This window comes from Methylobacterium sp. 285MFTsu5.1 (genome assembly GCF_000383455.1).
In the GTDB taxonomy this organism is placed as follows: Bacteria; Pseudomonadota; Alphaproteobacteria; order Rhizobiales; family Beijerinckiaceae; genus Methylobacterium.
This window is the reverse complement of sequence record NZ_KB911272.1, coordinates 55,038-168,177: the sequence shown is the minus strand read 5'-3', so window position 1 is coordinate 168,177 and position 113,140 is coordinate 55,038. Positions and strand designations below refer to the sequence as shown.

The 113,140-nt window shown below is 71.4% G+C and carries 102 protein-coding genes and 1 tRNA gene (2 of these 103 only partly in view); 48 read left to right on the top strand and 55 right to left on the bottom strand.

The window, feature by feature from the left end; translation table 11 throughout:
• The 14 genes from ppdK to H288_RS0107555 form a co-directional block, all read right to left on the bottom strand.
• Positions 1–588, bottom strand: partial view of a pyruvate, phosphate dikinase gene (gene ppdK, locus H288_RS0107620; protein WP_020091997.1) — the 5' end (the start) only. 2,103 nt of this gene lie to the left of the window's left edge; only the first 588 of its 2,691 coding nucleotides appear in the window; it begins with the start codon at positions 586–588; the stop codon falls past the left edge of the window.
• Between the two features lie 165 nt (positions 589–753).
• A complete protein-coding gene (locus H288_RS33840) occupies positions 754–897 on the bottom strand; it encodes a DUF3096 domain-containing protein (RefSeq protein WP_012319762.1) in 144 nt (47 codons plus the stop codon).
• Positions 898–1,006: 109 nt separating this feature from the next.
• Positions 1,007–2,110 carry a photosynthetic reaction center cytochrome PufC gene (gene pufC / locus H288_RS0107610; protein ID WP_020091996.1) on the bottom strand — a complete coding sequence of 368 codons (1,104 nt, stop codon included), beginning with the start codon at positions 2,108–2,110 and terminating at the stop codon, positions 1,007–1,009.
• 10 nt (positions 2,111–2,120) lie between these two features.
• Entirely contained in the window at positions 2,121–3,101 is a 981-nt protein-coding gene (gene pufM / locus H288_RS0107605) for a photosynthetic reaction center subunit M (RefSeq protein WP_020091995.1), read from the bottom strand.
• Positions 3,102–3,181: 80 nt separating this feature from the next.
• Entirely contained in the window at positions 3,182–4,006 is an 825-nt protein-coding gene (gene pufL, locus H288_RS0107600; protein WP_020091994.1) for a photosynthetic reaction center subunit L, read from the bottom strand.
• Between the two features lie 80 nt (positions 4,007–4,086).
• Positions 4,087–4,278, bottom strand: coding sequence for a light-harvesting antenna LH1, alpha subunit (pufA, locus tag H288_RS0107595; RefSeq protein ID WP_020091993.1), 192 nt, complete (start codon positions 4,276–4,278; stop codon positions 4,087–4,089).
• Positions 4,279–4,288: 10 nt separating this feature from the next.
• On the bottom strand, positions 4,289–4,525 hold the full coding sequence (gene pufB / locus H288_RS0107590) for a light-harvesting antenna LH1, beta subunit (protein WP_012319767.1): 237 nt from the start codon (positions 4,523–4,525) through the stop codon (positions 4,289–4,291).
• Between the two features lie 127 nt (positions 4,526–4,652).
• Entirely contained in the window at positions 4,653–4,874 is a 222-nt protein-coding gene (locus H288_RS0107585; protein WP_026604760.1) for a hypothetical protein, read from the bottom strand.
• A gap of 35 nt (positions 4,875–4,909) precedes the next feature.
• Positions 4,910–6,376, bottom strand: a complete 1,467-nt coding sequence (bchZ, locus tag H288_RS0107580) for a chlorophyllide a reductase subunit Z (RefSeq protein WP_020091991.1) — start codon at positions 6,374–6,376, stop codon at positions 4,910–4,912.
• Positions 6,376–7,905, bottom strand: coding sequence for a chlorophyllide a reductase subunit Y (gene bchY, locus H288_RS0107575; RefSeq protein ID WP_020091990.1), 1,530 nt, complete (start codon positions 7,903–7,905; stop codon positions 6,376–6,378). Before bchY ends, bchZ begins: the two co-directional genes overlap by 1 nt.
• 5 nt (positions 7,906–7,910) lie before the next feature.
• On the bottom strand, positions 7,911–8,915 hold the full coding sequence (locus H288_RS0107570; RefSeq protein ID WP_020091989.1) for a chlorophyllide a reductase iron protein subunit X: 1,005 nt from the start codon (positions 8,913–8,915) through the stop codon (positions 7,911–7,913).
• Positions 8,912–9,850, bottom strand: coding sequence for a chlorophyll synthesis pathway protein BchC (gene bchC, locus H288_RS0107565; protein ID WP_020091988.1), 939 nt, complete (start codon positions 9,848–9,850; stop codon positions 8,912–8,914). Before bchC ends, H288_RS0107570 begins: the two co-directional genes overlap by 4 nt.
• Positions 9,851–9,944: 94 nt before the next feature.
• Complete coding sequence (locus tag H288_RS0107560) at positions 9,945–11,072, bottom strand: methyltransferase (RefSeq protein ID WP_020091987.1); 1,128 nt, start codon at positions 11,070–11,072, stop codon at positions 9,945–9,947.
• Positions 11,073–11,101: 29 nt separating this feature from the next.
• Positions 11,102–11,971 carry a polyprenyl synthetase family protein gene (locus H288_RS0107555; protein WP_020091986.1) on the bottom strand — a complete coding sequence of 290 codons (870 nt, stop codon included), beginning with the start codon at positions 11,969–11,971 and terminating at the stop codon, positions 11,102–11,104.
• A gap of 106 nt (positions 11,972–12,077) precedes the next feature.
• On the opposite strand from H288_RS0107555, the gene crtD reads away from it, so the two are divergent.
• Complete coding sequence (crtD, locus tag H288_RS0107550) at positions 12,078–13,613, top strand: 1-hydroxycarotenoid 3,4-desaturase CrtD (protein ID WP_043712296.1); 1,536 nt, start codon at positions 12,078–12,080, stop codon at positions 13,611–13,613.
• Entirely contained in the window at positions 13,610–14,470 is an 861-nt protein-coding gene (locus H288_RS0107545; RefSeq protein WP_020091984.1) for a carotenoid 1,2-hydratase, read from the top strand. The genes crtD and H288_RS0107545 overlap by 4 nt, the downstream gene beginning before the upstream one ends.
• On the opposite strand, the gene H288_RS0107540 is transcribed toward H288_RS0107545, so the two are convergent.
• Positions 14,430–15,758 carry a glycosyltransferase family 87 protein gene (locus tag H288_RS0107540; RefSeq protein WP_020091983.1) on the bottom strand — a complete coding sequence of 443 codons (1,329 nt, stop codon included), beginning with the start codon at positions 15,756–15,758 and terminating at the stop codon, positions 14,430–14,432. The two genes, H288_RS0107545 and H288_RS0107540, sit on opposite strands and share 41 nt — an antisense overlap.
• A 148-nt stretch (positions 15,759–15,906) precedes the next feature.
• Here H288_RS0107540 and H288_RS0107535 point away from each other — a divergent pair, with 148 nt between their 5' ends.
• The 8 genes from H288_RS0107535 to H288_RS0107500 are packed head-to-tail and all read left to right on the top strand — an operon-like array spanning position 15,907 to position 27,215.
• Positions 15,907–17,157 carry a glycosyltransferase gene (locus H288_RS0107535; RefSeq protein ID WP_020091982.1) on the top strand — a complete coding sequence of 417 codons (1,251 nt, stop codon included), beginning with the start codon at positions 15,907–15,909 and terminating at the stop codon, positions 17,155–17,157.
• Positions 17,154–18,434, top strand: coding sequence for a glycosyltransferase family 4 protein (locus H288_RS0107530; RefSeq protein ID WP_020091981.1), 1,281 nt, complete (start codon positions 17,154–17,156; stop codon positions 18,432–18,434). The genes H288_RS0107535 and H288_RS0107530 overlap by 4 nt, the downstream gene beginning before the upstream one ends.
• The gene (locus tag H288_RS0107525) at positions 18,422–20,374 is read left to right on the top strand and encodes a glycosyltransferase (protein ID WP_020091980.1); all 1,953 of its coding nucleotides are present in this window, start codon (positions 18,422–18,424) and stop codon (positions 20,372–20,374) included. Before H288_RS0107530 ends, H288_RS0107525 begins: the two co-directional genes overlap by 13 nt.
• On the top strand, positions 20,371–22,212 hold the full coding sequence (locus H288_RS0107520; RefSeq protein WP_026604759.1) for an ABC transporter ATP-binding protein: 1,842 nt from the start codon (positions 20,371–20,373) through the stop codon (positions 22,210–22,212). The genes H288_RS0107525 and H288_RS0107520 overlap by 4 nt, the downstream gene beginning before the upstream one ends.
• Positions 22,212–23,078: a hypothetical protein gene (locus H288_RS0107515; protein ID WP_020091978.1), complete on the top strand. Its 867-nt coding sequence runs from the start codon at positions 22,212–22,214 to the stop codon at positions 23,076–23,078. The genes H288_RS0107520 and H288_RS0107515 overlap by 1 nt, the downstream gene beginning before the upstream one ends.
• The gene (locus H288_RS0107510) at positions 23,075–25,042 is read left to right on the top strand and encodes an ABC transporter substrate-binding protein (protein ID WP_020091977.1); all 1,968 of its coding nucleotides are present in this window, start codon (positions 23,075–23,077) and stop codon (positions 25,040–25,042) included. Before H288_RS0107515 ends, H288_RS0107510 begins: the two co-directional genes overlap by 4 nt.
• Positions 25,039–26,055 (top strand): ABC transporter permease, encoded by a 1,017-nt coding sequence (locus H288_RS0107505; RefSeq protein ID WP_020091976.1) that lies wholly within the window; start codon positions 25,039–25,041, stop codon positions 26,053–26,055. Before H288_RS0107510 ends, H288_RS0107505 begins: the two co-directional genes overlap by 4 nt.
• A gap of 11 nt (positions 26,056–26,066) precedes the next feature.
• Positions 26,067–27,215, top strand: a complete 1,149-nt coding sequence (locus tag H288_RS0107500; RefSeq protein WP_020091975.1) for an ABC transporter permease — start codon at positions 26,067–26,069, stop codon at positions 27,213–27,215.
• A gap of 24 nt (positions 27,216–27,239) precedes the next feature.
• Here H288_RS0107500 and H288_RS0107495 read toward each other — a convergent pair whose 3' ends face one another.
• Both H288_RS0107495 and H288_RS0107490 read right to left on the bottom strand, forming a co-directional pair.
• A complete protein-coding gene (locus tag H288_RS0107495; RefSeq protein WP_020091974.1) occupies positions 27,240–29,456 on the bottom strand; it encodes an HWE histidine kinase domain-containing protein in 2,217 nt (738 codons plus the stop codon).
• Between the two features lie 55 nt (positions 29,457–29,511).
• On the bottom strand, positions 29,512–29,853 hold the full coding sequence (locus tag H288_RS0107490; protein WP_234082982.1) for a SelT/SelW/SelH family protein: 342 nt from the start codon (positions 29,851–29,853) through the stop codon (positions 29,512–29,514).
• A 258-nt stretch (positions 29,854–30,111) separates the two neighbouring features.
• Between H288_RS0107490 and H288_RS0107485 the strand changes: the two genes are divergently transcribed.
• Positions 30,112–30,186, top strand: a tRNA-Val gene (locus H288_RS0107485).
• Between the two features lie 156 nt (positions 30,187–30,342).
• Positions 30,343–31,875 carry an acyl-CoA carboxylase subunit beta gene (locus tag H288_RS0107480; RefSeq protein WP_020091972.1) on the top strand — a complete coding sequence of 511 codons (1,533 nt, stop codon included), beginning with the start codon at positions 30,343–30,345 and terminating at the stop codon, positions 31,873–31,875.
• A gap of 38 nt (positions 31,876–31,913) precedes the next feature.
• Here H288_RS0107480 and H288_RS0107475 read toward each other — a convergent pair whose 3' ends face one another.
• The 3 genes from H288_RS0107475 to H288_RS0107465 all read right to left on the bottom strand — a co-directional run bounded on the left by H288_RS0107475 (position 31,914) and on the right by H288_RS0107465 (position 34,119).
• A complete protein-coding gene (locus H288_RS0107475; protein WP_020091971.1) occupies positions 31,914–32,375 on the bottom strand; it encodes a hypothetical protein in 462 nt (153 codons plus the stop codon).
• A 77-nt stretch (positions 32,376–32,452) separates the two neighbouring features.
• A complete protein-coding gene (locus tag H288_RS0107470) occupies positions 32,453–33,007 on the bottom strand; it encodes a TerB family tellurite resistance protein (protein WP_020091970.1) in 555 nt (184 codons plus the stop codon).
• A 191-nt stretch (positions 33,008–33,198) separates the two neighbouring features.
• Positions 33,199–34,119: a metallophosphoesterase gene (locus H288_RS0107465; RefSeq protein WP_020091969.1), complete on the bottom strand. Its 921-nt coding sequence runs from the start codon at positions 34,117–34,119 to the stop codon at positions 33,199–33,201.
• A 183-nt stretch (positions 34,120–34,302) separates the two neighbouring features.
• On the opposite strand from H288_RS0107465, the gene hemC reads away from it, so the two are divergent.
• Together hemC and H288_RS0107455 are read left to right on the top strand one after the other, a co-directional pair.
• On the top strand, positions 34,303–35,226 hold the full coding sequence (hemC, locus tag H288_RS0107460) for a hydroxymethylbilane synthase (RefSeq protein WP_020091968.1): 924 nt from the start codon (positions 34,303–34,305) through the stop codon (positions 35,224–35,226).
• A 10-nt stretch (positions 35,227–35,236) separates the two neighbouring features.
• The gene (locus H288_RS0107455) at positions 35,237–36,148 is read left to right on the top strand and encodes a PhzF family phenazine biosynthesis isomerase (RefSeq protein ID WP_051123722.1); all 912 of its coding nucleotides are present in this window, start codon (positions 35,237–35,239) and stop codon (positions 36,146–36,148) included.
• Positions 36,149–36,198: 50 nt separating this feature from the next.
• On the opposite strand, the gene H288_RS36240 is transcribed toward H288_RS0107455, so the two are convergent.
• From H288_RS36240 to H288_RS0107435, 4 genes are all read right to left on the bottom strand, one after another.
• The gene (locus tag H288_RS36240; RefSeq protein ID WP_020091966.1) at positions 36,199–36,327 is read right to left on the bottom strand and encodes a hypothetical protein; all 129 of its coding nucleotides are present in this window, start codon (positions 36,325–36,327) and stop codon (positions 36,199–36,201) included.
• Positions 36,328–36,349: 22 nt separating this feature from the next.
• Entirely contained in the window at positions 36,350–37,420 is a 1,071-nt protein-coding gene (locus tag H288_RS0107445) for a phytoene/squalene synthase family protein (protein ID WP_026604757.1), read from the bottom strand.
• Positions 37,401–38,924, bottom strand: a complete 1,524-nt coding sequence (locus H288_RS0107440; RefSeq protein ID WP_020091964.1) for a phytoene desaturase — start codon at positions 38,922–38,924, stop codon at positions 37,401–37,403. The genes H288_RS0107445 and H288_RS0107440 overlap by 20 nt, the downstream gene beginning before the upstream one ends.
• 74 nt (positions 38,925–38,998) lie before the next feature.
• Positions 38,999–40,600: a hypothetical protein gene (locus H288_RS0107435; RefSeq protein ID WP_106735906.1), complete on the bottom strand. Its 1,602-nt coding sequence runs from the start codon at positions 40,598–40,600 to the stop codon at positions 38,999–39,001.
• 279 nt (positions 40,601–40,879) lie between these two features.
• Between H288_RS0107435 and H288_RS0107430 the strand changes: the two genes are divergently transcribed.
• The 3 genes from H288_RS0107430 to H288_RS0107420 all read left to right on the top strand — a co-directional run bounded on the left by H288_RS0107430 (position 40,880) and on the right by H288_RS0107420 (position 43,653).
• On the top strand, positions 40,880–41,851 hold the full coding sequence (locus H288_RS0107430; RefSeq protein WP_020091962.1) for a GDP-L-fucose synthase: 972 nt from the start codon (positions 40,880–40,882) through the stop codon (positions 41,849–41,851).
• Between the two features lie 77 nt (positions 41,852–41,928).
• The gene (locus H288_RS0107425) at positions 41,929–42,951 is read left to right on the top strand and encodes a lipase (RefSeq protein ID WP_020091961.1); all 1,023 of its coding nucleotides are present in this window, start codon (positions 41,929–41,931) and stop codon (positions 42,949–42,951) included.
• A gap of 3 nt (positions 42,952–42,954) precedes the next feature.
• Positions 42,955–43,653 (top strand): GDSL-type esterase/lipase family protein, encoded by a 699-nt coding sequence (locus H288_RS0107420; protein ID WP_020091960.1) that lies wholly within the window; start codon positions 42,955–42,957, stop codon positions 43,651–43,653.
• Here H288_RS0107420 and ilvD read toward each other — a convergent pair whose 3' ends face one another.
• Positions 43,654–45,483, bottom strand: coding sequence for a dihydroxy-acid dehydratase (ilvD, locus tag H288_RS0107415; protein WP_026604756.1), 1,830 nt, complete (start codon positions 45,481–45,483; stop codon positions 43,654–43,656). It lies immediately after the preceding gene.
• Positions 45,484–45,610: 127 nt separating this feature from the next.
• Here ilvD and ade point away from each other — a divergent pair, with 127 nt between their 5' ends.
• Together ade and H288_RS0107405 are read left to right on the top strand one after the other, a co-directional pair.
• Positions 45,611–47,332, top strand: a complete 1,722-nt coding sequence (gene ade / locus H288_RS0107410) for an adenine deaminase (RefSeq protein WP_020091958.1) — start codon at positions 45,611–45,613, stop codon at positions 47,330–47,332.
• Between the two features lie 85 nt (positions 47,333–47,417).
• Entirely contained in the window at positions 47,418–47,843 is a 426-nt protein-coding gene (locus tag H288_RS0107405; protein WP_020091957.1) for an organic hydroperoxide resistance protein, read from the top strand.
• A gap of 114 nt (positions 47,844–47,957) precedes the next feature.
• Here H288_RS0107405 and H288_RS0107400 read toward each other — a convergent pair whose 3' ends face one another.
• From H288_RS0107400 to H288_RS0107375, 6 genes are all read right to left on the bottom strand, one after another.
• On the bottom strand, positions 47,958–48,791 hold the full coding sequence (locus H288_RS0107400) for a MaoC family dehydratase N-terminal domain-containing protein (protein ID WP_020091956.1): 834 nt from the start codon (positions 48,789–48,791) through the stop codon (positions 47,958–47,960).
• A gap of 1 nt (position 48,792) precedes the next feature.
• Entirely contained in the window at positions 48,793–49,941 is a 1,149-nt protein-coding gene (locus H288_RS0107395) for an acyl-CoA dehydrogenase family protein (RefSeq protein WP_020091955.1), read from the bottom strand.
• A 10-nt stretch (positions 49,942–49,951) separates the two neighbouring features.
• Entirely contained in the window at positions 49,952–50,701 is a 750-nt protein-coding gene (locus H288_RS0107390; protein ID WP_020091954.1) for an SDR family oxidoreductase, read from the bottom strand.
• 34 nt (positions 50,702–50,735) lie between these two features.
• On the bottom strand, positions 50,736–51,881 hold the full coding sequence (locus tag H288_RS0107385) for a CaiB/BaiF CoA-transferase family protein (RefSeq protein WP_020091953.1): 1,146 nt from the start codon (positions 51,879–51,881) through the stop codon (positions 50,736–50,738).
• A gap of 236 nt (positions 51,882–52,117) precedes the next feature.
• A complete protein-coding gene (locus tag H288_RS0107380) occupies positions 52,118–55,282 on the bottom strand; it encodes an efflux RND transporter permease subunit (RefSeq protein ID WP_020091952.1) in 3,165 nt (1,054 codons plus the stop codon).
• A gap of 49 nt (positions 55,283–55,331) precedes the next feature.
• Positions 55,332–56,585, bottom strand: coding sequence for an efflux RND transporter periplasmic adaptor subunit (locus tag H288_RS0107375; RefSeq protein ID WP_020091951.1), 1,254 nt, complete (start codon positions 56,583–56,585; stop codon positions 55,332–55,334).
• Between the two features lie 255 nt (positions 56,586–56,840).
• Here H288_RS0107375 and H288_RS0107370 point away from each other — a divergent pair, with 255 nt between their 5' ends.
• Both H288_RS0107370 and H288_RS0107365 read left to right on the top strand, forming a co-directional pair.
• The gene (locus H288_RS0107370; RefSeq protein ID WP_020091950.1) at positions 56,841–57,068 is read left to right on the top strand and encodes a hypothetical protein; all 228 of its coding nucleotides are present in this window, start codon (positions 56,841–56,843) and stop codon (positions 57,066–57,068) included.
• Between the two features lie 448 nt (positions 57,069–57,516).
• On the top strand, positions 57,517–57,696 hold the full coding sequence (locus H288_RS0107365) for a hypothetical protein (RefSeq protein WP_020091949.1): 180 nt from the start codon (positions 57,517–57,519) through the stop codon (positions 57,694–57,696).
• Here H288_RS0107365 and H288_RS0107360 read toward each other — a convergent pair whose 3' ends face one another.
• Genes H288_RS0107360 through H288_RS36390 form a run of 3 tightly spaced genes read right to left on the bottom strand, consistent with a single transcriptional unit; the run spans position 57,697 to position 59,766 of the window.
• Positions 57,697–57,852 (bottom strand): hypothetical protein, encoded by a 156-nt coding sequence (locus H288_RS0107360; protein ID WP_020091948.1) that lies wholly within the window; start codon positions 57,850–57,852, stop codon positions 57,697–57,699.
• Positions 57,853–57,901: 49 nt separating this feature from the next.
• The gene (locus H288_RS0107355; RefSeq protein WP_020091947.1) at positions 57,902–58,516 is read right to left on the bottom strand and encodes a cysteine hydrolase; all 615 of its coding nucleotides are present in this window, start codon (positions 58,514–58,516) and stop codon (positions 57,902–57,904) included.
• Entirely contained in the window at positions 58,513–59,766 is a 1,254-nt protein-coding gene (locus tag H288_RS36390) for a GNAT family N-acetyltransferase (protein WP_020091946.1), read from the bottom strand. Before H288_RS36390 ends, H288_RS0107355 begins: the two co-directional genes overlap by 4 nt.
• A 97-nt stretch (positions 59,767–59,863) precedes the next feature.
• Here H288_RS36390 and H288_RS0107345 point away from each other — a divergent pair, with 97 nt between their 5' ends.
• From H288_RS0107345 to ureG, 7 genes are all read left to right on the top strand, one after another.
• Positions 59,864–60,877 carry a LysR family transcriptional regulator gene (locus H288_RS0107345; RefSeq protein WP_020091945.1) on the top strand — a complete coding sequence of 338 codons (1,014 nt, stop codon included), beginning with the start codon at positions 59,864–59,866 and terminating at the stop codon, positions 60,875–60,877.
• A 123-nt stretch (positions 60,878–61,000) separates the two neighbouring features.
• Entirely contained in the window at positions 61,001–61,621 is a 621-nt protein-coding gene (locus H288_RS32175) for an urease subunit gamma (protein WP_020091944.1), read from the top strand.
• 2 nt (positions 61,622–61,623) lie between these two features.
• Positions 61,624–63,351, top strand: coding sequence for an urease subunit alpha (gene ureC / locus H288_RS0107335; RefSeq protein ID WP_020091943.1), 1,728 nt, complete (start codon positions 61,624–61,626; stop codon positions 63,349–63,351).
• A gap of 32 nt (positions 63,352–63,383) precedes the next feature.
• Complete coding sequence (locus H288_RS0107330) at positions 63,384–63,863, top strand: DUF29 domain-containing protein (RefSeq protein WP_020091942.1); 480 nt, start codon at positions 63,384–63,386, stop codon at positions 63,861–63,863.
• A 33-nt stretch (positions 63,864–63,896) separates the two neighbouring features.
• Positions 63,897–64,397 (top strand): urease accessory protein UreE, encoded by a 501-nt coding sequence (locus H288_RS0107325; protein ID WP_020091941.1) that lies wholly within the window; start codon positions 63,897–63,899, stop codon positions 64,395–64,397.
• Complete coding sequence (locus tag H288_RS0107320) at positions 64,384–65,073, top strand: urease accessory UreF family protein (RefSeq protein WP_026604753.1); 690 nt, start codon at positions 64,384–64,386, stop codon at positions 65,071–65,073. Before H288_RS0107325 ends, H288_RS0107320 begins: the two co-directional genes overlap by 14 nt.
• A 9-nt stretch (positions 65,074–65,082) precedes the next feature.
• A complete protein-coding gene (gene ureG / locus H288_RS0107315) occupies positions 65,083–65,700 on the top strand; it encodes an urease accessory protein UreG (protein WP_020091939.1) in 618 nt (205 codons plus the stop codon).
• A 39-nt stretch (positions 65,701–65,739) separates the two neighbouring features.
• Here ureG and H288_RS0107310 read toward each other — a convergent pair whose 3' ends face one another.
• The gene (locus tag H288_RS0107310; RefSeq protein WP_020091938.1) at positions 65,740–65,970 is read right to left on the bottom strand and encodes a hypothetical protein; all 231 of its coding nucleotides are present in this window, start codon (positions 65,968–65,970) and stop codon (positions 65,740–65,742) included.
• A 198-nt stretch (positions 65,971–66,168) separates the two neighbouring features.
• Here H288_RS0107310 and H288_RS0107305 point away from each other — a divergent pair, with 198 nt between their 5' ends.
• Together H288_RS0107305 and H288_RS0107300 are read left to right on the top strand one after the other, a co-directional pair.
• The gene (locus H288_RS0107305; RefSeq protein ID WP_020091937.1) at positions 66,169–66,372 is read left to right on the top strand and encodes a DUF3311 domain-containing protein; all 204 of its coding nucleotides are present in this window, start codon (positions 66,169–66,171) and stop codon (positions 66,370–66,372) included.
• Entirely contained in the window at positions 66,369–67,829 is a 1,461-nt protein-coding gene (locus tag H288_RS0107300; protein ID WP_020091936.1) for a sodium:solute symporter, read from the top strand. The genes H288_RS0107305 and H288_RS0107300 overlap by 4 nt, the downstream gene beginning before the upstream one ends.
• Before the next feature lie 7 nt (positions 67,830–67,836).
• On the opposite strand, the gene H288_RS0107295 is transcribed toward H288_RS0107300, so the two are convergent.
• The 4 genes from H288_RS0107295 to H288_RS0107280 form a co-directional block, all read right to left on the bottom strand.
• Positions 67,837–68,610, bottom strand: coding sequence for an ABC transporter permease subunit (locus H288_RS0107295; RefSeq protein WP_020091935.1), 774 nt, complete (start codon positions 68,608–68,610; stop codon positions 67,837–67,839).
• On the bottom strand, positions 68,607–69,497 hold the full coding sequence (locus H288_RS0107290) for an ABC transporter permease subunit (RefSeq protein WP_103984835.1): 891 nt from the start codon (positions 69,495–69,497) through the stop codon (positions 68,607–68,609). The genes H288_RS0107295 and H288_RS0107290 overlap by 4 nt, the downstream gene beginning before the upstream one ends.
• Positions 69,498–69,574: 77 nt before the next feature.
• Positions 69,575–70,633 carry an ABC transporter ATP-binding protein gene (locus H288_RS0107285; RefSeq protein ID WP_020091933.1) on the bottom strand — a complete coding sequence of 353 codons (1,059 nt, stop codon included), beginning with the start codon at positions 70,631–70,633 and terminating at the stop codon, positions 69,575–69,577.
• A 4-nt stretch (positions 70,634–70,637) separates the two neighbouring features.
• Positions 70,638–71,324 carry a Crp/Fnr family transcriptional regulator gene (locus H288_RS0107280; RefSeq protein ID WP_026604752.1) on the bottom strand — a complete coding sequence of 229 codons (687 nt, stop codon included), beginning with the start codon at positions 71,322–71,324 and terminating at the stop codon, positions 70,638–70,640.
• A gap of 244 nt (positions 71,325–71,568) precedes the next feature.
• Between H288_RS0107280 and H288_RS0107275 the strand changes: the two genes are divergently transcribed.
• Positions 71,569–72,471: a UDP-3-O-acyl N-acetylglycosamine deacetylase gene (locus H288_RS0107275; protein ID WP_020091931.1), complete on the top strand. Its 903-nt coding sequence runs from the start codon at positions 71,569–71,571 to the stop codon at positions 72,469–72,471.
• A gap of 9 nt (positions 72,472–72,480) precedes the next feature.
• Here H288_RS0107275 and H288_RS0107270 read toward each other — a convergent pair whose 3' ends face one another.
• On the bottom strand, positions 72,481–73,545 hold the full coding sequence (locus H288_RS0107270) for an HD domain-containing phosphohydrolase (protein ID WP_020091930.1): 1,065 nt from the start codon (positions 73,543–73,545) through the stop codon (positions 72,481–72,483).
• Between the two features lie 265 nt (positions 73,546–73,810).
• Between H288_RS0107270 and H288_RS0107265 the strand changes: the two genes are divergently transcribed.
• Positions 73,811–75,676, top strand: a complete 1,866-nt coding sequence (locus tag H288_RS0107265; RefSeq protein WP_020091929.1) for an ABC-F family ATP-binding cassette domain-containing protein — start codon at positions 73,811–73,813, stop codon at positions 75,674–75,676.
• Between the two features lie 10 nt (positions 75,677–75,686).
• On the opposite strand, the gene H288_RS0107260 is transcribed toward H288_RS0107265, so the two are convergent.
• Positions 75,687–76,991 (bottom strand): aspartate aminotransferase family protein, encoded by a 1,305-nt coding sequence (locus tag H288_RS0107260; protein WP_020091928.1) that lies wholly within the window; start codon positions 76,989–76,991, stop codon positions 75,687–75,689.
• Between the two features lie 92 nt (positions 76,992–77,083).
• Here H288_RS0107260 and H288_RS0107255 point away from each other — a divergent pair, with 92 nt between their 5' ends.
• Positions 77,084–77,938, top strand: coding sequence for a LysR substrate-binding domain-containing protein (locus H288_RS0107255; RefSeq protein WP_020091927.1), 855 nt, complete (start codon positions 77,084–77,086; stop codon positions 77,936–77,938).
• Between the two features lie 91 nt (positions 77,939–78,029).
• Here the strand turns inward: H288_RS0107255 and H288_RS0107250 are convergent, their stop codons facing one another.
• The gene (locus H288_RS0107250; protein ID WP_106735905.1) at positions 78,030–78,695 is read right to left on the bottom strand and encodes a hypothetical protein; all 666 of its coding nucleotides are present in this window, start codon (positions 78,693–78,695) and stop codon (positions 78,030–78,032) included.
• Between the two features lie 724 nt (positions 78,696–79,419).
• Between H288_RS0107250 and H288_RS0107245 the strand changes: the two genes are divergently transcribed.
• The 6 genes from H288_RS0107245 to H288_RS0107220 all read left to right on the top strand — a co-directional run bounded on the left by H288_RS0107245 (position 79,420) and on the right by H288_RS0107220 (position 85,819).
• Entirely contained in the window at positions 79,420–80,484 is a 1,065-nt protein-coding gene (locus tag H288_RS0107245) for a WcbI family polysaccharide biosynthesis putative acetyltransferase (RefSeq protein ID WP_020091925.1), read from the top strand.
• Positions 80,485–80,564: 80 nt separating this feature from the next.
• Positions 80,565–81,593 carry an alpha/beta hydrolase gene (locus tag H288_RS0107240; protein WP_026604751.1) on the top strand — a complete coding sequence of 343 codons (1,029 nt, stop codon included), beginning with the start codon at positions 80,565–80,567 and terminating at the stop codon, positions 81,591–81,593.
• Positions 81,594–81,778: 185 nt separating this feature from the next.
• Complete coding sequence (locus H288_RS0107235; RefSeq protein WP_020091923.1) at positions 81,779–82,216, top strand: heme-binding protein; 438 nt, start codon at positions 81,779–81,781, stop codon at positions 82,214–82,216.
• 2 nt (positions 82,217–82,218) lie between these two features.
• Positions 82,219–83,805 carry a peptide ABC transporter substrate-binding protein gene (locus H288_RS0107230; RefSeq protein ID WP_020091922.1) on the top strand — a complete coding sequence of 529 codons (1,587 nt, stop codon included), beginning with the start codon at positions 82,219–82,221 and terminating at the stop codon, positions 83,803–83,805.
• The gene (locus H288_RS0107225) at positions 83,802–84,725 is read left to right on the top strand and encodes an ABC transporter permease subunit (RefSeq protein ID WP_020091921.1); all 924 of its coding nucleotides are present in this window, start codon (positions 83,802–83,804) and stop codon (positions 84,723–84,725) included. The genes H288_RS0107230 and H288_RS0107225 overlap by 4 nt, the downstream gene beginning before the upstream one ends.
• Positions 84,722–85,819: an ABC transporter permease gene (locus H288_RS0107220; RefSeq protein WP_020091920.1), complete on the top strand. Its 1,098-nt coding sequence runs from the start codon at positions 84,722–84,724 to the stop codon at positions 85,817–85,819. The genes H288_RS0107225 and H288_RS0107220 overlap by 4 nt, the downstream gene beginning before the upstream one ends.
• A 26-nt stretch (positions 85,820–85,845) precedes the next feature.
• On the opposite strand, the gene H288_RS0107215 is transcribed toward H288_RS0107220, so the two are convergent.
• From H288_RS0107215 to ugpC, 6 genes are all read right to left on the bottom strand, one after another.
• Positions 85,846–86,802 (bottom strand): D-2-hydroxyacid dehydrogenase family protein, encoded by a 957-nt coding sequence (locus H288_RS0107215; protein ID WP_020091919.1) that lies wholly within the window; start codon positions 86,800–86,802, stop codon positions 85,846–85,848.
• A gap of 69 nt (positions 86,803–86,871) precedes the next feature.
• Positions 86,872–88,500 carry a dihydroxyacetone kinase subunit DhaK gene (locus H288_RS0107210; protein WP_020091918.1) on the bottom strand — a complete coding sequence of 543 codons (1,629 nt, stop codon included), beginning with the start codon at positions 88,498–88,500 and terminating at the stop codon, positions 86,872–86,874.
• 199 nt (positions 88,501–88,699) lie between these two features.
• The gene (locus H288_RS0107205) at positions 88,700–89,545 is read right to left on the bottom strand and encodes a carbohydrate ABC transporter permease (RefSeq protein ID WP_234082978.1); all 846 of its coding nucleotides are present in this window, start codon (positions 89,543–89,545) and stop codon (positions 88,700–88,702) included.
• A gap of 89 nt (positions 89,546–89,634) precedes the next feature.
• A complete protein-coding gene (locus H288_RS0107200) occupies positions 89,635–90,591 on the bottom strand; it encodes a sugar ABC transporter permease (protein ID WP_020091916.1) in 957 nt (318 codons plus the stop codon).
• A 23-nt stretch (positions 90,592–90,614) separates the two neighbouring features.
• On the bottom strand, positions 90,615–91,925 hold the full coding sequence (locus H288_RS0107195) for an extracellular solute-binding protein (RefSeq protein ID WP_020091915.1): 1,311 nt from the start codon (positions 91,923–91,925) through the stop codon (positions 90,615–90,617).
• A gap of 73 nt (positions 91,926–91,998) precedes the next feature.
• Positions 91,999–93,060: a sn-glycerol-3-phosphate ABC transporter ATP-binding protein UgpC gene (ugpC, locus tag H288_RS0107190; RefSeq protein ID WP_020091914.1), complete on the bottom strand. Its 1,062-nt coding sequence runs from the start codon at positions 93,058–93,060 to the stop codon at positions 91,999–92,001.
• A 276-nt stretch (positions 93,061–93,336) separates the two neighbouring features.
• Here ugpC and H288_RS0107185 point away from each other — a divergent pair, with 276 nt between their 5' ends.
• Genes H288_RS0107185 through H288_RS0107175 form a run of 3 tightly spaced genes read left to right on the top strand, consistent with a single transcriptional unit; the run spans position 93,337 to position 96,227 of the window.
• On the top strand, positions 93,337–94,530 hold the full coding sequence (locus H288_RS0107185; RefSeq protein WP_020091913.1) for a fumarylacetoacetate hydrolase family protein: 1,194 nt from the start codon (positions 93,337–93,339) through the stop codon (positions 94,528–94,530).
• A 37-nt stretch (positions 94,531–94,567) separates the two neighbouring features.
• Complete coding sequence (locus H288_RS0107180; RefSeq protein ID WP_234082416.1) at positions 94,568–95,935, top strand: FAD-binding oxidoreductase; 1,368 nt, start codon at positions 94,568–94,570, stop codon at positions 95,933–95,935.
• A 10-nt stretch (positions 95,936–95,945) separates the two neighbouring features.
• The gene (locus tag H288_RS0107175) at positions 95,946–96,227 is read left to right on the top strand and encodes a DUF167 family protein (RefSeq protein ID WP_020091911.1); all 282 of its coding nucleotides are present in this window, start codon (positions 95,946–95,948) and stop codon (positions 96,225–96,227) included.
• Between the two features lie 176 nt (positions 96,228–96,403).
• On the opposite strand, the gene H288_RS0107170 is transcribed toward H288_RS0107175, so the two are convergent.
• The 5 genes from H288_RS0107170 to H288_RS0107150 are packed head-to-tail and all read right to left on the bottom strand — an operon-like array spanning position 96,404 to position 102,971.
• Positions 96,404–97,333 carry a 3-keto-5-aminohexanoate cleavage protein gene (locus tag H288_RS0107170; RefSeq protein WP_020091910.1) on the bottom strand — a complete coding sequence of 310 codons (930 nt, stop codon included), beginning with the start codon at positions 97,331–97,333 and terminating at the stop codon, positions 96,404–96,406.
• A 2-nt stretch (positions 97,334–97,335) separates the two neighbouring features.
• Complete coding sequence (locus H288_RS0107165; RefSeq protein ID WP_020091909.1) at positions 97,336–98,259, bottom strand: 3-hydroxyacyl-CoA dehydrogenase; 924 nt, start codon at positions 98,257–98,259, stop codon at positions 97,336–97,338.
• Entirely contained in the window at positions 98,256–100,814 is a 2,559-nt protein-coding gene (locus tag H288_RS0107160) for a branched-chain amino acid ABC transporter ATP-binding protein/permease (RefSeq protein WP_020091908.1), read from the bottom strand. Before H288_RS0107160 ends, H288_RS0107165 begins: the two co-directional genes overlap by 4 nt.
• Before the next feature lie 14 nt (positions 100,815–100,828).
• Positions 100,829–101,704 (bottom strand): branched-chain amino acid ABC transporter permease, encoded by an 876-nt coding sequence (locus H288_RS0107155; protein WP_020091907.1) that lies wholly within the window; start codon positions 101,702–101,704, stop codon positions 100,829–100,831.
• Positions 101,705–101,711: 7 nt separating this feature from the next.
• Complete coding sequence (locus tag H288_RS0107150) at positions 101,712–102,971, bottom strand: ABC transporter substrate-binding protein (protein ID WP_020091906.1); 1,260 nt, start codon at positions 102,969–102,971, stop codon at positions 101,712–101,714.
• A gap of 119 nt (positions 102,972–103,090) precedes the next feature.
• Here H288_RS0107150 and H288_RS0107145 point away from each other — a divergent pair, with 119 nt between their 5' ends.
• From H288_RS0107145 to H288_RS0107125, 5 genes are all read left to right on the top strand, one after another.
• The gene (locus H288_RS0107145; protein ID WP_020091905.1) at positions 103,091–103,804 is read left to right on the top strand and encodes a GntR family transcriptional regulator; all 714 of its coding nucleotides are present in this window, start codon (positions 103,091–103,093) and stop codon (positions 103,802–103,804) included.
• Positions 103,805–103,806: 2 nt separating this feature from the next.
• A complete protein-coding gene (locus tag H288_RS0107140) occupies positions 103,807–104,574 on the top strand; it encodes an SDR family oxidoreductase (RefSeq protein ID WP_020091904.1) in 768 nt (255 codons plus the stop codon).
• Positions 104,575–104,730: 156 nt separating this feature from the next.
• Positions 104,731–106,536: an IlvD/Edd family dehydratase gene (locus H288_RS0107135; protein ID WP_020091903.1), complete on the top strand. Its 1,806-nt coding sequence runs from the start codon at positions 104,731–104,733 to the stop codon at positions 106,534–106,536.
• Positions 106,537–106,744: 208 nt separating this feature from the next.
• Positions 106,745–109,732: an FAD-binding and (Fe-S)-binding domain-containing protein gene (locus H288_RS0107130; protein WP_026604747.1), complete on the top strand. Its 2,988-nt coding sequence runs from the start codon at positions 106,745–106,747 to the stop codon at positions 109,730–109,732.
• A 21-nt stretch (positions 109,733–109,753) separates the two neighbouring features.
• Positions 109,754–110,434: a GntR family transcriptional regulator gene (locus H288_RS0107125; RefSeq protein WP_020091901.1), complete on the top strand. Its 681-nt coding sequence runs from the start codon at positions 109,754–109,756 to the stop codon at positions 110,432–110,434.
• A gap of 31 nt (positions 110,435–110,465) precedes the next feature.
• Here the strand turns inward: H288_RS0107125 and H288_RS0107120 are convergent, their stop codons facing one another.
• Positions 110,466–111,395, bottom strand: a complete 930-nt coding sequence (locus H288_RS0107120; protein WP_020091900.1) for a class I SAM-dependent methyltransferase — start codon at positions 111,393–111,395, stop codon at positions 110,466–110,468.
• A gap of 183 nt (positions 111,396–111,578) precedes the next feature.
• A complete protein-coding gene (locus H288_RS0107115; RefSeq protein WP_020091899.1) occupies positions 111,579–112,232 on the bottom strand; it encodes a GntR family transcriptional regulator in 654 nt (217 codons plus the stop codon).
• Between the two features lie 193 nt (positions 112,233–112,425).
• Between H288_RS0107115 and dctP the strand changes: the two genes are divergently transcribed.
• On the top strand, positions 112,426–113,140 hold the 5' portion of the coding sequence (dctP, locus tag H288_RS0107110; RefSeq protein ID WP_020091898.1) for a TRAP transporter substrate-binding protein DctP. It continues 308 nt past the right edge of the window; the window shows 715 of its 1,023 coding nt (coding positions 1–715); its start codon is at positions 112,426–112,428; its stop codon lies off the right edge, out of view.

Sequence of the window (113,140 nt, the reverse complement as noted above, 5' to 3'; positions counted from 1 at the left end):
GCGCACGATGCTCTTGTAGGTCTGGATGAGGGTCTTCCAGTCGCCGGCGCCGAGCTCGGTGTCTAGGTCGAAGCCCTTGCCCTCCTTGTACTGCTCCAGCGCCTCCTCGAAGGCGTGGTGCTCAACGCCGAGCACCACGTTCGAGTACATCGTGATGAAACGGCGGTACGAATCGTAGGCGAAACGCTCGTCGTCGGCCTCCTTGGCGAGGGCCAGGACGGTCTCGTCGTTGAGGCCGAGATTGAGGACCGTGTCCATCATGCCGGGCATCGAGGCGCGCGCACCCGAGCGGACCGACACGAGCAGCGGGTTCGTCGCGTCGCCGAACTTGCGGCCGGTGAGCTTGCCCACCTGGGCGAGCGCTTCCGCGACCTGATCCTTGAGTTCCGGCGGATAGGATTTGCCGTGATCGTAGAAGTAGGTGCAGACCTCGGTGGTGATCGTGAAGCCCGGCGGGACCGGCAGGCCCAGGTTGGACATCTCGGCGAGATTGGCGCCCTTGCCGCCGAGCAGGTCGCGCATCTGCGACTTGCCCTCCGCCTTGCCGTCGCCGAAGGCATAGACCCACTTCGCGCTGCCGGTCGCCATGTCGATCCCGTCCGTATCTGGTGCCCGGCGCCGGCCGAGCTGATGGGCGGGGTTGGACCATCCCGCAGCGCAACGCAAGATGAACGCGCGATGGCCCTGTGCGTGCGCGACTGACGGCTCGAGCGGTCTGTCAGGTCCGCGCCGTCGCGGCGCGGGCGCGGCCCGTCAATGCAGGATTCCGAGCCCGATCACGCCGACGACGATCAGGTAGATCGCGACGATGTAGTTGAGCAGCCGCGGCATCACCAGGATCAGGATTCCGGCGAGTATCGCGATCAGCGGCTGGAGGTTCGAGATGGTGATGGTCACGGACGCCTCCTGAGGGCCGAGCTTGGCCGCCGGTATCGACGCCTCTACCCCACGGAGGTTCCCTGTAGCTTGGGCGGGGCGGCCGGTGGTCCGGCCGCCCCGGGGCGGATCAGGGCTTCGGCGTCGGGGTCTCGGTCCCGGGGATCGGGTCCTTGGCCTCGCCGGTCGGCAGGCTCACGGCGATCGTCGGGTGCGACAGCTCCGGATAGGGCTCGATCACGTTGGCGCCGTTGAGCGGCTTGTTGGCGCCGTTGTGACAGGTGGCGCAGTTGATCTTCGGCACGTCGCCCAGGATCCCGAGCCGGTTCCGCGGGAATGTCGATTTCAGCGGCTCCATGTAATCCTGGTTCAGGTCACGCACCATGCGGATGCCGTACCAGGCATGGACGCGGTTGGGCGTGCTGGTGTCCCACTGCGCCACCGATCGGGTGTTGTGGCAGAAGGTGCAGTTGACCCCGAGCGATTGCGACATGCTGATCATGATCGCGAAGGTCTTCTCGGCGTCCTGGATCGGCTTGCCCTTGGTCTCCGGCAGCGCCGTGGTGGCGTTGACCCGGACCGCGTCCTCCGACGTCTCCTTGTGCTGATAGAAGGCCTGATAGACGTCGTAGGGCAGCGAGGTGTTGCCGACTTCTGCGGAGGCGAGGTTCTGGCTGTTGTTGCGCGGGATGAAGCGCCCCGCCCCCTGAACCGGACGGTCGAACCAGATATTGGCCGGCACCGGATTGCCGCGGTGACAGGTGTAGCAGGTCACGCCCGCTTGATGGACGTGGTTCTCTTTCCAGGACGAGTTGATGTACTGGGTCATCTGGAGCATCCGCCGGGCGACGCGCTTCTGGTAGAGCTCGTCGGACGCCATGTTCTCGGTGCTGTGGCAGTAGGTGCAGCCCTGCTGCGGGGCCACCCACTCGGTGATCGACACCATCAGCCGGTTGAACTGCTCGGCCGAAAGATCGCCCAGAACCTGGACGTTCTGGTAGACGGCCGAGGCCTTGTCGCCGCCCGCATCGGCCGGATCGGCCGGGGTCGGGGCGACGTTCGCGGCGGCCAGCGCCTCGTTGCCGGCGCGGGTGCGGATCAGGTCCATGCCCGTCCCGCGGAAGCCGGTCTGCTTGTTCGCCATCGGCGGGTGGGTCCAGCCGGCGCCGCCGAACATCGCGATGGTGAGGAAGAGGGCCAGTGCGCCGCCGGCCACCGCCAGAATCGTCTTCATGACGGCCTCCTCACGGCTTCATGCCGGGTGCGAGATGGGCGGGATCCACGATCGGGCCGTAGACCTGCGGGTACGAGGGCGCGACGCCGTGCTTGACGGCCCAGAGGTACCAGTTGTCGACCACGGTCCCGGTGAGCAGGATGCCGATGCCGCCGGTCAGCGTCGTCAGCACGGCGAACCACCACGCCCAGCGATGGACCGACTCCATCGTGGCGTTGAAGCCCATGGTCCAGCGCCAGAACAGGGCGGCGCGCTCGGTGGCCGTGCCGCGGTCGACGATCTGGTCGATCTCGCGCTCCGCGCCGTAGCGCGAGCAGGCCAGGATCGTGCCCCCGTGCATCGCGAACAGCAGCGTCGACCCGTAGAGGAACGTGATCGAGAGCATGTGGAACGGGTTGTAGAAGAGGTTCCCGTAGCGGAGCGAGAAGGCCGCGGTCCAGTCGAGGTGCGGGAAGATGCCGAACGGCACGGCTTCCGACCACGAGCCCATCAGCACCGGCCGGATGAAGCCGAGGACGAGGTAGAGCCAGATCGCCGACGCGAAGGCCCACGGCACGTGCAGGCCGAGGCCGAGCGCCCGCGCCCGCTTGTAGAGATGGACCCACCACAGCAGGATCGAGGCCGTCAGGAAGAAGCCGGCGATGAGCCACCACCCGCCCTCGTTCAGGGGCGGAAGGACCTTCAGGCCGTACTTCGGGAGAGGCGGCTCGAGGGCGAGCCACGGCAATTGCCGGACGAACTGGACCGGGTCCCAGTTCACCGAGGCCCACATGTTGAGCCCGATGATCTCGAAGGCGATCACCCCGCATGTGATCGACAGGGCCGCGATGTAGCCGATGTAGATCGGCCCGACCTGGCTGTTGCCGATCAGCCCGAACAGGTAGCTGTTGAACGGCTTGCCGACCCGCTCGTCGACCGCGACCGGAACGCCCTGATCCGGCACGAGCGGGCGCACCTGAACCTGCGTGAAGATGTTCTGGTAATAGGCCATGGCCTGCCCTCCCCCGGAGTGCCGCGCGCTGAGCGGCGGCGACCCGCGTTAGTCCCCTCGTTCCGATCGCGTCCGACCCGTCACCGCCAGACCGGCAGGTTGAGCCACCAGCCCCACCATTGCGGCCAGCCCTGCGTCCAGAACGGCCCGCTGATGACGATGCAGACCGCGCTCCAGAACCCTGCAGAGAGCGCCAGGAACAGGCCGAGGCGGTGGATGCCGAGCGTGCCGATCGAGTAGCCGATCGTGTCGCGGAAGAAGGTGTCCTCGTGCTCGGGCGTCTTGACGGTCTCGCCCTTCTTCGGGTTGGTCGCCGACAGGATCAGGCCGCCGTGCATCGCCAGGGCCAGCGTCGTCGTGAAGAAGAACGTCACGGCCAGCATGTGGGCCGGATTATAGTGGAAGTGGAGATACTGGTATCCGGTGTTGGACACCCAATCGAGATGGCTGAGGATGCCGTACGGGAAGCCGTAGCCCCAGGCGCCCATCAGCAGCGGCCGGATCACCACGAGGGTGAAGTAGGCGAAGATCGCCATGCCGAAGGCCGCGGGGACGTGGTAGCCGATCCCGAGCTTGCGGCAGATCTCGACCTCGCGCAGCGCCCAGGAAACGAACGAGCCGAGCGCGCACATGGTGATGATCTGCCAGAGCCCACCATCCTTCAGCGGCGCGAGTCTCAGGCCGTAGCTGACATCGGGCGGCGCGATGTTGATCTGCCAGATGTTCCAGGTCGGTCCGATCGCGGCGCCGTAGATGACGAGCGCGGTGCCCAGCACCGTGAAGAACATACCGACGACGCCGAAGAAACCGACGAAGAACGGCCCGACCCAGAAGTCGAACAGGTCGCCTCCGAGCAAGGTGCCGCCGCGAACCCTGTATTTGCGCTCGAAGCTCAGCATCGCCATGGCGGCTGCTCCTCAGTCAGGCCGGAGAAGAAGAAGGTTGGTGGACCGCGGCCCTCGCGCGCCGCGGTCCGGACCGGCACTCAGGCCGGCATCTGCGGCAGCGCGAGCGTGATGGTGTTCTGGGCCGCCTTGTTGTTTCTCGGGCCGTCCAGCCAGTTGAACCGGTCGGTCGAGAGCAGGATGAAGTGGATCAGCAGCGCCAGGATAAAGAGGAAGGTGAACAGAGCCACCAGCGTGCGCCGCGGATCGAAGAGCAACCAAACCTTGTGCATCCGATCCTCCTCAGCCGATCATCGTGACGAGGGCGTGGGCCGCATCGCGAACGCCCTCGAGAGAGGCGTAGCCCTGCGGTCCGGGGAGCCACGGACGCCACAGCCAGACGAGGATGTGGGCGACCACGGCGATCGCCGTGAAGATGAGGAAGCTCGTCAGGAAGATCGCGTGGAACTCCTTGGCTTCCGGTTCCGTCAGCCCGGACAGGCTGCTCGGTCTTTCTGTTGTGACGGGTCCACTCGCCATCGTTCAGACCTCCGTGTGTTGGCCGCGCCTCTGGCGAGGCGCGACGGGTTCAGCCGCGATGCCTTTCGGCTGTCACGGCCCGACTTCCCCCGCGTGACCGGACGGAAGCGTCTCGCTCAGGGGCGTTTCAGCCCATGAAGGCGAAGGGGATCGCCTGAACCGCCATGGCGCGGGCCTCGCCGAAGACCGAGCGGCGCGCCGGCGCCAGGCCTGGGCGGGCCGTCTCGCGGCTGGGCCGGAACCGGTTCAGCGCCGCGGCGGCGAGGAAGAACGGGTAGGTCGCCGCCAGGATCAGCCGGAACTGAAACGCTTCCTGGTGCTGGCGGCCGGTCGGGACCATCGTTCGCATCGTCAGGTCTCCTCTGGGTGAAACGGAAAGGCGGCTCATGCGGGCACTCCTCCCGCGAGGGCGGCCCGGGCCCGCGCCACGTGGGCGGGCGCTACGGCGGCGGCCTCGGTGTCCCGGGCAGCCCGCTCGGCGGCGTCGCGCAGGCGCTTGGCCGCGGAGATCCGGGCGAGCACCGGCTGGGCCTCGACGAGGGCGTCGAGTGCCTGCCGGGCGGCCTCGTCCCACGGCAGCTCGGCGTGCCGCCGCGTGGGAGTGGCCTCGACCTTGTCCATGTCGCGGGCGAGCGGCAGGATGTGGAAGAGGGTGTCGAACAGGGCGTTGCAGACCTCCTGGACCAGGTAGGTCGCCCCGGCGTAGCCCATGAACGGCGTGCCGGTGTGCCGCCGGATGATCGCGCCGGGGAACGAGGCCGGCACGTAGGTCGCCCGGGCGCCGCACTCGGCGAGGTACATCCGCTCGTTGAACGAGCCGAACAGGACCAGCGGCGGCTTGGCCGCGACGGCGGCGCGGACGGCCGCGTTGTCGGGCTTCAGACCGGCCGAGCGCCCGAAGGCGAAGTGGCAGGGCAGGCCCATCTCGTCTTCTAGGAAGTGGCGCACGCCCCGCGCGTAGGTCTCGGTCGCGACGATGCCGAAGCTCGCGGTCCCGAAGAAGTCCTGCGTCACCGAGCGCCAGAGATCCCAGACCGGCTTGATCGTGGTGTGCCGCTCCCGCTCGATGAACGGCTCGGGATCGAGGCCCAGGATCTCGCCGAGCGAGCGCAGGAACTTGGTCGTGGACAGGATGCCGATCGGCGCCTGAAGGTACGGGCGCTCCAGATCCTCGCAGAGCAGCCGCCCGAACTCCCGGTAGAGGCAGATATTGGCGTCGGTGTTGACCAGCTTCGGCACGTCGGCGAGGTGCGCGCCGAGCGGGAAGGTGAGGTTCACCTCGGCGCCGATCCCCTCGACCAACCGCCGGATCTCGGCGAGGTCGGAGGGCATGTTGAAGGTGCCGTAGGCCGGGCCGATCAGGTTCACCCGCGGCTTCTCGCCGGGCTTCTTCTCCGGCCGGGCCGGGATGCCCTTCTTGGCGAATTTCTTGGCGCCGTATTCCTGCCAGAGCCAGCGCATGGCGCGGTCGGCGGCCTGCCACTGGTCCTCGTCGATGGTGCGCGGCAGGAAGCGCTGGAGGCCGGTGCCCTCAGGGGTCACGCCTCCGCCGATCATCTCGGCGATGGAGCCGGTGACCACGACGCTGGGCTGGCCCGGATCGAGGGTCGCGTGGGCGCGCTTCATGGCGCCCTCGGTGCCGTGCCGGCCGAGTTCCTCCTCGGCGAGCCCGGTGACCACGATCGGCAGCTCGTGCGGCGGCAGCGCGTCGGTGTAGTGCAGCACCGAGGTGACCGGCAGGTTCTCGCAGCCCACGGGGCCGTCGATGACGACCTGCAGGCCCTTGATCGCCGTGAAGACGTAGACCGCGCCCCAGTAGCCCCCGGCCCTGTCGTGATCGAGGATGAGCATCAGGCCATCTCCCCGATCGGCTTCTTCGGACCCTCGATCTTCGGTCCCTGGCGCTTCTGCGGCACCTCCTGCCAGACGCCCGCGGCGTGGCCGGTGCCGACGCCCTCGAAGAAGTCGCGCATGGCGTCGAACCGCGCCCTGTTGCCGAGGGCGGCGTTGATCACCGTGGCGAGCGACCCGGCGCCGGCCGCGCCCATCAGCGGGCGCGCCGAGATCAGGTTGGTGAAGTAGAGCGCCGGCGTGCCGCGCTCCTTGGCGCGCTGCACCACCGGCGTCGTGCCGATGGCGAGATCGGGCTTCAGCGCTTCGAAGGCGAACAGATCATCCTCGAGGGAGGCCCGGTAGCGGACCTCCGTTCCGCGAGACTCGAGCCAGTCGCGATCCGCCTCCGACCAGGGCGTGCGCGGGCAGGCGGTGCCGACATAGGGGACCTCGGCGCCGCTCTCGACGAGGAGGCGCGCCACGAGCAGCTCCGATCCCTCGTAGCCCGAGAGCGTGATCCGCCCCTTGATCGGCATCGCGCCGAGCGCGCCGCGGATACCGGGCAGGATGCGGTTCTTGGCGGCCTCGACGGTGGCGCGGGGCACGCCGCAGGCCTCGCCGATCCGGTCGAGCCAGTCGGCGGTCCCGTCGACGCCGACGGGAGCGGAGCCGACGATCGGGCGGCCGGCCGCCTCGAACTCGCGGATCGAGGCCGTGTAGAACGGGTGAATCGCCGCCACCGCCGCGCAGTCGAGGGCCGCGTAGAGCTCGCGCCATTCCCGGGTCGGCACGACCGGGCCGGCCGAGAGTCCCAGCGGCTCCAGGAGCGATCCGATCACCACCGGGTCGGCCGGGAAGACCTCGCCCAGCAGCGCGACGCTCGGGCGCTCGGAACGGCCACCGCGGGGGGCGGCGACGGGCCCCTGCTCGGCCTCCGCGCGGGCGACCTTGAGCATGGCGCCGGCGAGCACGTCCTTCGCTTCCGCGTGGGTCGGGACGCCGAAGCCCGGCACGTCGATCCCGATCACCCGGACGCCGTCGATCGCCTTCGGCAGCAGGCGCAGCGGCACACCGGAGGCCGTCGGAACGCAGAGGTTGATGACGACGACGGCGTCGTAATCCTCCGGCTTCGCAGTCGCGTGGACCGCCTCGCGGATGTCCTCGAACAGCTTGCCGGTGACGAGCGTCTCGGAGTTGAACGGCACGTAGCCGACGCTGCGCCGCGCCCCGTAGAAATGCGACGTGAAGGTCAGGCCGTACACGCAGCAGGCCGAGCCCGACAGGATCGTCGCCGTGCGGCGCATCCGCAGACCGACCCGCAGCGAGCCGAAGGCCGGGCACATGCTCTGCGGCTGGTCGTGCGGGCCCTGGGGATAATCCTCGCGCAGCTGCGCCAGGGTCTCCGACATGCCGGCGGCTTCCGCGGCCGCCACCATCGCGTCCTTACCGGCGTGGCAGCCCAGGCCGTCGCTCTGCGCCGCGGCGAGGTCGATGGTGGCCGGCGCCTTGCGGGCCCGCAGATCGGCGATGTCGAGGGAGACGGCCATGCGCGTCAGACCTCGTCGTACACGACTTCGAGGGACGGCTTGGACACGTGGGCGACGCCGCACATGTCCTCGTGGGTCGCCGGAACCAGCACGACGTCGCGGCCGGTGGTCTCGCTGGAGAACAGGCCGAGCAGCCCGTCCTGCGAGAGCGGCGTCGGGCGGTGCGGCGCGGCCTCCGCGACATTGGCGGCGAGGTCCGCGAACAGGGTGCCCCAGCGCCCGTCCGGCTTGCCGATGATCTCGTAATTCGCGCTCTTGCGGCGGATGTCCTCGTCGGCCGGGATCGAGGCCAGGACCGGGATGCCGGCCGCCTCCGCGAAGGCCTGGGCCTCGCCGGTGCCGTCGTCCTTGTTGATCACGAGTCCGCCGACGCCGACATTGCCCCCGAGCTTGCGGAAATACTCCACCGCCGAGCAGACGTTGTTGGCGACGTAGAGCGACTGCAGGTCGTTCGAGCCGACGACGATGACCTTCTGGCACATGTCCCGGGCGATCGGCAGGCCGAAGCCCCCGCAGACCACGTCGCCGAGGAAGTCGAGGAGGACGAAGTCGAAGCCCCACTCGTGGAAGCCCAGCTTCTCCAGAAGCTCGAAGCCGTGGATGATCCCGCGGCCGCCGCAGCCGCGCCCGACTTCGGGACCGCCGAGCTCCATTGCGTAGACGCCGTCGCGCTTGAAGCAGACGTCGCCGATCGCGACCGACTCGCCCGCGAGCTTCTTCCTGGTCGACGTCTCGATGATGGTCGGGCAGGCCTTGCCGCCGAAGAGGAGCGAGGTCGTATCGCTCTTCGGGTCGCAGCCGATCAGCAGGACCTTCTTGCCCTGCTGGGCCATCATGTAGCTGAGATTGGCGAGGGTGAACGACTTGCCGATGCCGCCCTTGCCGTAGATCGCGATGATCTGCGTTTCTTTCTTCGCCGGTGCGGTGGACACGGCATCGGGCTCGATCGCGGCCTCGGCGCGGAGCTGAGTCGCCTGGGACAGGGCAGCCTTGTTGAGCTGAACGTTCACGCGGCGTCCCTCCAGTCGAGGATCATCTTCAGGCAGCCCGGATCCGCGAACGCGGTGCGGTAGGCGTCCTGGGCCTGTGCCGCCGGGGCACGGTGGGTAATCAGACCGTCGAGGGAGAGCCGGCCGCTCTCGATCATCCGCGTCACCGCCACCGTGTCCTCGGGCCTGAACTCGGCCGAGATCCGGATCCGGGCCTCGCGCATGAACGCGGGCGGGAAAGCGAAGCTGAGGGGCGCCTCGTAGAACCCGGCGAGGACGATCTCGCCCCCCGGTGCGAGCCGGGCGATCAGGTCGTCGAGGCCGGCGGCGTTGCCGCTGACATCCGTGATCGTCGCGTAGTCGCGCCGGGGATCCGCGTCGGGCGCGACGACGGTGTATCCGTGCTCGCCGGCTGCGCGCACGGGGTCCGTCTCCCAGACGGTGGGCGCGGCGCCCGCAGCCAGGGTCAGCCGCGCGAGCAGCCGGCCGAGGACGCCGTGCCCGACGATGAGCGGAGCCGCGCCGAGAGCGAGGCGCCCGAGGGCGCGATGGGCAGTCGCCGCGAGGGCCAGGAGGCAGGCCTGCTCGCCGAGGGCCTCGTCCACCGGCACGAGGCGGGCGGCCGGTGCGACCAGATGGGACGCGGCGCCTCCGAACAGGCCGCGAACGGCGCCGAAGCAGCGGGCCCCCGGGACGTAGACGGTCTGGCCGACCCGGACCGAAGCGCCGGCATCCGCCTCCACGACCGTCCCGACGGATTCGTAGCCCGGCACCAGGGGGTAGCCCATGCCCGGGAAGGGCGGCATCCGCCCCGACCAGAGCAGGCGCTCGGTGCCGGTGCTGATCCCGCTCCAGGACACCGCCACGACCGCGTCCGCGTCAGTGGGCGGCGTCAGGGCCAGGCGCTGAACCGACAGGTGCTCCGGGTTTTCCAGAATGACGGCCAGAGCGTCCATGGCTGGAAGTGTCCACCCTTTGCGTTGCGACTCTCTCTGGTGCGAAGCCGCTATGTGTCATCCTAGATAGACACAGGTCAGCGTCAAGTCACACTTACTTGGCTGGGCCTGTTTTTTGAGCTCTCAGCACCCGCGCGAGCAGGGGGCGACGTGTCGGATGCTCGTGCGTGGCGGTGAAACCTGCGGCCGCGAGCATCGCGCGCAGCTCCTCGGCCCGGCGCGGCCGGCCGGAGCCCATCGCCAGGAGGTAGAAGCCGAAATAGGCGTCGCCGACCGGCTCCGCGCCGGGCGTCCCGGCCATCGGCTCCGCGATGAGCAGCGTGCCGCCCGGCGGCAGCGCCGCGTAGGCCGCCCGCAGCAGTGCCTGGGCCGGCGCGTCGTCGTGATCGTGGACGATCCGCACCAGGGTGATCGTGTCGGCGCCCGCGGGCAGCCCGCCGTGGAAGTCGCCTCCGCGGCAGGCGATCCTGTCGCCGAGGCCCGATTGGTCGAGGCGCGCTCGGGCGCGGTCGGCGACGGCCGGCAGGTCGAACAGGGTCATGCGGGGGCCGGCGTGCCGCGCCGCCACGGCCTGCAGGAAGGCGCCCTCGCCGCCGCCGACATCCATGAGGTGCCGGACGCGCGACAGGTCGCAGGCGTCGAGCACATCCTCGGCGATCAGCGCCTGCGAGGCACCCATCAGGCCGCTGTAGGGAGCCACCGTGCGCGCGTCGCCCGTCGCCCCGGCCGCGTAGGGCCAGTAGCCCGCGAGGCGGGTCGGCTGGGCCTGTCCGCGCAGCAGGGCGACCGGATCCGCGAGATCCGCGTAGAGCAGCGCGTGATGCTCGATCATGGCGGCGATGCCGGGATTGCCGACCAGGGCCGCGCCCAGGTCGGCAATCCCGAATCGGTCATTCGACAGGGCGCGCAGCAGACCGAGGGACTCGGCGGCGCGCAGCAGGCGTCGTGCCGCGTCGGGCGTGAGGTCGAGCCGCCGCGCCAGCGCGTCGACCGTCTGCGGGCCATCCGCGAGGATCGCGAACAGGTCGAGGCGGATGCAGGCGGTCAGGACCTGCGCGTAGACGAAGCCGGCACAGAGGTCGAACAGCGCGCGCGTGTTGCGCTGCGCGATGCGGCGCGTCAGCGGAAAACCCGCCGCCCAGCGCTGGAACCGGGGGCTGGCGACGAGGCGGTTGCGCCACGCGAGCCACCTGTCCGCCCACGCGGGCGGAACGGGCGGCACCGTGCCGGTTCCGGGGAGCGATCCGGCGCTCAGACCGCCACCGCGCGCAGGCTCGCGGGCAGGAACAGCCGCGCCTGCGCCTCGATCTCGGCGGTGAGCGCGGCCACGCCCGGACAGGGCGGGATCGCCGCGATCGCCTCGCGGGTCAGCCGGGACAAGCGCTCCATCGCGCCGCCGGTACCCAGCAGGGCGGCGGCGTTGGGGCGGCCCAGCGTCGCGTCGCGCCCGGCGGGCTTGCCGATCTCCTCCTGCCGGCAGGCGACGTCGCGCAGGTCGTCGGCGACCTGATAGGCCTCGCCGAGGCACTCGCCGAGGCGGCGCCAGGGTTCAGGCTCCGCCCCCGCCGCCGCGGCACCGGCCACGGTGGCGGCGGCGAACAGGGCGCCCGTCTTCGCCTGCTGATAGTCGCTGAGGCTGATATGCGCCTCCGATTCCCAGGCCTGCCCGGCCGCGATGCCGGACGGCGACCCCGCGGCGCGGCCGAGGAGTCCGACGAGGCGCCCGAGGCGCGCCGGATAAGGCCCGACGGACCGCGCGAGGGTCTCGAAGGCGAGGACGATCAGGGCGTCGCCGGTCAGGACTGCGATCGGCTCGCCGAAGGCGACGTGGACGGAGGGCTTCTGCCGCCGCATCGGCGCATCGTCGAAGCACGGCAGGTCGTCGTGGACCAGCGAGGCGCAGTGCAGGAGCTCGATAGAGGCGGCGGCCGCCACGGACCCCGCCGGGTCGTCGTCGCCGCAGGCGCGGGCCACCGAGAGGCACAGGCGCGGCCGGATCCGATGGCCGCCGGGAAACACCGCGTAGCGGAGAGCCTCCGCCAGAAGGGGCGGGGCGCCGGGCGCCTCCGCGTGCGCAACGGCGCGATCCAGCGCCATCTCGATCCGCCGACCGGACTCCATATCGTTGCCTCCCGTGTTGTATGCGGTTGTCAGCAACAGGTGTCATTTCTTATTGACACTTTGCGGAGGGGAGATCAATCCCGTGGTGGGGGAGTTCGGAGCGGCCGTGGCGCAGGAGCGCGTCGTCGTGATCGGTGCCGGGATCGGTGGCCTCGCCGCCGCCCTGCGGCTCGCCCATGCCGGCTTCGAGACGACAATCCTCGAGCGCGCGCCGCAGCCCGGCGGGAAGATGCGCGCCGTCCCGGTCGGGGACCGCGCCGTCGAGGCCGGTCCGACCGTCTTCACGATGCGCTGGGTTCTCGAGGAGCTGTTCGCCGACTGCGGGGCGGATCTCGGCGACCGGGTCGCCCTGTCACCGGCAAGGCTCCTCGCCCGTCACGCCTGGAGCCGGGACGAGCGTCTCGACCTCTTCGCCGATATCGACGCGTCGGCGGACGCGATCGCGGCCTTCGCGGGACCGCGCGAGGCGGACGGCTACCGGCGCTTCTGCGCCCGCTCGGCCGAGGTCTACCGCACCCTCGAAGGGCCCTTCATCCGCGAGGGCCGGACGGGTCCCGCCGGCCTCGCGCAGCGGGTCGGGCTCTCGGGCCTCGGCGATCTCTGGCGAATCCAGCCCTTCACGACGCTCTGGTCGGCGCTGGGGGCGTACTTTCGCGACCCGCGGCTGCTCCAGCTGTTCGGCCGCTACGCCACCTATTGCGGCGCCTCGCCCTTCACGGCACCGGCGACGCTGATGCTCGTCGCCCACGTGGAGCAGGCCGGCGTCTGGACCGTCGCGGGAGGGCTCAGCGGCCTCGCGCGGGCGGTGGCCGATCTGGCGGCGGAGCGCGGCGCGACCTTCCGGTACGGCGCGGAGGTCGCGCAAATCCTCGCGGACGGCGGCCGCGTCACCGGCGTGCGCCTGAGCGACGGCACGACCGTGGCCGCCGACTACGTCGTCTGCAACGCGGACTGCGCGGCCCTGGGGGCGGGGCTGCTCGGGCCCGATGCGGCCGCCGCCGGCGAGCGGCTCGCGCCCGGCGAGCGCTCGCTCTCCGCGGTCACGCTCTGCGCGGAGGCGGTGCCGGCGGGTTTCCCGCTGGCGCACCACACGGTGTTCTTCTCGCGCGACTACCGGGCCGAGTTCGACGCGCTCCTGCGCGCCCGCCGCCTGCCCGACGACCCGACCGTCTACGTCTGTGCCCAGGACCGGGACGCGGCGGGCGCCGCGCCGCGGGGGCCAGAACGCCTGCTCCTGCTCGTCAACGCTCCGGCGGATGGCCGGGAGCGCCCCCTTCAGCCGCCGGAGATCGAGAGATGCGAGAGGAACCTGATCCGCCGGCTGGAGGCCTGCGGGCTCACCCTGGACTTCACGTCGTCGGCGGTCACGACGACGCCGCGGGACTTCGACGCCCTCTTCCCCGGGACGGGCGGAGCCCTCTACGGTCGGGCGGCACAGGGATGGGCGACGACCTTCAAGCGCGCGGGCGCGCGGACGGCGGTGCCGGGCCTCTATCTCGCGGGGGGCTCGATCCATCCCGGCCCGGGCGTGCCGATGGCGGCGCAGTCGGGGCGGCTGGCAGCGGCAGCGATCCTGGACGACCGCGATTCGATGGCGCGGTCGCGCGGGGCGGCTACGCGTGGTGGTACGTCGATGCGGTGAGCGACGACGGCCGCCAGGGCCTCACGATCATCGCGTTCATCGGCAGCGTGTTCTCGCCCTACTACGCCTGGAGCGCCGAGAAGGACCCCTTCGCCCACTGCGCCATGAACGTGGTGCTCTACGGCGACCGCGGCCGCTTCGCCATGACCGAGCGCCGCGCAACCAGCCTGTCGCGCAGCGCCGACCACATCGCCGTCGGACCCAGCGCCATGCACTGGGACGGCACGGCGCTGACGGTGCGGATCGACGAGCGCGGCGCGCCCCTGCCCCGGAGGATCCGCGGCACCGTGCGTCTCGAGCCGCGCGGGTTCACGGGCGGCCCGTTCCATCTCGACCGGGCCGGGCGCCACCGCTGGTGGCCGATGTCGCCGTCCTCGCGGGTCGAGGTCGATTTCGACGCGCCGGACCTTCGCTGGAGCGGGAGCGGCTACTTCGACACCAACGACGGCGACGAACCGCTGGAGGCCGCCTTCTCGCGGTGGACATGGTGCCGGGCTGACCTGCCGGACGGCGCGGCGATCCTCTACGACGTCCATCACCGCGACGGCGGTGGCCAGAACCTGTCGCTCCGGTTCTCCGCGGACGGCAGCCGCCGCGAGATCCGGCCGCCGCCCGGCGCGGCGCTCCCGGCGACGCGCTTCTGGCGGATGCCGCGCGAGACCCGCAGCGACGGCGGCCGCTCGCGGGTGCTCGCGACCTACGAGGACACGCCGTTCTACGCCCGCTCGCTGCTCGCCTCGACTCTGGGCGGCGAGCCGGTCCGGGCCGTGCACGAGAGCCTGTCGCTCGACCGGTTCCGCAACCCGATGGTGCGACTCATGCTGCCCTTCCGGATCCCGCGGCCGCTGGCTCCGTGAGGGCCTCGGCGCCCCCCGTCCCGGATCGCCGTCGGCTCGGGGTGACGCTTTGCGGCATGACGCGCCCCGCGATGCAGGCGAAGGTCGCCATGCTCAGCACGAGGCCGAGGGGGAAGCCGGTCAGCGCGGCCGCCTCCCGGACGACCGCGAAGAGCGGCACCGCGCATAGCAGGGCCCGCTCGCGCGGCCGCAGGCCGCCCGCGCGGTGCGCGGCGAGCGCCAGGAGGAGCACGGCCGGCACGAGGGGCGCCAGGTCGTAGACTGGGAGGTACGGTGACAGCAGCGGCGCGGAGACGAGGAGCGCGGCCGCGCGCAGCGTCGGGTCTGTGGGCCGGGACCAGGCGCGGCAGGCGAGGCCGAGCGCCAGTACGGCGACGAGACCCTGCGCCGTCCAGGCGGCGGCCATCGAGCCGTCGAGCAGGCGCACCGCGCCGAACGCGCTGGCGTTGAGGTTGAGGCTCGCCGCCGCGTTCTGCAGGATGATCCGGTTCGTGTCCCCGAGCGTGCCGAGGAAGCCGGTCCAGGGCGCCGTCCCGAACAGCGCCAGCGACGCGAGGCAGAGGGCCAGCACCGTCGACGCGCAGGCGGCCAGGCATGCGCGCCGTCCCGTCACGAGCAGGAGCAGGGGGGCGAGCGCCGCGAAGTGCGGCTTGTAGGCCAGCAGGCCGAAGCAGAGCCCGGCGAGCCTCGGTCGGCGATCGACGAGCACCGCGCCGAGGGTGAGCAGCGACGCGGTGAACAGGCCGTTCTGGCCGTAGACGAGGTTGCAGAGCACGAGCGGGTGCGCGAGCGCGACGAGGGCCGCGTCCCGCCGGCCGGCCGCGACCCGCATCGCGAGCGCGAACAGGGCGAGGGAGAGCGCGGTCCACAGCAGGTAGGCCGGCTGCAGATCCAGCAGTGCCATCGCGGCCGCCGGCAGGAGGAACACCGGGGGATAGTGCCACGCGAACCGGCACGCCTGCCCGCAGGCCGCCTTCAGGTTCGCCAGGTGCACCGGCAGGTCGTAGGGGTCCGCCCCCCGCCCCTCCAGCGCCGAGCGGCCCGCCACCCAGACCTGGACGAAGTCGTTGCCGAGGGGGTCGCCGTACCAGTTGCGCCGCGGGTCCGGGCCGGTCCCGTAGACGAGGAGGACCATGGCGAGGCCGAGCGGCAGCAGCACCCAGGCCGCCCGCCTGCCGAAGGCGAACAGCCGGTCATCGCTGCTCAGGAGATGCGCGAGATCCGACCGGAGCGCGGCGGCGCGTGCTGTCGGTGAGCCCGGCACGCGGGTCTCGATGGGCGCTGGCATGACGGAGGATTTCCGCGTCCGGATTCCGCAGCAGCCTAGGCGCGCGCGGTTCCGGGCCCGTTAACAGGGGTGTTTGCGGCCCGGCCCGGCTTGTGCAAGAGGGCGGCGGCTGCGATCCTCGCGCCGTCAAACCGGGGCGATCACATCGATGCGACTGGACGAGGCGTCTCCGGCCCCGCGCGTCCTGATCTACAGCCACGATACCTTCGGGCTCGGCCATCTGCGCCGCTCGCGGGCGATCGCCAACGCGATCGTGGCGTGCAACCGCGGCGCCCGGGCGATGATCGTCTCGGGCTCCCCGGTGGTCGACCGCTTCGCCTTCGCCGCGGGCGTCCGGACGGTCAGGCTGCCGCCGGTGACCAAGTTCGCCGACGGCGGCTATGCCAGCCTCGACGGCGCGACCCCGCTGGCGCGCACCGTCGCGCAGCGTTCCGCGATCATCGCCCAGGCCTGCGACGCCTTCCGACCCGACCTGATCATCGTCGACAAGGAACCGGCCGGCTTCCACGGCGAGTTGCTGCCGGTGCTGGAGAAGGCCGCGGCCCGCGACATCCGCCTCGTCCTGGGCCTGCGCGACGTCCTCGACGACGCCGACCGCCTCGTCCCCGAATGGGAGCGCAAGGGCGCGGCCGAGACGATGGCGCGCTTCTACGACGAGATCTGGGTGTACGGGCTGAGCCGGATCCACGAGCCCCTGGCGGCGCTGCCGATGGAGCCCGAGATGGCCGCCCGCATCGACGGGCGCCTGATCTACACCGGCTATCTCCGCCGCGACCTCCCGGAGCGCCGCGCCGGCCGCGAGGAGCCCCCGATCGCGAACGGCCCCTTCATCCTGGTGACGCCGGGCGGCGGCGGCGACGGGGCGGCCCTGATCGACTGGGTGATCGCCGCCTACGAGGCCGATCCCGCGATCCCCCTGCCCGCGCTCATCGCCTTCGGTCCCTTCCTCGACGCCGGCATCCGCGACGGGTTCATGGCGCGCATCCGCCGCCTCGGCGACCGGATCGCGGCCATCACCTTCGACAGCGAGATCGAGTTCCTGATGCGCAAGGCCGCCGGCGTCGTCGCCATGGGGGGCTACAACACGTTCTGCGAGATCCTGTCCTTCGACCGCCGGGCGATCCTCGTGCCCCGGACCGAGCCGCGGCGGGAACAGGCGATCCGGGCGCTGGCGGCCGAGCGGCTCGGCCTCGCGCGGGTGCTGATGGAGGCGGAAGGCCGGGCGCCCGGGCGCATGGCGGCGGCGCTCCGCGACCTGCCGGGACAGGACCCGCCGTCGCGGGTTCTGGTGCCGGGTCTCCTGGACGGCCTCGACGCGGTCGCGCGCCGCGTCCGGGCGCTGACCGCCCGCGGCGGCGCGAACGTCCCGGCCCGGCCGTACCTGCAGGCCTATTCGTGAGCGCCAAACGGGTCGCCGTGGTGCTGAAGGGCTATCCGCGGCTCTCCGAGACCTTCATCGCGCAGGAGTTGCTGGCGCTGGAACGGTGCGGCCTGGCTCTCGAGATCTGGTCCCTCCGGCGCCCGACCGATCGGGCCCGCCATCCGATGCACGCGCAGATCCGCGCGGAGGCCGCCTACCTGCCCGAGTACCTGCGCGACGCGCCGCTGCGGGTGTCCCGGGGCGTCGGCGCCGCGCTCCGGCGGCCGAACCTGCCCGCGCTCCTGGCGCTGTTCGCCCGCGATCTCCGGCGCGACCCGACGGCGTCGCGGCTGCGGCGCCTCGGGCAGGCCCTGGTCCTCGCCCGGGAATTGCCGGCCGAGGTCGCCCATATCCACGTGCACTTCCTGCACACGCCGGCCAGCGTCGCCCGCTACGCCGCGCTCCTGACCGGGCGCCGGTGGAGCTTCTCGGCGCATGCCAAGGACATCTGGACCACGCCCGACTGGGAACTGGCCGAGAAGCTGCGCGACGCCGAATGGGGCGTGACCTGCACCCGTGACGGCCTCGCCCGGCTCGACAGCCTCGCCCCGGGCCGGACGCTCCTCGCCTATCACGGGCTCGATCTCGCCCGGTTCCCCGACGCGCCGCCGCCGCGCGAGCCGCGCGACGGGACGGACCCGGACCGCGCCCTCCGGCTCCTCTGTGTCGGCCGGCTCGTCGCCAAGAAGGGGCACGACGACCTCATCGACGCCCTCGCCGCCCTGCCCGCGCACCTGCACTGGTGGCTCGACCTGATCGGCAGTGGCGAGCGGCGCGAAGCCCTGGAGGCCCGGGTCGCTGCCTGCGGCCTGGCGGAGCGGGTCCGCTTCCGCGGCGCCCTGGCGCAGCCCGCGGTGATTGAGGCCATGCGCGCGGCGGACCTCTTCGTCCTGCCGACGAAGCCCGCCCCTGGCGGCGACCGCGACGGCCTGCCGAACGTGCTGATGGAGGCCGCGAGCCAAGCGCTCCCGATCCTGGCGACCGCCTTCGCCGGCACGCCGGAATTCATCACCGACGGTGTCCACGGCGTCCTGACGCCGCCCGGCGAGCCGGCGGCGCTGGCCGAGGCCCTGGTCCGTCTCGCGGGCGATCCGGGCCTCCGTCAGCGGCTCGGCGCGGCGGCCCTGGCCCGGCTCGTGCAGGACTTCTCCGAGGAAGCGGCGATCGCGCTGATCGCCGGCCGGCTGCGCGCGTCCGCGGGTCTGCCGCAGGGCGCGGTCGCCCGCGAATCGGAGTTGTCCGCGTGCGCGTCCTGATCGCGGTCACGCATCTGCTCGGCGCGGGGCACCTCACCCGCGCGGCCGCCATCGCCCGCGCCTTCGCGGCGGCCGGCCACGAGACGATGCTGGTCTCGGGCGGCGTCCCGGCACCGATGGTCCGACAGGACGGGTTGCGCCGCGTGCAGCTGCCGCCGCTCCGGATCGCCGGCACGGACTTCTCGACGCTGCTGGACCCCGACGGAGGCCCGGCCGGGCCGGCGCTCCTCGAACGCCGCCGAGCCCTGATGGTCGATACCCTGGCGGCCTTCGAGCCTGACGCGGTGATCACCGAGCTGTTCCCGTTCGGCCGGCGCGCCCTGGCGGCCGAGTTCCTCGCCCTGGTGGACGCGGCCCGCGCCCGGCGCCCGCGCCCGCTCGTCCTCGCCTCCGTGCGCGACGTCCTCGTGGCCTCGACCAAGCCGGAGCGGATCGCCCAGGCGCACGCGCGTGTGGCGGACCTCTACGACGCCGTGCTGGTGCACGGCGACCCGGCCCTGATCCCTCTCGAGGCCTCGTGGCCCCTCGACGCGGCCACCGCCGCGAAGGTGCGTTACACCGGCTACGTGGACGAGGGGACCGTGCCCGCGCCGGCCTCGCGCCGCTCCGGCGTGGTGGTCGCCGCCGGATCCGGACCGGCCGGGCTGGTCCTGCTGCGCGCGGCCGCAGGCGCGGCCCGGCTTCGGCCGGATCTCGGCTGGCGGATCCTGGCCGGCCACGGCGTCCCCGAGGCCGAGCTGTCCGAGATCGGTCACGGTCTCGCGCCCGGCATCCTCGGTCGCGCCCAGCCGGACTATCGCGCGCTCCTGGCCGGCGCCGCCCTGTCGGTCAGCCAGTGCGGCTACAACACGGCCGTCGATCTCCTCGCCACCGGCACACCCGCTGTCCTCGTGCCCTTCGAGGCCGGCGGCGAGACCGAGCAGCGCCTGCGCGCCGAGCGCCTCGCCACCCGGGGACTCGCCCGGGTGCTGCCGGAATCGGAGCTGACGCCCGGGACCCTGGTGGAGGCCATCGCGTCGCGGGGCGTCCTCCCCGCGCCCGGCGATCCCGGGATCGATCGGGACGGCGCAGCGCGCACGGTCGCGCTGGTCGAATCCCTCCGCGGGGGCGAGCGATCGCGCCCCGTCCGGGCTAAGCCGGCCGAGCCGGCCCTCGACGCTCTCCGCCGTGCTCTCGACGCCGTCGCGGCGCGGGGCCTGCGCGTGCCGCTGTTCTGGCGCGACGACGACGCGGTCGCGGGCGGTCCGGACCTCGACCGCCTCATCGGTCTCGCCGAGCACCATGGCGTCCCGCTGCTCCTCGCCGCGATCCCGGCCGGCATCGACGCCTCGCTGCCGCGGCGGCTCGAAGCGGCTGCCGGTGTATCCGTCGCCGTCCACGGCCTCGCCCACCACAACCACGCCCCGCCGGGCGAGAAGCGGGCCGAGTTCGGCGCGCACCGCCCGCTCGAAACCCTGGTCGCCGACGCCGCTGCCGGTCTCCGGATCGCCCGGCAGCGTCTGCCGGAAGGCTCGCTGCTGCCTGTCTTCGTACCGCCGTGGAACCGCGTCGCGCCGGAGCTCGCCGCCGCCCTGCCGGATCTCGGCTATCGCGGCCTCTCGGCCGTGCCCGGCCCGTCGATCCCGGGTTTGCGCCGGCTCGATGCCACCCTCGATCCGATCGACTGGCGGGGCAGCCGGTCCCTGCGCGATCCGGAAGCCCTGCTGCGCGGCCTCGCCGCCGACATCGCGGGCGCGCCGGAGCGGCCGCTCGGCCTGCTGACGCACCACCGCGTCCACGACGAGGCCGTCTGGGACTTCGCCGGCGCCCTCGTGGCCAACCTCCTGCGGCACCCGGCGATACAGGTCGTGGATGTTCGGGCGCACTTCGGCGCGTCCGCGATGGACAAGGGGCCGGCGGCATCTAAGTCTCAGGTCTCACAGATCGCGAGGACGGGTTGAGCCCGCTATTGTCCATCCGCGACCTCGCGGTCGCGTTCCGCACGGAGAGCGGTCCGTTCGAGGCGCTGCACGGCCTGTCCCTCGACGTTCACCGCGGCCGCACCCTCGCCCTGGTCGGCGAGTCCGGTTCGGGCAAGTCGGTGACCGCCCAGGCGATTCTGCGGATCCTGCCGCCCTCCGCCGCCATCACCCGCGGTCAGATCCTGTTCCGGGACGGCGAGGTCGAGGCCGACATCGCGCGGCTCCCCTCCGAGGGCGAGGCGATGCGGGCGATCCGTGGCCAGCGCATCGCCATGATCTTCCAGGAGCCCATGACCTGCCTGTCACCGCTCCACACGGTGGGCGACCAGATCGGCGAGGCGCTGCGCATCCACACCGGGGCCGACCGCAAGGAGGCCGATGCCCGGACCGAGGGGGCGCTGGCCCGGGTCGGCTTCCCGGACCCGCACCGCGCCCTGCGGACCTACCCGTTCGAGTTGTCCGGCGGCCTGCGCCAGCGCGCCATGATCGCCATGGCGCTGATCCTGAAACCCGCCCTCCTCGTCGCCGACGAGCCGACCACCGCGCTCGACGTCACCACCCAGGCCCAGATCCTCGCCCTGCTGGCCCGGCTCCAGGAGGAGACCGGGATGGCGATCCTGCTGATCACCCACGACCTCGGCGTGGTCGCCAACATCGCCCACGACGTCGCCGTCCTCTATCGCGGACGCCTCGTCGAGGCGGGCCCGCGCGACACGGTGATGCGCGCGCCGGGCCACGCCTATCTCCGCGCGCTCCTCCACGCGGTGCCGCGCTTCGACATGGCGCCCGGCGAGCGGCTCACGCCGATCCGCCCGGCCAAGGCCGAGATCCCGCCCGGCCAGGCGCCCGCGCCCCTGGCCGGGCCGATCCTGCAGGTGGAGGGGGTGAGCAAGAGCTTCACGCTGCGCGCCGGTCGGCTGTGGCAGAAGCCGCGGATCGTCCACGCCGTGTCCGACGTCTCCTTGAGTTTGGCGGCGGGCCAGACGCTGGGGCTCGTCGGCGAGTCCGGGTCGGGCAAGACCACGGTCTCGAAGATGATCATGCGGGCGCTCCGGCCGGATTCCGGGCGGATCCTGTTCGACGACGGCAGCGGCCCGCGGGACGTCCACGGCCTGAGCGGCGACGCCCTCTTCGCCTATCGCCGCACGGTCCAGTTCGTGTTCCAGGACCCCTACGCGTCCCTCGATCCGCGCATGACCGTCCGGCAGATCCTGTCGGAGCCGATGGAGATCCACGGCGTCCCGGCGGCGGAGCGGCGGGAGCGCTGCCGCGCCCTTATGGCGATGGTCGGCCTGGAGCCCAGCGGTCTCGGCCGGTACCCGCACGCCTTCTCGGGCGGGCAGCGGCAGCGCATCGGGATCGCCCGGGCGCTCGCCCCGAAGCCGCGGCTGCTGGTGCTCGACGAGCCGGTCTCGGCCCTCGACGTCTCGGTCCAGGCGCAGATCCTGAACCTGCTCAAGGATCTCCAGGCCGCCCTGGGCCTCTCCTACCTCATCGTTTCCCACAATCTGGCAGTGATCGACTACATGGCGGACACGATCAGCGTGATGTGCCGGGGCCGCATCGTCGAGGAGGCGCCCCGCGCGGCCCTGTTCCGCCGGCCCGTCCATCCCTACACGCGGGCGCTGCTCGCCGCCGTGCCCGATCCGAGCCTGGACCATCCCCTCGACTTCGCGGCCGTCGCCTCCGACCGCAATGACCCGACCCGCTGGGAGGAGCCGTTCCGCTTGGCCCCCGACGAGGCCGGGGCGATGCGCCCGGTCGAGACCGGACACCGGGTGCGCTTCAGCGCCGCCCACAGTGCGGAGGCCGCGTGATGCAGGCCCGGCCGCCCGTGATGCTGGAGCGCCTGCGCCGCAAGGTGCTGTCGCCGTTCTTCGACCGCCTGGGCTACGACCTCGTACCGGCCGCCCCCGACTGGACCCACCGGCCGACCTCGCCGCGGGAAGTCGCCACCCTGCTCGAATCGGCCGCCGCCATCCTGGAACGCGATCTCGCCGCCGCCGGCCTCGTCCCCGACGGCGACGTGCTGGAGCAGGTCCGGGCGTTCTGGGCGCTGATACCCACCGCCCCCGTCCGGCAGCGGCGCGGCGGCAGCGGCTTCAACGGCGCGCTGCAGCTCTACGTCGCCATGCGGGCGCTGAAGCCCGACTTCGTGATCGAATCGGGCGTGTTCCGCGGGCTCACGACCTGGGTGATCCGGCAGGCCCGCCCGCAGGCGCAGATCTTCTGCCACGATCCGGACCTGTCGGGCCTGCAGTACCGCGACCGGCAGGCCCGCTACAGCACGGCGGATTGGTCGACCGCCGACTGGTCCATGCTCGACCCGGCGCGGACGGTGGCGTTCTTCGACGACCACGTCGCCCAGGGCCGGCGGGTCGTGGAGGCGCGGGCGCGCGGTCTGACCCGGCTGCTGTTCGACGACGACGCGGCCGGGCACCGGATCCACGCCCATGGCGGCCCCGCGCACCCGACCATCGCGATGATCACCGGGCCCGAGCGCAACCCGGAGCCGATCCGGTGGACGCGGAACGGCCGCCATTTCGAGCAGCCGGCCGACGACGCCCTGGTGCGGCAGGCCGCCGGGTTGATCGCCCGGTCCCACGCCTTCGACGACCTGCACAGGGCGACCGGCTACTCGCCCGCCCGGCTCACCTCCGTGACGTTGCGGGGCAGCTCATGAAGGCCTGGGACATTCAGGACGGCACCCCGTCCGCTCTCCCGCTGCGGGGCGGGAACGACAGCACCGTGTCCCGCCGCGCCCTGCTCGCCGGGCTCGGCGCCAGCCTGATCTGGTCGCGCGCGCCGTCGCGGGCCTTCGCCGACACCCCGCCGGCCGACGCGCCTGGCCCGCCGACCACCCCCTACGTGGCCGACCTCGCCGCCCACGGACGCCGCCTCGGCAGCGCGGGCGGCACGATCCGCACCCTGATCGCCAAGGCGCGGGACGTCCGCTACCTGTCGGTCTACGGCTACACCCGCCTCGTCGGCTACGATTCCGACCTCAACCTGCGGCCCGACGTGCTGGAGCGCGTCGACGTCGAGGGCGGCCGCTTCACGTTCACGCTCCGCCAGGGCCACCGCTGGTCGGACGGGCACCCGTTCACCGCGGAGGATTTCCGCTACTACTGGGAGGATGTCGCCAACGAGAAGGCCCTGAGCCCCGACGGGCCCGCGGCCTTCTTCCGGGTCGACGGCAAGCTCCCGGAGGTGGAATTCCTCGATCCGGTCACCGTCCGCTACAGCTGGGACCGGCCGAACCCGATGTTCCTGCCGGCCCTGGCGGCGCCGCGCGACCCGCTGATCTACCGGCCGTCGCACTATCTCAAGCCGTACCACGCCCGCTACGTCGGCAAGGAGGCGGCCGACGCGAAGGCCAAGGCGCTGAAGCTCCGCAGCTGGGCGGCCCTGCACAATCGCCTCGACGACAATTACGAGCTCAACAACCCGGACTGCCCGACCCTGCAGGGCTGGGTCCCGCGGACCCGCTCGCCGGCCACCCGGTTCCGGTTCGAGCGCAACCGCAGCTACCACCGGGTCGACACGGCCGGCACGCAGCTCCCCTACGTCGATTCCATCGTGATGGACGTGGCCTCGCAGGGCCTCCTGGTCGCCAAGACCAATGCCGGCGAGGCCGACCTGATGTTCCGCGGCCTGATGATGCCCGACATCCCGAGCCTCAAGGAGGGTGAGGCGGCGCATCGCTACCGCACCAACCTGTGGCCCGTGGCCCGCGGCTCGGAGATCGCGCTCTACCCGAACCTGACCACGACGGATCCGGCGTGGCGGCAGCTCAACCGCGACGTGCGTTACCGGCACGCCTTGTCGCTCGCCATCGATCGGCGCACCCTCAACAACACGCTCCTGTTCGGCCTGGGCACCGAGGGCAACGACACGATCGTGCCGGAGAGCGCGCTGTTCGAGCCCGAGATGCGGACCCTCAACGCCGCCTACGACCCGGCCCGGGCCGCCAAGCTTCTGGACGAGATCGGGCTGACGGCCCGCGACGGTTCTGGCACGCGGCTGCTCCCCGGCGGTCGCGCCCTGGAACTGGTGGTGGAGAGCGACGGCGAGGCCGAGATGGTCCTCGACGCGCTGCTGCTCATCACGGAGTTCTGGCGCGAGGTCGGGATCCGCCTGATCACCAAGCCGCAGGAGCGCACGAACCTGCACCGGCGCTCGATCGCGGGCGTGACCGTCATGGTCGCCGCCCAGGGCCTCGACCTCGCCGTCCCGACCGCGATCATGCCCCCGACCGAGCTGAGTCCGGCCCAGCCGGAGCATTATTCCTGGCCGCTGTGGAGCATGAACGTCGAGAGCCGCGGCAAGAGCGGCGAGCCCTGCGACGTACCGGAGGTCCAGCGCCTCATCGAGCTCGACCGGGAGTGGCGCCACACCGACGATGCCGGCCGGCAGGCCGCGATCTGGCGCGAGATGCTGATGAACCACGCGCACAACACCTGGGTGATCGGCACGGTGGCGGGCGCGCTCCAGCCGGTGGTCGGCGCCGATCGCCTGATCAACCTCCCGAAGCGCGCCCTCTATTCCTGGGAGCCCACCGCGATGATCGGCGTGCAGCGCCTCGACGAGCTGTTCTGGGACACGGGCACTGAAACCGGCGCCGACAAGCGCGCGGAGGCCCGGTGATCGTCCAGATCCTCCGCCGCGTCGTCACGATGGCGGTGACGCTGCTGGTCATCTCGGCGCTCGTCTTCGTGATCATCAAGCTGCCGCCGGGCGACTACCTGACCAACCGGATCATGGAGCTGCGGGCCACCGGCGACGCGAGCTCCGTGGCGAAGGCCGAGCTGCTCATCAAGCAGTACGGGCTCGATCGGCCGGTCTGGCAGCAGTACCTGATGTGGATCGGCGTGCTGCCCGGATCGGTCGGGTTCTCCGGGCTGCTCCAGGGCGACTGGGGCTGGTCGTTCGAGTACGACAAGCCGGTGGCGGACGTCGTCGGCGACGCCCTGTGGCTGACCCTGCTGATCAACCTGACGGCGGTGGTGTTCGTCCACCTCGTGGCGATCCCGGCGGCGATCTACTCCGCGACGCACCGGAACACGCTCGGCGACGCCGTCGTCACCCTGCTGGGCTATGTCGGCCTCGCGGTGCCGGGCTTCCTGCTCGCCCTGATCCTGCTGTTCTACGCCAACCGGTGGTTCGGGCTGTCGATCGGCGGCCTCTACGATTCGGCCCTCACCAACCAGCCCTGGACCTGGGAGAAGGTCCGCTCGCTCATGGCGCACCTAATCGTGCCGACGCTGGTGATCGGCCTCGGCGGCACCGCGGCCATGATCCGGCGCATGCGCGCCAACCTGCTCGACGAGCTGGCCAAGCCCTACACGGTGACCGCCCGCGCCAAGGGCCTGCCGCCCCTGCAGGCGCTGCTGAAATACCCGTTCCGGATGTCGCTCAACCCGTTCGTCGCGGATATCGGCAACCTGCTCCCGCACCTCGTCTCGGGGTCGGTGCTGGTCTCCCTGGTGCTCAGCCTGCCGACCGTCGGGCCGCTGCTTCTCGAGGCCCTGCGCAGCCAGGACCAGTTCATGGCCGGGTTCATCCTGATGTTCGTCGCGGCCCTCACCCTCGTCGGCATGCTGATCTCGGACCTGATCCTGGTCTGGCTCGATCCGCGCATCCGCATGGGCCTGCGATGACTCGCCCCGCGATGACCGACGCGCTGCCCGCATCCGGACACTTCGTCGATCCGGCGCCCTTCGAGCCGGAGGCCCGGACCGAGAGCCCGGTCGCCACGGCCTCCGCGTGGCGGCTCATCCTCCGCAAGTTCCTGCGCCACCGCCTCGCCGTGGCCTCGGCCCTGATCCTGCTCGCGCTCTACGCGACCGTGCCGTTCGTCGAGCAGCTCGCGCCCTATGGACAGGCCCGCCGCAACGGCGACTTCCTCTACGCGCCGCCACAGGGCGTGCACCTGTTCCACGAGGGCCGCTTCGTCGGGCCGTTCGTCTACCCCTACCGGGCCCATCTCGACCTCGACACGTTCCGCCGGGACTACAAGGTGGACGCCGCCGCCCCGCAGCCGCTGCGCTTCCTCTGCCGGGGCGACGGCTACGACTGGCTGGGGCTCGTCCGCACCGACCTGCACCTCGTCTGCCCGCCGGAGAACGGCACGCTGTTCCTCCTCGGCACCGACAAGCTCGGGCGTGACCTGTTCTCGCGCATGATCTACGGGGCCCGAATCTCCCTCACCATCGGCCTCGTGGGCGTCGCCATCTCGTTCGCGCTCGGGCTCTTCTTCGGCGGCATCGCGGGCTATTTCGGCGGCGTCGTCGATGCCGGGGTGCAGCGGCTGATCGAGGTGGTGCGCTCCCTGCCGGAGCTGCCGCTCTGGCTCGCCCTGTCGGCGGCGCTGCCGCCGAACTGGAGCCCGCTGCTGATCTTCTTCGGCATCACGGTGATCCTCGGCCTGCTCGACTGGCCGGGGCTCGCGCGGGCGGTGCGCGGCAAGCTCCTGGCGCTGCGGGAGGAGGATTTCGTCCAGGCCGCCGAGCTGATGGGCGCCTCGCCGACCCGGGTGATCGGCCGCCACCTGATCCCGAACTTCATGAGCCACCTGATCGCGTCGGCGACGCTGTCGATCCCGACCATGATCCTCGGCGAGACCGCCCTGTCGTTCCTGGGCCTCGGACTCAGACCGCCGGTGACCAGCTGGGGCGTGCTGCTCAACGAGGCGCAGAATCTCGCGGCGGTGCAGCTCTACCCCTGGCTGCTCCTGCCGGTCCTGCCCGTGCTGGTGACGGTGCTCGCCTTCAACTTCATGGGCGACGGCCTGCGCGACGCTGCCGATCCGTACCACTGACGGGCGCGCGCCGCGCCGTGTGGCCTACCCGGCGAGCGGCAGCGGCGCGATCCGCGTCGGGGCGGCGACGCCCTTGCGCTCGAGGAGGCCCGGCGGCGGCACCGGGGCGTCGATGGTGCACACCACGCCGGTCGGCTCGTAGCTCAGCACCACCTCGCCGGCGAGCTCGCGCGCCAGACTGCGCTCGATCAGGCGCGAGCCGAATCCGGTCCGCGTCGGCTTCTTCACCGGCGGGCCGCCGCGCTCGGACCAGCGGAGCGAGAGCTGCATCTCGTCCAGGCGCCGCACCGTCCAGGCGATCTCGACCGTGCCGCCTTCGGTCGAGAGCGCGCCGTACTTCACGGCGTTCGTGCCGAGCTCGTGCAGGGCCATGGCGATGGACAGCGCGAGCCGCGGCGGCAGCCGCAGGGCCGGTCCCTGAACCTGGAACCGCGAGGCCCGGCCGTCGCCGGCCTCCAGCGGCCGGATCGCGTCCGCCACGACGGCTGAGAGTTCCGCCCCCTCCCAGCTCTCCCGGGTCAGCACGTCGTGCACCCGCGCCAGGGCGAGGAGGCGCGCCTCGAAGGCGGCGCGCGCCGCGTCGGCCTCGGCGCCTTCCAGCCCGCGCAGCGACTGGGCCGCGATCGACTGCACCGTCGCCAGGGTGTTCTTCACCCGGTGGTTCAACTCGTGGATCAGGAGCAGGAGGTGCTCCTCGGCGTTCTTCGTGTCGGTGATGTCGATGTTGCAGCCGGTGTAGCCCAGGAAGTTCTGGGCGTCGTCGAGCCGCGGCACGCCCTCGCACTGGAGCCAGCGCACCGCGCCCGTCCGGTCGATCACCCGCGCCTCCGTGCGGAACGGGATCCGGGCCTCGAACGCCTCCGTGAAGGCGCTGCGGAAATTCTTCAGGTCGTCGGGATGCACGATCTGGTGCCAGCCGTCGTCGTTGAACCGTGCGGCCGGCAGCCCGAACAGGTGCTCGAAATGGAGGTTGGCGAAGCTGACCGCGCCGGTCTCGTCGGTCATCCAGATCAGGGCCGGCGCCGAATCGGCCATGTGCCGGAAGCGCGCCTCGGACTCGCTCAGGGCGCTCAGACCGCGCTTTGTCTCGGCGAGCGCCCGGTCGCGCTCCTCCTCCCGGGTGCGCAGCCGGAGAGACGCCTCCGACAGCACGACGCCGAGCCGCTGGATCTCGTGGACCGGCGACGACACGCGCGGGATCGCCTCGCCCCGGGCCAGGGCAGGCCCCGAAGCGGCCAGCAGCCGGAGGGGGCGCGAGACCCGCGACCAGAGGTTCACCGCCAGGAGCGACGAGGTGGCCAGCACCAGCAGGCCGAAGCCCGCGAAGGCCCAGATCCAGCGCCGCACCCGCGCGTCGACGAGGGCCTGCGGGATGCTGGTCGCGACCATCCAGCCGGTGAGCCGCGAGCGCGCCTCGATCACCACCACCGGCTTGTGCTGGCGATCCTGGCCCTCCCAGACCCCGGGCGTCGACGACTGCACCTGGCGGAGGCTGGCGAGGCGCTGCTTGCCGACCACCGCCTCGGGATCGGGCAGGCGCGCCAGGACGATGCCCGACCTGTCGCTGATCCCCGTCGTCCAGCCCGGGACGACCTCCCGGGACAGGATGCCCTGCAGGCGCGACAGGGGGACGGTGAAGCTCAGGATATAGCCGACCTCGCCGTCGACCATCACGGGCACGCCGACCGCGTAGGTGGCCTCGCTCGGCGTCGGGCCCGGCACGTAGCCGCTCACCATGGCGCGCTGCGTCCCGCGGGCCAGATCCTGGTCGAAGGGTAGCGTCACGACCGGCATCGGCGCACCGCGCGGCACGCCGGTATTCACCATCTCCTGCCCGTTGGGCCGGCGCAGGAGCACGTCCAGGTCGATCGATTCGCGGACGAGGCGCGCCTGGGCGTCGAACGCCTCGAAGTCGCCCTGCCGGATCCGCGGTGAGGTCGCCAGAGTCTGCAGCACCGACACGAGACCGGCGGTGTCGCGGTCCAGGGACAGGCCGATGCCGCGCACGTTCTCGCGGGCGTCCTGCTCGAACCGTGCCCGCTCGGCGGAGGCGTAGCGCATCAGCAGGATGCTGGTGAACAGCAGGCCGGGGCCGATCAGCGCGATCACCAGCGCGATCAGGTAGACCTGGGTCGAGAAGCCGTTTCGCCCGAAGCGGTGCAGCCGCCGCGACAGCCAGGAACGGCGCGCGGGAATCACCGCGGGGACGCCCGCGCCCTCGGCGTGATGGTCCGGACTCAAGCGGGGTCCGTCCCCGGCCCGCGGTGCCACGCGGGCTCGTCGCCGTTCCCTCGCCTCATGACCGGTCGATATGACCGAGATCGCGTGTCGGGTCGAGGTGGTCGCGCACGCGCTGCTTCAGCGCCTTCACGTCCGGGAAACCGCCGTCGCGCACCCGTTCCCACAGGAGCACCCCGTCCAGTTGGATGTTGAAAGCGCCCCCCGTGGCCGGGACGAGGGCGACCTCGCCCAGATCATCGCGAAACGTCGAGAGGAGTTCCTGCGCCATCCAGGCGGAGCGCAGCAGCCAGTTGCATTGGGTGCAGTACGTGATCGCGACGCGCGGCCGTCCTGGCCTCGCCGCGCCCTCCACCGTCACGTCGCTGCCGGGCTTCGCGCCCGCTGGCCCATCGTGCATGCCCGCACAGCGCACCCGGCCGGCGCCCTTGTCAACCTCACGCACGCGCACGTCGGCGTGCCCCGGGCCGGCGACGGCGGCGCTCCGCCGAGTGCGGTGCGTATCTGGACGCCTGCTCGAACGCTCGTCCGGCTGTCAGCCAACATCGCCGGCCGCGCTTGACGTCGCGGCCCGCCGCGCTCTAGAAGGCCCGCCACCGGGTCGCGGCGCCCCCACGGGCGAGCGGCGATGGCGTGCGCTCAGGCAGCACGCCGGTACGGACGGTTAGCACAGCGGTAGTGCGTTCCCTTCACACGGGAAAGGTCGCAGGTTCGATCCCTGCACCGTCCACCATCATCCCTATCCCCCGAAGGTCTGATCCCGCGGCTCCCCGCGTCGGTTTGCCACCCGAAAAGCGCGTGCTAAGGGCGCTCGATCGGTGAACGCATAAGCTTGGACCCGGCCCGATCCGGGTCGCAGGTCACAGGCAGGGGAAGGGCGGGAACAGCCATGAAGGACATCCTCGACAAGCTCGAAGAGCGGCGGGCGCAGGCCCGGCTCGGCGGCGGTGAGAAGCGCGTCGAGGCCCAGCACAAGCGCGGCAAGCTCACGGCGCGCGAGCGCATCGAACTCCTCCTCGACCACGGGTCGTTCGAGGAGTTCGACATGTTCGTGCAGCACCGCTCCACCGATTTCGGCATGGAGAAGCAGAAGATCCCCGGCGACGGCGTCGTGACCGGCTGGGGCACGATCAACGGCCGCACGGTCTTCCTCTTCTCGAAGGACTTCACGGTTTTCGGCGGCTCGCTGTCCGAGGCGCATGCCCAGAAGATCGTGAAGGTTCAGGACATGGCGCTGAAGATGCGCGCCCCGATCATCGGTATCTTCGACGCCGGCGGCGCGCGCATCCAGGAGGGCGTCGCGGCGCTCGGCGGCTACGGCGAGGTGTTCCGCCGCAACGTCATGGCCTCGGGCGTCATCCCGCAGATCTCGGTGATCATGGGTCCCTGCGCGGGCGGCGACGTCTACTCGCCGGCCATGACCGACTTCATCTTCATGGTTCGCGACACGAGCTACATGTTCGTGACCGGCCCCGACGTGGTGAAGACCGTCACCAACGAGGTCGTGACCGCCGAGGAACTCGGGGGCGCCAAGGTCCACACGACCAAGTCGTCGATCGCCGACGGGTCCTTCGAGAACGACGTCGAGGCGATCCTCCAGATCCGCCGCCTCCTCGACTTCCTCCCGGCGAACAACATCGACGGCGTGCCGGAGCTGGAGAGCTTCGACGACGTCAACCGGATCGACGCGTCCCTCGACACGCTGATCCCCGACAACCCGAACAAGCCCTACGACATGGGCGAGCTGATCCGCCGCGTGGTGGACGAGGGCGACTTCTTCGAGATCCAGTCCGCCTACGCGCGCAACATCATCACCGGGTTCGGCCGGATCGAGGGCCGGACCGTCGGTTTCGTGGCCAACCAGCCGCTGGTGCTCGCGGGCGTGCTCGATTCGGACGCCTCGCGGAAGGCCGCGCGCTTCGTGCGCTACTGCGACGCCTTCGGCATCCCGATCGTCACCTTCGTGGACGTGCCGGGCTTCCTGCCGGGCACGGCGCAGGAATACGGCGGCCTGATCAAGCACGGCGCCAAGCTGCTCTTCGCCTACTCACAGGCGACGGTGCCGCTGGTCACGATCATCACCCGCAAGGCCTTCGGCGGCGCCTACGACGTCATGGCGTCGAAGCACGTCGGCGCGGACGTGAACTACGCGTGGCCGACGGCGCAGATCGCCGTGATGGGCGCGAAGGGCGCGGTCGAGATCATCTTCCGCAGTGAGATCGGCGACCCGGAGAAGATCGCGGCGCGCACCGGCGAGTACGAGGACCGGTTCCTCTCGCCCTTCGTGGCGGCCGAGCGCGGCTACATCGACGAGGTGATCATGCCGCACTCGACCCGCCGCCGGATCGCCAAGGCCCTCGGGATGCTCCGCACCAAGAAGATGGAGCAGCCCTGGAAGAAGCACGACAACATCCCGCTCTGAGGCGGGCGGACGGGCCGGCGGCCGCGCCGCCGCCGGTCTCAGCTGCGGTTGCTGTTCTCGATCACCGCGCACAGCGTCAGCGGGCCCTTGTCGGGCGACACCATCGCCGAGCAGGTGACCCGGGCCCCGCCGAGATCGACGTTGCTGTGCCTGAGCTTCGTGGCCGTCGCCTGGGCCCGGTGCGCGGCCTCGGTGATCACGGCGGCATCGATGCCGGTCACCGCGTGCCCGGCCTGCCCGAACAGGTCGTAGTAGCGGTCGGGCGGGTTCGCCCCGCGAAACTGCGCGCCCACAGAGGACAAGTCTGGCCCGCCGCAGGCCAGCGTCAGGGTCATGTCCGGACCGGCCGTGAAGCTCGCGTAGTCGCTCCGGCGCTCGGCCGTCTTGGCCGCCGTCTCGGCCGTGACCTTGTCGACGAGCGCGTCGCAGGACTGTGCCCGGACGGGGCCGGCGCCGGCCGAAAGGGCGGTGAAGACGAGGAGAGGCAGAAGCGCGCGCATGCCCGCGAGGTAGCGCAGCGGTCCGGAAAGGCGAGCGGCGCGGCGTTCCGGCGCGCCTTGCCCCACCCCGATGCGGATCAGGCGGATTCGCCTCGTCCCCTGACCAGGACGGGTCCCTCGCCGACGAGCAGGCGCCGCTTGAGGCGGGCGATGCCCTCCCGCTGCAACTCGCTGGGCGGGGAATGCGCGCTGGCCACCTGGGTCAGCATCGCGATCAGCTCGCCCCGCTCGGCCACCGTCAGCGCGTCGCGCAGAAGCGGCGCCAGGGCGTCGGCGACCTGCGAGAACGGGAGACGCGCCTGCGTGTAGCCCCAGGCCCGCTCGAAGGTGGCCGAGATCCGATCCACCTCGAGCGGACGCTCCATGTATTCGAGGATCCGCGTCTTCTCGCTGGCGGTGAGGGGGCTGCCGGTCCGGACCAGCTGAATCATCAGGATCACCGCCGCCAGGCGCGGGTCGCGGACGCGCTGCAACGGCGTCCCCACGAGGTTCTGGAAGGTCGAGACGGCGCGGCGCTGAAGCCCCTTCGTGTCCCGGTTGACCTCCTGCAGGCCCTTGACGGCTCCGTGCGTCCGCAAGATCCAGAACAGTCCCGCGACGATGATCCCGATGAGGCCGAGCAGGATCGGCATGAGCGTCCCCAGATCGAATCGACGCGGGACGCTCTCACGCACATCTCGGTGTGTCAAACCCGCGTCAATGCCTGCGAATGACCGCTGTGACTTGCAAGATCGCGCGCGCAGGCGACACATCCATTGTGCGCGACCCGGATCTACTTCACCGATGCGGCGACCGTCGGCGTCCGCGTGACGCGCTCGCGTGCTCAGCTGGCGGTCGCGGACGCGTCCGACGTGCCGAGCTCGAGGAGGACGATCTCCGGAGGGACGCCCATCCGCACTGGGATCCGGCTCATCCCGAAACCGCCCGAGACGATCATGTGGCGGCCGTCCTGGACGATGTGGCCGTAGGAGTAATCGTGGCCGCGCACCTTCCGGATGGCGGGGGCGTGGCCGAACAGCCGGACCTGGCCGCCATGGGTGTGGCCGGCGAGGGTCAGCGAGACGCGGTCGGGCACGGAGACGAAGATGTCGGGTTCGTGGGCCATCAGGATCACGGGCGCCGAGTCCGTGACCGCTCGCAGCGTTCGCGGCAGGTCGGCCAGGCTGAACGTGCTCCACGCGTTGAGGAACGGCAGCTGGTCGCCGAGCCCGGCCAGCCAGAACGGCCGCCCGTCCTTCACGAGGCGCACGGCCTGATTCTCCAGGACCGGGATGCCCTGCGCCTCCAGCAGGCGCCGCACCGCCGGAACGCCGCGGCCGGCCCGCTGGACGGCGTGGTCGTCCCACCAATCGTGGTTGCCGAGGATCGCGTGCGTGCCGAGGGGCGCCTTCAGCTCCGTCATCATCCGGGCGAACTGGTCGAGCGGCAGCTTGCGCCACGCGATGCGCCCGGCCGGGTAGTCGCCGAGCAGCAGGACCAGATCGGGCGCGAGGGCGTTGGTGGCCGCGACGATCTCCGCCACCCGGTCGAACGGCATGTACGGCTCGCAGATGTGGAAATCCGCCAGCACCGCCACCCGCAGGCGCAGCGCCGGATCCCAGCGCGGCAGGGACGGCGCGTAGGACGTGACCACGAGCCGGTGCAGCGGCTCGACGTCGAAGGCGTAGACGCCCGTCGCGGCGGTGAGGCCGGCGCCCACGCCGAGCCCGGTCAGGAACTGCCGGCGGCTCGGCATGATCAGCATCGCGATAAGACCTGTAGGCTCCAGAACCCGCCGGGGTCCCGCTAGGCGCGCAGTCCGGCGAAAGCGGGGCGGGCCGCCTTCACGGCCGCGAGACCCTGGCCCGAAACCGGTTGACGGAATGTGGCCTGCCGCCGCGCTCGGTCTATAAGGCAGTGTCTCGTCCAGCGAAGCGATCCGGAACAGATGTTGAACCGCCCCCTGCGCATCGGCACCCGCGGCTCTCCGATGGCGCTCGCGCAGACCGGGATGGTGCGCGACCGGATCGTGGCGGCCAATCCGGGCCTCGAGACCGAGCTGGTGGTCGTGACCACCGTGGCCGACAAGATCCTGGACCGGCCCCTGTCCGAGATCGGCGGCAAGGGCCTGTTCACCAAGGAACTCGAGCAGGCCCTGTTCGCCGGCGAGGTCGACGTCGCCGTGCATTCGATGAAGGATGTGGAGACCTGGCTCCCCGACGGTCTCACCATCGCCTGCATCCTCGCGCGCGACGACCCGCGGGACGCGTTCCTGTCGCCGCACGCCGACGGACTGGCGGGGCTGCCGGCCGGCGCCCGGGTCGGGACCTCGTCGCTCCGCCGCGGCGCGCAGGTGCTGATGCGACGGCCCGATCTCCGAGTGGTCCCGCTGCGGGGCAACGCCAACACCCGGATGCGCAAACTCGAGGCCGGCGAGTGCGACGCGACGCTCCTCGCCATCGCGGGCCTGGAGCGCCTCGGCCTGGAGAGCATGGCGCGCAGCGTCCTGTCGGTCGAGGAGATGCTGCCGGCCGTGGCGCAGGGCGCCCTGGGCATCGAGTGCCGCTCGGACGACGCGGCGATCCGCGACCTCCTGGCGCCCATCGCCTGCGCGCGGACCACCATCGCGGTCTCGGCCGAGCGGGCGCTGCTCGCGGAACTCGACGGATCCTGCCGGACGCCCATCGCCGCCCTGGCGCAGATCGACGGGGACACTCTGCGGATCGACGGGCTGCTGTTCCTGCCCGACGGCAGCCGCCACTGGGCGGCGTCCCGGCAGGGACCCGTCGCGGAGGCGGAGCGGATCGGCCGCGAGGCGGGCGCGGCCCTCAAGGCGGCGGCCGGCGACACCTATACCCGCCACCTCCAGTGAGGGCCGGCCGATGCCCCGCGTGACTGTGGTCGACGTCTTCACGCACGCCGGCACGGGCGGCAATCCCTGTCCCGTCGTCTCCGACGCGCGGGCCCTCGACGCGGAGGCCATGCGGGGCGTCGCCCGGCGGTACGGCCACGAATCGGGCTTCGCGCTGCCGGCCGATGACCCGGCCCACGATCTGCACCTCCGCTTCTTCGTGCCGAACCACGAGATGGAGATGTGCGCCCACGCCACGATCGGCGTCCTGTGGGTGCTCGCCCGCGAGGGGCGCCTCCCGGACGGGTCGGTCCGCATCGCCACCGGCAGCGGTTCCGTAACGGGGTTCGTCAGCCCGCGCGGCGCGGATGCTTGGAGCGTCGCGATCACGCAGTCGGTCGGCCGCGTGCGGCCCCTGACGGACGAGCAGATCGCCGCAGCTCAAGCGGCGCTCGGAATCGGGCGCGACGCCCTCGCTGCGCGGCCGGTCCACAACGCTGTGACGTCCCGGATCAAGACGCTCGTGCCGATGCGCGACTCGGCGGCGCTGAACGCCCTCGCGCCCGCAAGCGATGCCGTCGAGGCTGCCTGCACGCGGATCGGGTCGACCGGGCTCTACCCCTACGCCGTGCTCGACGGCCCGGCCCGGCTGTTCGAGGCGCGGCAGTTTCCCCGCGCCTCCGGCTATCCCGAGGACGCCGCCACGGGCATCGCGGCCGCAGCCCTGGCCTTCGGGCTGTTGCAGGACGGCCTCATCGAGCCGGACGACCGTCCGATCCGGATCCTGCAGGGTCGGGCTATGGGCCGCCTGTCCGAGATCCGGGTGCGGCTCGGCTTCGTGGACGGCCGCCCGGTCGGGTGCCTGCTGGAGGGCGACGTCGCGCTCGCCGAATCCGCCGACCGCGTGACCGCGACGGATGAGGGCGGCCGGATCGCGGGGTAGTGGCTCACCGCGCCGTCACGGCCCGGAGGCCGCCGTCGGTAACCGTGGCCTCAATCCGCCTTGCCGTCCCGGTCGCGGCGGATGCTGCGGCGGACCGCGATGAGCTGCCAGACCCCGACACCCAGCGCCAGGGCGAAGACGAGTCCGATATCGAGGGCGGCGAACAGCCCGTCGCGCACCGATGAGCCTCCGCCGCGTCGATCAGGACGGTGCGGAGCGGCCGAACGCCTCGCGCTCGCGCATCCGCTCGATCAGGTCGAGGACGTGCACGACCCGGCCGCCGACGTCCCACCAGGGCCGCAGCGCCGGGCGCGCGCGCATCGGCAGGACCGGCTCGGCCGCCACGGCCTCGATCAGGAACGCCGTCTCGGGAAGCGGGGCCGCGCCGAGGCCGGCCGCGTCCGCGGGCGTTCGGATCGCGCGGACGATCAGGGCGAGCTTCCGCGCCGTCGTGACCCGGGCGCGGTGGCGGACCGAATCGTAGCCCTGCGCCGCGACGACCCGGCCGATCTCGGCGTAGATCAGCCCCGCCGCCCGGATCGAGGGCCGGCAGCCGCGTGGCAGCACCGCGATGCCCGCCTCGGCGCGCGCGTAGAGGCTGTCCGCCTCGGCGAGGAGGCGGGCCACCACGCCGGCCAGGGCCGGGCTCGGCCGCGGATCGGCGAGGAACGCGTCCGGATCGAGCCCCGCCTCCCGCATCCAGTCCAGTGGCAGGTAGAGGCGGCCCATCCGCGCGTCCTCGCCGACGTCGCGCGCGATGTTGGTGAGCTGCATCGCGGCGCCGAGATCGCAGGCGCGGGCCAGCGCGTCGGGACAGCGGGTCCCCATGATCAGGGACATCATCGCCCCGACCGAGCCCGCGACCCGGGCAGCGTAGGCGTGGAGCGCCCCGAGATCGGCGTAGCGCCGGCCCTCGGCGTCCCAGGCGAAGCCCTCGATCAGCGCGCGCGGCAGCGCTTCCGGAATCGCGTGGGCCGCGACGATCTCCGCGAAGGCGCGGTCCGCCGGGGCGTCGGCGGGACGGCCCGCATAGGCCTGACCGATCCGGGCCTCGAGACGCGCCACGGCGCCGCGCCGGTCGGCCGGGCTCGCCGCATCGTCGACGAGATCGTCGGACAGCCGGCAGAAGGCGTAGAGGCCGTAAGCCGCCTCGCGCATGTCGGCCGGCAGCAGCTGGCCGGCCGCGAAGAAGCTCTTCGAACCGGCCCGGATCGCCATCCGGCAGGCGGTCCGGTCGGCCGCGGCGGCGAATTCAGGCGGTAACGCGGGCATCGGGGACCACGCTGTCGAGGATGCGGGCGGAGGACAGCACCCCGGGGAGGCCGGCCCCCGGATGCGTGCCGGCGCCCACGAGGTAGAGGTTGCGGACTGCGCTCGACCGGTTGTGCGGACGGAACCAGGCCGATTGCGTCAGCACCGGCTCCAGGCCGAATCCGGAGCCCCGGTAGCTCAGGAAATCGTCCTGGAAATCCAGCGGCGTCGTCACCTTCGAGGTCACGATGGCCTCCGACAGGCCAGGCATCACGCTCGCCTCGAGCAGGGCGGCGATCCGGCGCCGGTACGGTTCGGCGAGGGTCTGCCAATCCTGGCCGCCGGCGAGGTTCGGCACCGGGGCCAGCACGTAGAAGGCGTCGCATCCCGGTGGGGCGAGGCTCGGATCGGTGGCGGTCGGACGATGCAGGTAGAGGCTCGCGTCCTCGGCCAGCACCTTGCGGTCGAAGATGTCGGCGAGCAGGCCGCGGTATCGGGGCCCGAGCAGGATCGTGTGGTGATCCACCGCCGGGTAGCGCCGCTTGGTGCCGAAGTACCAGACGAATAGTCCCATCGACGAGCGGGCTCGCTGGAACCGCCCCGGGCTCCAGCGCTGCGCCTCCGGAAGCAGGCGCGCGTGCGTCACGGCCGAATCGGCGTTGGACACCACGACGTCGGCCGCGATCGTCTCGCCGCTGGTCAGGTCGACGCCGGTGGCCGCCCCCGCCTCGACCCGGATGCGCGCGACCTCGACGCCGAGGCGCAGGCGGCCGCCCTGCGACCGGATCAGCCGCACCAGCCCGTCGACCAGCTGCCCCGTACCGCCCATCGCGAAGTGAACGCCCCAGCGCCGCTCGAGGTCGGCGATCAGGCAGTAGATGGCGCTGGCCCGGAACGGGTTGCCGCCGATCAGGAGCGGATGGAAGCTGAAGACCGTGCGCAGCCGCTCGTCGCGGATGAAGCGCGCCACCACGTCGTGCACCGAGCGGTGTCCCGAGAGGCGCAGCAGGTCGGGCGCGATCTTGAGCATCGCGCCGACGCTGCCGAACGGCACGTGTCCGAGCTGCTCGAACCCGATCCGGCAGACGGCGCGGCTGTGCGCCATGAAGCGCTCGTACCCCGCGACGTCGTCCGGCGCGAAGCGGGCCACCTCGGCGCGCATCCGGTCCACGTCGCCGCTGTAGGCGAAGGACGTGCCGTCGGCGAAGCGGATCCGGTAGAAGGGATCCATCGGCACCAGCGTCACGTCGTCGGCGAGCCTGCGGCCGGCGAGCTGCCACAACTCCTCGAAGAGCTGGGGCGCGGTGACGATGGTCGGACCGGCGTCGAAGGTGAAGCCGTCCTGCCGGTGGACGCGGGCCCGTCCCCCGGGCTGCGCGAGGCGCTCCAAGACGGTGACGCGATAGCCGCGCGCGCCCAGCCGGACCGCCGCGGCGAGACCGCCGAAGCCCGAGCCGACCACGACGGCGTGCGGGCGCCGATCGATCTCTTGCGCAACCCGATGGTCGACCGCGAGTGTCAGCATTGCTTGACACTATCGCGGTCCTTTCACGCTGCGCAAGGACGAAATCAGGCGCGTCCCTGGTGATGATGGCCCTGTCAGAATTCGCCCGCGAGGCCGGCGCGGACACCGACGGCGTTGTCGCCGCCGTAGGCCACGCCCGCGGTCACCGCGATCGGGACGCAGCAGGTCGGCAACCGGTGCGCCACAGCGAGACCGCCGGCCCACTCGCCCCGGTAGGTCGCTCCGTTGGTGGCCCAGGTCGTCTTGCCCGGCGCCGACGGCATCGGCGCGGTCGCCATCGCGATGGCCATGGCGACGCCCTGCCGGGCCTCCTTGCGGGTCTGGATGGCGTAGCGCTGGACCGAGTCGGTCTTGGCTTCCAGGTTGTTGACCTGCGCCTGCACCGAATCGATCCGGTTGCCGAGGCCGGCGATCGTCGACGGTCCGTAGGCCGAGGCCGCGAGGTTACCGTTCGCGTCCGTGGTCACGAAGGCCGTCGCTCCGCTCTGGGCGGCGGCGCTCGCCTGCGAGGCGATGCCGGCCAGCGTGTAGGTGTTCGCGGAATTGCCGATCGCCACCTGGTTGGCCTGGGTCGTCTTCACGTTCGCGCCGATCGCGATCGTGTTGGCCTGATTGGCGGCCGCCCCGTTGCCGAGCGCGACGCTGTTGTTGCCGGCCGCCGAGGCGGCCGCACCGATGGCGGTGGATCCGGTCCCGGTCGCGCCGGCGACGAAGCCCAAGGCGGTGCTGCCGGCTCCGGACGCCGCGGAGGCCGTGCCGATCGCCGTTCCGCCGAGGCCCTGCGCGCTGGCCGCGTAGCCGAGGGCGACGCTGCCGGTGTTGGCCGCGCTGGCGCCCGTGCCGACCGCGGTCGAGGCCGTCCCGGCCGCGCTCGAACCGTAGCCCACCGCCAGCGCGTCGCTGCCGACGGCGATCGGCGCGGCCTGGTTGCTGGTGTTGTTCGCGGCGACGCCCGTGACGCTCGTGAGCTGCGAGAGCCTCAGCTCGTTGATGACGGTCTGCCCCTGGGACTGCGTCACGTTGCCGGTGATGATGTAGATGCCCTGATTGGACCCGCCACCAGTACCACCACCACCGGTTCCGCCTCCGCCGGTCCCACCCCCGCCGGTGCCGCCGCATGTGCCGCAGCCGCCCGTTCCGGTCCCTCCCGCGGTTCCCAGGGTCAGACCGGTGCCGAGCAGCCCGTCTCCCGGACCGGTCGTGCCGACGAGCACGCCGGTCCCGAGCACACCCCCGCCGGTGGTCCCGACGTTGAGCCCCGTTCCGAGGACGCCGGTCCCGGGAGCGGTGGTGCCGACCGTCACGCCGGTGCCGAGCACGCTGCCGCCGGTCGTGGTCCCGACATTGACGCCGGTCCCGAGGACGCCGGTCCCGGGATTGGTGGTGCCGACCGTGACGCCCGTGCCGAGAAGCCCGCCATTGGTCGTGCCGACATTGAGGCCGGTTCCGAGCACGCCGCTGCCGGGGCTGCTCGTGCCGATCGTGAGCCCGGTGCCGAGGATGCCATTCGTGGTTGTATCCAGCGCGCCGCGCAGGAGCTGCGCCTGGGCGGGTGTCGCCAGGGCCGTGCAGAGCAGGAGCCCGGCCGCGATCGGGATCGCGCGGGCGGCGCCCGGACGGAGGACAGCGATCGTCGCAGTCCGCGGCGTAACCGGGACGACGGTCAAGGGACGCATCTGGAACTCCATTGCTGCGCGGCCGGGGAGCGATTCCGATCCGGCCCTGCAACCCGCTGGTCGGCAAGCAGGAACGAGATGCAGCTTCTGGTAGAATGATTAACGCTAACTTTCAGTTGTATTTGGTTTCGTCGTTTCCCGTACAATGACGCGGTTCGCGGAGGCCGGCGTGCGCCCCGTGGCCCGCCTCAGAAAACGCGTGTTTGCGCGGCGATATCGCGCCGCAAAGGGGCTATAGGGGCTTGGAAATCCGAGCTTTCGGCAGGGAACGGACGCGTGATGGACGGTCGAGGTCAGACCATTTTCGTGGCGGGCCATCGCGGCATGGTGGGCTCGGCGATCGTGCGTCGCCTGCGTGAGCTCGGTCACGAGCGGATCCTCACGGCCGACCGCCGAACCCTCGACCTCCTCGATCAGGCCGCGGTCCGGCGCTTCTTCGCCGAGAACCGCATCGACCAGGTCTACCTCGCCGCCGCGCGCGTCGGCGGCATCCACGCCAACAACACCTACCCGGCCGAGTTCATCCACGAGAACCTGCTGATCCAGTCGAACCTGATCGACGCCGCGCACACGCACGGCGTCGACCGGCTGCTGTTCCTGGGCTCGTCCTGCATCTACCCGAAGCTCGCGCCCCAGCCGATGCGCGAGGACGCCCTGCTGACCGGGCTGCTCGAGCCGACCAACGAGCCCTACGCGATCGCCAAGATCGCGGGGATCAAGATGTGCGAGAGCTACAACCGGCAGTACGGGCGCCGCTATCGCAGCGTGATGCCGACCAACCTCTACGGCCCGAACGACAACTTCCATCCCGAGAACGCCCACGTGCTGCCGGCGCTGATGCGCCGCTTCCACGAGGCGAAGCGGGAGGGTCTGGCGAAGGTCACGGTCTGGGGCACCGGCCGGGCGATGCGCGAGTTCCTGCACGTCGACGACATGGCACGGGCCAGCGTCTACGTGATGGAGATGGACGACGCGGTCTACGCCGCGAACACGCGCCCCGACCTGTCGCACATCAACGTCGGGACGGGTGAGGACTGCACCATCCGTCAGCTCGCCGAGGCGCTCGCGCGGGTGATCGGCTACGCGGGCGAACTCGCGTTCGATGCGACCAAGCCCGACGGGACGCCGCGCAAGCTGATGGACGTGTCGCGGCTGCGGGCGATGGGCTGGCGGCCGGAGATCGCCCTCGAGGACGGCCTGCGCCAGACCTACGGCTGGTTCCTGGAGAACCACGCGACGCTGCGGAGCTGACCGGGCCCGCCGTCGCGCCGCCCGGCTCACCGACCATCGCACAGCCACCGGGCATCCGCCCGGCGAGGAGACGGACCATGGCCCACCGGCCGCCCGACGACAGCGCGGACGCGCGACGGCGGAAGTTCCTGCAGAGCTTCCAGAATTTCGACGCGAACAGCCGGTTTCCCGCGCCCTACGCGCAGTTCGCCGGGAAGCCGCTGACCGAGGCGTCCGGTCAGGGCTGGCGCTACGACGCCCTCGGGTATCGCAACGACGCGCACGCGGACGCGCGGCCGCCCTCCGAAACGCTGCGGGTCTTCGTCGTCGGCGACAGCACGCTGATCGACGGCCAGGTCTTCGCCGACACCGTGCCCGGACGGCTGGAGACCGGGCTGAAGCAGGTGCACGGACCCGGCGCGCGGGTCTACAATTTCGGCGCGGTCTCGGCCTGTCTCAACCAGATGATCGCCCTGATCACGACGCGGCTGATGGACCTGCAGCCCGACGTCATCCTGGTCGTCGGCGGCGCGACCGACATCTTCCAGCCTTGGAGCTTCGATCCGCGGGCCGGCGTTCCCTACAATCACTTCGCGAACGAGAGCCTCTACGACTACTTCTTCGACCCGAGGAAATCCGCCGAGGACGCGGAGGACCTGTCGTATGACGGCTTGCAGGCGATGATCTTCAATCGCCTCGAGAACCTGCGCGCGCTCACGAACTGGCAGTCCGACATCTGGGAATGGGAGGGGGTGCGGCAGTTCGAGCTGGCGCTCAGGCGCCTCGCGCGGCTCGCGCCCGGGATCGGCGCGCCGGTCCGGTTTCTCCTGCAGCCGACGGTCGTCCGCAAGGGGACGCTCGCGGGTGCGGAGGCCGGCGCCGCGTCCGGCGCGTTCCTCGCCTATCTCGACCGCCAGTACGAGCGCTTCGAGAATGTCCTCGGGCGGCTGGACACGGCCGACCGGGCCTTCGCGGCGCGGAACCTGAGCCGGCTGTTCGAGGCCGACACCCGTGCCCTGTTCACCGACATCGTCCACGTGACTTCGGAGGGGCGCCAAGTGATGGCCGACCGTCTCCAGGCGGAGGTGGTCGAGACGGTCGGGGCGGCGACGGCCGCCTGAGCCATGGCCGAACCGATCGTCTTCGTCGGCGACTCGATCACGGAGCTCTGGGGCTTCCACCGGGCCGGCACTTTCGAGGCCTACGGCCTCATCCCCCGTGGCGGCTCCGGCCAGACGGCGCGCTGGATCACCATGCGGTTCGCCCGCGACCTCGCGGAGACCGGCGCCCGGGGCGTGCATCTCCTGTGCGGCGTCAACGATATCGGCCGCAACGAGGGTGTCTTCGTCCCGGTCGAGGAGATCTGCCGCACGCTCGCCGGCATGCTCGACGAGGCCCGCGCCCTGGGCGTGAAGGCCTGGATCGGCTCGCTCACGCCGGTGGACGGCATCCCGTGGAACCCGGAGGTGCGGGACGCCCCCGCCATGATCGCTGCGGTCAACGCGTGGCTCCGGGACCACGCCCACGAGCACGGCGCGACGTTCGTCGATTACCACGCCGTGCTGGTGTCCGAGTCCGGTGGGCTCCGGCCGGATTACGGGACGGACGGGCTCCACCTGAGCCCGGCCGGATACGCGGCGATCGAGCCGTTGATGCTCCGGGCGCTGGGGCGCATCCCGGATGCCCCATCCGCCCCTGCCCTGTCGGTGAACGGTTCGCCCGCGAACACGGCCCGGTCCGTCCGCGCGCGCCTCATCGGCGCCGCGGTGGCGGCGGCGGCCCTGTTGGCCGCCATCGCCGCCCTGGTCCTCGAACTCCGCTGATCAGACCCGGCGCACCGCGCCGTGCGCCGCGCTCGTCGTGAGCATGGCGTAGGCGCGCAGGGCCGTGCTCACCTTCCGCTTGCGCGGCTTCGCCGGCTGCCAGCCCGCCGCCTCCTGAGCGGCCCGCCGCTGGTCGAGCTCCGCCGTCTCGACATCGAGGTGGATGCGCCGGTTCGGGATGTCGATGGCGATCCGGTCGCCGTCCCGCACGAGGCCGATGAGGCCGCCCTCGGCCGCCTCGGGCGAGACGTGCCCGATGGACAGGCCCGACGACCCGCCGGAGAACCGCCCGTCGGTGACGAGGGCGCAGGCCTTACCCAGTCCCTTCGATTTCAGGTAGCTCGTCGGGTACAGCATCTCCTGCATGCCGGGGCCGCCGCGGGGGCCCTCGTAGCGGATCAGCACCACCTCGCCGGCTGTGACCTTGCCGTTGAGGATGCCGTCGACGGCCGCGTCCTGGCTCTCGAACACGCGGGCGGTGCCCGTGAAGGTCAGGATCGAGGCGTCGACGCCCGCGGTCTTCACGATGCAGCCCTGCTCGGCGAGATTGCCGTAGAGCACGGCGAGGCCGCCATCCTGCGAGTAGGCGTGCGCCGCGTCGCGGATGACGCCGCCCTCCCGGTCGAGGTCGAGCGCGTCGAAGCGCGATTCCTGGCTGAACGCCACCTGGGTCGGCACGCCGCCCGGGGCCGCGCGGTAGAAGGTCTGGACCGAGGCGGCCGGTTCGCCGCGCACGTCCCAGCGGGCGAGCGCCCCGCCGAGCGTTCCGGCCGAGACGTTTCCGACGCCGGTGTCGATCAGGCCGGCCCGGTCGAGCTCGCCCAGGATCCCCATGATGCCGCCCGCCCGGTGGACGTCCTCCATGTGGACGTTGGCTACCGCCGGGGCGACCTTGCACAGCACCGGCACCCGCCGGGACAGCCGGTCGATATCGGCCATGGTGAAGGGCACCTCGCCCTCGTGGGCGGCGGCCAGCAGGTGCAGCACCGTGTTGGTCGAGCCGCCCATGGCGATGTCGAGGGTCATGGCGTTCTCGAACGCCTGGAAGCTCGCGACCGCGCGCGGCAGCACGCTGGCGTCGTCCTGCTCGTAGTGGCGGCGGGCCAGATCGACGATCAGATGGCCGGCCTCGACGAAGAGGCGCTTGCGGTCGGCGTGGGTGGCGAGCACCGAGCCGTTGCCCGGCAGCGCCAGACCCAGCGCCTCGGTGAGGCAGTTCATCGAGTTCGCCGTGAACATGCCCGAGCAGGAGCCGCAGGTCGGGCAGGCGGAGCGCTCGATGACGGCGACGTCCTCGTCGGAGATCCGGTCGTCGGCCGCCGCGATCATCGCGTCGACGAGGTCGACCTTCCTGGCGATGCCCGGCAGCTGCACCTTGCCGGCCTCCATTGGGCCGCCCGAGACGAAGACGGTCGGGATGTTGAGGCGCAGCGTCGCCATCAGCATGCCGGGGGTGATCTTGTCGCAGTTCGAGATGCACACCATCGCGTCGGCGCAGTGCGCGTTGACCATGTACTCGACGGAATCGGCGATCAGCTCGCGGGACGGCAGCGAGTACAGCATCCCATCGTGGCCCATCGCGATCCCGTCATCGACCGCGATGGTGTTGAACTCCTTGGCGACGCCGCCGGCCGCCTCGATCTCCCGGGCGACGAGCTGGCCGAGGTCCTTCAGGTGGACGTGGCCCGGCACGAACTGCGTGAAGGAGTTCACCACCGCGATGATCGGCTTGCCGAAATCCGAATCCTTCATGCCGGTGGCGCGCCAGAGGCCGCGGGCACCGGCCATATTGCGGCCGTGGGTGGTGGTGCGTGAGCGATAGGCAGGCATCGAGAGCTTCGACTGGTTCAAAGGTGAAGGGCTTCTGCGCCCGCGCCCGCGCATCCGCAAGCGTCGCCGGGAGACCGGCACCCGTGGCATGCTTCTGGCGGATGGCAGGAGGGAGGGGCGGATCGCGATGACACAGGTGGATTTCCTCCGGCGCGCGATCGCGCAGGGTCAGGGCCGGGCCGAAGCCGATCTGGTCCTGAAGGGCGGCCACTTCCTCGACCTCGTCACCGGCGACCTCGTCGCCTCCGACATCGCGATCTGCGGCGACTGGATCGTCGGGACCTTCGGGCGGTATCGCGGCACCCGGGAGATCGACGTGTCCGGCAAGGTCGTGGTGCCGGGCTTCATCGACACGCATTTCCACGTCGAGTCGTCGCTGATGCCGCCGCAGGAATACGAGCGGTGCGTCCTGCCGCACGGCGTCACCACCGGGATCTGCGACCCGCACGAGATGGCCAACGTGCTCGGCACCGACGCCTTCACGTGGTTCCTCAGATCCTCCGAGACGCTGGCGATGGATCTGCGGGTGCAGCTCTCGTCCTGCGTGCCGGCCACCGACCACCTGGAGACCTCGGGCGCCCGGATCGAGGCGCAGGATCTCCTGCCCTTCGCGACGCACCCGAAGGTGATCGGCCTCGCCGAGTTCATGAACTTCCCGGGCGTGCTGGCGGGCGATGCGGGCGTGCTGGACAAGCTCGCGGCCTTCCAGGGGCGGCACATCGACGGGCACGCGCCGCTCCTGCGCGGCCTCGCGCTCAACGGCTACATCGCGGCGGGCATCCGCACCGAGCACGAGGCGACATCGCCCGAGGAGGCCCGCGAGAAGCTGTCGAAGGGCATGACCGTGCTGATCCGCGAGGGCTCGGTGTGCAAGGACCTGCACGCCCTCGCGCCGATCCTGACCGAGCGGACGGCGCCGTTCCTGGCCTTCTGCACCGACGACCGGAATCCCCTCGACATCGCCGAGGAGGGGCACCTCGACTTCGTCATCCGCACGGCCATCGCCCTCGGCGTGCCGCCGCTGGCCGCCTACCGGGCGGCCTCCTGGTCGGCGGCCCGCGCCTTCGGGCTGCACGACCGGGGCCTCGTCGCGCCCGGCCAGCGCGCCGACCTCGTGGTGCTCGACGATCTCGCCGCCTGTGCCGTGTCGCAAGTCCTCAGCGCGGGCCGGCCGGTGGACGCCGCGCTCTTCGACGCGCGCGCGTCGATCGAGCCGATCGGCCGCCGGAGCGTGCGGGCGCGGCACGTGACGGCCGCCGACTTCGCCGCTCCGGGCTCCGGGCCGTCGACGCCGGTGATCGGCGTCGTGCCCGGCAAGATCATCACCCTGCGGCACGACCTGACCCTGCCCTATTCCGGCGGCGAGCGCCGGATCGACCTCGACCAGGACGTCATCAAGGTCGCGGTGGTCGAGCGCCACGGCCGGACACAGCCGGGCGCGCGCGGCGTCGGGGTCGCGTTCGTGAAGGGGTTCGGCCTCAAGCGCGGCGCCATCGCTTCGTCGGTCGGGCACGACAGCCACAACATCACGGTGGTCGGGGCGGACGATGCCGACATGGCCGTGGCGGTAAACCGGCTCGGCGCGATCGAGGGCGGCTTCGTGGTGGTCGAGGGCGGCCGGGTGCTGGCCGAGATCGCGCTGCCGGTCGCCGGGCTCATGAGTCTCATGCCGTTCGACGCCATCCGCCGCTCGCTCGTAACCTTGCGCGACGCGGCGCGAAGCCTGGAGGTCGTCCTCCCGGAACCCTTCCTGCAGGTGGCCTTCCTGCCCCTGCCGGTGATCCCCCACCTGAAGATCACCGATCGAGGGCTCGTCGATGTCGACCGCTTCGCGCTGATCGATCCTTGAAATTAGATTGCGCGCAATCTAAATGGGCTGTGCGGAGGCGAGTCGGCGCCTACATGCCGGCGGCATCCCCAAACCGGAGAGTCCCATGCCCGTAGACGTGAAGTACCGTACCACCGCCACGGCCACCGGCGGCCGCGACGGCGCCGCCCGGACTGCCGACGGCAGCTTCGAGGTCAAGCTCTCGACCCCGAAGGAGCTCGGCGGCGCGGGCGGTCCGGGCGCGAACCCGGAGCAGCTCTTCGCGTCCGGCTACTCGGCCTGCTTCCTCGGCGCCATGAAGGCCGTCGCGCCGTCGCTGCAGCTGAAGGTCCCGGCCGAGACCACCGTCACCGCCGATGTCGGCATCGGCCCGCGCTCCGAGGGCGGCTTCGGCATCACCGCCGACCTGACCATCAGCCTCCCGGGCCTGGACCGCGCCGACGCGCAGAAGCTCGTCGACGCCGCCCATCAGGTCTGCCCTTACTCCAATGCGACCCGCGGCAACGTCAACGTCGGCCTGAAGCTGGCCTGATCCCGCCCGGGGCCGGCCCGCGGACGCGTCCGCGGGCCGCTTTTTTCGCGCGCAACGCGACGGCGGTGCCGATCCCGGCCCAATCTCGGATGCGGACCGAGCGTCCGCGGCCGCTCACCCGTCGGCCCGGGCCCGCATGCAGACATGCCCCCCCGCGTCGAGGGTCACGCCCTCGAACGCCGTCCCGGCGACCCGCCCGCAGACCCGAAACACCTGGTTCGCCGTCATCGGCGCGACCGCACGATACGTGAATGTCCGCGGCACGCGTCCGAGGAGCGTCGCGGCGAGGTTCATCAGCAGCGTCGCCTGCATCGGGCCGTGCACGACGAGGTCGGCGTAGCCTTCCACCCGCGTCGCGTAGGGCTGGTCGTAGTGGAAGCGGTGGCCGTTGAAGGTCATCGCCGAGTAGCGGAACAGCAGCGTCGGCGTCGCCGGCACCTCCCAGATCACCGCGTAGGATTCGGAACCGTCGCGCTCGGGCGCGGCGCCGCTTCCCGTCTGTGCGCCCGCCGCCTCGCGGTAGACGATATCCTGCCGGTCGCGGATCGCGACGCCCCGTTCTGTCGAGACCGTGTGGTCGACGGTGACGAAGCACAGGCTCCCGCTCCGCCCGCTCTTGAAGGCGACGTCCCGCACGGTCTCGGTGCGCGTGACCGTGTCCCCCGCGCGCAGGTCCGAGAGCGTCTCGATCTCGCCCCCCGCCCACATCCGCCGGGGCAGCGGCACCGGGGGCAGGAAGCCGCCCTTGGCGGCGTGGCCGTCGGGCCCGAGGGAGTCGGCCGTCGGCGTCTCGGGCGCGAGGCACCAGTGCAGGGCCGGCGGCGCGATCCCGTCGGCGACCGGCGCCAGGTGCGGCGCGAAGGTCGCGCGGAACTCGGCGAGGAGGCGCGGCGTGACGAGGTCGGACGCGTCCCGCGCGCGGCCGATCCAGGCGCTGAGATCGGTCATGTCAGTACGAGCGCGGCAGGCCGAGCACGTGCTCGGACAGGTAGGCGAGGATCAGGTTCGTGGAGATCGGCGCGACCTGATAGAGGCGCGTCTCGCGGAACTTGCGCTCCACGTCGTACTCCTCGGCGAATCCGAAGCCGCCGTGGGTCTGGATGCAGGCGTTCGCCGCCTCGAAGGACGCGTCGGCGGCGAGCATCTTGGCCATGTTGGCCTCGGCCCCGGGATTGGCCCCGCCCTCGTAGAGGGTCAGCGCCTCGCGGACCATCAGCTCGGCCGCGCGCATGTTCGCGTAGGCCTTCGCGATGGGGAACTGCACGCCCTGGTTGGCACCGATCGGCCGGCCGAAGACGGTCCGCTCGCCGGCATAGGCCCGGGCCCTGTCGATGAACCACTTGGCGTCGCCGACGCACTCGGCGGCGATCAGGATCCGCTCCGCGTTCATGCCGGACAGGATGTAGCGGAAGCCTTTGCCCTCCTCGCCGATGAGGTTCTGCGCCGGAACGCGGAGATTGTCGAAGAACACCTCCGTGGTGGCGTGGTTCATCATCGTGCGGATCGGCCGGATCGTCAGGCCGTTGCCCTTGGCCGCGCGCATGTCGACGAGCAGCACCGACAGCCCGTCCGTGCGCTTCATGCCCTCGGCCCGCGGCGTGGTGCGGGCGAGGAGCAGCATCAGGTCCGAATGCTCGGCGCGGCTGGTCCAGATCTTCTGGCCGTTGACGACGTAGTGGTCGCCCTCCAGGCGGGCCGTCGTCTTCAGGCTGCCGGTATCGGTGCCGGAGGTCGGCTCGGTCACGCCGAAGGCTTGGAGCCGCAGGCGGCCCTCCGCGATGCCCGGCAGGTACTCGGCCTTCTGCGCCTCCGAGCCGTGCCGCAGCAGCGTGCCCATCGTGTACATCTGGGCGTGGCAGGCGCCGCCGTTGCAGCCCGCCCGCTGCACCTCCTCGAGGATCGCGGCGGCCGCCGAGAGCGGCAGGCCGGAGCCGCCGTACGCCTCGGGAATCAGCACCGACAGGTAGCCGCTCTCGTTCAGCGCGTTCACGAATTCAATCGGGTAGGCCATCTCCCGGTCGAGGGCCCGCCAGTACGGTCCCGGGAAGCCGGCGCAGAGCTTGGCGACCGCCTCGCGGATCTCGGTATAGGCTTCCATCGGGGGCTCCTCAGGCCGTGCGGCCGCCGTCGACGGGGAGATCGACGCCGGTGATGAACGCCGCCTCGTCGGAGGCGAGGAACAGGGCGGCGGCGGCGATGTCGCTCGCCTCCGACAGGCGCCCGAGCGGGATCGTGGCGATGAAGCGGTCGCGGTTCTCGGGCGTGTCGAGGACGCCCATGAAGTGCTCGAGGAGCCCCGTGGCGCCCATGACCGGGCAGAGGGCGTTCACACGGATCTTCCAGGGCGCCAGCTCCAGGGCCAGCGACTTCGAGGCGAGGCTCGCCGCGCCCTTGGAGGCGTTGTACCACGTCAGACCCGGGCGCGGCCGCAGCGCCGCCGTCGAGCTGACGTTGAGGATCGCGCCGCCGCCCGCGTCGCGCATCAGCGGGGCGACTTCCCGGACGTAGTGGAAGATCGACTTCACGTTGACCCGGAAGACCCGGTCGAAATCCTCCTCCGTCACCTCCATCAGCGGCTTGTTGCGGTGGGTGGTGCCGGCGTTGTTGACGAGAATGCTCGGCACGCCGAAGCGCTGCCGCGTCTCGGCGACGCTGGCGGCGACGTCAGCGGCCAGCCCGACATCGGCGGCGATCGCGATGGCGTTGTCGCCGAGCGCCGCCGCGACGCGCCCGGCCGCCGCGCCGTCGATGTCCACGCAGGCCACCTTGGCGCCCTCCGCGGCGAAGCGCTGGGCGATCCCGGCCCCGAAGCCGCTGCCGGCCCCCGTCACGAGCGCGATCTTGCCGTCCAGTCTCATCGTCTCCTCCCGCCCATTCCGATGCGCTGTCAGATCACTGTCCTCGAGCCCGGGGCGCGAATTCCGCGCGGATCCGCGCCCCGTGCTCGTCGATGGCCGGGACCGGTCCGAGGGCGCGGACCGCGCCGTCGATCAGCACCGGCGGCGCCACGATCCGGGCCGGCCCCGAAGGCGTCCGGACCTCCGCGCGGATCAGCGCGGGGTGCGTGGCGAGGTCCGCCAGCGTGTTGACGAAACCGTAGGCGGTGCCCGCCGCCTTCAGCCGGGCGGCGGCCGCGTCGCGGGTCAGCCGCACCAGCGCGGCGCCGATGCGCAGGTCGACCGCGGCGCGGTTGGCCACACGGGCGTTGTTGGACGCGAAGCCCTCGGCCCGGGCGAGCTCCGGCTCCCGGAGCACGCCGGCGCAGAAATTCCCCCACTCGCGCTCGTTCTGGATCGAGATCAGCACGAGGCTGCCGTCGGCCGTGGGGAAGGCGCCGTAGGGACAGATCGACGGGTGCGCGAGGCCGACCCGCTGGGGCGCCTTGCCGGTCCCCTCGAAGTAGAGCAGCGGCACGTTCATCCAGTCGGCGGCGCCGCTGAACAGGCTGACCTCCAGGGCGCAGCCCTGCCCGGTGATCCCGCGGGCGATCAGCGCCTCGAGGACCGCGGCGTGGGCGTCCATCCCGCAGGCGACGTCGCAGACGGAGACGCCGACGCGGCCGGGCCCCGCCGGGTGGCCGGTGATCCCGGTGAGCCCGCTCTCGGCCTGGACCAGCAGGTCGTAGGCCTTCATGTCGCTGTAGGCGTTGCCGGCGCCGTAGCCGGAGATGTCGACGGTGATCAGCCGGGGGTAGCGCGCGCGCAGCTCCGCCGAGCCGAAGCCCGCCCGGGCCGCCGCGCCGGGGGCGAGGTTCTGCACGAACACGTCGGCCTGGGCGAGGATCGCGTGCAGCAGGCGGGCGTCGGCCGGATCCTTGATGTCGGCGACGAGGCTCTCCTTGCCGCGGTTGAGCCAGACGAAGTAGCTCGCCAGCCCGTTGACCGCCGCGTCGTAGCCGCGGGCGAAATCCCCCTCCGGCCGCTCGATCTTGATGACCCGGGCCCCGGCATCGGCGAGCCGCGAGGTGCAGTAGGGCGCGGCGACGGCCTGCTCCAGGGCGAGCACGGTCAGCCCTCGCAGCGGCAGGTTCTGGCTCATCCGCATCCTTCGGCTTCCCGCGGTCTCAGAGGGCCGGTGCCGCATGAACTGGAACGGCGAGAAGCCCCGCCAAGCGGGCCGCGGTGACAGGGCTGCCCGGCCATTGGCTTCGGGACGTCGCTTTCGCCGCGCTCAGCGTCTTTGCGAGCGGAGCGAAGCAATCCAGGGAAGCGCGACGTCGGCGAGCGCGGCGTATCTGGATCGCTTCGCTCCGCTCGCAGAGACGGCGGTCGGCCTCACTCCGCCGCGCGCAGCGTTGGCGGGCCGCGGACCTCCTCCAGCGGCTCGGGGTCATCGAGCGCCCCGTCCACCGCCCGCGGCTTGTCGCGGAACGAGAAGCGGTGCGCCAGCCGGTCGAGGTAGATGTAGATCACCGGCGTGGTGAACAGCGTCAGCACCTGGCTGACCGCGAGGCCGCCCACCATGGCGTAGCCCAAGGGCTGCCGGATTTCCGAGCCGGTCCCGGTGGCGACCATCAGCGGGATGCCGCCGAGCAGGGCCGCCATCGTGGTCATGAGGATCGGCCGGAAGCGCAGCAGCGCGGCCTTCCGGATCGCGACCTCGGGCGAGAGACCCTCCTCCCGCTCGGCGACGATGGCGAAGTCGACCAGCATGATGCCGTTCTTCTTCACGATGCCGATGAGGAGGATGATGCCGATCAGCGCGATCAGGCTGAAGTCGAACCCCGCCCACATCAGCACCGCCAGGGCGCCGACGCCGGCCGAGGGCAGCGTCGACAGGATGGTGATCGGGTGGATGAAGCTCTCGTAGAGGATGCCGAGGATCAGGTAGACCACGAACAGGGCCGCCAGGATCAGCAGCGGCACCGTCGAGAGCGATTGCTGGAAGGCCTGGGCGGTGCCCTGGAAGCCGCTCACCACGGTCGGCGGGACCTGCAGCTCCCGCATCGCCCGGCCGATCGCCTCTGTGGCCTGCCCGAGGGCGACGTCGGGGGCGAGGTTGAAGCTGATCGTCACCGCCGGGAACTGCCCCTGGTGGTTCACGGCCAGCGGCGCCACCGGAACCGTCGTCCAGCGGGCGAAGGCCGCGAGCGGCACCTGCCCGCCGCCGATCGGCGCCTTGATGTAGATCTTGTCGAGGCTCTCGACGCTGCCCTGCAGCGCCGGCAGAACCTCCAGGACGACGTGGTAGCTGTTGAGCTGCGTGAAGTACTGCGCGATCTGGCGCTGGCCGAACGCGTCGTAGAGCGTGTCGTCGATGAGCTGGGGCGTGATGCCGTAGCGCGAGGCGGCGTCCCGGTCGATCGACAGCGTCAGCGTCGTGCCGCGGGTCTGCTGGTCGGTGGCGACGTCGCGCAGCTCCGGCAGCGTCTTCATCTTGTCGAGGATGCGCGGCGCCCAGGTGTTCAGCTCGGCGATGTCCGGGTCCTGGAGGGTGTACTCGAACTGCGTCCGCGAGGTGCGGCCGCCGGTGCGCACGTCCTGGGTCGCCTGGATGAAGGTCCGGATGCCCTCGACGCGTTCCAGTTTGGGGCGCAGCCGGCCGATCACCTGGAAGGCGTTGACGTCGCGCTCGTCGCGGGGCTTCAGCGTGATGTACATGCGCCCGGAATTGAGCGCTTGGCCGTTGCCGCCGAGCGACATGCCGACGGTGGCGACCGCGGGATCGGCCTGGACGATCGCGCCGACCTTCTCCTGCAGCGCCTTCATCGCCGAGAAGGAGATGTCCTGCGACGCCTCGGTGACGCCGATCATGAAACCGGTGTCCTGCTGCGGGAAGAAGCCCTTCGGGATGGCGACGAACAGGTAGCCGGTCAGCGCCAGCGTGGCGAAGAAGACCAGCAGCGTGACGCGGCGGAAGCGCAGCGCGACGTCGAGGGCGTCGGCGTAGACCGCGAGCAGCCAGTCGAAGGCGGCCTCGCTCATGCGGTAGAGGCGGCCGTGGCGCTCGGCGTCGTGGGACTTCAGCAGCCGCGAGGCCATCATCGGGGTCAGCGTCAGAGACACGAAGGCCGAGACCGCGATGGTCATCGACAGCACCACGGCGAACTCGCGGAACAGCCTTCCGATGATGCCGCCCATCAGCAGGAGCGGGATCAGCACGGCGATCAGCGACACCGAGATCGACACGATGGTGAAGCCGATCTCGCCCGCGCCCTTGAAAGCGGCCTCCATGGGCCGCATCCCCTCCTCGACGTAGCGGCTGATGTTCTCCAGCACGACGATGGCGTCGTCGACCACGAAGCCGACCGAAATCGTCAGGGCCATCAGCGAGAGGTTGTCGAGGGTGTAGCCCGCCATCCACATCAGCGCGCAGGCGCCGAGCAGCGCGAGCGGCACGGTCACGCTCGGGATCACGGTCGCCCAGAAGCTGCGCAGGAAGACGAAGATCACCCCGACGACCAGCACGATCGTCAGCAGCAGGGTGAACTGCACGTCCTCGACCGAGGCGCGGATGGTCTGCGTGCGGTCGCTCAGGATGCCGACCTTGATGGCGGCCGGCAGTGTGGCGGTCAGGCGGGGCAGCTGGGCCTTGATGCTGTCGACCGTGTCGATGACGTTGGCGCCGGGCTGCTTGAACACGACCAGGAAGATGCCGCGCTTGCCGTTGGTCCAGCCGGCCTGCTTGGTGTCCTCGGGGCCGGCGACCGCCTGTCCGATGTCGCGGACGCGCAGCGGCGCGCCGTCGCGATAGGCGACGATGACGTCGTTCCAGTTGTGGGCTGCGGTGAGCTGGTCGTTGGCGTAGATGGTGTAGCTGTGGCTGCCGCCGTCGATGCTGCCCTTCGGGTTGTTGACCGTGGTGAGGGTGAGCTGCGCGCGCACGTCCTCCAGCGACAGGCCCTTGGCCACGAGCTTGGCCGGGTCGATCTGGATCCGCACGGCGGGCTTCTGCTGGCCGCCGATGAAGACCTGCGCGACGCCCGAGATCTGGCTGATCCGCTGGGCGAGCTGGACGTCGACCGCGTCGTCGACGTCGATCAGCGGCATGCTGTCGGAGGTGGCCGAGAGCAGCAGGATCGGCGAATCGGCCGGATTGACCTTGCGGTAGGTCGGCGGGGTCGGGAGGTTCTTCGGGAGCTGGCCGCTGGCGGCATTGATCGCCGCCTGGATGTCGCTCGCGGCGCCGTCGATGTTGCGGTTGAGGTCGAACTGGACCGTGACCGTCGAGATCCCGAGGGAGCTCGTCGAGGTCATCTGCGACACGCCGGGAATCTGCGAGAACTGCCGCTCGAGGGGCTGCGCCACCGACGAGGCCATCGTCTCCGGGCTGGCCCCGGGGAGCTGCGCGGTCACCTGGATGGTCGGGAAATCCACCTGCGGCAGCGGCGCGACGCCCAGCAGCGGATAGGCCACGATCCCGAGGAACAGGATGCCGACCATGATCAGCGTGGTCGCCACCGGGAACCGGATGAACGGTGCCGAGATGCCGCCCTTCATGGCCGGGCCCCGCGCGGGGACGCGCCCGCCGTGAGGCGTCCGGCGCGCGTCACTGGACCGCCTCCGCCTGCGCGGTGTGGGCCGCGTGCGGATCGGCCACGAGGCTGCCGTCCTGCACCTTGTACTGGCCGGCGACGATCACCCGCTCGCCGGGCCGGAGGTCGCCGCTGAGAACGCGCGTCCGCCCCGAATCCGAGCGGCCCGCCTTCAGCGCGCGCTGATGCGCCCGGCTGGCATCGTCCACCACGAAGGCGAACAGCCCGTCGGGCCCGTGCTGGATCGCGTCGTCCGGCACCGTCGTGGCGACCGCGACCGTGCCGACCCGCATCTTGGTCGAGACCGACAGGCCCGGCCACAGCGCGTGGTTCTTGTTCTCGTAGACGGCCTTGAGGCGGATCGTGCCCGTCGCGGTGTCGACCTGATTGTTGAACAGGGCGAGCTTGCCGTCGGCGAGCTTGGTCAGCCCGTCCGACGTCCAGGCCTCCACCGGCACGTCACCGGCCTTGAGGGCCGCGGTGATGGCGGGCAGCTGATCCTCCGGGGCCGTGAACACCACGAAGATCGGCTCGACCTGGGTGATCGTCACGATCGGGGTCTGGCCGGCCGCGTTGACGATGTTGCCGATATCGACCTGCCGGAAGCCCGTGACGCCGTCGATGGGCGCGCGGATCGTGGCGTAGCCGAGCTGCGTCGTGGCGTTGTCGATGGCCGCCTGGTCGGACGCCACCTGCGCGGTGAGCTGGGCGACCAGGGCCGTCTGCGTCTCGGTCTGCTGCCGGGAGGCGAAGGCGCCCAGCCCGGTGTAGCGGACGAGGTCCGCCTTCGCGTTGCCGAGGTTGGCCGTGTCCTGCTCCTTCTTGGCCTTCGCCTGATCCAGCGCCGCCTGGTAGGGCCGCGGGTCGATCTGCACGAGCACGTCGCCCTTGCGGACGGTCTGACCCTCGCGGAACGCGACCTGCTGGATCTCGCCGTCGACGCGCGTGCGCACCTGAACGGTGTTGTACGCCTGGACGGTGCCGAGACCGTTCGACACGAGGGCGAACGGCCCCTGCTCGACCGTGCCGAGGGTGACGGGCACCGGCAGCGGGGCCGCCGCCCGGGACTTCACCGCGGGCTGATTCAGGCGCGTGTAGCCGTAGGCGCCGCCGCCCGCGACGGCGAGCAGCAGGAGGATCAGGCCGGCCGCGCCCGAGCGCTTCTTCGCCGGTTTGGTCGCGGCGCGACGCGCGTCGCCGTGGCGCCGGTCCGTGACCGTCTCGTCCGCGCGAGACCCGTCGCGGTCGTGCACGTCCTCACTCAGCATGCGCCGCTATCCGCCCGTTGATCCGACCGCTTCGCGGGCCGGGATAATTTTGCATTCAATAGCATACAATGGCCGCGCCGGACATCGCGGCGCTCCCCGGATCGCGGCAATGTTCCGTGAGCGGAAAGCGTGCTACCGCCGCCGAGAGTGGGCCGCGCCGCGGGGCCCGACGCCCCGCGCGGACGACAGGCGCCCGGCGTGCCCGCGCGGGACGGCCGCCGACGCCGCGCCGAGGATGTGAGACCGGGACGCCGCATGGCCTCGACCCTGGAACTGGACGGCCTGAACGAACTGCGCGACGCGCTGATCGAGGAGCGGCAGATCATCGTCGCGTCGGTGCGCAAGCTGCGCGACGCGCGGCGGCAGAAGGGCACCTTCGTGCTGGGCGACGGCGCGGATGCCGGGCCGCGGCTGGTCGCCGTGCAGGAGCAGATCGTGGTGGTCGAATCCATCATCGCCGCGCTGACGCGAACCCGGGCCTGAGGTGCTCGCGGTCCGATCGGACGCACCCGTGCGGTGCCCGGGCCCTGGCCGATACCGGTCGGGATTGTCACAGTTCGGTGTCCGAGATGTTTCTGAGGGCTCGCGGCGTGCGCGGCCCCGTGCGGACACTGTTCGAGGCGGCGGGCTGCGTGGCCGGTCGCGTATTCATCGATTATCGTCAATAGATTATTGAATTCATGTCCGGGCAGGCGCCGAAACAGCGGCTCCGGATGCAATTCGGTCCAGCCGGATCATCGCCCCGGTCGATCGACCGCCGTCAGCCTCCCCATCCGCGCCGATCTACGATCCGGTGTTCGGTTTGCCGGCGATGGATTGCGCCGCGCGTGACGATCCCGTCGGCTTGTACAGGATCTGCTCAACTTTCGGGCTGGACGATCGCGATCCTGTCCTGTTAGCGGACCGCATCTCAAGGCGCGGAACCTCGAACATGGACGCCTTCGATCACGCCAATATCGCGCGCGATGCCGACGAAACCGTCGATTCGCCTCTCGAGCATGAGCTCGTCGTGCTCTGGCGGGCGCTCGCCGCGGACCGGCGCGCCCAGGACGAGCGGACCGCGCGCCTGCGCGCGATGCGCCTCATCGGCGGCGAGGACGGCGCCGACTGATCACGCGGTCTCCGGCGCGCCGCCCGGCAGCCGGCTCGCCAGCACGAAGCCGACCGCCATCGCCATGGCCTCGGCCTGCGCGATCAGCGTCGGCTCGCCGGCCTCGCGCGCCGCCTGCAGCAGCTCGATCGCGTGCCGGCCAAGGCGCAGGTCCACATCGTCGCCGGCCGGGACCCCCTCCGGAATCCCGTGATTCTGGCTTCGGTCAGTCATTGGCGTGCGTGGGTCTCGAAGCTGTGGGCAGGGGCCTGAAAGGCGCCGAGGCCGCGATCCAGGATTGCGTGTCGGTGACGTCGCCGAACACCCGCATCACCGCGCTCACCGACCGGTGGATCTCGTCGGCGGAGATCCCGTCGAGGTCGTGGCTCGCGGAGGCGTCGGACAGGAAGGTCACGTCCTGGCCGCGGTGGAAGCCGTCGACCGCCGTCGCGAGGCAGGACGACTCGCCGGCGAAGCCCGCGATGACGAGCGGCGGCGATCCCCGCTCCATCGCGTCCGCGAAGGCGGGGCTGGCGTAGCAGGACGGGCGGTCCCGGTCGAAGATCATGTCGCAGCCGTGCGGCTCGAACCCCTCGATCCAGCGGACGAAGCGGCTGCCCGCCTGGAACAGCGGCGCGCCGATCCAGCGGACGTACACGACCTGCATGCCGCTCGCGCGGGCATGCGCGAGGGCGCGCCGGCAGTTGGAGAGCGCGGGCTCGATCCCCGCCAGGGCGAGCGGGCGGCCCGCGATCTCGTATTCCTGCTGCATGTCCACCAGCACCAGGGCGGGGACGCTGCGCGGCCGGCGATACAGCGCCGGGTTGATCGGCCGGTTCATCGCGCGGCCACCGCCCGGTCGACGGACGGGCGGGTCACGGCGCGGCTCCGCGAGCGGTCGAGGGCGCCCGCCCGGTGCCAGCGCCCCTCCGGCCGGATGATGACGTAGGGGTCGGCGCCGAGGCCGATCGCCTGCGGGTGCGGCTCCGCCTCCATCAGCATCTCGACGTAGTCGAAATCCGAGAAGACCAGCTCCTGCGCGCCCTCGAAGACGCGGAAGCCGAAGCGGCTCCAGAAGCCGACGAGGCGCTTCTGGGCGTGGCCGTAGAGCTGGCGGTAGCCCTTGACCCGGGCCAGCTCGATCCCGGCGCGGACCAGCGCGAAGGACAGGCGCGTGTTGCGGAACTCGGCCCGGACCGCGAGGCGCTCGATCTTGGCGAAATCCGCGAAGAACCGGATGCGCAGGCAGCCCGCCGGCTCGTCGCCGACGTAGCCGATCAGGTGCGTCGCCGAGAGGTCGTTGCCGTCGAATTCCTCCTCGTACGGGCAGGCCTGCTCCGCCATGTAGACGGCGGCGCGCAGGGCGATCACGCGGGACAGGTCCTCCATGTTCCGCGCGACCGCGACGCTGATGCCGGTCCCGCCGGACCGGTGGGTGTCGTACGGGGGCGCCGGCTCCGCCTTCGGCGCGCGGGCGAAATGGTACAGGGCGCCGCGGGCGGAGGTCTGTGCCGTGAAGCCGAGAGTCGTCAGGAGGTCGGCCCCCTCGGGGGTGGCCGCGCGGGCGTAGAAGTCGACGCCCCGGTAGGTCGGGCTCGACAGACGGTCGAAGACGAGGCCGACGCCGCCGGAGAGGCGCCGCCGCGCGTAGACGGCCCAGACGTAGATCCCGGCCGGGCGTTCGTGCTGGCCGGCCAGCATCGCGGCGGGCGGATCGGACGCGTCGAGCGTCCCGGCCTTGAGCGCCGCCAGGCCGTCGGCGTTCAGCATCAGGCAGGCCACGAACCCCTCGCCCCGCGGATCCGCGGCGTCGAACCGGTGGCGCTGGGCGATCGCCAGGACGCTGTCGGGATTGATCGACATCACCCGCTGGACGGTGCGCAGGGGCGCGAGATCGGGCAGATCCGCGCGCGCCGACGCGATCAGCCGCGCCAGATCGTCCGGGGTCGGCGTGAAGACGACGAGGTGCCGGGCAATTCGGCCGACCTCGAGCGCATTCAGCGCGTGCCGCGGCTCGGGAGAGACTAGCGCTGTACCGAGTTGATCGGCGTCCTTGGCCACGAACTGCGCGCGAGCAATGTGCACCGTCATCGGATGACCTGACATTCGGGTACGGATTGACGGTTAAGCACTTCGCATCTAGCGCTCTGGCTGTATGTGCAAAATTTGAAACAGGGGTGTTCCGTCGATGGAACAGGCGGAGGCGATCCGGGACCCGATGCCCGACTGGCAGAGCATCCGGGTCTTCCTGGCGCTCCAGCGGTCCGGCAGCTTCCGCTCGGCGGCGACGAAGCTCGGCCTGTCGGTGAACTCGGTGCGGCGCCGGATCGACGATCTCGAGGCGCTGATCGGCGCGCCGCTGCTGACCCGCCACGTCGACGGCATCCGCCTCACCGCCGAGGGCCACGCGATCCTCGAGGCCGCCGGCCGCATGGAGGCGGCCGCCTTCAGCCTCGTGCGCACCGGCGAGGGCGCGCCCTTCGCCGAGACCGGCGAGGTGCGGATCGCCGTGACGGAGGGGCTGGGCGCCTTCTGGCTCGCGCCGCGGCTCGTCGAGTTCCAGCGCGCCAACCCGCGCCTGACAGTCGACCTGCGCTGCGCGATGGAATCCGCCGACGTCCTGCGGCTGGAGGCCGACGTCGCGATCCAGCTGACGCGGCCGACCAGCCCGGACCTGCGCATCGTCAAGCTCGGCCGGATCCACATGGTGCCCTACGCCGCGCGGAGCTACGAGGAGACCTACGGGCTCCCGGCGCGCCCCGAAGACCTGGAGCGCCACCGGATCGTGGTGCAGGACGGCGGCCAGACCGTCGCCCTCGAGGATTACGTGCGCACGGTGCCGGGCTTCCCCGCGAAGGTCCCGATCACCCTGAAGATCAACGTCAGCAGCGCGTATTACTGGGCCATCGCCAAGGGGGCCGGGATCGGCCTGCTGCCGACCTATGCCAGCGCGATCGGCGCCCAGGTCGTCCCGGTCGACAATCTCGGCCGCTTCAGCGTCGACATCTGGCTGACCTATCACCCGGACGCCGAGCGGATCACCCGCGTGCGGCGGACGATCGACTGGCTGCGGGCCTCCTTCGATCCGAAGCGCTATCCCTGGTTCCGCGACGAGTTCATCCATCCCCGCGACCTGCCGGGTGCGGTGAAGGGCGCGGCCCTCCCCGACCTGTTCGCCGGCTTCATCGCCATGACGCCGTGACGCCTCCCTGATTCAGGCGGCCCGCGACGGCCGCTGGTCCGGGTTCTGCAACGGCCGACGCCCGCCCTTGACCGCGCCGCGCGCATGATCCTTGCTCCGGCCGCCGCGACGACGAGGTTGCCCGTGCTGCTGACGCCCCGTGAGAAGGACAAGTTGCTCATCGCCATGGCGGCGCAGGTGGCGCGCAACCGCCTCGCCCGCGGCGTGAAGCTCAACCATCCGGAATCGGTGGCGCTGATCACCGACTTCGTGGTCGAGGGCGCCCGGGACGGCCGCACCGTGGCCGACCTGATGCAGGCCGGCGCCTCCGTGCTGACCGCCGATCAGGTCATGGAGGGCGTGCCCGAGATGATCCACGACATCCAGGTGGAGGCGACCTTCCCGGACGGCACCAAGCTCGTCACCGTGCATCACCCGATTCGGGGCGCGGCCTCGTCCGACATCCCCGGCGCGGTGACGACGCTGCCCGGCGAGATCGTGTTCAACCCCGGCGCCGAGCGGACCGTGATCGAGGTCGCCAATGTCGGGGACCGGCCGATTCAGGTCGGCTCGCACTATCACTTCTTCGAGGTCAATCCGGGCCTCGTGTTCCCGCGGGAGCAGGCCCGCGGCAAGCGCCTCGACATCGCGCCGGGCACCGCCGTGCGGTTCGAGCCGGGATCGACGCGGGAAGTGGCGCTGGTGCCGCTCTCCGGCGGGCGCACCGTCTACGGGTTCCGCGGCGACGTGATGGGCAAGCTCTGACCATGGCCAACACGCCCAAGCCCGCCAGCCTGCCGCGCTCGGCCTACGCCGACATGTTCGGCCCGACCGTCGGCGACCGCATCAGGCTCGCGGACACGAGCCTGGAGATCACGGTCGAGCGCGACTTCACCACCTACGGCGAGGAGGTGAAGTTCGGCGGCGGCAAGGTCATCCGCGACGGCATGGGCCAGAGCCAGGCCACCAACGCCGACGGCGCCGTCGACACGGTGATCACCAACGCGGTGGTCCTCGACCACTGGGGCATCGTGAAGTGCGATGTCGGCATCGTGCGCGGCCGGATCTTCCGGCTCGGCAAGGCCGGCAACCCGGATGTGCAGCCGGGGGTCGACATCGTGGTCGGGCCGGGCACCGAGGTCATCGCCGGCGAGGGCAAGATCCTGACGGCGGGCGGCTTCGACAGCCACATCCACTTCATCTGCCCGCAGCAGATCGAGGAGGCGCTCTGCTCGGGGGTCACCACGATGCTCGGCGGCGGCACCGGCCCGGCGCACGGCACCTTCGCCACCACCTGCACGCCGGGCCCCTGGCACATCGCCCGGATGATCGAGGCGGCGGATTCCTTCCCGATGAACCTCGCCTTCGCCGGGAAGGGCAACGCGTCCCGTCCGGAGAGCCTCGTCGAGATGGTGCGGGCGGGTGCCTGCGCGCTGAAGCTGCACGAGGACTGGGGCACCACGCCCGCGGCGATCGATACCTGCCTGTCGGTGGCGGACGCCCACGACATCCAGGTCATGATCCACACCGACACGCTCAACGAATCGGGCTTCGTCGAGGACACGATCGCGGCCTTCAAGGGCCGGACCATCCACGCCTTCCACACCGAGGGCGCGGGCGGCGGCCACGCGCCGGACATCATCAAGGTGGCCGGGCTGCCGAACGTGCTGCCGTCGTCCACCAACCCGACGCGGCCCTACACGTGGAACACGATCGACGAGCATCTCGACATGCTCATGGTGTGCCACCACCTCGACCCGTCGATCCCCGAGGATCTCGCCTTCGCGGAGAGCCGGATCCGGCGCGAGACCATCGCGGCCGAGGACATCCTGCACGACATCGGCGCGCTCTCGATGATGTCCTCCGACAGCCAGGCGATGGGCCGGGTCGGCGAGGTCATCATCCGCACGTGGCAGACCGCCGACAAGATGAAGCGCCAGCGGGGCGCCCTGCCGGGCGACGCGTCCGGCACCGACAACCTGCGCGCGCGCCGCTACGTCGCCAAGTACACGATCAACCCGGCCATCGCGCACGGCATCTCCCGGCACATCGGCTCGGTGGAGCCCGGCAAGCTCGCCGACCTCGTGCTGTGGACGCCGGCCTTCTTCGGCGTGAAGCCCGACCTCGTGCTGAAGGGCGGCAGCATCGCGGCCGCGCCCATGGGCGACCCGAACGCCTCGATCCCGACGCCGCAGCCGGTGCATTACCGGCCGATGTTCGGCGCCTACGGCCGGGCGCCCTTCGCCACCGCCCTCACCTTCGTCTCGCGGGCGGCGGTGGAGGACGGCCTGCGGGAGCGGCTGGGCGTGCAGAAGGAGCTGGTCGCCGTTGAGAACGTCCGCGGCGGCATCTCGAAGAAGAGCATGGTGCTGAACGACGCCACGCCGGTCATCGAGGTCGATCCGGAGACCTACGACGTGCGCGCCGACGGCGAGCTGCTGGTCTGCGAGCCGGCCGAGGTGCTGCCGATGGCGCAGCGCTACTTCCTGTTCTGAGATAGGATGGGCTCGGTGGCAGGAGAGCCGCGATGACGAAGATCGCCCAGCTTCCGGCGAGGGACGACCTCTACACGACCGATCTCTGCCTCTGGACCGAGGAGCAGGCAGCCCTGCTCCGGGCCGGGCGCTGGCCGGATCTGGACCGCGCCAACGTCGCCGAGGAGATCGAGAGCTTGGGCGGATCCCAGAAAGCCGAGATCCGGAGCCGTCTCGCCATCCTGCTGCTGCACCTGCTGAAGTGGGAATTCCAGCCGGAGAAGCGGAAGTACGGCTGGCGCGCGACCATCCTCGAGCAGCGCATCCGGATCGATGACCTGATCGACATGAGCCCCAGCCTCCAGTCCTGGCCGGATGCGGTGCTCGCGAAGGCCTATTCCGTCGCTGTCCTCGGGGCCGCGAGCGAGACGGGCTTGCCCGGATCCGTCTTTCCGAAATCCTGTCCCTACGCGATCGAGCAGATCCGTGAGCTCGGCTTCTATCCGGGCACGCCGGAGACGGACGTTGTCTGACCGCGCCCGAGTATCCAGCCCGATCCGTCAACCATGATCCGCGCCACCCGCATCCTCCGCCGCGACGCCCTGTCAGGTGGCGAGATCGTCGACCGCGTCGTCCTCGATCACGGCGACCGCCACCGCCGCCGCGTCGCCATGCGCGGCGCCGGGGGACTGAGCTTCCTGCTGGACCTTCCGGAGCCGACCGTGCTGGAGGACGGCGACGCCCTGGTCCTGCAGGACGGACGCCTCGTCTGGGTCGAGGCCGCGCCGGAGCGCCTGCTCGAGATCCGGGCCGCCGGCGATCACGCCCTCAAGCGCCTGATCTGGCACATCGGCAACCGGCACATCGCCGCCGAGATCGGCCCGGACGCGGTCTGGATCGCGCACGACCACGTCCTCGCCGAGATGGTCCGGGGCCTCGGCGGCACCGCCGAGCCGGTGGTGCGCCCGTTCCGGCCCGAGGGCGGCGCCTATTCCGGCGGCCACGGGCACGACCACGGGCACGACCACCCGCATGGCGGCCACCAGCACCACCATGCCGCGGGCTGACGCCCTGGAGGCGCTGCGCCTGATGGCGTGGCTGTCGCCCGGCTACCCGGTCGGGGCCTACGCCTACTCGCACGGGCTCGAATGGGCGGTCGAAGCGGGCGACGTCCGCGACGAGGCGAGCCTGACCGCGTGGCTCCGGGACGTCTGCGAGCGCGGCGCCCTGCGCAACGACCTGATCCTGGCCGCCCACGCCCACGCGGCGGCGCTGTCCGCGGACGGCGCCGCGCTGGTCGCCGTCAACGACCTCGCCCTGGCCCTGGCGCCGTCGCGCGAGCTGCACCTGGAGACGAGCCAGCAGGGCCGCAGCTTCCTCGACGCGACGCGCGGCGCGTGGCCCTGCGACGCCCTCGACGCCCTGGCCGGCAATCTGCCGGGGCCGGTCGCCTACCCGGTCGCGGTCGGCCTCGCGGCCGGCGCGCACCGCATGGATCCGGGCCCCGTGCTCGCCGCCTACGGCCTCGCCTTCCTGCAGAACCTCGTCTCCGCGGCCCTTCGGGCGGCGCCCGTGGGTCAGGCCGCCGGCACGCGGGTCGTGGCCGCCCTCGCGCCGCGCCTCGCCGGGCTCGCCGAGGCGGCCACCGCGGCGGATCTCGACGCGCTCGGTGCCGCCACCTTCCGCCTGGATCTCGGCTCCTTCCGCCATGAGACCCAGTATTCCCGCATCTTCCGATCCTGAGCCCGCAGCATGACCTCCACGAACGGCCCCCTCCGCGTCGGCATCGGCGGACCTGTCGGTTCCGGCAAGACCGCCCTGATGGAGCAGCTCTGCAAGCGCTTCCGCGACCGCTACGAGATCTGCGCCATCACCAACGACATCTACACGAAGGAGGACGCGCGGATCCTCACCGTCGCGGGCGCCCTGCCGGAGGAGCGCATCCTCGGCGTCGAGACCGGGGGATGCCCGCACACGGCGATCCGGGAGGATGCCTCGATCAATCTCGCCGCCGTCGCCGAGATGAGCCGGCGCTTCCCGAAGCTCGACCTCGTGCTGATCGAGTCCGGCGGCGACAACCTCGCGGCGACGTTCTCGCCGGAACTCGCAGACATCACGCTCTACGTGATCGACGTCGCCGGCGGCGAGAAGATCCCCCGCAAGGGCGGTCCGGGCATCACCCGGTCCGACCTGCTGATCGTCAACAAGACGGATCTCGCGCCGCTCGTCGGCGCCGACCTGTCGGTGATGGAATCCGACACGCAGCGGATGCGCGGCACCCGGCCGTACGTGTTCGCGTCCCTGCGCGAGGGCGCGGGCGCGGACGCGGTGGCGCGTTTCGTGGAGGAGGCGGGCGGCCTGGGCCGCTGAGTCGACGCGCCGGTCCGGGCGACCGGCGCGTCACGTTTCCTAGCGGCCGGCCTCGGCCGAGCGCGCGCGGACCGACGACCTGCTCGGGGTGCCCATGAGCGCGTCCAGGCGGCTCATCCGCGCGTTGAAATCGTTCAGGACGGTCTGGCGCGCCTTGATCGCGGCGCTGGGCTGCGCCTTGGCGGGGGTGTGCCGCGGGCGGGCCTCCGCTTGGACCGCCGGAACGGCGAGGAGCGCGGCCAGCGCCGCGAAGGTCAGAGTGCGGGTCATCGTGAAATCCTTCGGCGCCCGCCGTGTCGGACGGCGCGACGCTGCGCTGAGGATATGCGCGCCCGGAGCGCGGCCGCGTGCGCGAGCGCACAGCACGCAGACGTGATCGGGATGAGCGCCGTTGGGCCATCGCGGCGTTGACAGCGGTCCGTGACTGATTCAACCCGCGATATCGGGGCCTTCTGAACGGTATCGCGCATGCGAAATCTGCGGTGGCTGGCCGCCCTTCCCTTCCTCGGCATCCTGGTCGGCCCGTTCTTCCTGAACCGGGTCGAGCCCTTCGTGTTCGGCTTGCCGCTGCTCCTCGCCTGGCTGGTGTTCTGCGTGATCGGAACCTCGATCGTGATGGGGGTGATCTACCTGACCGACCCTCAGAACCGCGCGCCGGAGGATCCCCGATGAGCATCGCGCTCGTTATCGTGGCCGCCGGCTTCGCGCTGGCGATCGGCCTCGGACTCTACGCGCGGGTCGGCCGCGAGATGGGGCTGGAGCAGTGGACCGTCGGCGGCCGCGGCTTCGGCACCGCCCTGGTCTTCCTGCTGATGGCCGGGGAGATCTACACGACCTTCACGTTCCTCGGCGGCTCCGGCATCGCCTACGGCAAGGGCGGCCCCGCCTACTACATCCTCTGCTACCTGACGCTCGCCTACGTGACCTCGTACTGGTTGCTGCCGCCGGTCTGGCGCTACGCCAAGCAGCACAACCTCTACACGCAGCCCGACTTCTTCGCGCGCAAGTACGGCAGCCGCGCGCTCGGCATGCTGGTGGCGCTCGTGGGGATCGTCGCCCTCGTTCCCTACCTCGTGCTGCAGTTCAAGGGCCTCGGGATCATCGTCTCGACGGCGTCCTACGGCGCGATCTCGTCGACGACCGCGGTCTGGATCGGCGCGGCCGCGCTCACCGCCTACGTCGTGGTGTCGGGCGTGCACGGCTCCGCCTGGACGGCCGTGATCAAGGACACCAGCATCCTGTTCGTGGTGGTGTTCCTCGGGATCTACCTGCCGGTCCACTATTACGGCGGCTACGAGGGCCTGTTCACGGCGATCGAGGCGGCGAAGCCCGGCTTCCTGGCCCTGCCCGACCGCGGCCAGAGCCCGACCTGGTTCACCACCACGGTCCTGCTGACCGCGCTCGGCGGCTACATGTGGCCCCACACCTTCGCGTCGCTCTACACGGCGCGGGAGCCGGGCGCCTTCCGCCGAAACGCCGTGATCCTGCCGATCTACCAGCTGATCAACCTGTTCGTGTTCGTGATCGGCTTCACCGCCGTGATGCAGGTGCCGGGGCTGACGGGGCCCGACGTCGACCTCTCGCTGTTCAAGCTCTCCCTCGCGACCTTCCCGCCCTGGGTCATCGGGCTGATCGGCGCCACGGGGGTGCTGACCGCCCTCGTCCCGGGCTCCATGATCCTGATCGCGGGCGTCACGCTGGTGGCGAACAACCTCGTCCGGCCGCTGCGCCCCGGCATGGACGACGCCGCGACCGCGCGGCTGTGCAAGATCCTCGTGCCGGTGCTGGCGCTGGTCTGCGTCGGCTTCACCCTGTCGGGCGGCGACACGATCGTGCAGCTCTTGCTCATGGGCTACAACTTCGTGACGCAGCTCTTCCCCTGCTTCATCACCAGCCTGATGCGCCGCAATCCCCTCGACCGCCGCGCCGCCATCGCCGGGATCGTCGCGGGCGTGGCCACCGTGGCGGCGACCGTCCTCTCCGGGTTCAGCTTGGCGAAGCTGCCGCTCCTGGGACCGCTCCAGGACGTGAATGTCGGCATCGTGGCGCTGGTGGTGAACGTCGTCGTGACGGTCGCCGTGGCGCAGATGGTGCGCGCGGGCGCGACCGCCGCGCAGGCCGCGGAGTGATGCCCGCTCAACCCTGTCCGCGGCGGGCGGTCAGCCAGGACGCCAGCAGCACCGCGACGCTCACCAGCCCGACGAGGAGGGTCGAGGCCGCGTTGATCTCCGGATTCACGCCGAGACGGACCTGGCTGTAGAGCCGCATCGGCAGGGCGGTGGAGCCCGGGCCGGAGACGAAGCTCGCGATCACCAGGTCGTCGAGCGACAGGGTGAAGGCGAGGAGCGCGCCGGCCGCGAGGGCGGGCGCGAGCAGCGGCAGCGTCACGGTCATCAGCACGCGCGCCGGCGCCGCGCCGAGATCGGCCGCGGCCTCCTCGAGGGACCGGTCGAGGCCGCGCAGGCGCGCGCCGACCACCACCGCCACGAAGCCGGTGCAGAAGGTTGTGTGCGCGATGACGATCGTCAGGAGGCCGCGGTCTAGCCCGATCCCGATGAACATGAGCAGGAGCGACAGCCCGATAATCACCTCGGGCATCACGATCGGCCCGAAGACGAGACCCGTGAACAGGGCGCGACCGCGGAAGCGGCCCTGCCGCTCCAGGGCGAGCGCGGCCAGCGTCCCCAGGATCGTGGCGAGCAGGCTCGCGAGGAAAGCGACCTTCAGGGAGACCCAGGCGGCCGACAGGAGCGGCGCGTCGGCGAGTAGGGCGCCGTACCAGCGCGTCGAGAACCCGCCCCAGACCGTCACCATCGGCGAGGCGTTGAACGAGTACACGATCAGCACCGCGATCGGCCCGTAGAGGAAGCCCAGGCCGGCCACCAGGGCGGTGCGGGTCACCCAGCTCACGGCGCCTCGCCCTCGCCCGCGCGCAGGCTGTCCCGGAACAGGACCACCGGTCCGATGACGATGGCGAGGATCAGCACGGCGACAGCCGCGGCGAGCGGCCAGTCGCGGTTCGAGAAGAACTCGCTCCAGAGCACCCGGCCGAGCATCAGCGTCTCCGACCCGCCGAGCAGGTCCGGGATCACGAACTCGCCGACCATCGGGATGAAGCAGAGCCCCGCGCCGGCCGCGATCCCGGGCAGGCTGAGCGGCACGGTCACGGTCCAGAACACCCGGCTCGGCGAGGCGCCGAGATCCGCCGCGGCCTCGCGCAGGGTCGGGTCGAGGCGGTTCATCACCGCGTAGAGCGGCAGCACCATGAAGGGCAGGTAGGCGTAGACGAGACCGACGATCACCGCCGCGTCGGTGTTGAGGATCGTCAGCGGCGCGTCGATCAGGCCGAGCCGGCGCAGGGCGAGATTGAGCAGGCCCTCGGGCTTCAGGATCGCGATCCAGGCGTAGATCCGGATCAGGAAGCTCGTCCAGAACGGCACGATCACCAGCGCCACGAGGAGCGGCTGCCAGCGGGCCGGCGCCCGCGCCAGGGCGTAGGCGAGCGGCGTCCCGAGGGCGACGAGGATCAGGCTGGCGACGCCCGCGTAGGTCAGGGAGCCCAGGGCGGCGTCGCGGTAGAGGGGGTCGGCGGCGAGCGTAAGGTAATTGTCGAAGTTCAGGGCCTCGAGGAAGGCCGACCAGCCGTCGAGCCCGCCGCGCCAGTCGAGCAGCGGCAGGTAGGGCGGGATCGCCGTCGCCGGCTCCGAGAGGCTGATCTTCAGGGTGATGACGAAGGGCAGCAGGAAGAACGCCGCCAGCCACAGGAAGGGCGGCAGGCGCGCCAGGCGGTCGAACATCCGGCCGCGCTTGCGGGGGCGCGCGGACCCGGCCTCCGTTCGCCCGGTCGCGCGGTCGGCCTCCGCTCCGGCGGCCCTCATGCCGGCAGGATCACGGCGACGTCGGCGGGGAAGCTGGCCCGTGCGTCCGAGCCCGGCGCCGCGGCGGCCTCCGCGGGCCGCCCGCTCGCCCGCAGCGTGGCGCCGTCGGGCAGGCGCAGCGTCCGGCGCACCCGGTCGCCCAGGAACACGGCGTCGGCGACGACCACCGGCAGCCCTTCCGCGCCCAGCACCACGTCCTCGGGCCGCACCGCCACCACGACCGCGGCCCCTTCCGCGAGCGCGGCCTCCGCGACGCCCCGCACGGGACCGTGCGCGGTCTCGACCGTGCGGACCGTGTCGGCGCCTCCGGCGCCGACACGACCGGGGATGAGGTTCACGTCGCCGAGCAGGCCGGCGACGAAGCGGCTCGCCGGGCGCCGGTAGAGATCGGCCGGCGGCCCGACCTGGATCAGGCGGCCCGCTTCCATGACGCCGATCCGGTCGGCGAGCATCATCGCCTCCTCGGGATCGTGCGTGACGACGACGAAGGCGGTGCCGAGGCGGCGCTGGACCGCGCGCAGCTCGCCCTGGGTCTCCTCGCGCAGGCCGCGGTCGAGCGCGCCGAGCGGCTCGTCGAGTAGCAGCAGCTTCGGCTCCCGGGCGAGCGCCCGGGCCAGGGCGACCCGCTGGCGCTGGCCGCCCGAGAGCGTCTCCGGTCGACGGTCGCCGAACCCGTCCAGGCGCACGAGCTTGAGCAGTTCCGACACGCGCTCCGCCGAGGCGGAGCGGCCGAGGCCCTTCAGCCCGTAGCCGATATTGCCGGCCACGCTCATGTGCGGGAACAGCGCGTAGGACTGGAACATCATATTGACCGGCCGCCGATGGGGCGGCAGCGCGGTCAGGTCCTGTGCGCCCAGCAGGATCCGTCCCGAGGTCGGGCTCTCAAAGCCCGCGATCATGCGCAGGAGTGTGCTCTTGCCGCATCCGGACGGGCCGAGCAGGCAGAAGAACTCCCCCGCCTCGAGGTCGAGGGACACGGCGTCGACGGCCCGATGGGTGCCGAAGCGCTTGGTCAGCTCCTCCAGCCGCAGGCGCGGCGCAGGCCCCTCGGACAACGGATCAGGAATCCTCGCGCAGCGCCTCGGCCACGCGCGCTTCCAGGAGGTCCGGCCGGCGCAGGACCAGGGCGCCGCGGGTGCGGTCGACCAGTCCCTCCGCCGCCATCGCGGTAAACTCCCGGGTCACCTGCTCGCGGCGGCAGCCGATCCGCGCGGCGAGGACGTGGTGGTAGGGCGGCGGCGAGACCACCCGCTCGCCCGCCGTGCCGGCCCGGGGCACGGAGAGACGGAGCAGCTCGGCGTAGAGCCGGTGCTTCAGGTCGAGCAGGGCGTGCTCCATGAGCCGCGTGTTCAGCTCGCGCACGCGCTTGGCCAGGAGCCGGAACAGCCGGTCGGCGATCGCCTCGGAGGCGAACACGATCTGCCGGAAGACCGGCGCCGGCACCACGCAGACCTCGCCGCGGGTCAGCGCCGTGACGTTGGCCGAGCGGCCGATCCCGTCGATGGCGGCGAGCTCGCCGAAGAAGGCCCCGCCCCGCATCTCGCCCAGGATGACTTCCTTGCCGGACTGGGTCCGGTTCAGGATGCGGACCTCGCCGGAGGCGATGAAGTACACGTCGGTGGAGATATCGTCGAAGTCGACGAGGACCTCGTTCTCGTCGAAGCGGCGCCAGTGGCAGCGGGGCTCGTAGGGGCTGAGCTCGATGCCGGGATCCTTGAAGAAAGGTATTGTCCCCAACCGCGCCATCGATCGTGTTCCCTCAACTCCGGCCTCCGTCCCTGCCCTGACGGGGGCCGGCCAGCAGATCTGGGGACGGGAGCAGCCCGCACAGTGAAGCCGCGCCCCGCCGGGGCGGTGCTGGATCGATCGGGCGCCGCAATCGTGACGGTCGCGGGCGGGGCGGTCAAGCCGCGTCCCGATGAACAGGAGTTTATTAGCGTGGATCAGGTATCAGGGCTAAATTCCTGGCCCGCCGAGGCGGGCAGTATCGATGCATCAAGACGTACCTTTCCCGCGCTCGACATCCTCCACCGGTCCCCGCCAGCAGGCGACACTCGCGCGCCCCTTCGAGCGTTCGGGCCGCAGCCTCCATTCCGGGCGGCACGCCACGGTCCGCGTCAGCCCCGCCCCGGCCGGCCACGGCATCGTCTTCCGCCGCCACCTGAAGGACGGACGGGCGGTCGACGTGCCCGCCCACTGGCACTATCGGGAATCGCAGCCGCTCTCCTCGGCGCTGCGACGCGACGGCGTCCTCGTGCGCACGATCGAGCACCTGATGGCGTCGCTCAGCGCGCTGCGGATCGACAACGTGCTGGCCGAGATCGACGCCGACGAGTTGCCGATCTTCGACGGGAGCGCGACGCCCTGGTGTGAGGCGATACGGATCGCCGGCCGGCGCGAGCAGAGCCTGCCCTGCCGTGTGATCCGGCTGCTGCGCACGGTGGCGGTCGAGAACGGGCGGCGCCGCCTCGAGATCGAGCCCGGCCCGGGCCTGCACATCACCGGCCACGTCGCGCTGGCGCATTTCGGATCGATCGACTGGTCGGGCGCGATCACGGCGGACAGCTTCGAGCGGGAGATCGCGCCGGCGCGCAGCTTCGGGCGCTACGCGCGGGCCATGGCGGGCCGCGCCTACGGCTACCTGATGCGGAACGACTTCCTGCAGGGCGTCTCGCCCCACTCGGCAGCGCTGCTGGTGCGCGGGCACGTCCTGGGCGGGATGCGCGTCCCCGGCGAGCCGGTTCGCCACCGGATCCTCGACCTCGTCGGCGACCTCGCGCTGGCGGGCCACCCGGTCGAGGGCCGGATCTCGGCGTTCCACACGGGGCACGAGCTGAACCACGCCCTCGTCACCGCCCTGATGCGGGACGGCAAGGCCTGGGAACTCGTCTGAGGGTCGGGTTCAGGCGAAGGCGCGGCGGGGCGTCTCGCAGGCGACCGCGACCGCTCCGAAGGCGCGGACGAGGTCGGCATCGAGCTTCGCCCTCATCGACTCGAGGATGGCGTAGGCCTCGCGCGGGGCCTTCGGCGCCTTGTAGGGGCGCGCCTCGATCAGCGCGGCGAAGATGTCGGCGATGGTGATCAGGCGGACGAGGTCGGGGATCTGCTGCCCGCGCAGCCCGTCAGGATAGCCCGACCCGTCGAGATACTCGTGGTGCGAGCGGACCACCGACAGGGTCAGCGCGTCGTAGTCGCCCGTGAGCAGCATCTCGTGTCCGAGCGCCGGGTGGCGAGCCATCTCGGCGCGCTCTGTCGGCGTCAGCGGCGCGGGCTTGTTCAGGATCGCGAGGGGGATCTTGGCCTTCCCGATGTCGTGGAGCAGCGCGCCTTTGACGAGGTAGCGGGAATCCGCCTCGTTGAGCCCCAGGACGCGCGCGAACTCGGCCGCGATCCCGGCCACGCTCAGGCAGTGGCGGTGCGTGACGTCGTCGAAGCTCGCCACGACCCTGAGCCATTCGCGCACCTTGGCCTCGCGGATCGCCTGGTTGACCAAGTCGGCGCCGTTCTCGACCAGCGCGGCCGGGGGCGCCTGATCGGCGCGGAACAGGCTGACGAAGGCCGAGCGGGCCTCGTTCACCTGCTCCTGCCAGTTGCCGGTCTGCGGCGGGGCCTTGGCGGTGCCGATCAGGGTCGCGACCGCGTTCAGCAGCATGGCGCTGACCGCGGCGGCCGGCATCGCGCGGGTCGCGCCGAGGGCGGTGGCCTGGATCTCGCCGCGGCCGAGGTTGCCGTGGATCAGGGCCAGGAACGGGATGCCGGGCCCGCGCGCGGTGGACAGCGCCTGGCGCAGCCGGCGCACGGATTCGGAGGTCAGCGCGCTGACGTCGCTGATGATCAGCCCCGCCCCCCGCGGCGGGACGGCGTCGCCGTAGAGGTCGTGCAGCACAACGGGCGTGACGCCGCCGAGATTGCGCGCGAGCCTCTCGGCGCGCTCGACATCGTCGGTCAGGATCAGGGTCTGGCCCAAGATTCCCCCCTGTGGCTCGCCCCCGCCCGGGCGCTTTTCCGGCTCACGCGACGACGTTCTAGAGCCGATGAACGCACTATCAGCGTCTATTTGCGCAGCACTCGCCACAGGTTTGACGGCATTCCGTTAAAAATCCGACAGCCGAAGCTGATGTTTCAAGCTTAAAATAGGCGTCGCGTTGTGTCGGAGGGCGACACGGGGATGCCGGCCTGCCCGCGCGACGGCGGCGCTTGCCTCGCGGCGTCCGGACCGCCAGAACGCCGGCATGCTGCGCGTCAACGACCTCACCTACCGCATCGGCGACCGTCTGATTCTCGATTCCGCGAGCTTCACGATCCCGGAAGGCGCCCGCGTCGGGCTGGTCGGGCGCAACGGGGCCGGCAAGACCACCCTGTTCAAGGCCATTCTCGGCGACCTGCCGGTCGACGCGAAGTCGGTGGCGCTGCCCAAGGGCATGCGGATCGGCGCCGTCGCCCAGGAGGCGCCGGCAGGACCGGAGACGCTGCATGCGGTCGTGCTCGCCGCCGACACGGAGCGCGCCCGCTTGATGGCGGAGGCCGAGCACGCGGACGGTCTGCGCCGGGCCGAGATCGAGACGCGGCTCGTGGATATCGGCGCCCACTCGGCGCCGGCCCGGGCCGCCGCGATCCTGCACGGGCTGGGCTTCGACGCGGCGGCCCAGGCGCGGCCCTGCGCGGACTTCTCCGGCGGCTGGCGGATGCGCGTGGCGCTCGCCGCCGTCCTGTTCTCGGAGCCGGACCTGCTGCTCCTCGACGAGCCGACCAACTACCTCGACATCGAGGGCACGCTCTGGCTGTACGATTACCTGGAACGCTACCCGCGCACCGCGATCATCATCAGCCACGACCGCGACCTGCTCGACACCAGCGTCGACCACATCCTGCACCTCGACCGCGGCAAGCTGGCGATCTACCGCGGCGGCTACACCAGCTTCGCCAAGCAGCTCTCGGAGAAGCGCGTTCTCCAGGCCAAGGCGAAGGCCAAGCAGGATGCCGAGCGCGCGCACCTGCAGAGCTTCATCGACCGCTTCAAGGCCAAGGCCACCAAGGCGCGGCAGGCCCAGTCGCGGATGAAGCGGCTCGCCAAGATGGAGCCGATCGCCGCGCTCCTCGAGGACGACGTGCCGGTGATCCACCTGCCGAGCCCGGAGAAGCCGCTGTCGCCGCCGATCGTCGCCATGGAGCGCGTCAAGGCCGGCTACGGGGACCGGATCGTCCTGACCGGCCTCGACCTCAGCCTCGCGCCGGACGACCGGGTCGCGCTGCTGGGCGCCAACGGCAACGGCAAGTCGACCTTCTGCAAGCTGATCGGCGGCCGGCTCGGGCCGGTCGCCGGCGAGGTGAAGCGCTCCTCCAAGATGGAGGTCGCCTACTTCGCCCAGCACCAGCTCGACGAGCTGCGCCCCGCCGAGAGCGCCTACGCGCATGTCCGGACCCTGATGCCGGATGTCCCCGAGGCGAAGGTCCGCAGCGCGACGGCGCGGCTCGGATTCGGCGCCAACAAGGCCGACACGCCGGTCGAGAAGCTGTCGGGTGGCGAGAAGGCGCGCCTGCTCATGGGGCTCGCCGCCTTCCACGGCCCGCACCTCCTGATCCTCGACGAGCCGACCAATCACCTCGACATCGAGAGCCGGCAGGCCCTCGTGGAGGCGATCAACGACTACGAGGGCGCCGTCATCCTCGTCTCGCACGACCGGTTCCTCGTCGAGGCCTGCGCAGACCGGCTCTGGCTGGTCGCGGACGGCACGGTGAAGACCTTCGACGGCGACATGGACGATTACCGGCGCTTCGTCCTGTCGGGGCCCGAGCGCGAGGTCGAGCGCGAGTCCGAGCCCTCCGGCGGGCAGAAGGCCGAGGCGCGCCGCGCCGGCGTCGAGCGCCGCGCGGCCCTCGCGCCCCTGCGCAAGCGGCTTGAGGCGATCGAGGCACGGATGGCCAAGCTGACCGCGGCGATCCAGAAGATCGACGCCGCCCTGGAGGACGGGTCCGCGTTCCGGGAGAACGCCGCCAAGGCCGGCGAGATCGCCAAGATGCGGTCGGACGCCGCGACCGCGCTCGCCGCCGCCGAGGAGGAGTGGCTGACGGTCAGCGCGGAGATCGAGGCGGCCTGACGGGGCCGCCTCACACCGAGCCTTCGATCGCCCGCTCCAGGATGTCGACCCCGAGGTCGATCTCCGCGTCCGTGGCGGTGAGCGGCGGGGCGATGCGGAACACGCCGCCCATGCCGGGCAGCTGCACGATGTTCATGCTCAGCCCGAGTTCGAGGCAGCGCCGCGTGATCGCGTCGCCCAGCTCCGGGGCTGGCACCTTCGTGTCCCGGTCGGCCACGATCTCCACGCCCTGCAGGAGGCCGCGCCCGCGCACGTCGCCGATGCAGGCGAAGCGCTGCTGCAGCGCCCGCAGCCGCGCCGCGAGCCGCGCGCCGGCCGCCTCGGCCCGGCCGACCAGGGCGTCGCGCCGGACGATCTCCAGCACCTTGAGCCCGACCGCGGCTGGCAGCGGGTCGGAGACGTGCGTCGTGTAGAACAGGAAGCCGCGGGCGTGGCAGAGATCCTCGATCTCCGGCGTGGTCAGGACCGCCGCGAGGGGCAGGCCGGCGCCCAGGGTCTTCGACAGGGTCAGGATGTCGGGCACCACGCCGTCGCGCTCGCAGGCGAACATCAGGCCGGTGCGGCCGATGCCTGTCTGGGCCTCGTCGAGGATCAGCAGCATGCCCCGCTCGGTGCATTTGCGCTTCAGCGCCGCGAGGTAGCCGGGCGGGAGTTCGAGGATGCCGCCGGAACTGAGGATCGGCTCGGCCAGGAAGGCGGCGAGGTTGCCGGTCGACTGCCGGTCCACCAGCGCGAAGGCGTAGTCGAGCTCGGTCTGCCAGTCGTCGGCCCCGTCCCGCGCGAAGGTCGGGCGGTAGGCGTTCGGGGCGGGAATCGCGAAGGATCCGACCGGGGCCGGGCCGTAGCCCTTGCGGCCGGCGCTGTAGGTGGCCGAAGCGGCGCCCGCCGTCATGCCGTGCCACGACTGCGCGAAGCTCACGATCTCCCAGCCGCCTGTGGCGAGCTTGGCCATGCGCAGGGCGGCCTCGTTGGCCTCGGCGCCGGTGGTCAGGAGAAGCGCGCGCTCCAGCCCGCCGGGGGCGAGTCCGGCCAGCGCGGTCGCGAGGTCGACCACCGGCCGGCTCAGCATGCCGCTGAACAGGTGATCCAGGCGCCCGACGTGGTCGGCGACGACGGCGGCGATCTCGGGATGCCCGTGACCCAGGATCGCGCTCATCTGGCCGGAGGTGAAGTCGAGGATCTTCCGGCCGTCCGCGTCGTAGACGAAGCTGCCCTCCGCGCGCTCGATGATGACCGGCGCGAAGGCGCCGCCGTAGCGCACGAGGTGCCGGCGCGCGCGCGTCCAGAAGTCGGGGTCGTCGTTCCGCGTCGTCATCGATCCGGGTCCCGTGGCAGGCCCCGCCATGCTAGGACCGCCCGCAACCCCAGAGAAGCTTATAGTTCTGAACCGAGGGTTCAGCGATCCTGATGGCCCAGAGCCTCGACATCGACCTCCTGCGCAGCTTCGCCACGGTCGCGGAGACGGGCGCGCTGAGCCGGGCCGCGGAGCGGGTCGGGCGCAGCCAAGCCGCCCTCAGCATGCAGATGAAGCGGCTGGAGGATCTGGTCGCGCAGCCGCTGCTGCGACGGACCGGGCGCGGGGTGGTGCTCACGGTGCAGGGCGAGCGCCTCCTCGTCCACGCGCGCCGGATCCTGGCCTCGCACGACGACGCGGTGGCGGAACTGTCCGGCGGCCGCCTCAACGGCACGCTCAGGTTCGGCTGCCCGGACGATTACGCGCAGGCCTTCCTCCCCACCCTGCTGCGCGGCTTCGCGCACCTGCATCCCGACGCGGCGATCGAGGTGGTCTGCGGCGCGACGCCCCGTCTGGAGGAGCGGCTCGCCCGCGGCGGGCTCGATCTGGCCCTCGTCTCGGTCCCGCTGGCGGCCGGGCGGGAGATCCTGCGGCGCGAGGACCTCGTCTGGGTGGCGCCGCGCGGCGCCGAAGCGCCATGGCCCGACCCGTTGCCGCTGGCGCTCGGCGATCCCGACACGCTGGACCACCGGGCGGCGCGGGCCGCCCTCGACGCGGGCGGGCGCGCGTACCGGATCGCCTACGCGAGCGGCAGCCTGTCCGGACTGCTGGCGGTGGCGCGCTCTGCCCAGGCGGTCGCGGTCCTCACCCGCGCCGCGGTCCCGCCCGACCTGCGCATCCTGAACCGCGGCAGCGGCCTGCCCGCGCTGCCGCGGATCGGCCTGACGATCCGCCTGGACGAGGCGCACGCCGCGCCGCTGACCCGCGCCTTCGCCGCCCACCTGCGCGCGGTACTGCCGACGCTCTGATCGGGCGGTCCCGCCGGGCTCCCGTTCGTCCGGGCGGGGTAGCCCTGGTCCGGTCGCGATCGCGGCCGCCCCGAGCCGGTCGGGCCTGTCGCTAGCCCGCCTCGGACGGCTTCCGCCAGACGACGACGATCTCGTCGTTGTCGACGTTGATCCAGTTGATGTGGGTGCGCGGATGGGCTTGGCGGATCGTCTCGAAATGCGCGCTGTTGCAGAGCAGGTAGATGTCGCTCCCCGTGTCGTCCAAACCGGCCTCTGCCTCGCGCAGGACGGAGCGGAGGCTCGGACCCGGCAATTGCACGGCCCGGAACCGCCGGCCGGGCACGTCCGGAAAGGCCAGGCTCCAGGCCGCCGTGACCCGCGGGCTGTCGTACGCCACGACCGTGTCGGCGCCGACGAGCCGGGACGGGCTGTGATCCAATCGGACATCCTCGCTCCAATTGCGATTGGCGGCGCCGATCGTCTTCGTCGTCTCCGGCGACACGACCGGGGTCGTCGCCGTGGCCGTCGCCATCGCGGCGGCAGCGACCTGCGTGCCCCGCCGGTCGGTCACGTCGAGCGCGGCGTCGATCACCTGGATGCGGTTCTCGACGAGCGCGAAGACGGCCCCGGCCGCCTCCGGCGTGAGCGTGTAGATCGACCGCGGATCCGGCGCCGCGACGGGATTCACGTCGCGCGCCGGGGTAAGCACGGTCGCCTCGCCGGGCGGCGCCTTCTGTGCGGCCGCCGCGATCGCGGCCATCGGAGGTACGTAATCCATCGCGCAGTCTCCAGCTTTCGACCCGATGCGGAACCCGGCCTCCGACCCGCGCAGCGCCGTCGCCCGCGCATCGACCGTTTGCCGACGGCCATGCGGGCGTGGATCGACGACCGTCGCGGCGATGCGGAGGGGCGCCACCGCGGGCATGCCGCGGCTGCGCCGTCCGAGCGGCTCGGACCGTGGCCGGTTGTCCAGGCAGGTCGGTCGGAAATGCCCCGCGCCCGTCGGAGCGGCCGCTGACGCGGAAACACGGCGAGAGAGGGGATCCACCTCGGTCATCGGGGGCCTGCCGGTCCTCATGACCGCGAGCGCCCAGTCCGCGAGCTTCATGCTTCGTTGAATCGGATTTGTATCCAACGACTTGACTCTGTCAACAGCGCGCAAGTTGAATCGTCTCCGTGACGGACTTTCTTGGACTTTATATCGTGGCGACATCGTAGGAATTCGGCGGTCCGCTGTACGCGTTGCTTCCGCTCTTCTCAGAAATGGCGGGCGGTGCTCCGAATAATCGGAGATCCCCGAGCGCGTGCTTTCAAGCCTGGGCGATCCACAGGCGGCGCGCGTCGCCGTGTGCTGCGGTTCCGCCGCGCGGGTCGCGCAGTCCGTCCGACGGTCAGCACCGCGAGGGGGCTCCTCCCGATGGGCGCGATCGGCGGTCCCGGCCCGCGGGATCCGCACGGGTGCGGTGTTTGCCCGCGGCCCGCGGACATGCGAGAGAGGCCGGATGTTGACCGTCGATAGCCTCTGGCGCGCGCGGCACCGGCTCGCGCAGTTCGGGAAGAAGCGGACCGGATCGCCGCGCATCCTCGTGATCGGGGTCTGCCAGGCCGGATCCATCGCCAAGACGATGCGCTACCTGCTGCCGCACGCGCAGGTGGATTTCGTCTCGGCCTTCACGGCGTCCCGCCGGTTCCCGCGGCTCGCCGACCTGATGGCGCACGCGGACGGGTACGACCACGTCTTCACCAGCATCTACCTGCCCAAGTTCAAGGGCGGCGGCTCGATCGACACGCTTCGGACGCACCCGAAGGTCCGACTGATCCCGACCATCGTGTTCAGCGCCTACCATCCCGACCTCGTCCACGTGGGCGTTCAGGATCACGTCACGCTGAACGGCCTGATCTCGGGTCCGATGGGGCACTCGCACTCGGCGATCACGCTGTTCGCCTACCTGTCGGGCTTCTCGCAGGCGCAGGCGCTTCGGCTGTTCTCCGAGCCGGTCTTCGAGCGCCTCGGATACTTCAATCTCTGGGACGAGTCGGTCGCGTACCTGCGCGGCCTCGGCGTCCAGGCCGGGTACGATCTCGACACGCACCTCACGCGCTGGGCGCGTCGGGGCTGCTTCATGCACTCGATCAACCACACGAAGCTCTACGTGGTGGCCGACCTCGCCCGCGGCCTGCTGACCCGGGCCGGCGTGCCCTTCGAGGAATGCGACCTCGACGCGTTCCTCCCGGACGATCTCGGCGGCCAGGGCAGCTGGCCGGTCTATCCGGAGATCGCCCAGCATTACGGCGTGCCCGGCAGCGCCCTGTTCTTCAAGGCGGAGACGCGCCGGTCCGGCCCCGCGCGCACGATGAGCCGGCCCGAATTCGTCGCCGCCTCCTACGCGAACTACGACCGGCGCGAGCGGAAGCTCCTGATCTCGCAGCGCGTCCAGGGCTGGCTCAACGACGCGCCGACGGTGGATTTCCTGCGCGAGGCCGCGGGCCGGGGCGACGCGCCGGCGCGGCCGGCGAGCCGGGCCCCGGCGGTGAATGCCGGCAGCCTCGCCGGCCACGCCTCGTAGCGTCCGGAAGGGCACTTCCCCGCGGGCCCGGCGTTGTCGGCCACGGCCCGCCGCCGCGGGAAGGACGTCGAGGTGTTCCGATGAGTTCCGTGTCCCGCCATCGCACCGGTCGCGCCGCGACCGCGGCGGCCCTGACGCTCGCCGGATCGGCGGCGGCGCTGGTCGGCTGGAGCGCGCTGGCCGTGGACCGGCGGATGACCCTGCCGCCTGCCCTGCCGGGCCGCCACGAGCGGATCCGAACCCGCCGCGCCGGCGCGCTGTCGCTCTACGGCTCCGCTGAGGCCGAGGGCGTGCCGCTCCTGCTCATCCACTCGATCAACGCGGCGGCCAACGCCTACGAGGTCCGGCCGCTGTACCTGCGCTACCGCGGCACGCGCCCGGTCTACGCCCTGGAACTCCCGGGTTTCGGCTTCTCGGAGCGCTCGCGCCGCCGCTATACGCCGCGCCTGATGGTGGAGGCGATCCACGCGGCGGTCGACGAGATCCGGAGCCGGCACGGCGGCTGGGCGATCGACGCCCTCGCCCTGTCGCTCTCGTGCTCGTTCCTGGCGCGGGCGAGCCTGGAGCGGTCCGACGCCTATCGCAGCCTCGCGCTGGTGAGCCCGACGGGGTTCGACGCCCGGCTCTCCGGGGAGGGACCGCCGGACGGCCATCGCGGCCGCGACTGGCTGCTCCGCGTCCTCGACCGCCCTCCGCTCGGCCGGCCGCTCTTCGACGCGCTGGTCACGCGGCCGAGCATGCGGTTCTTCCTGGAGAAGACCTTCGGTTCCTCCGAGATCGACGAGGGTCTGCTCGCCTACGATCACGCCTCGGCTCACCAGCCCGGCGCCGAGCACGCCCCGTTCTGCTTCATCGCGGGCCACCTGTTCCCCACCGATGCGACCCGCCTCTACGAGCGCCTGCGCCTCCCGGTCTGGATGGTGCACGGGGAGCGCGGCGACTTCGTCGACTACCGTCTGGTGCCGCGGGTCGCCGACCGGCCGAACTGGCGCGTCGACATCCTGCCGACCGGCGCGTTCCCGCATTTCGAGCGGCCGGAGGCGGTGGCGGCCGGCTACGACGCGTTCCTGGCGAGCATCATCCGCCTGCCGGCCGCGCGACCGGCGTGATCCGTTAGCGGGCCCGCGGGACACCGGCGCGCAGGCGCTCGCAGACCGGCGGGTCGAGCTCGCGCCGGCCGCCGAACGTCGAAGTCGTGTGTCGGAGGCCGCAGCGATCCGCGTCGGTGGACCCGGCGCGCCCCCGTCCGTAAGGATGGAGACGCCGCCCGGAGCGGCGTCCGTGTTGGAATCCGATGATCGACCTGACCCTCGAGGCCGCCCGCACCATCGTCGACACCGCCCTGCGGGAGGCGCGAACCCGCAACCTCAAGCCCCTCGCCGTCGTCGTCTACGATGCCCGCGGCGCGCTCAAGGCGGTCTCGGTCGAGGACGGCACGTCCCTGCGCCGGGCCGAGATCGCGAGCGGCAAGGCCAACGGTGCCCTGGCGCTGGGCCTCGGCTCCCGGGCGATCCACGCGCGGGCCGAGCAGCAGCCCTACTTCGTCGCCGCTGTGACGCACCTCGCCGGGCCCGACGCCCTCGTGCCGGTGCCGGGCGGCGTGCTGATCCGCTCCGGCGAGGGACGCCTTCTCGGCGCGGTCGGCATCTCCGGGGACACCTCCGACAACGACGAGATCTGCGCGGTGGCGGGGATCGAGGCGGCCGGCCTGAAGCCGGATACCGGCGCCTGACCGTGCGCCCGCGCCGGCGCGACTGGCTGGCCGGCGCGTTCGCCCTCGCGGCCGTGCGGCCCGCCCGCGCGGCCGACGCGCTCTACCGCCGCGGCAACGACGCCGATCCCGAGACGCTGGACCCGCACCGCTCGTCCACGGTCGCGGAGGCGCACATCCTGCGCGACCTCTGCGACGGGCTGCTCACCTACGACAACCGGGGCACGATCATCCCGGGCGCGGCGCGCGCCTGGTCGATCTCCGAGGACGGGGTGAGCCTGCATTTCGACCTGCGCCCCGACGGCCGCTGGTCGAACGGCGAGCCGGTCACAGCGAACGACTTCGTCTACGCGTTCCGCCGGATGCTCGACCCGGCCACGGCGGCGAAATACGCCGAGATCCTGTTCCCGATCCGCAACGCCGCCGCCGTGAACCGCGGCGAGCGGCCGGCCGACGCCCTCGGCGTCGCCGCCGAGGCGCCGCTCCGGCTCGCGATCACGCTGGAACAGCCGACGCCCTACATCCTGGAACTCCTGACCCACCAGACCGCGCTTCCGGTCCACCGCGCCTCGGTCGAGCGCTACGGCGACAGCTTCACCCGGCCGGGAAACCTCGTGACCAACGGACCCTACCGGCTCGCCGACCGCGTGCCGGGCGGCGCGATCACGCTGGAGGCCAACCCGCACCATCCGGACGCCGCGAGCCTCGCGATCCGGCGCGTCGCCTTCCTGCCGACGCCCGACATCGCCGCCGCGGTGCGCCGCTACGCCGCCGGGGAGATCGACTCCCTCTCCGACCTGCCCGTCGACCAGATCACCGACCTGCGCCGGCGGTTCGGGCCGCAGGTGGTGCTCGGCCCCTCGCTGGGGCTCGCGGCGCTGGTGGTGAACACTCGCAAGGCGCCGTTCTCGGACCGCCGCGTCCGCCGGGCGCTGTCGCTCGTCATCGACCGTGAGTACCTCGCCGACGGCCTCAACGGCGGCACCATGAGCCCGGCCTACTCCCTGTGCCCACCCGGCCTCGACAATTACCGCACGCCCCCCGAGACCGAGGGCCGCCTCGGCCTGCCGATCGACCACGAGGCGGAGGCGCGCCGGCTCCTCGCGGAGGCGGGGTTCGGCCCGGACCGGCCACTCACCGTGGAGTACCGGTTCAATATCAGCGACAACAACCGCACCATCGCGGTGGCGCTCGGCGAGATGTGGCGCGACCTCGGAATCGTGACGCGCTACGTCTACACGGACGCGAAGACGCATTTCGCCTACCTGCGCGACGGCGGCGACTTCGACGTCGCCCGCTACAGCTGGATCGCCGACTATTCCGATCCGCAGAACTTCCTGTTCCTGCTTCAGAGCGGGAATGACGGCATGAACGCCGGCCACTGGTCGGACGCCGCCTACGACGCCCTGATGGCGCGGGCCGCCACCGAGCGCGACCTCACCCGCCGGGCCGGCCTGCTCTACGACGCCGAGGCGATCGCCCTGCGCGAGCTGCCCTGGATCCCGCTGATGCACTACCGCTCCAAAGCCCTGATCGCGCCGCGGCTGCACGGCTACCACCCGAACCTGCGCAACGCCGCGCCGACCCGCTTCATGAGGCTCGACGCGTGATCCGCTTCATCCTGCGCCGCCTCCTCCAGGCGGTGCCGACGCTGTTCGCCGTGGTGACCGTCAGCTTCTTCCTGATGCGGCTCGCCCCTGGCGGCCCCTTCGATCTGGAGCGGCCGCTGGCGCCCGCCGCCATGGAGAACCTGCGCCGGGTCTACGGCCTCGACCGGCCTCTGATCGCGCAGTTCGGCAGCTACCTCGCGGCGCTGGCGCGGGGCGACCTCGGTCCGTCCTTCTCGTTCCGCGACCAGAGCGTCCTCGGCCTGATCGCGCGGGGCCTGCCGGTCTCGGCGACGCTGGGCGCCCTCGCCCTCGCGCTGGCCACCGCGCTCGGCGTCGGGATCGGGATCGCGGCGGCGCTCCGGCGCGGCGGGCTCGTCGACCGGCTGCTCGGCGTCGGGGCCGCCCTGACCCTCTCGCTGCCGAGCTTCGTCGTCGCGCCCCTGCTGCAGATCGCCTTCGGCCTGACCCTGCGCTGGCTGCCGCTCGGCGGCTGGAACGACGGCGCCCCGAGCCACCTCGTCCTGCCGGTGGTGACCCTGGCCCTGCCGCAGGTCGGTGCCCTGGCCCGGCTGACCCGGACCTCGCTCGCCGAGGCGCTGCGGACGCAGCCCGTCCGCACCATGCGCAGCCTCGGCCTGCCGCCGGCCCGCGTCACCCGGCACGCCCTGCGGGGGGCGCTGCTGCCGGTGGTGGCCTATCTCGGACCGCTGGCGGCGGCCCTGCTCACCGGCTCGGTGGTGGTTGAGACGATCTTCGGGCTTCCGGGGATCGGCCGGTACTTCGTCGAGGGTGCGCTCAACCGCGACTACACGCTGGTGATGGGCACGGTCCTGCTCGTCGCCGGGCTGGTGATCCTGCTCAACCTTGCCGCCGACCTCGCCTGCGCGTGGCTCGACCCGCGCCTCCGGGTGGCGGCGTGACGGCGGTTTCCACGGCGCCGGCCCGGCGCGCCGTCCTCCGGTTCGCGCGGGAGCGGACCGCCGTGGCGGCGCTCGCCGTGCTGGTCCTGATCGCCCTCGCCTGCCTGGTCGGCCCGAACCTCACCGGCCACGACCCCGAGCGCGCCTATCCGGACCTGCGCCAGCTCCCGGCCGGTGTCTCCGCGCAGCCCGACGCCGCGCGTCTCCGGCCGGCGCTCGAGCGTCTGGCCTTCCGCATGCGCGCGCGGCTCGACGCCGTCGAGCGCGACGGCGACACGTTGCGGCTCACCCTCGGCTCCGATGCCGGCGTCGACCGGCGTAGCCTCGTCTACCTGCCGCGCTCGGCCCAGTTCGGGACGCCCGTCGTCGTGGACGAGCGGGACGGCGGCCGCGGCCTCGTCGTGGCGGTGCCGGTCCGGCGCCTGCACTTCCCCCTCGGCACCGACATCCAGGGCCGCGACCTGCTGACCCGCTGCCTCGTCGCCGGCCGGATCTCGCTGGCGATCGGGCTCGCGGCCAGCCTCGTCGCCCTGCTCATCGGCGTCGCCTACGGGGCGATTGCGGGCTTCGTCGGGGGCGCCGTCGACGCCGTGATGATGCGCGCCGTCGACGTGCTCTACGCGCTCCCCTTCGTGTTCTTCGTGATCCTGCTGCTGGTCTTCTTCCGCCCGAGCCTGCTGCTCATGCTGGTGGCGATCGCCGCGGTGGAGTGGCTCGACATGGCCCGGGTGGTGCGCGCCGTGACCCTGTCGCTGCGCGAGCGCGACTTCGTCCGCGCCGCGCGGGCACTCGGCCTCGGGACACCCCGGATCATCCTCCGGCACATCGTGCCGAACACCCTCGGCCCGGTGGCCGTGACCGCGACGCTGCTGGTGCCGCAGGTGATCCTGCTGGAGAGCTTCCTGTCGTTCCTCGGGCTCGGCGTTCAGGAGCCGCAGACCAGTTGGGGCGTCCTGATCGCTGAGGGCGCCCGCTCCATCGAGGCGGCGCCGCACCTGCTCGCGGCCCCGGCCGCGTTCCTGATCGCGACCCTGGTGGCGCTCAACCTGATCGGCGACGGCCTCGCGGACGCGCTGGACCCGCGCCGGGACTGAGCCCGGGTCCGGCAAGCTCCGCGACGTCAGCCCAGTTGCCGGATCGGGGCGCCGGCGAGCCAGGCCTCGATGTCCTCCACCGCCTGGGTGAAGAAGGTCCGGTAGTTGTTGCGCGACACGTAGCCGAGATGCGGCAGCGCCAGCACGTTCGGCAGGCGCCGGAACGGGCTGTCGGCCGGCAGCGGCTCGGTCTCGAACACGTCGAGGCCCGCGCCGGCGATCCAGCCCTCCTCCAGCGCCTGGACCAGCGCGGCCTGATCGATGATCGGCGCGCGCGAGGTGTTCACGAGAAAAGCGTTGCGGCGCATGCGGCGCAGCTCGGCCGCGCCCAGGAGGCCGCGGGTCCGGTCGCCCAGCACGAGGTGGATCGTGACGACGTCGCTCGCCTCCAGCAGGGCTTCCTTCGAGGTCGCCCGCTCCACCCCGGCGGCGGCGGCGCGACCATCGTCGAGGTTCGGGCTCCAGGCGATCACCCGCATGCCGAAGGCGCGCCCGATCTCGGCCACCCGCGTCCCGATCTTCCCCAGGCCCAGAACGCCGAGGGTCGCGCCGGCGAGATCGGTCCCGATCGTGCTCTGCCAGGGGCCGCCCGCGCGCAGGGTCAGGCTCTCCGGCGCCACGTGGCGCGCCAGTCCGAGGATCAGCGCCCAGGTCAGCTCCGTCGGCGGCGTCGGCCTGGAATCGGTGCCGCAGACGACGACGTTGCGCGCGCGGGCCGCCGCGAGGTCGATGGCGAGGTTGCGCATGCCGCTGGTGACGAGGAGCTCCAGCCGTGGCAGCCGTTCCAGCAGAGCCGCCGGGAACGGCGTCCGCTCCCGCATGATCACGAGGATCTCGGCCTGCGCGATCCGCGCCACGAGGTCGTCCGGGTTCGGGATGTGCTGGCTGATCGCGGAGATCGCGACGCGGTCGGAGAGGCGCGCCCAGTCCGCGAGCGCGAGGGCCGCCTGCTGGTAATCGTCGAGGATCAGGCCGGTGCGCATGGGGATGGGGTAGGCCTCGACGGGTGGAGCGTCAACGGATGCCGGGTGACGGCGCGCGGCGCCCAGTTCCTACGCCCCGGCTAGGGCCCCGAACGCCGCCGCGACGCCGGCGGCGCCGGGATCCTGGACACCGGCGAGATCCCCGGCCGCGAGGTAGCTGGAGCGGCCCGCGCCGGCGCGATCCATGCCGGCCGTGGCCTCGGCGCCGGCCCGGGCCGCCGTCGCGGCGGCCGCGAGATCGCCGCCCGTCAGGGCCTCGACGGCGGGGATCAAGGCGTCGAGTAGGGTGCGGTCGCCCGCCCGGGCGCCGCCGTACCCCTGGACGCGCGCCACGCCCTGCCCGAGAGCCTCGGGCCACGCGGCGCCGTCGGCGAGGGCCGAGGCCGTCGCGGCGAAGAAGATCGATCCGAGCACGCCGCTCGATCCGCCGACCGCGCGCCCGATCCGCTCGGCGAGCGCCCGGCACAGGGCCGCGGGCTCCGCCTGCGGCAGCCGGTCGAGATCGGCCAGGACGGCGCGGGCCGCGCCCGCGAAGGTCGTGCCGGCGTCGCCGTCCCCGACCTTGGCATCGAGGCCGTTCAGGGTGTCCTCGGCCCCGATCAGGGCCTCGGCGACGGCCCGGATCCGGGCGGCGGTGACGGCGTCGTGCGACGGCGCGAAGGCCTCGCCCGCGAGTCCCTCGGGCACCGGCCGCAGGATCGGCGGCGCGACCCGCACCGCCGCGGGCCAGGCCGGGACCGGGACTGGCTCCGACAGGGCGCGCTCCAGCGCGTCGTCGAGCGGCAGGACCGACAGCGAGGCACCGTGCATGTCGAGCGCCGTCATCAGCGGCGCGGGCCCGAGCAGCAGGCCGACGCGCCGCCCCAGGTCGGTGGCGAGCACGGCGCGGGTGAGAACCTGCATCTCGAGCGCGGAGGCGGAGCCGAGATTGTTCACGAGCAGCGCCAGCCGGTCCGCACCTTCGACGGCCCGCGCGAGACGATCGGCCATCAGCTCGGCGAGGTCGCTGGCCTTCGGCAGCGCGATGCGCTCCGCGCCGGGCTCGCCGTGGATGCCGAGGCCGAGCTCGGCCTCTCCCTCCGCCAGCCGCTCGCTGCGCGGCGAGCCGGGGATCGTGCAGGTGGAGACCGCGATGCCGAGCGACTTCGCCGCCCCGGCCGCCCGGCGGGCGAGCGACGCCACGGTCTCGAGCGGTTCCCCGGCCTCCGCGGCGTGACCCGCCACCTTGTGGACGAACAGCGTCCCGGCGACGCCGCGCGGCTGCTTGGCGTCCGGCAGCGCGATGTCGTCCGCGACGATCACGGTCTCGACCCTGTGGCCCAGCGCCCGGGCGCGCTCGGCGGCGAGCCCGAAATTCAGCCGGTCACCCGCGTAGTTCTTGATGACGAGCAGGCACCCCGCCGGCCCCGTCACCGCGAGGATCCCGGCCAGCACCGCGTCGACGCTCGGCGAGGCGAAGACGTCGCCGCAGACAGCGGCGCTGAGCAGGCCCGGTCCCACGAAGCCCGCATGGGCCGGCTCGTGGCCGGAGCCGCCGCCGGAGATGACCGCGACCTTCCCGGGATCCGGAGCGGCGCGGAGGACGACGCGGATGCCCGGGTCGCCGTCGAGCCGTGCCAGGCGTCCGCCGCTCGCGGCGACGAGGCCGTCGACGGCGTCGTTGACCAGGGTGGAGCGGGCGTCGATGAAGTGGGCCATGGCGTGACCTTAGATGGGGCCGGTCCGCGATTCGGCGCCGGCGGATCCGCGCGCATTCTCGGCGTCGTCGAGCTCTGCTGGCAACGGTCTCCGTCCTCGCGAGCACAGCGCAGCGATCCGGCCCGCGCCACGCCGACCGAGGTCCCGCCGCCCCGGCGCGCTTCGCTGCGCGCGCGACGACGACGGTCCTGCCCGTCCCCTATTCCTTCACGGCGCCGGTGAGCGCGGAGACGTAGTACTCGACGAAGAACGAGTAGAGGATCACCAGCGGCAGCGAGCCGAGCAGCGCGCCGGCCATCAGCGACCCCCACTTGTAGACGTCGCCATCCACGAACTCGCTCACCACGGCGATGGGCACCGTCTTGTTCTGCGTCGAGGACAGGAAGGTTAGCGCGTAGATGAACTCGTTCCAGCACAGGGTCAGCGAGAAGATCCCCGCCGAGATCAGCCCCGGGAAGGCGAGCGGCAGGATGATCTTGGTGAGGATCTGCCACCGGCTGGCGCCGTCCATCAGCGCGCATTCCTCCAGCTCGTAGGGAATGGTCTTGAAGTAGCCCATCAGGAGCCACGTCGAGAACGGGATCAAGATCGTCGGGTAGGCGAGGATCAGGGCGATCGGCGAGTCGAACAGGCCGTAGGCCTGGATGATCGTGGCGAGCGGGATGAACAGGATCGAGGGCGGCACGAGGTAGGCGAGGAAGATCGCCGCCCCGACCCAGCCGGCGCCCCGGTAGCGCACGCGGACGCAGGCGTAGGCGGCGAGCACGCTCGCGAACAGCGACAGCACGGTCGCCGCCACCGACACGTACATCGTGTTCCAGAGCCAGCGCGGATACTGCGTCTCGAAGAGGAGCTTGTTGATGTGCTTGAGCGTCGGATCCACGACCCAGAACGGGTTGAACCGCTCCATGTCGATCAGCTGTTCGTCCGGTTTGATGGCCGTCAGCGCCATCCAGTAGAACGGGAACAGCAGCACGGCGAGGATGAGGAGGAGCGGCAGGTAGGTCGTCACGAGCCGCCGGGGCAGGCGCTCGAGATAGGCCATGCCCTCCGAATTGTCCGTGAGCCCGGCGGGCCGCGCCTCCAGCACGGAGTTGAGATGCGGATCGGCGTGGGCCGGCGGTGCGGGCGCGCTCATCGGTCGTTCCCCCCGGATTGCCAGGCCCTGCGCTGCAGGCCGAACCACGAGATGCCGATGGCCGCGAGCAGGAACGGCACCATGGCGGTGGCGATGGCTGCGCCCTCGCCGAGCGTCCCCGAGAGGATGCCGCGCTGGTACGACAGGGTCGCCATCAGGTGGGTGGCGTTCACCGGGCCGCCGCGCGTCATGGCCCAGATCAGCTGGAAATCGGTGAAGGTGAACAGCACCGAGAAGGTCATCACGACCGCGATGATCGGGGTCAGCAGCGGCAGGGTGATCCGCGAGAAGATCTGCCAGTTGGAGGCGCCGTCCAGCGTCGCGGCCTCGTAGAGCGAGGGCGAGACCGTCTGGAGACCGGCGAGCAGCGTGATGGCGATGAACGGCACGCCCCGCCAGATGTTGGCGAAGATCACGCAGGCCCGCGCCATGGCGGGATCGCCGAGGAAGTCGATGTTGCCGTCGATCACCCCGAGATGGCGCAGCGACCAGGAGATGATCGAGAACTGGCTGTCGAAGATCCACCAGAACGCGATGGCCGACAGCACGGTCGGCACAACGAACGGGATCAGCACGATCGACCGGATGATCGACTTGAACGGCATGTTCTTGTTGAGCAGCAACGCGAGGTAGAGCCCGACCCCGAACTTCACCACGGACGCCACCGCCGTGTAGAGGCAGGTGTTGAACACCGAGAGCCAGAAGACGTCGTCGTCCCAGAGCCACTCGTAGTTCTCCAGGCCGACGAAGACCCCGTCTCGGCCGATCCGCGCGTTGGTGAAGGACAGCCAGATGCCCTTCAGGAGCGGGTAGGCCAGGAACAGGCCGAGGATCAGCGCCGTCGGCAGCATGAACCAGAACCCCGCCCAGCCCCGGCTGGCGCGGACGCGCTGCCAGGCCGAGCGGGTGGGGATTGCGGCCGGGGCGGGCTGCGTCAGGGCCGTGTGCGCCATCGTCTCGCCTCCGGCGGGTGCGGTCAGGTGTTCCGGAAGATGCGGGTGGCGGCGCGCTCGGCGTTCTTGATGGCGCCCTTCACGTCCTCGCGGCCGGTGCAGTGACTGGCGAACATGTCGACGATCACGAAGTCGGCCAGCACCGCGGCGATCCGCTCGCTCACCGGCGCGAGGCCGCCCGCCGCCAGGGAGCGCCGTCCCGCCTCGGCGAAGACCGCGTTCTTCGGGTCGCTCGTCCAGATCGGGTTCTTCGGATAGTTCGACAGCGGCTCGCAGAGGTAGCCCTGGGCCGCCTCCAGCCAGGGATTGTAGTTCGCCGCCTCCATCATGAAGGCGATGAAGGCCTTACAGGCGTTCGGCGCCTTGGAGTACTTGAAGGCCAGGATCGGGAAGGCGAGCTGGAACTCGGTGGGCTTGCCGACCGGGCCGATCGGCCAGACCGCGTGGTCCATGTCCTCGGCGAGCTTCGGGTTGTCCTTCTTGGCCGCCGCGTAGATCGAGATGCCGTTGTTGGTCAGGTACAGGTCGCCGGCCAGGAACGCCTTGTTGTTCGACGAGTCGTTCCACGACACCGTGCCGGGCACGAAGGTCTCGTACAGGGACTTGACGTATTCGAGCGCCTTGGCGGTCTCGGGCGAGTTGATGACGATCTTCTCGTTGGCGTCGACGAGGTTGCCGCCGTGCGACCAGAGCGCCCAGTGGCACCACGTGTTGCCGTCGCCGGTCGCATGGCCGAGGGCGAAGCCGGCGGGCGTGTTGTTCTTCTTCAAGCCGCGGCAGAGTTCGAGGAAGCCCGCCGTGTCGGTGGGGAACTTGTCGAACCCGGCCTTCTTCATCGCCGAGATGCGGTAGTTCGGATAGCCGCCGTTGAACGCCACGGGGATCGCGATCCACTTGCCCTTGACCTTGCCGTAGGCCTCGGCCGACGGGAACCAGGGGCCGTACTTCTTGCCGAGGGATTCCGCCACGTCCTCGAGCGGCAGGCACTTGTCGGGGAAGAGCGCCGGGAACGAGAACAGACCCCAGACCATGTCGGGCCCTTGGCCCGTGTTGGCGGCGACGGACGCCTTGGGCTGGATGTCGTCGAACGACTCGTTGGTCACCGTGACCTTGACGCCCGTCGCCTTGGTGAAGGCGTCGACGAGCTTCATGAAGGCCTCGTCCTCGGCCGGCACGAAGCGCTTCCAGCGCAGGAGCGACAGGCTCGCCCCCGGCTCGGGCTTCCACTCCGCGTTCTGCGCCCAGGCCTTGGCGAAGCCGAGGAGGTCGCCGCCGGCGGCGAGGCCTGTCGCTGCGGCGCCCGCGAGGAGGGACCGGCGATCGAGAACGGACATCGTTTCTTCTCCCTCGGTGATCGTGATCCTGGAGGCGCCGCGCGCCTCGAATCCGCGTCGGATCCGACGCGGGTCAGTTCGGCAGGCGACGGCCGGTCTCGGCGTCGAAGAAGTGCACGCGGTTCGGCCGCAGGGAGATCGTCTCGCCCGGCCGCTCGCGCACGCGCTCGCGCAGCACGCAGGTGAGGTCCTGGCCCCCGGCCCGCACCGCCAGCATGGTCTCGGAGCCGGTCGGCTCCACGACGACGACCTCCGCGGCGATCCCCTCGGGCGCGAGGTCGAAATGCTCGGGGCGGACGCCCAGGATGAGCGGCCGACCGTCGACCCCAGAGGGCGCGTCGGCGAGCGGGATCGACAGGCCGGTCTCGGTGGTGAAGGTCAGACGCCCGTTCGCCCGGACCTTGCCGGGCATGAAATTCATGGCCGGCGAGCCGATGAAGCCGGCGACGAACAGGTTGTCGGGCCGGTCGTAGAGCTCGAGGGGCGGCCCGATCTGCTCCACGACCCCGTCGTGCATCACCACGATCCGGTCGGCCATGGTCATGGCCTCGATCTGGTCGTGGGTGACGTAGATCGTCGTCGTCTTCAGGCGCTGGTGCAGCTCCTTGATCTCGGTGCGCATCGCCACGCGGAGCTTGGCGTCGAGGTTGGACAGCGGCTCGTCGAACAGGAAGACCTGCGGGTCGCGCACGATCGCCCGGCCCATGGCGACGCGCTGGCGCTGGCCGCCCGAGAGCTGGCGCGGGTAGCGGTCCAGCAGGGGAGCCAGCCCGAGGATCTGGGCGGCCTTGTTGACCCGGAGATCGATCTCGGAGGCCGGCGCCTTCCGGATCCGCATCGAGAACGCCATGTTCTCGCGGACGGTGAGATGCGGATAGAGGGCGTAGTTCTGGAACACCATGGCGATGTCCCGCTCCTTGGGCGGCACATCGTTCACCACGCGCTCGCCGATGCGGATCTCGCCGCCGGAGATGTTCTCGAGCCCGGCGATCATCCGCAGGAGCGTTGATTTCCCGCAGCCCGACGGGCCGACCAGGATCACGAATTCACCGTCCCGGATATCCACCGACACGCCGTGCAGGACATTCGTCGATCCGAAAGCCTTGCGAACCTCGCGGATTCCCACCGAGGCCATGCTTCCTCCCGATCAAGGCCGCTCTGTCGGCGGCTCTAGGGCAGTAGTACAAATGAGGGTTCGCGGGAAAGCAAGCCGGCCTCCTGGCAAAGCTGCAGATAATCTTGGATCTGTCAGGCGAGCCCCCCGGCGCCCGTGACGAGCGCGGCCCGGTGAAACTTCCGGCGGGATGACGGGCGGCGCGGAATGCTATGGGATCGCGCGCCGGCCGCGGTCCCGGAACCGGGCCCGTCGCGCGCGGACATCTCGGGGTCACACATTCAGGGGCATGAGCACATGTCGTTATCGGGCCTGACCGCGCGGGAGATCCTGCCCGCCGACGGATGCCGGGGCGCCCTCGTGGGCCGGGTGTGGCGGCCGGACGTGGCCGGTCCGAGCGTCGTGGCGATCCGCGCCGACGCGGACGGTGCGGCCCGAATCGTCGACGTTACCGCCGCCTTCCCCACCGTCAGCGACCTGTGCGAGGCCCGAGACCCCGCCGCCGCCCTGCGCGGCGCCCAGGGCGAGGACCTCGGCAGCCTCGACGCGGTGCTGGCCAACACGCCGCCGGACGCGCGCGACGCCACCAAGCCCTGGCTCCTGGCCCCGGTCGACCTCCAGGCCCTGAAGGCGGCGGGCGTGACCTTCGCCACCTCGATGCTGGAGCGGGTGATCGAGGAGCGCGCACGCGGCGATCTCGCCGCCGCGGCGGCGATCCGCGCCGAGGTCGAGCGCCTGGTCGGGCACGACCTGCGCCGGTTGAAGCCCGGCTCGCCCGAGGCCATGGCCCTCAAGGAGGTGCTGGTCGCGCAGGGCGCCTGGAGCCAGTATCTGGAGGTGGGCATCGGCCCGGACGCCGAGATCTTCACCAAGGCGCAGCCGCTCTCGGCCGTCGGCTGCGGCGCGGATGCGGGCCTGCACCCGGACTCGCACTGGAACAACCCCGAGCCCGAGGTGGCGCTCGCGGTCGCCTCCGACCAGCGGATCATCGGGGCGACGCTCGCCAACGACGTGAACCTGCGCGACTTCGAGGGCCGGTCGGCGCTGCTCCTCGGGAAGGCCAAGGACAACAACGCCTCCTGCGCCGTGGGGCCGTTCCTGCGCCTGTTCGACGGGACATTCGGCCTCGACGACGTGCGCCGCACGACCGTGACCCTCGAGGTGACCGGCACGGACGGCTTCCGGCTGGAGGGCACCTCGCCGCTCTCCGAGATCAGCCGCGACCCGGAGGAGCTGGCGGAGGCGCTGATGGGGCGGACGCACGACTACCCCGACGGCGCCCTCCTCCTTCTCGGCACCATGTTCGCGCCGATCCAGGACCGGCACGGGCCGGGCCTCGGCTTCACCCACGCCGACGGCGACCGCGTCGTGGTGGCGAGCCCGGAACTCGGCAGCCTCGTCAACCGCATGCGCCGCTGCGACGCCTGCGAGCCCTGGACCTTCGGCGCCCGCGCGCTCATGCGGAACCTCGCCGCGCGCGGGATTCTGTGACAGAGCGGCCACCGGACCGAGCCCCGAGATGATGCCGATGACCGACACCGCCTTCCTCGACCGCCTCGCCGCGATCGTCGGACCGTCCGGTCTCGTCACCGGCGCGGAGCTGCGGGGACGCTCGGCTAATTGGACGCGCCCGACCGAGCCCTGCGCCGCGCTGGCGCTGGTCCGCCCGCGCAGCACGGAGGAGACCGGCGCCGTCATGGCCGCCTGCCACGCGGCGGGCGTCGCGGTGGTCCCGCGGGGCGGCGCCACCGGCCTCGTCGACGGCACGCTCTGCCAGCCCGACGAGATCACCCTGTCGACCGAGCGCATGACCGGCATCGAGCCGGTGGACCCGCTCGGCATGACGGTGGTGGTCGGCACCGGCGCGACCCTCGAGAGCGTGCAGGACGCCGCGTCCGCGGCGGGCCTGTTCTTCCCCCTCGATCTCGGGGCCCGCGGCTCGGCGACGATCGGCGGCGCGATCTCCACCAACGCGGGCGGCCTGCGGGTGCTGCGCTACGGCATGATGCGCGAGATGGTGCTCGGCCTGGAGGCGGTGCTCGCCGACGGCACGGTCGTGTCGTCGATGCGGCCGCTCATCAAGAACAATACCGGGCTCGACCTCAAGCAGCTCTTCCTCGGCACCGAGGGCACGATGGGCATCGTCACGCGGGCGGTCATCCGCCTGCGGCCGGAGCCCGCCGGCTACGCGACGGCGCTGATCGCGTGCCCCGGGGTCGACGACGGCGCGCGGGTGCTGCGGGCGGCGCAGAGCGCCTTCCAGGGGCGTGTCTCCTCGTTCGAAGGCCTGTGGCCGGACTTCTACCGGCTGATGACGGCACCCGGGCGCGCGACCCCGCCGCTGGGACCGGACTACCCGTTCTACGCGATCATCGAGGTCGAGTGCGTCCCCGAGGAATCGGACCGGTTCCTCGGCCTGCTGGAAGGGCTGATGGGAGACGGCACGATCCTCGACGCCGTGGTCGCCGCCTCGGAGGAGCAGCGCCGTGGCATGTGGCGGATCCGCGACCGCGTCGAGCACCTGAACGCCGACGGGATCGACCGGGCCTTCGACGTGAGCGTGCCGCTCGCGCGGATGGACGGCTACGTCCGCGGCGCGCTCGACCGGCTCGCGGCGATCCCGGGCTGCCGGGCGGTCGTCTACGGGCATATCGGCGACAACAACCTCCACTGGAACACCACCCGCCTCGACGCCGCCGGCAACGCGGCGATCGATGCGGCGATCTACGAGCCGCTGGCGGAGCTGAACGGCTCCGTCTCGGCGGAGCACGGGATCGGGCTCGAGAAGCGGGCCAAGCTGAAGCTGTCACGCTCGCCCGAGGAGATCGCCGTCATGCGGCTCGTGAAGCGGGCGCTCGATCCGGACAACCGGCTGAACCCGGGCAAGATCTTCTGAGGGCTCCGCCGTGGCGATCCGTCTGGCGGTGCGCCTGACGCCGCGCGGGGGGCGCGACGCCGCTGAGGGCTGGGCCCGGGACGAGAAGGGGCAGCCCTACCTGAAGGTCCGCGTCGCCGCCCCGCCGGTCGAGGGCGCGGCCAATGAGGCGCTCGTCGCGCTGATCGCCAAGGCGCTGAAGGTCAGCCGCGGCTCGGTCCGCATCGTGACCGGCGAGCAGAGCCGGCTGAAGATCCTGGAGATCGACGGCGTCGCGCAGGCGGATCTGGATCGCGTGTTCGGTTCGCCGTGAGCGCTCGCCTACGTCTTTGCGAGCGCAGCGAAGCAATCCAGTGTTGCGCGCGATCGGAGGCCTGAGGCGCGCCTGGATTGCTTCGCTGCGCTCGCAAGGACGGAAGAGCCTGAACGTCAGCCGCTCTCGGACGATGCGTCCCACCTTCCGCGACGCATCGTCCATCGACTGATCGATCAGAACGCGACCTTGTCGCCGCCCTTCAGCGCCAGCATCTCGCGCGCCTCGTCGGGCGAGGCGACCGCGAGGCCCAGCCCCTCGATGATCGCGCGCACCCGCCGGACCTGCGCGGCGTTGGTCTCGGCGAGCTTGCCCGGACCGTCCCAGAGGCTGTCCTCGAGGCCGACGCGGACGTTGCCGCCCATCGCGGCCGCCATGGCGGCGATGTTCATCTGGTTGCGGCCCGCGCCCAGCACCGACCAGCGGTACTGATCGCCGAATAGACGGTCGGCGGTGCGCTTCATGTGCATCACGTCGTCCGGATGCGCGCCGATCCCGCCCTGCAGGCCGAAGACCGTCTGGATGAACAGCGGCGCCTGCACCAGCCCGCGGTCGAAGAAGTATTTCAGGTTGTAGAGATGCGCGGTGTCGTAGCACTCGAACTCGAACTTCGTCCCGTTCGGGCCGCAGGTCGTCAGGATGTGCTCGATCTGGCCGAACGTGTTGCGGAAGATGATGTCCTTGTTGCCGAGATAGTCCCGCTCCCACTGGTGCTTCAGGTCCTTGAATCGGTCGAGCATGCCGAACAGGCCGAAATTCATCGAGCCGAGGTTCAGCGAGGCGACCTCCGGCTGGAAGGTCGCGGCCGGGCGCACACGCTCCTCGATCGACATGGTCGGCGCGCCGCCGGTGGTGATGTTCACCACGCAGTTCGTGCGCTGCTTGATCACCGGCAGGAACTTGGCGAAGGCCTCGGGTGTCTGGTCGGGCTGGCCGTTCTCCGGGTTGCGGGCGTGCAGGTGGACGATGGCGGCGCCGGCCTCGGCGGCACCGATGGCCGCGTCGGCGATCTCCTCGGGCGTCACGGGCAGGTGCGGCGACATGCTGGGCGTGTGGATCGCGCCCGTCACCGCGCAGGTGATGATGACTTTCCGCTGTGAGGCCATGCTCAGTCCTTCCGTGAAGCCTTGTGGGCGCGGAGCGCCGCCAGCCGCGCGTCGCGGCGGTTCATGCGTGCGGGCAGATCGGTCGGCGGTTGCCACTTGGCCAGGATCGCCTCGGTGGCCGGCGCCTCGTAGACCGAGGGTGGCGCCGGGTCGGCGGCGAGGCTCTTGTAGAAACCGGTGTAGCGCGCGCAGTAATCGGCGATGCCGCCGGGCGCGTTGAGCTCGATCGTCTCGAACGGACCCATGAAGCTCCAGCGCAGGCCGAGGCCGTCCGCGACGGTCTTGTCGAGGTCCTGCGGGGTGACGTAGCCCTCCGAGGCGAGGCGGAACGCCTCCGCCAACAAGGCGCCCTGGAGCCGGTTCAGGATGAAGCCCTCGATCTCCTTCAACACGGTGATCGGGACCTGCCCGATCTGCTCGTAAACCTGACGGGCCCGCGCCAGTGCCTCGGGCGCCGTCCACGGCGCGCCGGAGATCTCCACCAGCGGGATCAGGTGCGGCGGGTTCACCGGATGGCCGACGAGGCACCGGGCCCGACCGGGCAGATCCTCGGTGAACAGGGAGCAGCGGATCGCCGAGGAGGACGAGGCGATGACGGCCTCCCGCGGCGTCGCGGCGTCGAGGTCCGCGAAGAGGCTCCGCTTCACCTCCAGCCGCTCCGGTCCGTTCTCCTGCACGAAGGCGACGCCGTCGAGGGCGGCCGCGAGCGTGCCGGCCGCGCGGATGCGCGCCGCGGCACCCGCGGGATCCGCGCAGAGGTCATTCGCCGCCAGGGTCCGCAGCCCCTCGGCGCAGAGCGGGATCGCGGCCTCGGCGACGCCCGCCGCGGGATCGAACAGGCGCACGTCCCAGCCGGCACGGGCGAAGATCATCGCCCAGGCCCGGCCGATCAGGCCGGCGCCGACGATCGCGACGCTCTCGGTCATAGCCACAGCACCTTCCGCCTCAACTCCTGATCCTCGCGCAGGAGACGCGACTCGCCCGTCCACTGCACGCTGCCGCGCTCCAGGGCGACGGTGCGGTCGGACAGCGCCAGGGCGAGGTCGAGGTGGTGGTCCACCAGGATGATCGCGATCTCCCGGCGGAGCCGGTCGAAGGCCTCGAACAGCTCTTCCGTCACGGCCGGCGACAGGCCCTCGAAGGGCTCGTCGAGGAGGAGGAGCCGCGTGTCCCCCGAGAGGGCGCGGGCCACCGCCACCATCTGCTGCTCGCCGCCGGACAGGCGGGCCGCGTCGACGGTCCAGCGCTCCTTCAGGCGAGGGAAGAACTCGAGGACCTTCTCCTCGTCCCAGTGGATGCCGGCGCCGGTGAGCCGCCGCAGCCGGCCGAGGCCCAGATTCTCCGCGACGGTCATGCCGGCGAACAGCGCCCGCCCCTGCGGGACGTAGCCGATCCCGAGCCGGGCGATCCGGTCGGGCGACAGGCCGGCGATGTCCTTGCCGGCGAGGACGATCCGGCCGGCGGCCGGCGGCGCGGTGCCGATCAGGGTCTTGAGCAGTGTCGACTTGCCGGCCCCGTTGCGTCCGAGGAGCGCCACGACCTCGCCCCGGCGCACCGCCAGGTTCACCCCGTTCAGGATGTGCGATTTGCCGTAGAAGGTGTCGACGCCCTCCATGGCGAGCAGCGTCTCGGCCTCGGCGGCGCTGGCGCGCGGCTTCGCGGCGATCGCCGCCGTGCCCGAGCCGAGATAGACCGCCTGCACCCGATCGTCGTCCCGGGCGTCCGCGACCGAGCCGTCGACCAGCACGGCGCCGTCGGCCATCACGGTGACGCGGTCGGCGAGGCGGAAGACGCGGTCGATGTCGTGCTCGACGAGGAGCACCGGGATGTCGGCCGAGAGCGCCTTGATCAGGTCGCCGACCCGCTCGCGCTCGGCCGCCGCGAGCCCGGCGAGGGGCTCGTCGAGCAGCAGCACGCGCGGCCGCGTGGCCAGGGCCAGCCCCATGTCGAGCAGCCGCTGGCCGCCGTAGGACAGGCTGCCGGCCTCGGCCCGCTCGATGCCGGACAGGCCGGTCCAGCGCAGCAGCTCGGCGGTGTCGTCGGCGATCTCGCGGACGGCCAGCGCGTCCCGCCAGGGACTGAAATGCGCGGCGTGCCGGGCCTGCACCGCGAGGCGAACGTTCTCCTCCACGGAGAGGCCCGGGAACAGGTTGGTGATCTGGAACGAGCGGCCGATCCCGGCGCGGGTGATGGCGTGCGGCTCCAAGCCGGCAATCTCGCTTCCGTCGAGTCGGATGCTGCCGCCGCTCGGGCGGAACATCCCGGACAGCAGGTTGAAGGCGGTGGTCTTGCCGGCGCCGTTCGGTCCGATCAGGGCGTGGAGCGTCCGGTCGGCCACCGCGAAGGACACGCCGCGCACCGCCTTCACGGGCCCGAAGCTCTTCCGGATCTCGTCGGCGACCAGCACCGGGCCGTCGCCGCGCCCCTCCGCGATGAAGCGGGCCGGGACGCGGCCCGAGGCGCCGGCGCGGCGGGCCGACATGGCCGCGCCCTCGGTCGGGACGCGCCGGAACGGCTTGAGCAGCCGCGCCGCGATGCCGACGAGGCCGTCCGGCGAGAACACGATGAAGGCGACGAACAGCAGGCCGAAATACAGCAGCCAATCGGCGGTGTAGATCGACAGGAACTCGCGGAAGAGGATGTAGAACAGCGCCCCGAGCGCCGGCCCGAGGAACGAGCGCATCCCGCCGATCACCACCATGGCGAGCAGCTCTCCCGAGAAGGCGATGGAGATCGGGTCGGCCGAGGTGAAGCGGTGGCTGTAGGCCGCGAGCGCCCCCGCCAGCCCGGTGATCGTCGCCGAGATCACGAAGGCCGCGAGCTTGTAGCGGTTGGTGGCGTAGCCGAGGAATCCCGCGCGCTGCTCGTTCTCGCGGATCGCCACCAGGACGGTGCCCATGGGCGAGCGCCGGAAGCGCCACAGGGCGATCAGGACCGCGAAGGCGATACCGGACACCGCGGCGTAGTAGGCGCCGGGCTCCTGCAGCGCCGCCCAGCGGTGCAGGTTTCCGATGCCGTTCTCGCCACCGGTGAGGTCGGTCCAGCGGAACGCGATGGCGTAGAGCATCGCCGTGAACGCGAGGGTCAGGAGCGAGAAGTAGACGCCCCGCCGCCGGAGGATCAGGCCGCCGGCGGCGAGGGCCGCGAGCCCGGTGATCGCCAGGGCGCCGAGGAGCGGCAGGGCCATGTCGCCGGGGAAGAGGCGCATCTGGAGGATCGCCACCGCGTAGGCGCCGATCCCGAACCACGCCCCGTGGCCGAACGACGTGAGCCCGGTCCAGCCGACCAGGATGTTGAGGCCGAGCACCGCCAGGGCGAAGATCACCACGTCGGTGGCGGTGATCAGCGTCAGGCCGATCGCGTCGAGGGCGAAGGGCAGGACGATCAGGGCGGCGAGCGCCGCCCAGAGCTGGCGGCTCTCGCGCAGGATCAGGCCGCGCTGCGGCAGGGCGAGCGGCAGCGGCTCGGCGGTTCCGGACATGGGACGCTCTCCGCTCACTCGAACCGGGCGATGTGCTCGCCGAACAGGCCGCGCGGGCGCAGCAGCAGGACGAGCACCATGAGGGCGTAGACGGCGGCCTCGGTGGCCGGCGGGTAGGCGTAGGCGGTGAGGCCCCGGACCACGCCGACGATCAGCGCGGCGAGCACCACGCCCCAGAAGGAGCCGAGACCGCCGATCACCACGACCACGAAGGCGAAGGTCAGGATCTCGGCGCCCATGGCGGGCTGCACGCCCGTGACCGGCGCCATCATGGTCCCGGCGAGCGCCGCGAGCCCGACCGCGATCGTCACCACGGCGGTCATGTAGGGCCGGAGCGAGATGCCGAGCGCCGCGACCATGTCGGGGTTCTGCACGCCGGCCCGGACCACCCGCCCGAAGCTGGTGCGGGTCAGGAGCAGCCACAGGCCGGTGACGCAGGCGAGGGCCACGACGAGGATCGAGAGCCGGTAGCGCGAGTAGATCAGGTCGCCGATGAAGATCTGTCCGCGCAGCCAGCTCGGGATCCCGAACGGCACCGGCGCCGCCCCGAAGGCCATGCGCAGCGCCTGCTCCGCCACCATCGCGAGCCCGAAGGTGAGGAGCAGGCCGAGCGTCGGGTCGCCGCGGTAGAAGCGCCGGAGCAGGAACCGCTCGATCAGGAGGCCGAGCACCGCCACCGCGAGCGGCGAGGCGATGAGGGCGCCGCCGAAGCCGATGGTCGGCGTCAGCAGCACGGTCATGTAGGCGCCGATCGCGTAGAAGGCGCCGTGGGCAAGGTTCACGATCCCGCCGAGGCTGAAGATCAGCGACAGGCCCAGCGCGATCAGCAGGTATTGGACGCCAATCAGCAGGCCGTTGAGCACCTGCTCCAGGATGAAGACGAGCTGCATGGACGCCTCACGCCGGGAAGGTGCAGGCGTTCTCGTCGCGGGTCGTGGCGAGCACTTCCAGGCTCTCGCCGGGACCGGGCAGCGGGCCGGTCGAGGTGAAGATGTCGTAGGGGTTCTTGACCTGGTCCGCCGGCAGGGCGGTGATCGCGAACATCTCCTGCATCAGCTCGTGGTCCCAGGGGCGGAAATAGCCCTCGCGGACCTTGGCGATGTCGAACTTCGCGCCCGATTCCAGGTGCTCCACGACCTTGATCGACTCGGTCGATTTGAGCTCGTTCATCGATTGCGCGACGATCTTCATCGCCGTGTAGTCGCCCCAGCCCTGGTTCTCAGGCGGCTTCTTGTACTTGGCCTTGAAGGCGGCGACGAACTTCTTCGCCGAGGGCGAGTCGATCTGGTGGTGCCAGATCACCGGCCAGGTGCCGAGGAAGTTCCCCGGCCCGGCGCCCCAGGCCAGCGCCGTGTCGAAGCCGAAGCCGGCGACCGGGAACGGCAGGCCGAACTCGCTGTACTGTTTCAGGAAGTTGGTGATCTGCGCGCCCGCGAGGTTGCAGATCACGAGGTCCGGCTTGGCCTGACGGAGCTTGAGCAGGAACGGTGAGAAGTCGGTGAGCTCGGTCGGGATCAGATCCTCGCCGACGAGGGTGGCGTCGTTGGCGGCGAAGTACTTCTTGGCCTGCTTCAGGAGATCGTGGCCGAAGGCGTAGTCGGCGGTGAGCGCGTAGACCTTGCGCCCCTTGATCAGGCCCCGGTCGAGCAGTGCTCGGCCGCAGGCCCGCACCATCATGGTGTTCTGCGATTCGACGTGGAACATGAACCGCTTGCAGTCGGAGCCGCGCAGCGCGTCCGAGTTGGCGCCGGTGTTGATGAACAGGATCTTCTCGCGCTGGGCGACCTGGCTGATCGCCAGCGCGGAGGCCGAGTTGATCTCGCCGACGAGGCACGCCACGCGGTCGCGCTGGACCATGCGCTCGGCCTTGGCCGAGGCGGTCTGCGGGTTGACGCTGTCCTCCGACAGGAGCTCGACCTTCCGGCCCGCGATGCCGCCGGCGGCGTTGATCTCCTCCACCGCGAGCTGGGCCGCCTGCACGGCGAACTCGCCGAGCGGCCCGAGGAAGCCGGTCCGCGGCGTGAGGTGACCGATCCGGATCACCTCGGACTGCCCCTGGGAGAGCGCCGGGCTCGCGAGGGCCGGCGCGAGGAGCGCCGCGCCGCCGGCGCGCAGGAGGCTGCGGCGAGAAAGGGAATCCCCGTACCGGTCCGTCATCGTTCCGCTCCCGTGCGTGTCCTCCAGCCGGGTTGTTGTGGCGGGCTCTGACGGCCCTCACCCGAACTGTGATCACAGATCACTAGCGCGATAGTGCCGGATCCGTCTAGTGTCGGCATATGAATTCCACTTCGGCGCTGGCCGACCTGCCCCAGCTCGAGCGGCGGACCCTGTCCGACACCGTCTACGAGGCCCTGTCGGACCTGCTCGCCTCGGGGCGGCTGGCGCCGGGCGACCGGTTGTCCCTTCGGCAGAGCGCCGCGGCCCTCGGCGTCTCGGTCATGCCGGTGCGCGAGGCGGTGAGCCGGCTCGCGGCGGACGGCGTGCTGGAGGTGGCGCCGAATCGCGTGATCCGGGTGCCGGTCATGGGCGCGGCCGCGTTCCGGGCCCTGGTCGAGACCCGCATCGCGGTCGAGGGCATCGCGGTGGCGCGGGCGGCCGAGCGGCGGACGGCCGCCGAACTCGCGGCGATACGGAGCGCCGAGGCGGCCTTCCGGGCCGAGGCCGAGGCGGCGGAGCCCGACAGGGCGCGCGCCGTCCAGCTCAACCGCGACCTCCATTTCGCCATCTACGGCGCCTGCGGACTGGGACCCCTGCAGGAGATCATCGCGCGGCTCTGGTTGAAGGCGGGCCCGGTGATCAACCTGGATCTGCGCGCCCACCCGGAGCGCCTCCTCCAGGGCTTCGCTCTGCGCCGGCACGCCGAGGCCGTTTCGGCCATCGAGATCCGGGACGGCGCGGCAGCCGCGGCCGCGATCGCCGCCGACATCCGGGAAGCCGCGGAGTTCATCTTGACCCGCGGCGGATTGCGGGACGTTCAGGGAGAGGATTGATCATGGATCTGGGGATTGCCGGCCTGCGGGTCCTGGTGACGGCGGGCGCTGCCGGAATCGGTCGCGAGATCGTCGACGCCTTCCTGGACGAAGGCGCGCGCGTCTTCGCCTGCGATATCGACATAGACGCCTTGGCCGCGCTGCCGGACACCGTCGGGCGCAGCCGGACCGACGTCGCCGACCGCGACGCGGTCGCCGCGATGATGGACCAGGCGGTCGAGTTCCTCGGCGGCCTCGACGTGCTCGTCAACAATGCCGGGATCGCCGGTCCGACCGGCCGGGTCGAGGAGATCGCCCCCGAGGAGTGGGATCGCTGCCTCACGGTCTGCCTGACCAGCCAGTTCAACTGCGCGCGGCTGGCGGTGCCGCACCTCCGCCAGAGCGCCAACGCCTCGATCGTCAACCTCTCCTCGGCCGCGGGCAAGTTCGGCTTCGCGCTGCGCAGCCCCTACGCGGCCGCCAAGTGGGGGGTGATCGGCTTCACCAAGTCCCTGGCGATCGAGCTCGGCGGCGCGGGGATCCGGGTGAACGCGATCCTCCCGGGTCTCGTCGCCGGGGATCGCCAGCGCCGGGTACTCGAATCGAAGGCCCAGCAGCAGGGCACGAGCTTCGCCGACATGGAGGCGCGGGCGTTCTCGTTCGTGTCGGTGAAGGAGTACGTCACGGCGCGGCAGCTCGCCGACCAGATCCTGCTACTCTGCTCGCCGCGTGGCCGGACGATCTCGGGGCAGGCCATTTCCATCGATGGTGACACCCGGATGCTGTCCTGAAATTAATCCAGCGCCGGAGATGCTGCGGCGGATCAATCCTCAGAGTATTGCAAGATCGAGCTCAGGGCGCCGCGACCGCGGCCGCGACGCCCGCCGCGGTAGCGGAAGACACGAGCCGGACCGCCAGCGCCGGCCCCAGGATGCGAGGAAGCGACCATGAGCGACAAACGCCGGATCACGCCCGCCGACCTGCGCTCGAAGGCCTGGTTCGACAACCCGCACAACCCGGGCATGACCGCCCTCTACTTGGAGCGCTACCTCAATTACGGGCTGACGCCGGAGGAGCTGCGGTCGGGCAAGCCCCTGATCGGCATCGCCCAGACGGGTTCCGACCTTTCGCCCTGCAACCGCCATCACGTCGAGCTCGCCAAGCGGGTGCGGGACGGCATCACGGCGGCCGGCGGCGTCGCCTTCGAGTTTCCCTGCCACCCGATCCAGGAGACCGGGAAGCGGCCGACCGCCTCGCTCGACCGGAACCTCGCCTACCTGTCGCTGGTGGAGGTGCTGTACGGCTACCCGCTCGACGGCGTCGTGCTGCTGACCGGCTGCGACAAGACCATGCCGGCCTGTCTGATGGCGGCGGCCACCGTCAACATCCCGGCGATCTCGCTGAACGTCGGGCCGATGCTCAACGGTTACTTCCAGAAGGAGCTGACCGGGTCCGGCACGATCGTCTGGAAGACGCGCGAGCGGCATGCCGCCGGCGACATCGACTTCCAGCAGTTCATGGACATCGTCGGGTCGTCGGCACCGTCCACGGGCCACTGCAACACGATGGGCACGGCCTCGACGATGAACGCCCTCGCCGAGGCGCTCGGCCTCGCGCTGCCCGGCTCGGCGGCGATCCCGGCGCCCTACCGCGAGCGCGGCCAGGCGGCCTACGCCACCGGCCAGCGGATCGTCGAGATGGTCTGGGAAGACCTCAAGCCCTCTGACATCCTGACCCGCGAGGCCTTCGAGAACGCGATCGTGGCCAACGCCGCGATCGGCGGTTCGACCAACGCGCCGATCCACATCAACGCCATCGCCAAGCATATCGGCGTGCCGCTGAGCTGCGACGACTGGGAACGGGTCGGGTTCGAGATCCCGCTGCTCGTGGACATGCAGCCCGCCGGCCGCTGGCTCGGCGAGGAGTATTTCCGCGCGGGCGGCCTGCCGGCGGTCTTCGCCGAGCTGATCGAGGCCGGGAAGGTCCACGAGGGTGCCCTGACCTGCAACGGCCGGACCGTCGGCGAGAACTACCGCGGGCGGCACAGCTGGAACCGCGACGTGATCCGCGCCTACGGCGAGCCGCTGATGGAGCGCGCCGGCTTCCTCAATCTCAAGGGGAGCCTGTTCGATTCCGCGATCATGAAGACCTGCGTGATCTCGGAGGAATTTGCCGCCCGCTACCTGCGCAATCCGAACGATCCGATGGCCTTCGAGGGGCGGGTGATCGTGTTCGACGGTCCCGAGGACTACCACACGCGGATCGACGACCCGGCGCTCGACATCGACGAGAACACCATCCTGATCATGCGCGGGGCCGGACCGATCGGCTATCCCGGCGCCGCCGAGGTGGTGAATATGCAGCCGCCCGGCGCCCTGATCCGGCGCGGCGTCACCTCGCTGCCCTGCATCGGCGACGGCCGGCAATCCGGCACCTCCGGCACGCCCGCCATCCTGAACGCGTCTCCCGAGGCGGCCGTGGGCGGCGGGCTGGCCCTGCTGCAGAGCGGCGACCGCATCCGCATCGATCTCAACCGCCGGAGCGCCGACATCCTGCTCCCGGCCGAGGAGATCGCGCGCCGGCGCTCGGATCTGGCGGCGCGCGGCGGATATCCCTACCCGGCGACGCAGACGCCCTGGCAGGAGATCTACCGCGATCAGGTCGACCAGCTCGACCAGGGCATGGTGCTGAAGGGCGCGGTGAAGTTCCAGAAGGTCGCGCAGGCCTCCGGGGTGCCGCGGGACAACCACTGAGGCCGTTACCAGAACCCGCCCGACGGGCGGACGCGGGGCTGCGACGGCCCGCGCGCCGGGCGAGGTTCGCGGCAGCCCGCGAGGCCCGGCGCAGTACAGGACTCCGGCCGCCCGCTGCCAGCGTGACACGGCGGCCGATTTGCGCCGCAGTGAATTTTGAATACATTTCCCCGCGGGTGGGCGCGTCCCATCTCGGGAGGGATCGATCGTGACGGAAGCGAGGGCGGATGCTCCGGCGCCGCGTGCAGCGGCGCGCCTCGAGGCCGGTTTGCCGCGCCGGCTGGCGGAGCAGCTCCAGGGTGAGGCGCGCTTCGACGCCTTCACGCGCGGACGCTACAGCACCGATGCGTCGATCTACCAGATCATGCCCGCCGGCGTGGTGCTGCCGCGCTCCGCCGCCGACATCGCCGCGACCCTGCGCATCGCCGCCGAGCACGGCGCCCCGGTAATCCTGCGTGGCGGCGGCACCTCGCAGAACGGCCAGCCGATCGGGTCCGGCCTCGTCGTCGACTGCTCGCGGTACTTCAACGGCGTCCTGGCCTACGACGCGGAGGCCGGAACGATCACCGTCGAGCCCGGCATGGTGCTGGAGCGCCTGAACACCCGAGTGAAGGCCGACGGCTGGTTCTTCCCGGTCGAGCCCTCGACGGCCACCCGCTGCACCATCGGCGGCATGGCGGGCAACAATTCCTGCGGGGCCCGCTCCCTGCGCTACGGGAAGATGAGCGACAACGTCCTCGCGATCGAGGCGCTGCTCCACGACGGCGAGGCCTTCGGCTTCGGCCCGACCGGAAACGCGCATCCGGGCGTGAACGGGTCGGATCGGGCCGCGGCGCTCGCCGCGCGGATGCGCGGCCTTGCCGAGGACCACCGCGCCGAGATCGAGGCGCACTACCCGAAGGTTCAGCGCCGCGTGGGCGGCTACAACCTCGATTCGCTGATCGAGGCCCAGCCGAACCTCGCGCACCTGCTCGTCGGGTCCGAGGGCACGCTGGCCGCGACCACCGCGGTGACGCTGAAGCTCTCGCGCCTGCCGACACACCGCGTGATGGGCGTGTGCCACTTCCCGTCCTTCCGGGCGGCCATGCAGACGACGCGGCACATCGTCGGCTTGGACCCGGTGGCGGTCGAGCTGGTCGACAACAACGTCCTCGTGCTCGGCGCCGATATCCCGCTGTTCCGCACGACGCTCGCCGACATCACCAAGGGCAAGCCGAACTGCCTTCTGCTGACGGAGTTCGCCGGCGACGACCTCGCGTCGCTCCGGCGCGACCTGAAGCGCCTCGACGCCTGCATGGCCGATCACGGCTTCCCAGACGCCGTCGTGGAGGTCGTCGAGCCCGCGCGCCAGAAATCCGTCTGGGAGGTGCGCGAGGCCTGCCTCAACATCATGATGTCGATGAAGGGCGACGCGAAGCCAGTCTCGTTCATCGAGGATTGCGCCGTCCCGCTGGAGCACCTCGCCGACTACACCGACGCGGTGACAGAGGTCTTCACCAAGAACGGCACCCGCGGCACGTGGTATGCCCACGCCTCTGTCGGCTGCCTGCATGTCCGCCCGATCCTCGACATGAAGGAGGCCGGTGACGTCCGGCGGATGCGGGCGATCGCGGAGGAGACCTCCGAGCTGGTGCGCCGCTACAAGGGCTCGTATTCCGGCGAGCACGGCGACGGCCTGTCGCGCTCGGAATTCGTCGAGCCGCTGTTCGGCGCGACGCTCACCCGCGCCTTCGAGACCGTGAAGGACACGTTCGACCCGGACAACCGGCTCAACCCCGGCAAGATCGTGCGGGCGCCGAAGTTCGACGATCGCAGCCTGTTCCGCTTCAAACCGGACTACGCCGTTTCGGCGCCGATGAAGACCGCCCTCGACTGGTCGGACTGGGGCGGCTTCGGCTCCGCCGTCGAGATGTGCAACAACAACGGCACCTGCCGGAAGCTCGTCGGCGGCGCCATGTGCCCCTCCTTCCGGGCAACCCGGGAGGAGCAGCACCTGACCCGGGGCCGGGCCAATTCCCTGCGGCTCGCCATCTCGGGCCAACTCGGCAAGGACGCCTTCACCAGCCCGGAGATGAAGCGCACCCTCGATCTCTGCGTCTCCTGCAAGGCCTGCCGCCGCGAGTGCCCGACCGGCGTCGACATGGCCAAGATGAAGATCGAGTTCCTGCACCATTACCACGCCCGCCACGGGCTGCCCCTGCGGGAGCGCCTCATCGCGACGATGCCGCTCTACGCCGGGGCCGCCGCGCGGCTGGCGCCGCTCCTCAACCTGCGGGACCGGTACCCGGCCCTCGCCGCCCTCTCGGAGCGCGTCGCCGGCCTCTCGGCCAAGCGCTCGCTGCCGCGCTGGCGCCGGCCCTGGAGCGAGCAGGGCGAGCCCGCCCACGCGCAGGACGTCGCGGGCGATTTCCGCGATGTGATCCTGTTCGGCGACACCTTCAACCGGGCCTTCGAGCGGGAGAACCTCGAGGCGGCCGAGCGGGTGCTTCAGGCGGCCGGCTACCGGCTGCACCGGGTCTACCCGTCCCGCGGCCGGCGCCCCCTCTGCTGCGGCCGGACCTGGCTCTCCGCCGGCCAGACCGACCGGGCGCGCCAGGAGGCGCGCCGCACCCTCGACGCGCTGCTGCCGTTCCTGCGCGCGGGGGCACGGGTCGTCGGCCTGGAGCCGTCCTGCCTGCTCACCTTCCGGGACGAGTTCGCGGCGCTCCTGCCCGGCGAAGAGGCCGCGCTGCTGGCCAAGCAGTCGTTCCTGTTCGAGGAGCTTCTGGCCGCCGACCTGACGGCCGGACGCATCGCGCTGCCGTTCGCCGATCAGGGCGGCCGGGTCGCGCACCTGCACGGCCACTGCCATCAGAAATCCTTCGGCGTCATGGGCTCGGTCGAGACGGTGCTCCGGGCGGTGCCGGGGCTCGACCTGCGGGTCATCGAGTCGAGCTGCTGCGGGATGGCGGGTGCCTTCGGCTACCGGCCGGAATCGATCGAGACGTCCTTCGCCATGGCGGAGCTGTCGCTGTTCCCGGCGCTACGCGCCGCAGGGCCCGACGACCTCGTGGTGGCCGACGGGACGAGCTGCCGTCACCAGATCCACGACGGGCTGGGTCTCCAGGCGGAACATGTGGCCCGCGTGCTGGATCGGGCCCTCGTGCCTCGACACTCCATTGCCGGGCACCTACACATAGACCACAGGTCGCACTGACCTGACGTGTGTCGGGGGACCATGAATAAAATCGAGCCCGGGATCGGCATCAGCCGCCGCTACCTCCACGACGAGGTCGCCGAGCGCATGCGCGAACTGATCCGGTCCGGTGAGATGGAGCCGAAGGCGCGGATCAACGAGAGCGAGCTGACCGAGCGCTTCGGGATCTCGCGGACGCCGCTCCGCGAGGCGATCAAGATCCTGGCGACGGAGGGGTTGCTCGAACTGCTCCCGAATCGCGGGGCGCGCGTCGCCAGCATCTCGGACGGCGAACTCGAGGAGATGATGGAGGTGATCGCCGGCCTCGAGGCGACGGCCGGTGACCTCGCCTGCCGCACGATCACCGACGCCGACATCGACGCCCTGGTGGTCGACCACGACGCGATGGTCGAGGCCTGGAAATCGGGCGACGAGGCCGGTTACTTCAGCCACAACCGGCGCATCCACGAGGGGATCATGGCGGCGAGCCGCAACACGATCCTCGCCAACATCTACGAGAGCCTGTCCGGCCGGATCCAGCGCTCGCGCTACTCCGCCCACCAGACACCCGAGCAGTGGGCCCGCGCCGTCTCCGAGCACGAGCGCATGATCGCGCTGCTGCGCGCCCGGGACGGCGCGGCGCTGGCCGTCCTGATGCGCGAGCATATCCGCGGGAAGAAGTCGGTGATCGCCGCCAATTACGGTGCGGCCGAGACCGCCTGAGCGCCTCGACCACGGTAGACCACGCCCGCGATCAGCCGGGCGTCCCGGTCATCTCGAACCAGAACGACGCGCCCGGCGTGCGGGAATCGTTCGCGTAGAGGAACGGGATGTCGGGGCCGGTGCCGCGGGCGGCGAAGACCGTCTTGACCCGAGCGCTCATCGCCGGGTCCTGGCAGATATACATCACCGGCACGGTCACCCGGAACGGCGGCGCGCCGCACAGCAGCATCGCCGCCAGAAGGTACTGCTCGTTGTACAATCGGCAGTTCCAGGCGGACGGGTAGTCGTCCGGGATGAAGATGTCGTGGATCTGCACGATCACGCCGGGTGCGAGGCGCGGCATCACCTCGAAGAAGAACACCGTCACATCCGAATTCGCGAAGGAGCGGTGCGAACCGTCGAAGAAGAGGATGTCGCCCGCCTTCAGTTCCTCGAAGATCTTCAGGTCGCAGGATTCCAGCGGGCTGCGCACGGTCCAGTTGCAGAGCGCGTCGATCTCGCGGCGGGGCATCGGATCGATCGAGGTGATCCGCGTCGGAAGGTTCAGGGTGTCGATCGCGTGCCGCGCGAAGCAGGTCGAGCAGCCCGAGCCGATCTCGAAGAACCGAGACGGGCGCTTCCAGGCCAGCATGGTCATCAGCGCGGCGCCGTCGAGGGCGGTGAACCACGTGTTGTTCCAGTGGGGCGTCGCCCCACCGGTCACGGGCGCATCATGCGGGACGCTGTGCAGCAGGTCCGCCCGCGCCTCGAGTTCCGTGAGGAAGCTGTCGTAGGCCGCGTGCGACCGGGCGAGCACCGCCTTGAGCTGGCCGTGCGGCGCCCGGCCCGGCGACCAGCGCGCGGACGGCACGACGGGGTAGTAATCGTGGACCGTGTGGCTCCAGCGGAACGCTTCCCGGCTGGCCCGGAAGATATCCACCCCCGCGCGACGGCCCGCGCTCCTGACGACGTCCTTCAGCATGATCGATCCCCGGCTCCGGATCGACAATGCCGGGACTGCAACTTATGGTCGAGTCGGGCGGAACACCTACGCAGTCCGACCTGCCGGCAGGGTTAGGGCGGGATGAAGGAACGATCCCCGGGCCGGGCCCGGATTCGGACAGGCCGTCGACACAATTATCGCGGGCGACGCGCCCCCCGCCGCTCAGGCAGCGCTCGGCGCCCGCAGTCCGGCCACCAGATCGGTGAAGCGGTCGCCCTGGACGATCACGTGGCCCCGGAGGGCCTCCGCGGCGCCGGCCTCGTCGCCCGCGATGATCGCGGCGACGATCGCCTCGTGCTCGGCCAGCGATTGCGGCAGGCGCTGGCGCACGCGCAGCTGCAGCCGGCGATACGGGGCCAAGCGGCGGTGGAGTGACAGCGCCTGCTCCGCCAGGAAGGCGTTCCGGCTCGCCCGGTACACGACGGTGTGGAACACGTAGTTCTCGGCGTAGTAGGCCTCGGTGTCCTCGGTGGCCAGGGCGGCGCGGCAGCCCTCCAGCGCGGCGCGCAGCGCGGCGGCGTCCTCGGGGACGAGCCGGCGCGCCGCGAGACGGCCGCAGGCCGCCTCGATCTCCGCCATCGTCTCGAACATGGCGAGCAGCAGGTGCGGCTCGGGCGCGCTGACGATCGCTCCCCGCCGGGGCTTCGTCTGCACGAGGCCGGTGACGGCGAGCTGCAGCAGCGCCTCTCGGATGGGCGTGCGCGAGACCCCGAAGCGGGCCGCGAGCTGGTTCTCGTCGAGTCGCGATCCCAAGGCGAGCTCGCCCGAGACGATCTCATCCTCGATTCGCTGCCGCAGCCGCTGCGCGTGGCTCATGCCGCCGTTCCCTCCCCCGATGAACGGGTCGCGCGCCGCCCCGCACTTGAGGCCGGCGGATGTTCGGCACGCGCGGACATTATGCTGGAGCATTGACAAAATATACAAGGCGGTTTTCCATGCATACAACGAGGCGCCGCACTATTGCAGCGCACAAAATTACGCCGCGTTGTTTGCGGTGCGGGAGAGCTCCATGACGCCAACTCGTCGATCGCTGATCGCGGCCACGCTCGCGGCACCGGCCATCCTGCGGTTCGGCCTGAACAGCGCGCAGGCGGCCACGACGCTGAAGCTGTCCCACCAGTTCCCCGGCGGCACGATCGACGAGGGCGATTTCCGCGACCGCATGTGCCGGAAGTTCGCCAAGATGGTCGGCGAGCGCTCGAAGGGCGCCCTGGACGTCCAGGTCTACCCGGGCTCCTCGCTGATGAAGACGAACGCCCAGTTCGGCGCCATGCGCAAGGGCGCGCTCGACATGTCGCTCTACCCGAGCCCCTATGCGGGCGGCGAGATTCCGGAACTCAATATCGGCCTGATGCCCGCCCTCGTGACGTCCTACGCGCAGGCCGTGGCGTGGAAGGCGGCCCCGGTCGGCCGCAAGCTCACCGAGATCCTGGACGCGAAGGGCATCATCCTGGTCTCCTGGGTCTGGCAGGCCGGCGGCGTCGCGAGCCGGGAGCGCGCCCTCGTGGCGCCGGCCGACGCCAAGGGGATGAAGGTCCGCGGCGGCTCGCGCGAGATGGACATGATGATGAAGGAGGCCGGCGCGGCCACCCTCTCGATCCCGTCGAACGAGTCCTACGCGGCGATGCAGACCGGCGCCTGCGACGCGGTGATCACCTCATCCACCAGCCTGATCTCCTTCCGCCTGGAGGAGCTGTCCAAGGCGCTGACCTCGGGGCGCGAGC

Excerpts from the sequence above, each read along its gene's own strand:
- H288_RS0107155 (WP_020091907.1), bottom strand. The coding sequence starts at position 101,704 with ATGCAGCTCGTCTTCATCCTGGAGCAGGTGCTCAACGGCCTGCTGATT.
- H288_RS0107465 (WP_020091969.1), bottom strand. The coding sequence starts at position 34,119 with ATGCTGATCATGCCGAGCCGCCGGCAGTTCCTGACCGGGCTCGGCGTG.
- H288_RS0107255 (WP_020091927.1), top strand. The coding sequence starts at position 77,084 with ATGGCCCAGAGCCTCGACATCGACCTCCTGCGCAGCTTCGCCACGGTC.
- bchC (WP_020091988.1), bottom strand. The coding sequence starts at position 9,850 with ATGGACGCTCTGGCCGTCATTCTGGAAAACCCGGAGCACCTGTCGGTT.
- H288_RS0107370 (WP_020091950.1), top strand. The coding sequence starts at position 56,841 with ATGGCCTCGACCCTGGAACTGGACGGCCTGAACGAACTGCGCGACGCG.
- H288_RS0107365 (WP_020091949.1), top strand. The coding sequence starts at position 57,517 with ATGGACGCCTTCGATCACGCCAATATCGCGCGCGATGCCGACGAAACC.
- pufA (WP_020091993.1), bottom strand. The coding sequence starts at position 4,278 with ATGCACAAGGTTTGGTTGCTCTTCGATCCGCGGCGCACGCTGGTGGCT.
- H288_RS0107480 (WP_020091972.1), top strand. The coding sequence starts at position 30,343 with ATGAAGGACATCCTCGACAAGCTCGAAGAGCGGCGGGCGCAGGCCCGG.
- pufB (WP_012319767.1), bottom strand. The coding sequence starts at position 4,525 with ATGGCGAGTGGACCCGTCACAACAGAAAGACCGAGCAGCCTGTCCGGG.
- H288_RS0107275 (WP_020091931.1), top strand. The coding sequence starts at position 71,569 with ATGCATCAAGACGTACCTTTCCCGCGCTCGACATCCTCCACCGGTCCC.
- H288_RS0107375 (WP_020091951.1), bottom strand. The coding sequence starts at position 56,585 with ATGCTGAGTGAGGACGTGCACGACCGCGACGGGTCTCGCGCGGACGAG.
- H288_RS0107490 (WP_234082982.1), bottom strand. The coding sequence starts at position 29,853 with ATGCACGATGGGCCAGCGGGCGCGAAGCCCGGCAGCGACGTGACGGTG.
- H288_RS0107135 (WP_020091903.1), top strand. The coding sequence starts at position 104,731 with ATGAGCGACAAACGCCGGATCACGCCCGCCGACCTGCGCTCGAAGGCC.
- H288_RS36390 (WP_020091946.1), bottom strand. The coding sequence starts at position 59,766 with ATGACGGTGCACATTGCTCGCGCGCAGTTCGTGGCCAAGGACGCCGAT.
- H288_RS0107115 (WP_020091899.1), bottom strand. The coding sequence starts at position 112,232 with ATGAGCCACGCGCAGCGGCTGCGGCAGCGAATCGAGGATGAGATCGTC.
- H288_RS0107515 (WP_020091978.1), top strand. The coding sequence starts at position 22,212 with ATGCAGGCCCGGCCGCCCGTGATGCTGGAGCGCCTGCGCCGCAAGGTG.
- pufC (WP_020091996.1), bottom strand. The coding sequence starts at position 2,110 with ATGAAGACGATTCTGGCGGTGGCCGGCGGCGCACTGGCCCTCTTCCTC.
- H288_RS0107400 (WP_020091956.1), bottom strand. The coding sequence starts at position 48,791 with ATGACCGATCTCAGCGCCTGGATCGGCCGCGCGCGGGACGCGTCCGAC.
- H288_RS0107280 (WP_026604752.1), bottom strand. The coding sequence starts at position 71,324 with ATGGCGCGGTTGGGGACAATACCTTTCTTCAAGGATCCCGGCATCGAG.
- H288_RS0107425 (WP_020091961.1), top strand. The coding sequence starts at position 41,929 with ATGGCCCACCGGCCGCCCGACGACAGCGCGGACGCGCGACGGCGGAAG.
- H288_RS0107405 (WP_020091957.1), top strand. The coding sequence starts at position 47,418 with ATGCCCGTAGACGTGAAGTACCGTACCACCGCCACGGCCACCGGCGGC.
- H288_RS0107380 (WP_020091952.1), bottom strand. The coding sequence starts at position 55,282 with ATGAAGGGCGGCATCTCGGCACCGTTCATCCGGTTCCCGGTGGCGACC.
- H288_RS0107245 (WP_020091925.1), top strand. The coding sequence starts at position 79,420 with ATGTTGACCGTCGATAGCCTCTGGCGCGCGCGGCACCGGCTCGCGCAG.
- H288_RS0107385 (WP_020091953.1), bottom strand. The coding sequence starts at position 51,881 with ATGAGCCAGAACCTGCCGCTGCGAGGGCTGACCGTGCTCGCCCTGGAG.
- H288_RS0107310 (WP_020091938.1), bottom strand. The coding sequence starts at position 65,970 with ATGACCCGCACTCTGACCTTCGCGGCGCTGGCCGCGCTCCTCGCCGTT.
- H288_RS0107555 (WP_020091986.1), bottom strand. The coding sequence starts at position 11,971 with ATGGAGTCCGGTCGGCGGATCGAGATGGCGCTGGATCGCGCCGTTGCG.
- H288_RS0107390 (WP_020091954.1), bottom strand. The coding sequence starts at position 50,701 with ATGAGACTGGACGGCAAGATCGCGCTCGTGACGGGGGCCGGCAGCGGC.
- H288_RS0107300 (WP_020091936.1), top strand. The coding sequence starts at position 66,369 with ATGAGCATCGCGCTCGTTATCGTGGCCGCCGGCTTCGCGCTGGCGATC.
- H288_RS0107150 (WP_020091906.1), bottom strand. The coding sequence starts at position 102,971 with ATGACGGACCGGTACGGGGATTCCCTTTCTCGCCGCAGCCTCCTGCGC.
- H288_RS0107435 (WP_106735906.1), bottom strand. The coding sequence starts at position 40,600 with ATGCGTCCCTTGACCGTCGTCCCGGTTACGCCGCGGACTGCGACGATC.
- hemC (WP_020091968.1), top strand. The coding sequence starts at position 34,303 with ATGTTGAACCGCCCCCTGCGCATCGGCACCCGCGGCTCTCCGATGGCG.
- H288_RS0107510 (WP_020091977.1), top strand. The coding sequence starts at position 23,075 with ATGAAGGCCTGGGACATTCAGGACGGCACCCCGTCCGCTCTCCCGCTG.
- H288_RS0107210 (WP_020091918.1), bottom strand. The coding sequence starts at position 88,500 with ATGGCCCACTTCATCGACGCCCGCTCCACCCTGGTCAACGACGCCGTC.
- H288_RS0107540 (WP_020091983.1), bottom strand. The coding sequence starts at position 15,758 with ATGCCAGCGCCCATCGAGACCCGCGTGCCGGGCTCACCGACAGCACGC.
- H288_RS0107455 (WP_051123722.1), top strand. The coding sequence starts at position 35,237 with ATGCCCCGCGTGACTGTGGTCGACGTCTTCACGCACGCCGGCACGGGC.
- H288_RS0107185 (WP_020091913.1), top strand. The coding sequence starts at position 93,337 with ATGTCGTTATCGGGCCTGACCGCGCGGGAGATCCTGCCCGCCGACGGA.
- H288_RS0107180 (WP_234082416.1), top strand. The coding sequence starts at position 94,568 with ATGACCGACACCGCCTTCCTCGACCGCCTCGCCGCGATCGTCGGACCG.
- H288_RS0107235 (WP_020091923.1), top strand. The coding sequence starts at position 81,779 with ATGATCGACCTGACCCTCGAGGCCGCCCGCACCATCGTCGACACCGCC.
- H288_RS0107165 (WP_020091909.1), bottom strand. The coding sequence starts at position 98,259 with ATGACCGAGAGCGTCGCGATCGTCGGCGCCGGCCTGATCGGCCGGGCC.
- H288_RS0107125 (WP_020091901.1), top strand. The coding sequence starts at position 109,754 with ATGAATAAAATCGAGCCCGGGATCGGCATCAGCCGCCGCTACCTCCAC.
- H288_RS0107305 (WP_020091937.1), top strand. The coding sequence starts at position 66,169 with ATGCGAAATCTGCGGTGGCTGGCCGCCCTTCCCTTCCTCGGCATCCTG.
- H288_RS0107250 (WP_106735905.1), bottom strand. The coding sequence starts at position 78,695 with ATGGATTACGTACCTCCGATGGCCGCGATCGCGGCGGCCGCACAGAAG.
- H288_RS0107420 (WP_020091960.1), top strand. The coding sequence starts at position 42,955 with ATGGCCGAACCGATCGTCTTCGTCGGCGACTCGATCACGGAGCTCTGG.
- H288_RS0107205 (WP_234082978.1), bottom strand. The coding sequence starts at position 89,545 with ATGGCCTATCTCGAGCGCCTGCCCCGGCGGCTCGTGACGACCTACCTG.
- H288_RS0107445 (WP_026604757.1), bottom strand. The coding sequence starts at position 37,420 with ATGCCCGCGTTACCGCCTGAATTCGCCGCCGCGGCCGACCGGACCGCC.
- ade (WP_020091958.1), top strand. The coding sequence starts at position 45,611 with ATGACACAGGTGGATTTCCTCCGGCGCGCGATCGCGCAGGGTCAGGGC.
- H288_RS0107240 (WP_026604751.1), top strand. The coding sequence starts at position 80,565 with ATGAGTTCCGTGTCCCGCCATCGCACCGGTCGCGCCGCGACCGCGGCG.
- H288_RS0107215 (WP_020091919.1), bottom strand. The coding sequence starts at position 86,802 with ATGCGCACCGGCCTGATCCTCGACGATTACCAGCAGGCGGCCCTCGCG.
- ilvD (WP_026604756.1), bottom strand. The coding sequence starts at position 45,483 with ATGCCTGCCTATCGCTCACGCACCACCACCCACGGCCGCAATATGGCC.
- H288_RS0107120 (WP_020091900.1), bottom strand. The coding sequence starts at position 111,395 with ATGCTGAAGGACGTCGTCAGGAGCGCGGGCCGTCGCGCGGGGGTGGAT.
- H288_RS0107330 (WP_020091942.1), top strand. The coding sequence starts at position 63,384 with ATGACGAAGATCGCCCAGCTTCCGGCGAGGGACGACCTCTACACGACC.
- H288_RS0107535 (WP_020091982.1), top strand. The coding sequence starts at position 15,907 with ATGCGACTGGACGAGGCGTCTCCGGCCCCGCGCGTCCTGATCTACAGC.
- pufL (WP_020091994.1), bottom strand. The coding sequence starts at position 4,006 with ATGGCGATGCTGAGCTTCGAGCGCAAATACAGGGTTCGCGGCGGCACC.
- H288_RS0107320 (WP_026604753.1), top strand. The coding sequence starts at position 64,384 with ATGCCGCGGGCTGACGCCCTGGAGGCGCTGCGCCTGATGGCGTGGCTG.
- H288_RS0107160 (WP_020091908.1), bottom strand. The coding sequence starts at position 100,814 with ATGTCCGGAACCGCCGAGCCGCTGCCGCTCGCCCTGCCGCAGCGCGGC.
- H288_RS0107140 (WP_020091904.1), top strand. The coding sequence starts at position 103,807 with ATGGATCTGGGGATTGCCGGCCTGCGGGTCCTGGTGACGGCGGGCGCT.
- H288_RS0107260 (WP_020091928.1), bottom strand. The coding sequence starts at position 76,991 with ATGACGACGCGGAACGACGACCCCGACTTCTGGACGCGCGCGCGCCGG.
- ugpC (WP_020091914.1), bottom strand. The coding sequence starts at position 93,060 with ATGGCCTCGGTGGGAATCCGCGAGGTTCGCAAGGCTTTCGGATCGACG.
- H288_RS0107200 (WP_020091916.1), bottom strand. The coding sequence starts at position 90,591 with ATGGCGCACACGGCCCTGACGCAGCCCGCCCCGGCCGCAATCCCCACC.
- H288_RS0107145 (WP_020091905.1), top strand. The coding sequence starts at position 103,091 with ATGAATTCCACTTCGGCGCTGGCCGACCTGCCCCAGCTCGAGCGGCGG.
- H288_RS0107470 (WP_020091970.1), bottom strand. The coding sequence starts at position 33,007 with ATGCCGATCCTGCTCGGCCTCATCGGGATCATCGTCGCGGGACTGTTC.
- bchZ (WP_020091991.1), bottom strand. The coding sequence starts at position 6,376 with ATGCTCATCCTCGATCACGACAGGGCCGGGGGCTACTGGGGCGCGGTC.
- ureC (WP_020091943.1), top strand. The coding sequence starts at position 61,624 with ATGGCCAACACGCCCAAGCCCGCCAGCCTGCCGCGCTCGGCCTACGCC.
- H288_RS0107195 (WP_020091915.1), bottom strand. The coding sequence starts at position 91,925 with ATGTCCGTTCTCGATCGCCGGTCCCTCCTCGCGGGCGCCGCAGCGACA.
- H288_RS0107170 (WP_020091910.1), bottom strand. The coding sequence starts at position 97,333 with ATGGCCTCACAGCGGAAAGTCATCATCACCTGCGCGGTGACGGGCGCG.
- H288_RS0107265 (WP_020091929.1), top strand. The coding sequence starts at position 73,811 with ATGCTGCGCGTCAACGACCTCACCTACCGCATCGGCGACCGTCTGATT.
- H288_RS0107345 (WP_020091945.1), top strand. The coding sequence starts at position 59,864 with ATGGAACAGGCGGAGGCGATCCGGGACCCGATGCCCGACTGGCAGAGC.
- H288_RS0107395 (WP_020091955.1), bottom strand. The coding sequence starts at position 49,941 with ATGGAAGCCTATACCGAGATCCGCGAGGCGGTCGCCAAGCTCTGCGCC.
- H288_RS0107325 (WP_020091941.1), top strand. The coding sequence starts at position 63,897 with ATGATCCGCGCCACCCGCATCCTCCGCCGCGACGCCCTGTCAGGTGGC.
- H288_RS0107585 (WP_026604760.1), bottom strand. The coding sequence starts at position 4,874 with ATGCGAACGATGGTCCCGACCGGCCGCCAGCACCAGGAAGCGTTTCAG.
- ureG (WP_020091939.1), top strand. The coding sequence starts at position 65,083 with ATGACCTCCACGAACGGCCCCCTCCGCGTCGGCATCGGCGGACCTGTC.
- H288_RS0107290 (WP_103984835.1), bottom strand. The coding sequence starts at position 69,497 with ATGTTCGACCGCCTGGCGCGCCTGCCGCCCTTCCTGTGGCTGGCGGCG.
- H288_RS0107430 (WP_020091962.1), top strand. The coding sequence starts at position 40,880 with ATGGACGGTCGAGGTCAGACCATTTTCGTGGCGGGCCATCGCGGCATG.
- H288_RS0107475 (WP_020091971.1), bottom strand. The coding sequence starts at position 32,375 with ATGCGCGCGCTTCTGCCTCTCCTCGTCTTCACCGCCCTTTCGGCCGGC.
- H288_RS0107440 (WP_020091964.1), bottom strand. The coding sequence starts at position 38,924 with ATGCTGACACTCGCGGTCGACCATCGGGTTGCGCAAGAGATCGATCGG.
- pufM (WP_020091995.1), bottom strand. The coding sequence starts at position 3,101 with ATGGCCTATTACCAGAACATCTTCACGCAGGTTCAGGTGCGCCCGCTC.
- bchY (WP_020091990.1), bottom strand. The coding sequence starts at position 7,905 with ATGGCCGTCTCCCTCGACATCGCCGATCTGCGGGCCCGCAAGGCGCCG.
- H288_RS0107355 (WP_020091947.1), bottom strand. The coding sequence starts at position 58,516 with ATGAACCGGCCGATCAACCCGGCGCTGTATCGCCGGCCGCGCAGCGTC.
- H288_RS0107500 (WP_020091975.1), top strand. The coding sequence starts at position 26,067 with ATGACCGACGCGCTGCCCGCATCCGGACACTTCGTCGATCCGGCGCCC.